Here is a 113453-nt window from a genome sequence, read left to right as displayed (position 1 = left end):
CGACGACACCTTCCAGGGTCTCAAATCCCCGTTGGAGGACCAGAGGGCGGCGCGCGGCGGCGAGCCGAAGCAGGGAGGCGCCGAGGCCGGCGCCGAACGCCAGCGGCAGGAGGCCCTGCGCCAGAAGCTCGAACGCCAGCAGGACGCGCTGAAAGACGACGCCGGCGAGGCGGGCGAAGACCTCGACGACGCCCGCAAGGCGATGAAGGAGGCGGAGCAGGCGCTCGGCCCGGGCGGCGAGGGCCGCGGCAAGGCGGTGGAGGCGCAGGGCCGCGCGGTCGACTCGCTGCGCAAGGGGGCGGGCAAGCTCGCCCAGCAGATGCAGGGCGGTCAGGAAGGCGAAGCCGGCGACGACGGCCAGCAGGGGCAGGGCAAGAGCCGCCGCGCGCGTCACGGGAAGGGACGCGATCCGCTCGGCCGCTCCTCGGGCGGACAGGCCAGCACGCGCGGCAAATATGATCCGCTCGGCCTGCCGCCGGCGCAGCGCGCCCATCGCGTGCAGGAGGAGCTGCGCCGCCGCCTCGGCCAGCCCGAACGCCCGGCCGAGGAGCTCGACTATCTGCAAAGGCTGCTGACGCGATAACGGCCTTGCTCTCGCGCGGGCGCTTGTCTACTTGCTGAGCAAGGACCCGCACAGCCACAAGGCGCATTTTTTCAGGATTGAACCTCCGGGCGCGGAACAGGCGGGAAACAACAGAGGGGAGCCCGGCCTTGCGCTGGAACCGGCTTCCCAAGGGGGCGGAATGTCCAATCTTCTGGTGTTCATCGCGGCGTCGGCGGTGTTTGTCGTGCTGCTCGCGGGCTTTTTCAACATGTTCCGCGGCGGCGAGGGCGCGCCGCAACGCTCCCAGATGCTCATGCGCTGGCGCGTCGGCCTGCAGTTCCTGGCGCTCGCGATCGCGCTGACGGTTCTCTGGTTCCGGGGACGCTGATCCGTGGTCAAGCTCGACAGAATCTACACGCGCGGCGGCGACAAAGGGGCGACCTCGCTCGCAACCGGGGCGCGCCGGCGCAAGGACGACATTCGCGTCGAGGCCTATGGCGCGATCGACGAGACCAATGCGGCGATCGGCGTGGCGCGCCTCGCGATCGAACCGCGCGACGCGTCCCTCGACCAGATGCTGGAGCGCATCCAGAACGATCTTTTCGACCTCGGCGCCGAACTCGCGACGCCGCACGATCCAGAGAAGCCGCTCGATCCCGCCATGCGGCTCGTGATCCTGCCCTCGCAGGTCGAGCGGCTGGAGAAGGAGATCGACGCGCTCAACGCCGGTCTCGCGCCCTTACGGTCCTTCGTGCTGCCCGGCGGGACGGCGGCGGCGGCGCATCTGCACCTGGCGCGCACCATCTGCCGCCGCGCCGAACGCGTGATGGTGACGCTGATGGAGACGGAAGGCGAGGACCTGTCCACAACGGCGCTCGCCTATGTAAATCGTCTCTCCGACTTCCTCTTCGTCGCCTCGCGCCATGTGAACCGCGAGACGGGCGACGTGCTGTGGAAGCCCGGCGCGACGCGGTGAGGCGTCACCTGCCGGCCTTTCCCAGCCAATTGACGACGAGCGGATCGTCTACGGCGCCGGTGACGGTCGTCACCTGCCCATCGGGCGCGACGAGCGCGGTGAAGGGCAATTCGCCGCGCCAGCTTCTGTCGGCCTCGAAATAAAGCTTCTCGACGAAGTCGTCGGCGAAACCGTAATGCGCGGCCTTGCCGAGCCCGGCCTTTTCGAGGCGGGCTTCGGCGCGGGGGCGATCGTCCTCGCCGTCCGTATTCACAAAGATGATGTCGACGCCCTTTTGCGCCTCGAGCATCTTCGCCCATTGCGGGAGTTCGGCGATGCAGGGCGGGCAGGTCACCGACCAGAAGTGGATCACCAACGGCCGCCCTCCATGGGCCTTGACGATCTGTGCGAAAGCGCCGCGGCCATAGGGCTTGAAGTCGAGCGCCGACGCCGGTCCCACGAACGCGACGGCGACCCACAAGGCGACAAAAATAAATCGCCTCATTTCGCGGCGCTCTTTTCGTCGCGCGGAAGCGGCAGCAGTCGATAGCCTTCCTTATGCGTCGCCCAGGAGAGATAGGCGGTCTTCCTGTCGGCGATGAGTTCGGGATGGTCCGAAGCGTCGGCGGTCTCGGCGACGACTTTGGGCGCGCTCCAGCTCTTGCCCCCGTCGCGCGACATCTGCATCGGAATCGTCGTCGTCGTTCCGTCGAACTCCTTCCAGACGCGATAGAGCCGACCCTTGGCGGCGATGACCGCCGGGTGTCCCGGCGCCTTGGCGTCGTCGCCGAATTTCTCCGGCGCGGAAAAGCTCTTCCCGCCGTCGGCGCTCGACGCGAAAAAGAGCCCCTGCCGCTTCTTGCCCTTGGTGAACCAGACGACATGCCAGACGCCATTGGCGTCGATCGCGAGGCTCGGCCCGTGATGCGGGCAGGAGTTGATCGCCCATTCGTCGTCGCTGACGCGCCCGCCGGACAGCGTCGCGCCGTCGGCCGAGAGTTTCGCCGCGTAATGGTCGCGGATATTGCCGTCGAACACCTGCCGCCAGAGGAAGACCGGCAGGCCGTCGCGGTCGACCGCCGAGGACATGCGGCAGCATTCGCAGGCATGGTCGAGCAGGATTTTCTTGCCCGCGAAGGTCTGCCCCTTGTCGTCGGACCAGGCGAAGGCGACGCCGCTGCCTTCGAACTCCTTGCCCTCGGCCTTGGCTTTGAGAAGGTTCGTCTTGTCGAGCCAGCCCGCATAGACGCGGCCCTTGGGCGTCACGACGAAGGTCTCGAAACGCTGGCCGCCTTCGGTCAGCATCGGCTGCGGCGGAGAAAAGCTCTTGCCGCCGTCAGTCGAGCGTGCGGTGAAGATCGTGCCGATCATCTGCTTGTCGGGCCGCGTGGTATAGCTTGCGAGGAGGGTTCCGTCGGCGAGCGGGACGACCTTGGGCCGCGCGTCGCCATGTGAGTCGATGACGCCGTCGCCGATCGTCGCCACGGTCGCCGGCGCCGAGAAGTTTTTGCCGCCGTCGGGGGAACTCGCGACATAGACGGACCTCCCCACCGCAAAGGCGACCCAGAGCGTCCCCTTCTTGTCGAAGGCGGGATTAACCGTCATCGCGCAGGCCGGCTTGGCCTCGCTGCAGGCGGGCGCGGCGTGATGGCTCGCGGCGGCGGGCGCGGGCGGGGGAGCAGCCGGCGCGGACGGCGCCGCCGCCTCTTCGGCCAGACCGGTTGCGGGAACGAGAAGCAAAAACGCGGCGAAGACGCCGGCGCGACGGGAGGGATAATGGCTTAGAGTCATTGTGTTCGTCTCTCGATGCTTCGACGCTTTCAAGCGCTTCTGACCTTTTGGCGGTTTGTCGCCTAGTGGAACTCGAGGGTCTCGATCGCTTCCGGGCGGCGCGCCGGCTGCGCGCGCAGTCCCGAGACAGTCGAGCGCAAAATCAATGGAGGCGCCGGGCGCGTCGAGGAGATCACATAAAGCCCGTCGCGTTGGGCGCTGCGGCGCGCGCGCACGGTCGCGTCGCGATCGGGCGCCGCCTCATAGCGGCGCGTTGTCGCCGGACGGAAGGGAAAGGCGCCGCGGCCGTCGTCCCATTCGAAGCCGCACGCTGGCGTCGCCGCGAAAGAGAGCAGGAGAAGGGCCGCGGACGGTCTCATCCGATCACCGGAATTTGAACGTCTGCCCGACGTCCAGGGAACCCCCCGGCGGCGGCGGCGTCACGACCTCGGACAAAATCTTCTTGACGACGTCGGCATGGGTCGGGCTCGACGTCTTGTCGATCGTCACTTTGGTGATCCTGCCCGAGGGGCCGATGATGAAGCTCGCCACAACTTCGCCCGGGCCGGCCGTATTTTCCTCGGGCGTGTGTTTTGCGATCTCGGCGTAGAGCAGGCTCAGATATTTGCTCTCCGACATGCCGCCGGGGGCGGCGGCTTGCGGCGCCGGCTTCTGGCCGGACGCGGCGGCCGGGGCCGCCGGCGGGGGTTGCTGCGCCGCCGGAGAGGCCGGGGCAGGGGCGGCGGCAGGTTTCGGCGCAAGCGAAGGCGCGGGCGCGGCCGCCGGCGAAGCAGGGGCGGGGACCGCCGGCTTGGGGGGTTCGGCGCGCGCGACGCCGCCAAAGGCGAGCGCGCAAAGAAGCGCGACGCGCCAGCGGGGAAGGGCGTTCATGTTTGTCGCTTTCCGCAAAATAGAGGCGGCGGGTCCAATTAACCCGCCGTCCAAGCGTCAGTGAAAGGCGAAAGCCTGGCTTACGTAAGCAGAGCCGCAGTTTCCGGGCCCGCGCGACGAGGCGACGATGCGCCGCGCCAGCGCCGCGTGAGCGGGCGTGGAGCCGGAGGCCGAGACGCCCGAAATGCCGCCGCCCGCATTGACGTGGAAGGTCACATGGGCGGAGCCGGCGCCGAGGCTCGTCGAGCCCGGCGTGTGCTGACGCAGAGAAGCCGCCACATGGGCGAGGCAGGACGCCTGCGAGGCCCCCGAGCCGCCGCCGGCTTCCGGCGCGCCTGCGCGCCTGCGCGCCTGCGCCTCGCGCCGCTGCTCGGCGCGCTCGACCTGCTTCTGCTCCTCCCGCTTGCGCTCGACCTTTTCGACATCCTCTTTCTTCATGGCGAGCGGGATGGCGTCCGGGGCCATCACAACCGGCGGCGGAAGCGCAATTTCAGGCTGCTCGACGGCGACCGGCGGCGGCGTGTCCTCCGCTGCGCTCACTTCCTCCTGCTCGATGAAATCGCCTTCCTGCACCAGGTCCATGGTGAGGGAGTCGAGCGAGATCGACTTTGGCGCGGGCGCGAACAGGAAGGCGGCGAAAACGGCGAGATGCGCGGCGACAATGGCGGTGGTCGCGACCGGGCGCAGCCAGGGCGGGTTGACCGGCGGGGGACCCGCCGGCTCTTGATCCCGCTGGCCGGCGACCCCGGGCGAAAGCGCGAGATCGGTCATTTCGCCGCCCCTCCCGCTGGAGCCGGAGCCGGAGCTTGAGCCGGAGCCGCGGGCGCGGCGGCCTTGCTCACGGCCGGACCGGTCTTGCTGCGCGAATTGGTCATGATCGCAATGTGGGTGATGCCATGCGTCGCGAGCTTGTCCATCACGGCGACGACCTCGCCGTAGACCGCCTCGGTGTCGCCGCGCACATGCACGACGCGGGTGCGGTCGTCGCCCATCATGGCGTTGATGCCGTCGATGAGCGCGTCCTCGGAAACCGGATCGGCGCCGAGCGAGACCTTGCCGTCCTTGCCGACGGTGACGACGATCGGGTCCTTCTGGTTGATCGGCTGCGCCGCGCTGGCTTGCGGCAGATTGACCTTTACGCCTTTTGCAAGCAGCGGCGCCGTCACCATGAAGATGATGAGCAGCACCAGCATCACGTCGACGAGCGGCGTGACGTTGATGTCGGCGAGCGGCTGGTAGAGGTCGTTATTGTTTTTGAAGCGCGTCGGAAGCCCCATTTATGCGGCCTCCTTCTGCTGGCGGGCGCGGGCCGCGCCGGCGCTCGTCATGCGCAGCGCCTCGTCCTCGATGTAATGGGCGACCTGCTGGCCGGCGCGGGCGAAGGCCGCGCCGATGCGGTTGTAGCCGACCGACGCGGGAATGGCGGCCGCGAGGCCATAGGCGGTGGCGGCGAGCGCCTCGGCGATGCCCGGCGCGACCACCGCAAGGCTCGTGTCCTGCGACTGGGCGATGCCGGCGAAGCTCGTCATGATGCCCCAGACGGTTCCAAACAGGCCGACGAAAGGCGCGACGGAGGAGATGACCGCGAGGTTGGGCAGGCCGCCTTCCGCCTTGGTGAGAAATTCGCGCGCCGCGCGGCTCATGTTCTCGGCGACGCGCTCGCGCTTGTCGCCCACGGTCTCGTCCGGAATGTCGAGGGCGAAAGCCTCGCGGCCCGCCTCCGCAACCGGCTCGAGCACGCCGATCGGCCGACCGGCGCGGGCCTCGCGGGCCGCCTTGCCGATGCGCAGAACGGCGACGGTCGCTTCTATGATGAGAACCCAGGTCCAGATCGAGGCGAGGAGCAGCGACGCCATGACGACCTTGCCCACCGGGCCGGCGTTGAGGAACATGGCGAGCGGGGAAAGCGAGGTATGATCCATAGAACTCACTCATTCTTCTATCGAGACGCGCGCGCGAACCTGCGACAGCAGGCGTCTTCTTTTGATTTTTAGTTATGATCAAGACGCGAAAGGCGCCTCTGACCGGCCATTTTAACCGCATGCAGCCGCTGGGCCAGCGTTACGGGCCGCCGATCGGAAAAATTCCAAATTAGCTTCGCGGCGGCGCCCTTGCGCCATGTGCGGAATGAAAGGCGACGCTCTCCGGCTCATAGGCCGTCGCGGCGAGAAGCTGGATGCGCGTCGGCGCGCGATTCGGCGCAACGGGCGTCGCCAGCCTGTGCGGCAGCACGGCCGCCGCGGAATGCGCCGCGAGGCAGCAGGGACACTGATGCTTCGTCGAGTCCTGCCCGTGCCGCGCTTTTTCGCCAATCGAGTCGGCGCGCTGCGTCATGTGACGCTTGAAGCAGGCGAAAAGCCCGCCATGCGCCGCAGCGTTGTTTTTGAAGATTAAATCAGTTGCGTTCGCGGCTGCGGCGCCTGACGCCGAGACGCTGAACATCAGCCCCCACACCGCGATGACCGCGATGACGGCGCGTATCCTGCGGCTGATGTGGCGCAACTGTGACATAAAAGTCTCTTAGTTGATTTTTTAATCTTTGACAACGCGCGACGGCTTGGACCCGTGGTCATTCGACGGCAAAGTCTCGCGGTCGATGTCGAGTCGCGCAGAAATGCGTTCGCGCGATTTTGGGGACGACGGGGTCTCAACCGGACGACGAATGCGCAAGAGGCTACTCGCATCGCTGATTGTCTGTGTCGCTTTGCTGACACAGCTCGGCGCGTCCTTCGCGGGCGCCGCGGCGGCGCGTGACGGCTTTGTCTTCTGCCATCGCCAGATTGTCGCCGCGCAGGCTTCGGCTCCCGCAGACGTCAAGGGCGCCCCGGCGCAGGCGCCGTTGGGCGCTGACCACGCAAGCTGTTCGCTCTGTCAGCTCGGCTTCAGCGTCATTAGTGGCGAGCCGCCCTATTTCCTGGCGCAGGCGCTCCGCTTTTACCTGCGCGTCGCTTTCGTCGAGCGCGACGCTCCCGCGCCCCGTTCCGCCATTAATCTGAATGCGCCTGCCCGCGCGCCGCCTTCCGCAGTCTGATTCCAGCGAAAAATCAAGGCCAAGCGCCAAATCAGACGCGCCGCCCCGTTCGGCGCCCGCGGAAGGACTCGAACAAAATGTCCCGTTATTTTCTGTTGCGCGGCGTCTCCGCCGGCGCATTGTCTCTCGTCGTCCTGTCGCCAGCCATGGCGACCCACAATCTTCCGACGATCGACGTCGGCGGCCAGCGCCGCGCCGCGGTCAACCGCGGCCCGGCGCGCCCCGCCGGCCCGGCCGTCGCGCAGCCCGGCGTGAGCCCGGGGCCCGCGGTCCCGGTCGCGCCCTCGCCCGTCGTCTCGCGCTGGTCGCCGACGCTTCCCGACGGGAGGCCGGCCTTCGTCGAGAAATGGCAGCTTCCCAATACGGTCGCGAGCGTCACGCGCCAGCAGATCGAGCGGAAGATCAATATCGTCGACACCGAAGACGCGGTTCGGTACATGCCCAGCCTGTTCGTGCGCAAACGCAATGTCGGCGACACGCAGGCGGTGCTGCAGACCCGCACCTGGGGCGTCGGCTCCTCGGCCCGCAGCCTGGTTTACGCCGATGATCTCCTGCTTACCGCGTTGATCGGCAACGATAACACCATCGGCGCCCCGCGCTGGGGCCTCGTCGCGCCGGAAGAAATCGAGCGCGTCGACTTCCTCTACGGACCCTTCGCGGCGCAATATCCGGGCAACTCCATCGGCGGCGTGCTGAAAATCACGACGCGCATGCCGGAGAAGCTCGAAGTCTCGGTGAAAGACACGGTGGCGATCCAGGATTTCCACCTGTGGGGCACGAACAAGACCCTCGTCAATAATGTGACGAGCATGTTCGTCGGCAACAAGATCGGCGACTTCTCCTACACGATCTCCGGCAACTGGCAGCGCGGCTCGCAGCAGCCGCTCACCTATACGACGACGCCGGCGCTGATCCCCGGCTCGTACATCATGAGCAACGTCTACGGCACGACCTTCGCCAACGTCCTCGGCTCGGGCGGCAATCTCAACAACGATCAGGTCAACGCCAAACTCAAACTCGCCTACGACTTCACCAACACGATCCGCGGCACCTACACTTTCGCCTTCTGGTCCAACGACGGCACGTCCTATCCGGAGAACTATCTCGTTCCCGGCTACGGCGCCAATTGGGGCCCGACGTCCAGCTTCCTGGGCACGGCGGCGCTGCAGAACTTCGCGAGCGCCTATTACCGGGTGCAGGAGAAGATCATGGTGAACGCCGCCGCGGTCAGATCGAACAGCGGCGGTCCGTTCGACTTCGAGGTTTCGGCGTCGAATTTCACTTATCTTCAGTCCGATCAGGTCTCGCCCTTCTCGGCGACGCCGCCGGCCGGCTTTACGCTCAACGGCCGCGACTCAGTGTTTACGGGCACCTATTGGACGCTCTTCGACGCCAAGGGCATCGCCCGTCCGCCGGAAGGTCCGCTCCAGGGCCACGACATCAGCTTCGGCGTGCACGGCGACCAGTTCCACCTCAACAACCCGGTCTGGCTGACCTCCAACTGGGCGTCGGGGCTCGGCGCCAATACGGGGACCGCCGCCTCCATCGCGCAGGGCACCACCCGCACGCAGGCGCTGTGGGCGCAGGACGCCATCAAGCTGCGCGAGGATCTCAAGTTCACGGCCGGCATCCGCGGCGAAGTGTGGCAGGCGTCGAACGGCTATAATCAGTCGGCCAACATCAACGCTTTCGGCACAAATCTTACCGGCGCGCTCAGCACCAGGCTGCCGATCTATCAGCCCAACCAATACAGCACGCGCTTCTCGCCCAAGGGCTCGCTCGAATATTTCTACGACGATCACTGGACCGTTCGGGGCTCGATCGGCATGGCCAATCGCTTCCCGACCGTGCGCGAACTCTATAATCTGGCGACCATCACCAACACGGGACAGGTGACCAATCCCAATCCCAATCTGCGCCCCGAGAATGCGATCAGCTCCGAGCTCGCGATCGAGCGCAGGATCGGGCCGGACGGCACCGCGCGCGTGTCTTTCTTCGACGAGCAGGTGCGCGACGCGATCATCAGCCAGGTGACCGTCGTCCCCGGAACGGCGATCACCGCTTCGACGCCGACGAATGTGCAGCGCATTCGCAACAGCGGCGTCGAAGTCGCGTTTCAGAAAGACAATGTTCTTCTAAGGGGGCTGGAGGTGCTCGGCAGCGCGACCTGGCTCAACTCGCGCATCATCGCCAATCCGACCTGGATCCCGAGCGCCGCCAACGCCGAAATTCCCTGGGCGACCTCGGTGGCGGGCAAGAATGTGCCGAACGTGCCGAACTGGCGCGGGACGCTGGCGATCACCTATCGGCCGGACGACCGCTGGTCCTTTACGGTCGCCGGGCGCTATCAGAGCAAGCTGTGGCGCACCATGGCGAACAATGACCGCGCCTATGGGATCTACTTCGCCTTCGATCCCTTCTTCGTCGTCGACACCAAGATCAACTACAAGTGGAGCGATCGGTTCTCCTTCGACTTCGGCATCGACAACGTCAACAACTACAAATACTTCCTGTTCCACCCGTTCCCGCAGCGGACCTATTATTTCGCCGCGAAATATGAGTTCGGGCGGGATAAGAAAGGCGCGCCGGGCATTTTCTTCACCGGCGACGAGGGTGGCCTGCCGGACGTCTCGACCTGGTTCCAGCCGGTGGCCTTCAACTGGAATTGATCTAACGAAAAAAGCCCGGGAGCACGCTCCCGGGCTTTCTGACGAGTCGGTGCGGGCTGCCCCCCGCATGCTTCGAGACGCCGGCTGCGCAGGCCTCCTCATGCTTCGAGACGCCGCCTTTGGCGGCTCCTCAGCATGAGGGGCTTTTTTCTCCAGGGTCGAGACCCTTACCTTAGGCCTCATCCTGAGGAGCGCGCGAGGCGCGCGTCTCGAAGGACGAGGCCGCCTCGCAATTTTGGGCCCGGGCGAAAACGCCCGGGCCCTTTATTGCGCGACGCTTCCGTCAGTGCGACAGCGATTTCACGATCGCCTCGACGGTCTTCTTGGCGTCGCCGAACAGCATCATCGTATTGGGGCGGAAGAAGAGCTCGTTCTCCACGCCCGCATAGCCCGAGCCCATGCCGCGCTTGAGAAAGAGGACCGTCTTCGCCCTTTCGACGTCGAGGATCGGCATGCCGTAAATCGCCGAGGACTTGTCGGTCTTCGCCGCCGGGTTGGTGACGTCATTGGCGCCGATGACGAAAGCCACGTCCGCCTGGCCGAATTCCGAATTGATGTCCTCGAGCTCGAAGACCTCGTCATAGGGCACATTGGCTTCGGCGAGCAGCACGTTCATATGGCCCGGCATGCGGCCAGCGACCGGATGGATCGCGTAGCTGACCTCGACGCCTTCCTTCTTGAGCAGGTCCGCCATTTCCCGCAGGGCATGCTGGGCTTGCGCCACCGCCATGCCGTACCCCGGCACGATGATGATCTTGCCGGCGTTCTGCATGATATAGGCGGCGTCCTCCGCCGAGCCCTGCTTGACGTTGCGCGTCTCCTTGGCCCCGCCGCCGACCACCGTCTCGCCGCCGAAGCCGCCGAGGATCACCGAGATGAAGCTGCGGTTCATCCCCTTGCACATGATGTAGGAGAGGATTGCGCCCGAGGAGCCGACCAGCGCGCCGGTAATGATGAGCGCGAGGTTGCCCAATGTGAAGCCGATGCCCGCCGCCGCCCAGCCCGAATAGGAGTTGAGCATGGAGACGACGACCGGCATGTCGGCGCCGCCGATCGGAATGATGAGCGTTACGCCGAGCACGAAGGAGACGAGGATCAGCGCCAGGAGCCAGAGGCCGGATTCCGTGGTCACGAACAACAGGATCAGCGCCACGAGGCCAACGCCGAGCATGATGTTGATCGTGTGGCGCTCGGGCAGCAGGATCGGCTTGCCGCTCATGCGCTCGGAGAGCTTGAGAAAGGCGATGATCGATCCGGTAAAGGTGATCGCGCCGATCGCCGCGCCGAGCGACATTTCGAAGAGGCTGCCGCCCTCGATATGGCCCGGCGCGCCAATGCCGAAGGCCTGCGGCGCGAAAAAGGCGCTGCCCGCCACCAGCACGGCGGCGAGGCCGACGAGCGAATGGAAGAAGGCGACGAGTTCCGGCATCGCCGTCATCGGCACGCGCTGCGCCACATAGGCGCCGAGCCCGCCGCCCGCCCCCGCCCCGATCAGGATCAGCACGAGGCCGAAGAGCGGCGGCAGATGCAGGAGCAGCGTCGTGGCCACGGCGACGGCCATGCCGATCATGCCGTAGCGATTGCCCTCTCGGGACGTCGCGGGCGAGGAGAGGCCGCGCAGCGCGAGGATGAACAGCACGCCGGCGACGAGATAGAGAAGGGCTGCGATATTCGCGCTCATGCCGGTCAGCCCTTCTTTTTATACATGGCGAGCATGCGTTCGGTGACGAGGAAGCCGCCGAATATGTTCACGCAGGCGAGAATGAGCGCGATGAAGCCGAGCCAGCGCGCCCAATCCGAGCCGCTGTCGGAGGCGCTCGACGCGTCGACGCCGACCGAGAGAAGCGCGCCGACGACGATGACGGAGGAAATGGCGTTGGTCACCGACATCAGCGGCGTGTGCAGCGCCGGCGTCACCGACCAGACGACGTAATAGCCGACGAAGACGGCGAGCGCGAAAATAGCAAGGCGAAAGACGACCGGGTCGATCGCCCCGCCGCCCAATCCGTGCGAAGCGGCGGCCGCCGCCGTCTGCGCGAGTTCATCGGAATAATGCTGGGCCTGATCCGCGAGCTGACGGGCGGCTTCCGCCGCGGCCCGCGCCTTGTCAAGCAATTGCTGCGTAGAGTCGGTCATGGTTCGACGCCCTCTTTAAGAAGTTGTTGGGGTCAGGCCTTTTTGAAACGTTCGTCGATGACGACGCCGTCGCGCGTGAGCGCGGTCGCTTTCACGAGCTCGTCGTCCCAATTGATTGCAAGCTGCTTCGTCTCCTTGGAGACGAGCGTCTCGACGAAGGCGAGGAGGTTTCGCGCGTAGAGGCTCGACGCGGTCGGCGCCATTCGGCCGGGCAGATTGAGCGCGCCGACGATCTTCACGCCGTTTTCGACCGCGGTCTCGCCCGGGCGCGTAAGCTCGCAATTGCCGCCGCGCTCCGCCGCAAGGTCGATGATGACCGACCCCGGCCGCATCGAGCGCACCATGGCGGCCGAGATGAGCCGAGGGGCCGGACGTCCGGGTATGAGCGCCGTGGTGATGACGACATCCTGCTTGGCGATGTGGCTCGCGGTCAGTTCCGCCTGCGCCGCCTGATATTCCTTGGACATCTCCTTGGCGTAGCCGCCGGCGGTCTGCGCCTGCTGGAACTCTTCGTTCTCGACCGCGAGGAATTTGGCGCCGAGCGATTCGACCTGCTCCTTCGTCGCCGGGCGCACGTCCGTCGCGGTGACGATCGCGCCGAGGCGGCGCGCCGTGGCGATGGCCTGCAGGCCCGCGACGCCGACGCCCATGATGAAGACCTTGGCGGCGGGCACGGTGCCGGCCGCCGTCATCATCATGGGGAAAGAACGGCCGTATTCCGCCGCCGCGTCGATCACCGCGCGATAGCCGGCGAGATTCGCCTGAGACGAGAGGACGTCCATGGATTGCGCGCGGGTGATGCGCGGCATGAACTCCATGGCGAAGGCGATGGCCCCGGCGCGGGCGAGATCCGCGAGCGCGGCCTCGTTTCCGAACGGGTCGAGGATGCAGATGACCGCGAGATTTTGCTTGGCGCCTGCGAGTTCGGCGGCGGCGGGGCGCCGCACGCGCAGCAAAATATCGGCGCCCGCGAGCGCGGCGGCCGCGTTGGGCGCAAGTGTCGCGCCGGCGGCGGCGTAGTCTTCATCCGAAACCCCAGCCCCGGCGCCGGCGCCGGACTGAACCGCGACCTCCGCGCCGAGACTGATGAATTTCTTGATGGTTTCTGGCGTCGCCGCGACGCGCGGCTCGGCTGTGTCCGTTTCGGCCAATACGGCAATGCGCATGACGAACTCCGATTTTCAAAAGCGAAAACCGTCGCCGTCATGGTGGCCCCTGACGGCTAGGCGTGAGGGGCGTTGCGCGTTTATCGCGCGAAGAGGAAGAAGAGGGCGACCAGTGTTACCGCCGAGGCCGCTGCGGAAAATTTCAGCAGCCAGAGGAAGCCGTTATAGGTTTTCATGTGTTCGGCCCAGTCCGCGTCCGTCGACGCGCGATTGCTCGCCATCTCAATCTCTCCCGATCGTGGTTTTAGAAGCGCGAACAGGACCGCCGCGCCTGTGGCGATGGTAGCCGAGCGGCGCCGGTCCCGCAATGACCCGATGGCGCGCGCTTTCGTCGCTCCCGCACAGCGTCCGCAACGCCCGCAAAGACAGGAGAAAGCCGCGTGCGGGGAAGATTCTCGGATGGGCTCTTTTCGCAGGCGCCACGCATTTTTCGGTTGGGCGACAAAAAAAGCCCCGGGCTTCCCCGGGGCTTTCGAACGCTTTTCAGGCAGGCGGGACTTAGAAGTCCATGCCGCCCATGCCGCCGCCCGGCATGGCCGGCGCGGTTTCCTTCTTCGGCTGTTCGGTGATCGTCGCCTCGGTGGTGATGATCAGGCCGGCGATCGACGCGGCGTCCTGGAGCGCGGTGCGCACGACCTTGGTCGGGTCGATGATGCCGAGCTTGATCAGATCGCCGAACTCGCCCTTCTGAGCGTCGAAGCCGAAGCCGTAGTCCGCGGCCTCGAGCAGCTTGCCCACAACGACCGCGCCGTCGCCGCCGGCGTTGTCGACGATCTGACGGGCCGGAGCCTGGATCGCCTTGCGGACGATCTCGACGCCGGTCTGCTGGTCGGAGTTGCCGACCTTGACGCCGTCGAGCGCCTTGATGGCGCGCAGCAGCGCGACGCCGCCGCCGGGCGAGACGCCTTCTTCAACGGCCGCGCGGGTGGCGTTGAGAGCGTCGTCGACGCGGTCCTTCTTTTCCTTCACCTCGACTTCGGTCGCGCCGCCGACGCGGATCACCGCGACGCCGCCCGCGAGCTTGGCGAGACGCTCCTGGAGCTTCTCACGGTCGTAGTCGGACGTCGTCTCCTCGATCTGGCCCTTGATCTGGGAGATGCGGGCCTCGATGTCCTTCTTGTCGCCGGCGCCGTCGATGATCGTGGTGTTCTCCTTCTCGATGCGCACGCGCTTGGCGCGGCCGAGCATGGGGAGCGTCACGTTCTCGAGCTTGATGCCGAGGTCCTCGGCGATCATCTGGCCGCCGGTGAGGATGGCGATGTCTTCGAGCATGGCCTTGCGGCGGTCGCCGAAGCCCGGCGCCTTCACGGCCGCGATCTTCAGGCCGCCGCGCAGCTTGTTGACGACGAGGGTGGCGAGCGCCTCGCCCTCGATGTCCTCGGCGACGATGACGAGCGGCTTGCCGGTCTGGACGACGGCCTCGAGGATCGGCAGCAGCGGCTGCAGCGTCGACAGCTTCTTCTCGTGGATGAGAAGATACGCGTCGTCGAGCTCGGCGATCATCTTCTCGGCGTTGGTGATGAAGTAGGGCGACAGATAGCCGCGATCGAACTGCATGCCCTCGACGATGTCGGTCTCGGTCTCGAGGCTCTTGGCCTCCTCGACCGTGATCACGCCCTCATTGCCGACCTTCTGCATCGCCTTGGCGATCTCTTCGCCGATGAAGGTGTCGCCATTCGCCGAGATGGTGCCGACCTGGGCGATCTCGTCGTTGGAGGTGACCTTCTTCGAATGCGCCTTGAGGTCGGCGACGATGGCGTCGACGGCGAGATCGACGCCGCGCTTCAGATCCATCGGATTGAGGCCGGCGGCCACGGCCTTGGCGCCTTCGCGGGCGATCGCGGCGGCGAGAACGGTGGCGGTGGTGGTGCCGTCGCCGGCCAGGTCATTCTGCTTGGAGGCGACTTCGCGGACGAGCTGGGCGCCGAGGTTCTCGAACTTGTCGGAAAGCTCGATCTCCTTGGCGACGGTCACGCCGTCCTTGGTGATGCGGGGCGCGCCGAAGCTCTTCTCGATCACGACGTTGCGGCCCTTGGGGCCCAGCGTGACCTTGACGGCGTTGGCGAGGATGTCGACGCCGCGCAGAATGCGGTCGCGCGCGTCGGTGGAGAAACGGACGTCTTTGGCAGCCATGTGAAACTCCTGGAATGGGTTGAGGGAAGCGTTTGAGGGTCGGGTCGAGTTAGTCGACGATGCCCAGGATGTCGCTTTCCTTCATGATCAACAGATCTTCGCCGTCGATCTTGACCTCGGTGCCGGACCACTTGCCGAACAGGACGCGGTCGCCGGCCTTCACGTCGAGGGGGGTGAGCTTGCCGCTCTCGTCGCGGCCGCCGGGACCCACCGCGATCACCTTGCCCTCTTGGGGCTTTTCCTTGGCGGTGTCGGGGATGATGATGCCGCCCTTGGTCTTTTCCTCGCCTTCGAGACGCTTGACCACGACCCGGTCGTGCAGGGGACGAAACGCCATTGTTAAGTCTTCCTTTTTTGCGCGCCGGACGAAAATGCCGCCCGCCGCAAGCCATAAGCGAAATTGTTGGCACTCTCTTACGACGAGTGCCAACAGCGGCTCGGAAATATGTCGGGCGGCCGGCGATGTCAAGGTTTGTCGCGTCGCCGCTAGCCGCGCCGGAGCGGGTCCATTAAAATGGCTCGCCGTCGCCTCAGTCAGAGAACGAGTCGTTGCCGTCCTTATCCGCCTCCCCCCGCGCGCTCGGCCTCGCCGCCGTTTGCGCCGCCGCTCTGCTCGATCAGGCCCATAAGTTCTGGATGCTCCATGTCTTCGGCATCGAGGGCCGCCAGCCGGTGACGGTCGCGCCCTTTCTCGATTTGGTGCTGTCCTGGAACTACGGTGTCTCCTATTCGCTTTTTCCCGCCCATGAGGGCGCAGGCCGGGCGCTGCTCCTTTCGGGGCAGGCGATGATCGTCGCGTTTCTGTTGTCGTGGATGTGGCGCGCGCAGAGCCGCCTCACCGCAATCGCGCTCGGTCTTGTCGTCGGCGGCGCCGTGGGAAACGCGCTCGACCGGATCGCGCGCGGCGCCGTGGCGGATTTCTTCTATCTGCATACGACCCTGCCGGTCGGGCCGCTGGCCAATTACGTCTTCAACGTCGCCGACGTCGCGATCACCGCGGGCGTGGCGCTGCTGCTGTTCGAGACCCTGTTTCCGCCGCCGCCGCCGGCCGAAAGCGCGGCCTGAAGCTTTCGCCACTAAATCGCCACCAAAGGACGCGCATGTTGGGCCTTTGACGCCGCCCGGCGAGGGCGCGCCCATGTTTTCGTTTTGCCAAGGAGTTCAAATGATGAAGCTCGCTCGGTTCCCGCGCCGCGCTGCTTTCGCCCTGGCGGGCCTCGTCGCGGTCTGCGGCGGGGCGGCGCATGCCGCCGACGACAAATCCACCGTTGGCGCGGTCATGGAGCTTTTCGGCTATTCATCCGACCCCTCCGCCGCGTCGATTGATTACCGCGAGCGGCCGAAGCTCGTGCTGCCGCCGAAGATCGGCGAATTGCCGGCGCCGCGCGACCGGGCGGATCGCCCCGAGGGTTGGCCCACCGACACGACGACCAACCGGAACCGGTCCACGGATCGCTACGCGCGCGTGCCGAACGCCCCGCCGCCGGAGAAGAAGCCCGGTCTTCTCGAACGCGTCCGCGGCCCGCGGCCCGACGCGGCGCCCGGCACGGACGACGAGCCCGGCTTCTTCCAGCGCGTATTGTTGAACAAGCGCGCCGACGTCGCCCTTTCTTCCGAAGAGCCGAGCCGCCGCATGCTGACGGAACCCCCGACGGGCTATCGCCGGCCTTCCATGGACCTCAGCAAGGTTCCGGATTCCGAGGCCAAGAAATCGAGCTGGTGGAACCCGCTCGGCTATCTCGGCAACAAGGACGACAAAGACCCGGTGGCGCAGCCGGGCGCGGCGACGCCTGCTCAGCAGGCCAAGCCGTCGAGCGGCGGGTCGGAATCCTGGTTCCGCTGGCCACGTTTCGTCCAGAAGGACCCCGACAAGGATTGAGTTTCGGCGGCGCGGATTTGGGCCTATATAGAGACGAAGTTTATCGTTTCGGGCGGCCGGGGCGCCGCTAGAAAGGCTCGTCGATGTCGTCTTCACCTTTGCCGCCGACCGTCTCGCTCACCCCGGGCGCGGCCGGCGGCTCGGCGCATGCCGGCGCGGAAATTTCGCACTTCAAGCTCGACAACGGTCTCGAGGTCGTGGTCATCCCCGACAACCGCACGCCCGTCGTCACCCATATGATCTGGTACAAGAACGGCTCCGCCGACGATCCGATCGGCAAATCGGGCATCGCGCATTTCCTCGAACATCTGATGTTCAAGGGCACCAAGAACCATCCGCAGGGCGAATTCTCCAATCTCGTGGCCGAGCTCGGCGGCCAGGAGAACGCCTTCACGAGCTACGATTACACGGCCTATTTCCAGCGGATCGGCAAGGAGCACCTCGGCACGCTGATGCAGTTCGAGGCGGATCGCATGATCAACCTCGTGTTGACCGACGAGGTCGTCACGCCGGAGCGCGACGTGGTGCTGGAGGAGCGCCGCATGCGCACCGACAACGATCCCGCCGCACAGCTCGACGAGGCCGTTCAGGCCGCGCTTTACGCCCACCATCCCTATGGCACGCCGATCATCGGCTGGAACCATGAGATCGAGGACCTGAACCGCGAAGACGCGCTGTTCTATTACAATCGCTTCTATACGCCCGAGAACGCCATCCTCATCGTCGCCGGCGACATTGAGGCCGAGGAGGTCGCGCGCCTCGCCCGCGAGACCTACGGCAAGATACCGGCCCGCGCCGAACCGCCGCAGCGCCGGCGCACCCAGGAGCCGCCACATCGCGCCCATCGTCTCGTTTCGCTTTCCGACGAGAAAGTGGAGCAGCCGGCGCATGAGCGCGTCTTCCTCGTCCCTTCCTACAAGACGGCCGCCTCCGGCGAGGCTGAGGCGCTCGAGACGCTCGCCCATATGCTCGGCGGCGGCGCGACCAGCGCGCTCTATGAGACGCTGGTGGTCGAGGAGAAATACGCGGTGGGCGCGGGGGCCTATTATCTGGGCTCGGCCGTCGACGACACGCGGCTGTGGGTCTATGCGACCCCGGCGCCGGGCGTCTCGCTCGAGGAGCTCGACGCGGCGATCGACCGCGTCGTCAAGCGCTTCATCGACGAGCCGATCGACGACGCGCATTTGCAGCGCGCCAAGACGCGGCTCGTCGCCGACGCCATTTACGCGCAGGACAGCCAGGCCTCGCTCGCCCGCTGGTATGGCGAGGCGCTCGCGACCGGCCTTACGATTGAAGATGTGGCGGCCTGGCCGGCGCGCATGGAGGCGGTGACGGCCGGGGACGTGACCGCCGCGGCGCGCAAATGGCTCGACAAGCGCCGCGCCGTGACCGGCTTCCTGTTGCCGGCCGACATCGACGCCTGACGCTTCATCGACGGGCTGGCGAGCGCGCCGGCCCGACTCTTTTCAGGATCGCTCCATGACCGCCCACGCCCCCGCCGTCACCATGGCCTCCCGCGCCGAGCATGTGCAGAAGGTCGTCACCCCCGGCGGGATAACCGCCTGGCTCGTCGAAAGCTACGCCGTGCCGCTGGTCGCGCTGGAGTTTTCCCTGCGCGGCGGCGCAGCGCAGGACCCGGCCGACAAGCCCGGCCTCGCGACGCTGCTCGCTTCCCTGCTCGACGAAGGCGCGGGCCCCTATGACGCGCGCGGCTTCCACCGCGCCATCGACGAACTCGCCATTCACCTGGGTTTCGGGGCGGACCGCGACTCGATTTCCGGCCATTTGCAGACCTTGTCGAAGAACGCCGACAAGGCGTTCGAATTGTTGAAGCTCGCGCTGATCGACGCGCATCTCGCCGAGCCCGACGTCGCGCGGGTGCGCAGCCAGCTCGTGGCCGAACTGAAGCGCGACGCCAATGATCCCGACGCCATGGCGGCGAAGGCCTTCCGCGAGGCGGCCTTCCCCGGCCACCCCTACGGGCGCCCGGTGCGCGGCGAGCTGTCCTCGATCGACACGCTGTCGCGCGCCGATCTCCTGGCGCTGCGCGAGCGGCTGTTCGCGCGCAAGGATCTGAAGATCGCCGTCGTCGGCGCGATCGACGCGCAGACGCTTTCCGATCGGCTCGATTCGACCTTCGGCGCCTTCGCCATGGCCAATGATCTGATCGAGGTTGCGCCGACGATCGTCGCCGGCGCGGGCGCGCGCCATATCGTCAATCTCGACATCCCGCAGACGACGATCCGCTTTGGCCGCACCGGCGTCACCAAGCGCGATCCGGACTATTTTGCGGTCGTCGTCGCGAACCACATCTTCGGCGGCGGCTCCTTCACGGCGCGGCTGTTCAGAGAAGTGCGCGAGAAACGCGGCATGGCCTACAGCGTCTATGCGCAGCTCAACGAATACGACCAGTGCCCGATGCTGATCGGCGCCGCCGCCACCAAGAACGAGCGCGCCGGCGAAGCGCTGCGCGTGATCGAAGAGGAAGTGCGCCGCTACGCCGAGGAGGGCCCGACCGAGGACGAGCTCGACAAGGCGAAGAAATTCCTCATCGGCTCCTATGCGCTACGCTTCGACACCTCGACGAAGATCGCAAGCCAGCTCGTCCATCTGCAGATGGACGGTTTCGAGCCGAGCTATCTCGACGAAAGAAACGGCAAGATCGCCGCCGTGGGTCTGGAGGACGCCAAGCGCGCGGCGAAGAAGCTCTTGGGCGACGGCAAGCTCTTGGTGACGATGGTCGGGCGGCCCGAGGGGGTGTGACGCCCCGCTTGTGGGCGGCTAACCCGGGGGGTCCCTCGTCATGACCCGCCGTCGCGCGCGGACGCGCCTTGGACGCCCGCGACAAGCGCGGGCGTGACTGAGGCGAGAGCGCCTTATTTCTGCGGCAATAGCGCCAGCAGGTCCGCCATCTTCGGCGCGGCGGCGGGGTTCATCATGCCCACCACATGGTAGCCGGCGTCGACATGCAGGATTTCGCCCGAGACGCCGCGCGACATCGGCGAGAGCAGATAGACGGCGGTCTCGCCGACTTCCTCGATGGTCACGACGCGGCGCAGCGGCGCGTTATATTCGTTCCAGCGCAGGATATAGCGGAAGTCGCCGATGCCGGAGGCCGCCATGGTCTTGATCGGGCCGGCCGAGATGGCGTTGACGCGGATGTTCTTCTCGCCGAGGTCGGCGGCGAGATAGCGCACCGAGGCCTCGAGCCCCGCCTTGGCGACGCCCATCACATTGTAATGCGGCATCCATTTCTCGGCGCCGTAATAGGTGAGGGTGAGCAGCGAACCGCCTTCCGGCATCAGTTTTTCGGCGCGCTGCGCGATCGCCGTGAAGCTGAAGCAGGAGATGTTCATCGACATCAGGAAATTGTCGAGCGTCGTGTCGACGTAGCGGCCGTCGAGCTGATCCTTGTCGGAATAAGCGAGGCAGTGGACGACAAAATCCACCTTGCCCCAAAGCTTCGCGACCTCGGCGAAGATCGCGTCGATCGTCTCGGGCTCGGCGACGTCGCAACGGCCGACGACATGGGCTCCGAGTTCGGCGGCGAGCGGGCGCACGCGCTTCTCGAGCGCCTCGACCTGATACGTCAAAGCGAGCTCGGCCCCGGCGTCGGCGCAGGCCTTGGCGATGCCCCAGGCGATCGAGCGATTATTGGCGACGCCCAAAATCAGGCCCTTTTTTCCGGCGAGGATTCCGGCGAAAGGAGCGGCGGGCGCGGCGGGCTGTGTCATCGGGGCGTCCATATCTCAAGCGAAAACGGGTCGCGCGCCCTTTAGCGTGGATTTGGCCCAAAGGAAACCCTGGGCGGCGCCGGGGGCGGCAGTATATGAAAATGCGGTCGCGAGCCTGTGGCCATTTGCCGTCGCTTGACCTATCATTCCATAGGAAACGCCACTAAAGGCGGGTCCCTCATCTTCTGAATGGGCCGGATATGTCCAGGAAAGCCGGGATCCTCGAAGGTCTTGGCGGGGTCGTCCCCGCATTGCGCCGCTACGCGCGCGCGCTCTGCGCCGGCGCGGGCCAGGCGCTTTCCGACGAACTCGTGCAGAGCGCCTTGCAGAGCGTCGGCGCGAGAATCCGCGCCAGGGAGCTGCGGCCGGCTGATCTCGACGAGGCGCGCGTCGAGGCCTATGCCGCGCTGACCGCCATGGCGACGAAGCGCCTCGCCGCTGCGCCGCGGACTGCGCCGCGCCAGCCGCCCATCGTCCAGGGCCTTGCCGAGCTTTCCTTGGACGATCGCGCCGCATTGCTGCTCGTGGCGCTCGAAGGCTTCGGCTACGACGCCGCCGCGCGGATCGTCGGCGCCCCGCGGGAGACGTTGCTCGCCCGCTTGACGCGCGCCCGCGCCGCGCTCGCCGCAGACGGCCTGCGCCCGCCCAGCGTCGACACTGGCGCGCGTCGGGCGGCGGCGCATCTCCGCGTCGTGAAATAGGCTCGAGTCTTGAAGTCCTCTGGTTTTATCGAGGAAAGCGACCTGCACGCGCTCGTCGACGGCGAGCTTGATCCGGAACGGCGGCGCAAGGTCGAGGATCATCTGCTGCAGCACCCGGAACATGCGGCCCTCGTGGAGGGCTGGCGGCGCCAGAACGCCGCGCTGCGCGCAGCTTTCGAGCCCGTCGCGCATGAGACGCCGCCGCTCTCGCTCAAGGACGCGGCGTCGCGCGCGCCTGCGTCGACTCAGGGGCCCATCGAAACCGGCGCCATCCACTGGGGTCGGCCCGGCGCGTCGCGGCCTGCGCAGCGACTGGACGATTTACGCGCCCAGCGACGCCGGCAGGCGATGCTGTCGACGCTGCTGACGCTGCTCACCGGAGCCGCCGTCGCCGGGCTGGCGGCGCTGGTGTTCGTGGGCCGCCACGAGACGCCGCGTCCGCCGGTCGCCGCGTCGTTCACGCAGAGCTATGCGGGACGGGCGGGGCTGACCTACGCCACTTACGCCTCGGACGCGCGCCCGGTCGAAATCGACATTTCCCGGCGCGGCGAGCTCGCGGCCTGGCTGCAGGAGCGCGTCGGCTTCTCCTCTACGCCGGACCTCGCAGACCTCGGCCTGCGACTCATCGGCGGCCGTGTCGCGCCGGGCGTCGCGGCCCCCGCCGGACTGCTCATCTATGAGCGGGCGGACGGCGCGCGGGTCGGTCTCTATTTCGAGCGCGCCGAGGCGGCGAATGCGCCGCAGGCGCCGCGCGCCGGGCAGGGCGTCTCGGCGGTCGAGTGGCGGGCGGCGGGATTCGCTTTCGTCCTCGTCGGCCCGCTATCGTCGGAAGAGATGCAGGCGGCGGGCGAGCGCGCGGCGCGCGCCGTCAGCGCCGCGCCAGACGCGCCTTGACCGCCCGAAAGGCTTTCGAAACCTGAACGCAACCGCGCAAAAACGGTTGACTTTGCGCGCCCGTCCAGTCCCTAAGAGGCGCGCTGAGCGCCGGTCCCAGACGCGCGCGTCCGTAAGGAGCGCGACGGAACCGGTCCCGCGCAACGCGTGGCCGAGCGCGCGGCGCGCCCTTTGAAGACTCTTCTCGAAACCGGAGCTTAACATTATGCGTCTCGACGCCATTCCGATCGGCGCGAATCCCCCGCATGAAGTCAATGTCGTGGTCGAAGTGCCGCTCGGCGGGGAGCCGATCAAATATGAGCTCGACAAGGCCTCCGGCACGCTCTTCGTCGATCGTTTCCTCTACACGGCGATGCGTTATCCGGGGAACTACGGGTTCATTCCGCACACGCTCTCCGACGACGGCGACCCCTGCGACGTGCTCGTCGCCAATACGCGGCCCGTCGCGCCCGGCGCCGTCATCGCGGTGCGGCCGATCGGCGTTCTGCGCATGACGGACGAAGCCGGCGGCGACGAGAAGATCGTCGCAGTCCCGTCCTCGCGCCTGACCCAGCGCTACAATGACGTGCACGATTACACCGACCTTCAGGAGATGACCTGGCGGCGCATCGAGCATTTCTTCGTGCATTACAAGGATCTCGAGCCGGGCAAATGGGCCAAGGTCGCCGGCTGGGGCGACGCCGCCGACGCCCGCGGGCTGATCACCGCGGCGATCGAGCGGGCCAAGGCCGCCAAGTAACCCGCGAAGGCCGACGCCGCCGCGCCTCGGACTTCAGGGGAGCGGCGGCGTGCGCGAGACGACGCCCTTGCGGAAGCACGTCGGCCGATCTTTCCAGGCGACGATGCCGTTCTCGCTCTCGCCGAAGCGCAGGGCCGATTCGATCAGATCGTCGACGCTCGTCTCCGGGTTCAGATCGCCGATCACATAGGTCCATTTCCCAAGCGCTGCGAGGGCGACGGTCGCTGGCCGCTTGCACACGGCGAGACATTCGACGGCCTCGGTCGGAATCGCCAGATTGCGCTCCGCCAGTCTCTTGCGGAGGGCGTCGAGAAAGCGGGCGCCGGGCTGGATATTGGGATCGCCCGCGTCCCGGCAGGACACGCAGACGACAATTCTCACATCCGTGCTGGACACGCTCAATTCTCCCGCGACTCGCGGGAAGGACTTTTCGGTCAGCTTCGCAGGATTGACAAGCGCTTATTAGCCTCGGCCTTGAGCGTTGCTGCGGCGCGCGACGGCGGGGCGCTTCTCAGGCCGCATCCTCGCGGCGCGGGTCGGGTTTTTCGGAGGGCATCCGCGTCTGCCGGCTGAGCTGCTCGAACTGACCAGCCAGGCGCGACACGCTTTCGACGAGAATGTCCCGCGTCTCCGTGCGCACCCCATGGTCGCGCAGCTTCGCGAAGGCGCGCGACAGCGTCTCCTGCTTAACGCCGAGCCGCGCCGCAATCAGGCGCTTGTCATAGGGAAGGCGAAAGCGGCACTGTTCGACGCCCGGGGGACAGAGCGACAAGATGAACCCGGCCAGCCGCTGATCGGCGTTCTGCGCCTTGAGCGATTCGATCTCGGTCACGAGCGCGGCGATCTTGTCCTTGCCGTCCTGCAGGACGGCGGCGAAGAGAGCGGGCGACTCCTTCATCAGCCGCATGAAGCGGGCGGCGGGGATTTTGAGCACCGAGGTCGGCCCGATCGCCTCCGCCGAGACGCGGCAGGTCTCGCCGGGGTTCATGGGCGGTTCGCCCACGGTTTCGCCATTCGAGCGAATGCCGATCAACGTCTCGTCGCCGCAGGAGGCGATCCGCAGCACCTTCACGAAACCATGCAGAATGACGACGACCGCGGTGACCGGATCGCCCTGGCGGAAAATGACGCCGCCTTCGTCGAACGTCTCGACCTTCGCCTCGAGCGCAAGGCGTGCGAGCGTCGGCTCGTCGACGAGGGAAAACAAGCGCAGATCGCGCAGCGCCGGAGGCTCGGCGACGGCGATGCGCCCATTGCGTCGGCCCGCCCGGCCTTTTCGATCGGCGGCGAGGCCCAAAGCGATGTCGCTCGTCTGTGTGGACACGCCCGCATCCCCCTTCTCGCGCACGTCGTCGCGATGGCTCATTGGCATAAAAGCTTGTTTTCCCGCCGGGGGCGCCAGCTCAAGGGCGATGGCGCTCGACCGGTCGACTCGCTGAGGCTAACGCGAATGAAAGCGGCGCGAAAGCCGAGGGCGCGGGACAAACCGTCGCATGTTTGCGCGCCAATTCGACGGGCGCGAGCTATTGCGGGGGCGCGCCGCGGGCCAGGAGGAAAACACCCTGCTCGCCCAGCAGGTTCCAGACCCACCAGGGCGCATGGACGCGGATCGGCACGCCGGCGTGATCGAGCGCGACGCCGCGCTCGATGCCGGCGCCGAGCTCGTCGATGAGCTCGACGAAATCGCGGATGGTGCACAGGTGGATATTGGGCGTGTCGTGCCAGCTGTAGGAGAGATTGCCGGTGACCGGCATGCGGCCGCGGAAGGCGAGCTGCGCGCGCACGCGCCAATAGCCGAAATTGGGAAAGGAGACGATGGCGCGCCGGCCGATGCGCAACATGTTGCTCAACGCCTCGCGCGGCCGCCGCGTCGCCTGCAGCGTCTGCGAGAGAATGACGTAATCGAAACCGTCGTCCGGATAATCGGCGAGATCGGCGTCGGCGTCGCCTTGAATGACGGAGAGCCCCTTCGCAACGCATTCGTTGACGCCGCGCTGGGAGAGCTCGACCCCGCGCCCGTCGACGTTCTTGCGTTGTGCGAGGAGCTGCAACAGCGCGCCGTCGCCGCAGCCGACGTCGAGCACGCGCGCGCCCTGTTCGACCATGTCGACGATGAGCAGGTGATCTTGGCGCGGTTGTCCGATCCTGATCATGCGCGCCCCTTTAGGCCGCGCGCCGCGGCCGCCGCTTCGAGGAAGCCGCGGGTCGTCGCGATGAAAACGGGCTCGTGCAGGAGAAAGGCGTCATGGCCCTTGTCGGACTCGATTTCGACAAAGGACACCGACGCGCCGCCGGCGTTGAGCGCATGCACGATCGCGCGCGAATCGGACGTGGGATACAACCAGTCCGAAGTAAAGGCGACGACGCAAAAGCGCGTCTTCGTATCCTTGAACGCCTGCGCCAGCGAGCCGCCGTAATCGGCCGCGAGATCGAAATAATCGCAGGCCCGCGTCACGAAGAGATAGGAATTGGCGTCGAAGCGCTCGACAAAGGCGAGGCCCTGGTAGCGCAGATAATTCTCAACCTGGAAATCGGCGTCGAAAGAGAAAGTGGGCGCCGAGCGGTCCTGCAGCTTGCGGCCGAATTTGCGCTGCAGAGCGGCCTCGGAGAGATAAGTGATGTGCGCGGACATGCGCGCGACGGCGAGGCCCTTCTCGGGGCGCACGCCCTGTTCGAGATAGCGCCCGCCGCGCCAGTCGGGATCGGCCATCACCGCCTGCCGTCCAACTTCGTTGAAGCCGATGTTCTGCGCCGTGTGTTTGGCCGCCGTGGCGATGGGCATGGCGGCGAAGACGCGCTCGGGATAGCTCGCCGCCCATTGCAGCACCTGCATGCCGCCCATGGAGCCGCCGGCGACGCAAAACAGCGTCTCGATCCCCAGATGGTCGATCAGCATCGCCTGGGCGCGCACCATGTCGCGAATGGTGACGACCGGAAAGTCGAGGCCGTAAGGCCGGCCGGTCGCCGGATTGACCGAGCTCGGCCCGGTCGTGCCCATGCAGCCGCCGACGACATTGGAGCAGATGAGGAAATAGCGCTCCGTGTCGAAGGGCTTGCCGGGGCCGACCATCGCCTCCCACCAGCCCGGCTTGCCGGTGACGGGGTGGACGCCGGCGGCATATTGGTCGCCGGTCAGCGCGTGGCACAGGAGAATGGCGTTGCTTCTGTCGGCGTTGAGCGCGCCATAGGTCTCATAGCCGATGGCCAGCGGCGCAATGCAGCCGCCGCCGTCGGTGACGAGCGCCTGCTCGACCGGAAAGACGACCGATTTGCCATTCGTCCGGGCCGCCGCCGCGCCGACGAGGTCGCCGCCGTTGTCGCCGCCAGGCGCGGCCTGCGGCTCGGCGCTTTGCTGCTGAGCCTGCTCGGATTCAGTCAAAATATCCTCTCGTTCGATATGCCGAACGCGTTGTTCGGCAACATCGAGGCGCGAGCCGGGCCTGTCAAGGCCCGAAATCCACGCTCTTCCTTAACGGACGGCGCTGCGGCTAACCGGCCGAAAAGAGGTCGCGCGGCGGCTCTCCGGCCGGGGGCGCGCTCATCACCTCGACGGCGGCGCCAAGCTGCGCGAGGTCCTCCTCGCGCGAAAGGCGGTGGTCCCCGTCGGCGATGAAGGTCAGCGTCACCGGATCGGCCGGAAGATGCTCGACGAGCGTCAGCGCGTGGCGCCAGGGCACGTCGGGGTCCGCCATGCCTTGTAGAATATGCACGCGCGCATGGGCGCGAATCATGCCGCCGAGCAGAAGATGGCGGCGCCCTTCTTCGATGAGCCGGCGGGTGATCGGCGTCGGGACGGGCGAATATTGCGAGGCGCGCAGGAGGACTCCTTTCTCCATGATGTCGCGCTGCGCGGCGGCGTCGAGGTTTTTCCACATCAATTCTTCGGTGAAATCCACCGCCGGGGCCAGCAGGATGAGCCCCGCAAGGCGCCGCTCCTCGCTCCGTTCGGCGAGGCGCTTCGCGAGCAGCAAGGCGAGCCAGCCGCCCATGGAGCTGCCGATGAGGATCTGCGGGCCCGCTGTCGAGCGCAGCAAAACGCCTTCGGCCTGCGCGAGCCAGTCGCCGATGCAGCCGTCTTCGAACTTTCCGCCGGAGAGCCCGTGGCCAGAGTAGTCGAACCGCAGAAAGCCGCGGCCCCGCGCCCGCGCCCAGTCGTCGAGATAGGCCGCTTTCGTCGACGCCATGTCAGAGGCGAATCCGCCGAGCCAGACGAGGCCCGGTCCGCCGTCGCCCCCTCGGGCGGGCGGGCGGAGGCGCCGCGCGATCCGCCAGGGGGCTCCGCCGCCAGGGTTCTCAATGTCGACGTAATCGAGTTCTAAATCGCTGTGACTCATATGCTTCCCGGATGATCGCCGTGGCGCCCAAGCTTGCTTTTCCGGCCCACGCTCACACTTGGTAAGTAATCTCGCAAGAGAATGCGAGCGGGTCGCCACATCGGGATCGAACGCTCGCTAAATCGCTGAATGTCACAGACCCTCGCCCCTCTCACCGCCGCAGCCGACCCGATCCTCGCCGGGCGCACGGTCCTGCAGATCGTTCCCGATCTCCAGTCGGGCGGGGCGGAGCGCGCCGCCATCGACATGGCGGAGGCGATCTCGCAGGCCGGCGGCCGGTGCCTCGTCGCCTCGCGCGGCGGCCGCATGGTCAGCGAATTGCAGTCGAAGGGCGGGGTGTGGCTTCCCTTCCCGGCGGCGACGAAGAACCCTATCGCCATGGCGCTGAACTCGGTGCAACTCGCGCGCATCATCCGCGACGAGGGCGTCGACATCGTCCACGCGCGGTCGCGGGCGCCCGCCTGGGTCGCTTACTTCGCCACGCGGCAGACCGGCGCGAAGTTCATTACGACCTACCATAGCGCCTATTACGGGGCCTCGCCGATCAAGCTGCGCTATAACGCCATCATGGCGTCCGGCGACATTGTGATCGCGATTTCCGAATTCGCGGCGGAGCGCATCCGGAAGCTGCATCCCGAGGCCGCCGACCGCGTGGTCGTCATTCCGCGCGGCGCCGATCTGCGCGCCTTTTCTCCCGCCGCCGTGTCGCCCGCGCGCGTCCAAAGGCTGCGCGCCGCGTGGGGCGTCGCGCCGCATGAGCGTGTGGTTCTGCTGCCGGCGCGGCTCGCCTCGCGCAAGGGCCATGCGGTGACGATTGACGCCGCGCGCCGCCTCGCGGCGGAAGGTCACGACGACATTCGCATTCTGTTCGTCGGCGATCCGCACAGCGACAGTTTCCGCCGCGCCCTCGAAGCGCAAATCGCCCGCGCCGGCGTCGCGGGTTTCGTGCGCAGCGTCGGCCATTGCGACGACATGCCGGCCGCCTACCTCGCCGCCGCCGTTATCGTGGCGCCCTCGACCGAGCCCGAGGCTTTCGGCCGCGTGGCGATCGAAGCGCAGGCCATGGGCGCGCCGGTCGTCGTCTCCGACATCGGCGCCGCGCCGGAAATCGTGCGCGCGCCGCCGCAGACGCCGCGTCATCAGGCCACCGGCTGGCGCGTGCCGCCGGGCGATCCGGCGAAGCTTGCCGAAGCCATCGGCGAGGCGCTCGCCATGCGCGCCTCGGAGCGCGACGACATGATGCTGCGCGCGCGCGAAAACGTGCAGGCGCGGTTTTCCGTCGAGCAGATGCAGCATGCGACGCTCGACGTCTATCGGCGCCTGCTGCGGCGTTGACGCGGCCTCCTCCCGGTCTTTGTGGGACGGATTGTGGCCGTCGCACGCGAGCGCACGCGCATTGAGGCCGAAGAATCGCCCATAAAATCCTGCATGCTTTTGTGCATCGCAACTGGAAAGGAGCGATCGACATGAAGCGTTATTTCTCTGTCTTCGATCCCTTTGCGCGCTTGTTTGGCGCCGTGGCGCTTGTCGCCCTGGCGACCGCGCCGGCGGCGTTCGGCGCCAGCGACCCGAACGATCCGCACGGGGTCTGGCGCCGGCCGGACGGCGGCGAGCAGTTCAGCTTCTACGACTGCGACGGCGGGCTGCTCTGCGCCAAGCTCGTCGCCGTGGGCAAGCCCGAGGACGCGGGTGCCATCGGAACGGTGATCTTGCGCGGCGCCGCGAAGAGCGGGCCCAACGAATGGAAGGGCAAGCTCTACAATGCGCGCGACGGCAAGATTTACGAAGGACACGTCATCCTGCGCTCGGCCAATGAGCTGAAACTCAAGGGCTGCCTGTGGGGCGTTCTCTGCGGCGGCGAGACCTGGACGCGCGTCGCCGCCGCGGGCCCGGCGGCGAGATCGCATGGAAAGGAAGCGAGCGGGGGCGAGGCGCAATAGCCGCCGGCCCCTTGCTCATGACCCGGCGCCGCCTTCGGGCGGCGCTTTTTTTGGTCCGTAAAGGCCGCCAGCCGCCTATTGGATCGCAAATTGCTGCGTCGAGCGCGGCCTGCAAGTTTGTGATTCACAGCGCACGGGCGCTATCTGTGTTGTAGCGGGCGCGGGGGAGGCTTCGTGGGCGAACACACACTGCATTTCGAGTCTTATCGCGAGGCGCTGGTCTTCCTGGCGACCGCCGGCGTCGTCGTGCCGCTGTTTCACCGGCTGCGCATCAGTCCCGTTCTCGGCTTTCTGCTCGCCGGCGCGGCGCTCGGGCCGCATGGCCTCGGGCGCTTTGCGGAAAATCACAACGTCGCCTCCCTGTTCACGATCACCGACGTGCAGGGCGTTTCGCAGCTCGCCGAATTCGGGCTCGTCTTCCTGCTGTTCATGATCGGCCTCGAATTGTCGTGGGAGCGCCTCGTGCGCTTGCGCCGGCTGGTGTTCGGCCTCGGCCTGGCGCAGGTCGCGGTCTCCACCTCCGTGCTCGCGGCTGTCGGCCATTACTGGTTCGGGGTCGATCCCGCGCCCTCGATTCTGATGGGCGCGGCGCTCGCCATGTCGTCGACGGCGGTGGTCATGCCCGTGCTTTCGGAGGCGCGGCGCATCAACAAGGCGCCCGGCCGCGTCGCCTTTTCCGTGCTGCTGCTGCAGGATCTGATGGTGGCCCCGGCGCTGTTCTTCGTCTCGGTGCTGGCGCGCACGAAGGACGGCGACTTCAGCGCCTTCGAAGCGGCGACCGCCTTTCTGCCGGCTTTCGTCGCGCTTGCCGCGCTGATCTTCGTTGGACGCCTCTTGCTGCGGCCGCTGTTCCGCCTCGTCGCCTCCGTGCAACTGACGGAGCTGTTCATGGCGGCCTGTCTGCTCGTTGTCGTCGGCGAGGCGCTGGTCACGGCGGCGGCGGGCCTCTCCATGGGGCTCGGCGCCTTCATCGCCGGTCTGCTGCTGGCGGAAACGGAGTTCCGCCGCGAGATCGAAGTCACGATCGAGCCTTTCAAGGGCCTGCTGCTCGGCCTGTTCTTCGTCTCGGTCGGGGCGGGGCTCGACATGGACGCGCTCGTCGCCAACCCCGCCCCCATCGTTCTGCACGCCCTCGGCCTGACCCTGGCCAAGGCGGCGATCATTTTCCCGCTCGCGCTGCTCTTCGGCATCGACTGGCGCTCCGCCGCCGAAGCCGCGCTGCTGCTGGCGCCGGGCGGCGAATTCGCCTTCGCCCTGCTCACCTCGGCGATGATCGCAGGCGTGCTGCCGGGCCATTTCGGCGCGGACGCCATGGTGGTCGTCACGCTCAGCATTTTCTTTATCCCGCTGCTCGGGCGGCTCGGGGCGCGCCTGGCGCAGCCCGCCGAACGCGACGACGACGAGGCGCAATATGCGCATCTCGCGCCCGACGCGCCGGTCGCCGAAGGCCGGGTCGTCATCGTCGGCTTCGGGCGCATCGGCAGCCTCGTGGGCGAGATGCTCGAGCGCCATAACGTGCCCTTCGTCGCCGTGGAGAATCTGGTCTCGATTGTCTCCGAGGGGCGGGAGAAGGGCGTCGAAATCTATTGGGGCAATGCGGCGCGGCGGGAATTCCTTCTCAGATGCGGCGTCGAACAGGCGCGGGCGCTCGTCGTCACCATCGAAAACGCCGCCGCCGTCGAGGAGATCGTGCGGCTCGCCCATGAAATCCGCGAGGATCTGGTGATCGTCTCGCGCGCCCGCGACGCGCGTCACGCCACGAAGCTCTATCGGCTCGGCGCCAGCGACGCGATTCCCGAGACGATCGAAGCCAGCCTGCAACTCGCGGAGACGGTTCTGGTCGACGTCGGCGTGCCCATGGGCTATGTCATCGCCTCGATTCACGAGAAGCGGGACGAGTTTCGCAAAATTCTGCAGCCCACGGGCGAGGAGGCGCGGGCGCGGCAGGCCGAGCGGCGCAAGGAGATCAAGCGCGAACAGGCGCGCCGCCGCATTTCGGGCCGCTCGTCCGAAGAAGCGGGAGAGGAGGTCTGAGAAGCCTCTGTCCGAGGCGTCTGCCGTCAGCAAAAGACAACTTGCTGTTGATCGAGAGAGCGGGAGCATATATTCCTGAGAGTAGGAATTCTTGCCGGGCCGGCGCCATGGACATTCTCTCGCACGCGCAGATCTGGGCCGCGATCGACGCGCTCGGCGAGCGCTATGGGCTGACCCCGTCGGGGCTTGCGCGCAAGGCCGGCCTCGATCCCACGACCTTCAACCGCTCGAAACGCGAAACCCCGACCGGCCGCCAGCGCTGGCCCTCGACAGAGTCGATCGCAAAGGTTCTGCAGGCGACGGGGGCGAGCCTCGACGAATTCATGGCGCTCATTTCGGCCAACAGCGGCGCGTCGCGCCGGCATACGCGGCCGCTGATCGGTCTGGCGCAGGCCCGGGAGGGCCGGTTCTTCGACGACGCGGGGTTCGTGGTCGGGGCGGGCTTCGACGAGATCGAGGTGCTCGCCGGCGCGGATGAAAACTCCTATGCGCTCGAGATCTCGGGCGACTCGATGGAGCCGCTCTATCGCGACGGCGACATTGTCATCGTCTCGCCCTCGGCTCCTGTGCGGCGCGGCGACCGCGTCGTGGTCAAGACAAGGAGCGGCGAAATCATGGCCAAGGAGCTCAAGCGGCAGACCGCCCGCTCGGTCGAGCTGCGCTCGATCAACCCCGCCTATCCCGACCGCGTTATATCGCGCGACGAGCTCGCCTGGATGGCGAGGATTTTATGGGCGAGCCAGTGAGTCGCGCGCGAAGAGCTGTGCTATAGAACGATTCCCCGAAGGCCCTTTCCCAACGACGGGTTAGAACATGCGCCAGTCCCTGATCGTCTCGCTTCTCGCTCTCCTGTCGCTCGGCGCCGCCTCCGCCCGCGGCGAAGACGCCTTGCGCGATCAGGCGAAGGGCCTCTTCGAGCCGATCCCCAAAACGGCGCCGGCCCTGCCCGACAATCCGACGACGCCGGAGAAGCTCGCGCTCGGCAAGATGCTCTATTTCGAGCCGCGCCTCTCCGAAAGCCGCAGCTTCGCCTGCGCCACCTGCCACAATCTGAGCATGGGCGGCGTCGACGGCGGCGCGCTCTCCTCGGGCGCCGCGCAGCTCGCCGGCCGCGAAGTGCAGACCGTCTTCAACGCCGTCTTCAACAAATCGCAATATTGGGACGGCCGCGCCTCGGATCTCAAGGACCAGGTGGTGAACTCCGTCATGGCCAATCCCAAGGCCATGCTGAAGACCCGCGGCGGCCCCATGGCGATCAATCCGGCCGAGCTTGCCGCGACCAAGCAGCGGGAGATCGATCAGCTCAAGTCCATCCCCGGCTATCGGGACGCCTTCCAGAAAGCCTTCCCGGAGAGCGCCGATCCGCTGGTCTACGACAATATCGGCCGCGCCATCGCCGTGTTCGAGGCGACGCTCATCACCCCCGACTCGGCCTTCGACCGTTGGCTCACAGGCGACGACGCGGCGCTCGACGAGACCCAGAAAGCGGGCCTCAAGCTGTTCGTCGAGAAAGGCTGCGCGGGCTGCCACAACGGGATGAACGTGGGCGGCGCGAGCTACGCCAAATTCGGCGTCGTCGCCGCGCCGGGGCCGGAGCATCTGCCGGCGGAGGACGCCGGCCGCTACGCTGTCACCAAAGCGAACGCCGATCGTTACGTGTTCAAGGTCCCCTCGCTGCGCAACGTCGAACTGACCGCGCCCTATTTCCACACCGGCTCGACCTTCGATCTTCGCAAGGCGGTGAACATCATGGCGGAGGCGCAGCTCGGGACGAAGCTCTCGGACGACGAGACGACCAAGATCGTCGCCTTCCTCAAATCCTTGACCGGCAAGCAGCCGGAAATCGTCCTGCCGATCCTGCCGCCGCGCGACCGCTGAGCGTCGATCGATCGGGACAAAGCAAAGGCGGGCGCCGTAGGGCCCGCCTTTTCCTTTGGCGCAGCGGCCCGGCGAAGGGGCTCCGGGCCGCGCAAATCTTTACCAGCACCCGCAGCCGGCGCTGCCGTAATAGGCCGGATAGGCTGCGCCGTAAGTGCCGCAACCCGCGGAACCCCAATAGCCGCCGGGATAAGCGGAGCCCCAATAGCCGTAGCCGCCGTAGGGGTAGCCCGCGCCGAGCGCCGCGCCAGTGGCCAGGCCGAGCCCGAGTCCGCCATATCCCCAGCGTCCCCAGCCGCGATGGCGCCATCCCCAGCCGCCGCCGTAGCCCCAATGGCGACCCCATCCATAGCCGCCCCAGGCGGAAGCGGGAGTCGAAATTGAAAGCGTGCTGACCAGCATGGTGGCGGCGAGCGCTGCAGTAATCATCTTACGTGTGTTTGTCATCGCCACATCTCCGCGCCCTTGTCTGACAAAGCCCCGACGCCACCCCTGCAACGCGAAGGTAATTTTCTTGTTCCCAGGCGTTGAAGGCCAGCAGGCGGCGAGCCGTCTATCCCCGATGGGCGGAGTGCTCCTGTGCGCAGTAACTTAAAAATGAAAAATAATTTCGCGGCCCTTCACGTCGTCGCCGCCGTTGACCCCCAGCGCTTAGGCCCGCGAAGCGGCAGCCAAGAGCGACAGCGCGCGCAACCGGCGCGCCAAAGGCTCACGTGACGATCCGCTAAACTAAAGGCGGGCGCTCGCTCGAATCGTAATGAATGCTATGCGCTTGCTGAACGTATATGCATTGAACGGCGGCTTCCCCAATGCGCAAGGATCGGAGTTCATCGGCAATCGGATGATCTCCGAGAGCGAGGCTTGCTCCGCCGCTAAACCGAGCGACGCCGAGTTTTCCTTCAGCTTCGATACGTGTGCGAAGCAATCGCGCATCTTTGACCGTGTGGCCGACCGCGGGTCCATTGTGTGAGGAGAGGCGAAGTCCGCCTTCGATGCGACTTGTGAAGCTTGTGCTCGATATGGCCGTTGCTTTCGGCGCTTGCCAAGGGCACGATATCCGCGTCGCAGCGTAACCTTTTTACGCGCGCCGTAGCGAGCGCCTCATGGAAAAAATGCATTTTTCGCGCATGGACCAAGGCACGGACGAAGATTTTCTCGTGCTCAAGCATGTGCACGAACGGACGTTGAGAGCCTTACCCGATCGACTTTTCGGATTGCTCCGGGAGCTCAGCAAGGACACCGCCTATAATATCAGCCGTTATGATCATTGCCTGCAAACGGCGACGCGCGCGCTGCGCGACGGCAAGGACGAGGAATATGTCGTCGTCGCGCTGCTGCATGATGCGTGCGAGCCGCTTGGCCCTTTCAACCACGGCGAGGTCATCGCCGCGATCCTGAGGCCGTTCATCAGCCGCGACAATTACTGGATGCTCGCCAAACACGGCTTGTTTCAAACCTATTTCTACGCGGCGCACCTGGGCCTCGACCCCAATGCGCGCGACCAGTTCAAGTCTGATCCTGCTTATGAGCGGACCGTTGAGTTCTGTGCGCGGTATGACGAGGTTTCGTTTGACCCGGATTACCCCAACGAGCCCTTGTCCACCTTCGAGCCAATGGTTCGGCGCCTTTTGCAGAAAAGCTGGGAGCCGCCGAAATAAGGCGGGGGCCGCGACGCGGTGAAAGGGGGCGGTGCGATTTCGGCCCCGCAAGTTGCAAAAATCTTCTCTACGGTTCGTTCGCGAAACAATGGAGGGCAGCCTAATGTCGAATCATTTCACCGGACTGAGTCTCGGTCCGCCGCTCGACGATCAGCGTCTCGACCTTTGTGATCTTTATCTGTTCCAGTCGCCTGAAGACAGTGCGAAGACAGTCTTCATTCTCAATGCAAACCCCTCGGCCAACGGATTCCATCCGGACGCGATCTATCGCCTGAATATCGACACGGACGGCGATTGCCTGACCGACGTGGCGGTCAGTTATGTCTTCTCGCCGGTCGAGAATGGGAAGCAAACCGCGAGCGTCTTCATCGCCAAAGGCGCTGACGCGCAATCCGCCGAAGTCGCCGGCGAGCGCATCATCGCCGACGCCGAAGTCTCGTTTCAGACGGCGCCGAACATTGTGAGCGTCGGTCCCTATCGCTTCTTTGCGGGCGCCAGAAGCGACGCCTTCTTTTTTGATCTCGACGGCGTTCTCAATCTCTATGACACGAAGGGAGGACGAAATTTCACCTCGCCGCAGCTCGGCGGCAAGTCGCCCTGGACCGGAATCGACTCGAACTTGCGCGCAAACGTCTGTTCGACGGTGATCGAGATTCCGACGTCGGAGCTGCAGCCCAAGCCGCTGATCGGCGTTTGGGGCCGATGCAGCCTGCGTCGGGACGGCAAGCTCCTTCATGTCGATCGCGCGGGTCATCCGTCGGTCAGCAGCTTCTTCAATACGGACGAGACGAAGGAGGAATACAACGCCAGCGAGCCGATCAATGATCGAAACCGCTGGCTCGGCCAATTCGTACATCTCATGGGCCATACGGGCGACTATACGGAAGAGGAAGCAATCCGCGCGCTCGACGCAGAAGGCATTCTTCCCGACCTGTTGACCTTCGATCCCTCGAAGCCCGCGGCCTACCCCAACGGCCGACGCCTCACCGACGACGTCTTGAACCACCGTCTCGCCTTTTTGTCGAAAGGCGAAATCCCTCGTGACGGCCTCAAGCCGCACACCGACATTTTGAATGTGTTTCCCTTTATCGGCGCGCCTCATCCGACGGCTGGCTGATAGGAAATTCGTTTCGGGCTCGCCTCAGGGCGAGCCCTGCGGCGCCAGCCTGAGGAGTTGATCCGCGCGGCTCAAGGACGAACAGCGGACGATGCGACCCTCTTCCTCGCCCGCATGTATCGGCCCACCCTCTTCCTTCTCGAACAGCATGATGCGCGTTTCGGGAAAAAGGACGCCGGCGCGGCGCGCCATGTAATTCATCTGAGCGCGCGCAAGCCCGCCCACGGTGAAGAGCAGAAGCGTCTCGGGCGGCGCCGTCTCTTCCTCCTTGAGGGAGGCGAGCGCGAGGAGACCCGTTGACGCCTGAACCGCGGCGCAGGGTTTCCCCGTCGTCTCGGAGAGGACCGCCGCCGCCAAGCCGCTCGCGGCGGCGTCGATCGGGCCGAGGCCAGGGATGATGATCGTTCGCGCCGCCGTCTCGGCCCCAGGCTTGGCGACCGGGAAGACGCTTTCGGTCGCCTCGCGCATCGTGTCGGCGATCGCCTGGGCGCGCTCCGCCGAAATGCGACGGTCGCGAAAATCCTTTGTCGCAACGGCGAGGGCGGGAAGCACGACAGCGTCGCAAATCTCGGGCAGCCCGCGCGTCGCGCTTTCCAGCGCCTCGGCCGCGGTCGCGGCGTCTCTCGCCAGCAAGCGATGGTAATATTCCTGCTCGGGCGTGAGAGGGGGGCGATCCCCGAAGAGAAGGCTGAGAAACGACATTGACGGAAAGAACTCGCCGAGCACAACCAGCGTAGTGGTCAGGGGCGCGGCGAGCAGGAGTCCCACCGGGCCCCAGACGACCCACCAGAAACTGCCGGCTGCAATGAAGGCGAGCGGCGACAATCCGACGTGGCGGCCCATGACGACGGGCTCGACAATGTTGGACGTGATCAGCTCCGCGATCAGGAAATAGGCGAGGACGCCGAGCAGCAGGCCCCAACCGGGCGAAACCGCGGCGGCGAGCAGCAGCGGCGGGACGGCCGCCGCAAATATGCCGATGAAGGGGATGAAGCGCAGCAGCGCGACGGCCATCCCCCAGAGGATGGCGTTCGGAATGCCGAGCGCCGCCAGCACCGCGCCGGTTGCGACGCCAAAGGCCAGATTGATTGCGCCCTGACCGAGGAAGAAGCTTGAAAGACGCTCGCCGGCCGTGCTCAGCGCCGCCGTCGATTCCGACATGTTCTCGACGCCGGCGAGACGCACCACCCTGTCGACGAGATCATATTGGCCAGCGAGCAGCACGGCGACATAAACGAGGGTCAGGAGCGCCATCTCGAGCGGGCCCAGCACCGATCGCACCGTCTCCAGCACGCCCGAGACGCCGCCCTCCCGAGGGTTCTCGACAACGACCCGGATCTCCTCGTCCCTTTCGGGCCCGTGGGTCTGCTTTTCCACCTCTCTTTGCAAGGCGTCGAGCGAGTCGATCGCGCGCTGCAACGCGCCGCCGCCCGTCGTCGGGGTGAGCGAGCGGGCCTTTTCGGCAAGGTTGTTCTTATAGGTCGCAAGGCTGCCGGTCAGGCTGATAATCTGCGAACTGAACACCGTGGCCGCAAACAGCGTCGCGCCGACGAGCGTCGAGAGCGCCAAGACGATTGCGAGGAGGCGGGGAAGGCCGAATCGGGCGAGCCAGGCCACGGCCGGCGAGAGCATGAAGGCGACGACGGCGGCGAGGGACAACGGCATGAGCACTTCGCGCCCATACACGATGGCGACCACCACAATCGCTGATACGATGACTTCCGCCACTTTGCGAAGCGCCCTAGAGGAATGGCGGACATGGAGCAAGCCGCTTGCCTGTGGCCAATAACTTGCCCGGGGCGGGAATGTTTCCAGTATCGGCGCCCGCCTGGCAGGGCCGAGCTGGGTTTATTCCGCCGTTGAGCTTGGCTTTAGCCGTCGGTTGCGACTAAGGCGTCTTGTCGAGAGTGTCGAAACTCACTGCCGCTGCCGTTGAAAGGGCCGCAATGTTTCAAAACCGGATCGTCACCGCCGCATCGATCGTTATGCTTGTCTTTGTGGTTCTGGCCGCCTGCAAAATCGCAGAAGCCGTGATCGAGCCCGCGGTCTTCGGGCTCTTCGTCGTCATTCTCGCCTGGCCTCTCCAAAACATGCTCCAGAAAAGGCTTGGCAAGGCGGCGGCGCTGTCTTTGACGGTCGTATGCGCCTCGGCCATCGTGCTGGCGCTCGTCTCCATTGTGATGTGGAGCGCAGGCGAGGTCGCGCATTGGCTGAGACAGAACCTGGACCTGATCCAGGATTCCCTCTTCAGCGTGAGCGCATGGCTGGAACGACATGATATCTCGCTCTTCGCGCTCCTGGCGGAGCAATTCAGCGGACCTGCGCTGATCCCGAGGTTGCAGGCTTTCGCGTTGCGCGCGAATAGCATCCTGGCCTTTTCGCTGATTGTGATCGTCTATGTGATCTTGGGACTGGCCGAGGCGGACTATTTTCTGGCGCGAATCTCCGCTCTTCGGAACCGGGAAACAAGCGTCAAGCTGCTCGCTTGCGGCGCGAACATTCAAAAGAAATTCCGCTCTTATATTTACGTTCGCACCGTCGCGAGCGTTGCGACCGGCTTGGCGACATGGGCCCTGGCGCGCTATGTCGGGTTGGAGTTAGCTCTTGCCTGGGGCGTTTTGGCCTTCGCGCTGAACTATCTTCCTTACCTCGGCTCTTTTATCACCGTTGTGAGCCTGCCGATCTTCGCCCTCGTTCAGTTTGGAACGATTGGCGCGCCCCTCATGGTCCTTCTCGGGCTGATGGCGATCAACTTCATCATCGGCAGCCTTTTGGAGCCGGCCTTCTCCGGCGCGGCTTTGTCGATTTCGCCCCCAGTGGTCCTTTTCGCGATTATTCTTTGGACCTTTCTCTGGGGACCGGTCGGCGCCTTTCTGGGGATCCCGCTCGCAATCGCTATCCTCAGCGCTTTCGAACAGTTCGAGCCGTCCCGATGGATTGCGGCGCTCCTGTCGAGTGGACCCCCGGAGGCCGTTCCAGTCTATCAAAATGAAGATCGCGTCTAGCGCGTCGCTCAATTGAAAAAGCGCGCCTGGGAAGGCGCGCTTTTAAAAAACGCTTATTGCTTCGGAGCGTCCGCCTGGGGCGCGTCCTGGCGCGGTTGAGGCTTGCCAGTATGCCTCACGCGGGCGACGCGGCGGTGACGGCGCGATCCCCGAACCGGGCTCCTCGGCCGCTGGACACGGGGCTGATGGCGAAAGCCGGAGAATTGCCGCTCAGTGGATTCCAAAGCTTCAGCGTCCGAGGAAGCGAGGGAAACGACAGGGATGGCGGCGGCCGCGAAGAGCGCGGCGACGAAAGAGCGGCGAGACAGAGATTCGGGCTCTTTATTATCTTTATTCATCGAAGAATCCTCCCATTTATAGAGCTCGTGCGCCTGGACTTTGATCGTAATCCTGCCTGCCGTCAAGGTTGGGCGACCCCGTCGCCGTGCGCCGATTCAGGCGTTCGCACGGACGGTTAGCCCCCCTCATGGCCCTGTCAGACGCCGCCCCCGCGTTTATTGCGGGCGCGCCGTGGCGCCACGGGCGGGGGGCGTTGCGCGACAGGCGCCGATCCCTCGACCTCCGGGTCGCGGGCCGCAGCCGGCTTCGGCGTGAATTCAGCAACCCTCTCAACGAGATACGGAAAAAAGGGGTTGGACGACATCCGCAGCAGCGCGTCGAGGCTGACGATCAAGGCGCCGCGTTCGCCGCGTGGCGCCAATGCCCCCAATTGGACGCCGAAGTCTTCCGCGCTGTCGGGCGTCAAGCCGTATAGCGCGTCGGTGAGGGGGAAAGGCAGGGCGACATGCGAGAGCGAATAAACGCCCTTCGGGTAAAAGAGCCCAATTCGGCGTATGTGCTGTTCTGTCGCGCCCGCGTCGACGGTCCGCTCAATCGCTTCGTCCGTTCCTTCGTCGGCGTTTGTCAGGATCGTTAACCGATAGCTCCTGATCGCGGGCGGCGCGATCTCGCCGAGCTTCGCATCGGCGGAGGCGCGGAGCAGCGGCCCGAATTTCGCGTTGCGATTGACGTCGAACAACACCAATTCACTGCCGTTTGCAGGCAAGCGATCGTAAAGCCCCGTCAGAACGGAGGGCGTGCTCACGGTAAAATCCATGACCGACTGAAAAGTGAGAATGGGAGGCAGTTTGCTTAGCGTTCCGTCACGTTGAGCGGCGATGAGTTGCTGGCCCAGCGAATCGGTCAGACGGTACGCCTGTCTTGCGCCATTGACAGGGAAAGAATTGTATTTGAACGGATTGAATTCCGGCATCACGCTGAGCCAGGCGGCCTTTGCGAACGCCGGGAGCATGGCCGGAAGACCAGCGAGTCCGGCGAAGCGCGCGAAGCGGGTTATCCCGACCATCGGCGAAATGAGGACCAAGCGATCCGCCTGGGGCAAGTCCTGATGGAGCAGGGCGTCGAGCGCATATTTCACTGCGAGCGAACCGCCGTTCGAAAATCCGACGATATGGAGCGGCAAGGGCGCCGGGGCCCGCCGCCGCGCCTCTCGAACCGAAAGCCGCGTCGCCGCCAGCCACGAGCGCCAGTCGACGTCCGTGAGGCCCGCGGGCACGGTCCCGTGGCCCGGCAAGCGGATGGCGACGACGACAAAGCCGCGGTCGCGATAATGCGCGGCGAGATGTCGGAGGCTATAGGGAGAATCCGTCAGTCCGTGCAACAAGACGACCGCGCCGGAAGGCGCGCCCGTCGGCTCGAGGAGATAGGAGCGGTTCCAGTTCTGTTTGAACTTGCCGGGATAGACGGGGCTGTCTTCGTAATATCTATTGAACGGAACGCGCTCATCTGGCTCCAGCCTTCGGCTGACGTTCAGGATGAGGGAGTCGAACAGCCTGTCTTCTTTCGCGAGGTAAGCGGTCCAGTCGGCGTTATCGATTTCCTCGGCGGTGAATTCCTCCGGCGCATAAGTGTGCCATACCTCCAACGGGAGCCCGCGCTGGGTGACGTAAATTCGAACGCCGAGGAAAATCACGAAAGCAAGGCTCAGCAGGATTGCCGACCATTTGACCGCTTTCAAAACCATGGCGAACATTTACGCGAACCTCGCCGTTGGGGGGCGGTCGTAGCTTATCGGCGTGCGCGAGAGGCTGCACGCTCGCGTGACCTTGCGAAAGGACGTCGAGGGGCGCGTAAGGCCGGTGGGGAACTTCATCGGGGCTTCGTACGACTGCCTTTGATATGCGCGACAGAGCGCGCTGTGAAGAGCCGCTCGAACTAGGGCGCCGTCCGGCTGTGACGCGCCTCGCTCTGCGCCTCGCGGCCTCTTCGTCACCAGCGACAGATTCTCCGCCCGCCCCGCCACCAGCAAACCCGGCGTCGCGCCGGTCGGCGGTAACAGACGCGCCGTCCTCTGCGCCACCAGCAGGTGGTGCGGACGGCCGCATCCTCAATGGGCGCCTCGATCAGGGACGCTGCGGCCGCGCCGACCGGCAATGGAGCGGCGTTTGCGGCAGTCGAGGACATTAAGGCTCCCGCCGCCGCGACCGTGGCGCCGCCGATCAGCATTTCGAGAAGAGCGCGGCGTTGGATGTCGCTCATATTCGACTCCTGCACAGGGTGCGCTTTTGAACTTAATGCGCTCGCGCTTCACAGTGGCGCCAATTCGGATCGGAGGCAACCGCGGGAGCCGCCCCAACTATTGCGCCTTATTTGAATAAGCGCGACGCAGGTCTGGATCGACGATCGCAAGCGGCGCGCCGATGGCGAAGACGGCCGCGTTGGTCACGCCCTGCGCGACGCCCATCGACAGCCCTTCAATCTGCCCTCGTAACTCGGATTGCTGGTCGCGAGACGCGCCATTGATCAACTCTTCGCCGAGAAAACGCACGACATTTGGATTCTGGGCGAATTTGCTGTGGCGCAGCGGATCGCCGGCGCCTGCGCCGCTGAGATCGATCACCTCGACGCCTTTTTCTTCGATCCAGGGTTTTTCCGCCGGGTCTGCGCCGCCGAGACGCGCAACATTCCCGCCAATCCCCCTCGAGAGGCGCAGCGCGCGATCTTCACGCGACAAAAACACCACGACGTTCGGGCGTCGTTCGCCGAAGCTGTTGAGCTGAGCGCGAAAAACATCGACGTCGAGATCGGGCGAGGCCAGAATGACGCTGCGGATCCTGGCAGGAACGCGCCCGTCTCGAATCGCAATCTGACGCAAGGACTCCATAGCGAGCCAAGCGCCCATCGAATGCGCAAGCACGGAAACTTCCGTCACATTCTGGCTCTCTGCGAGGCGCCGCAGCAGCTTCTCAAGCGCGTCGCGCGAAAAAGTCGCGCTCTCGCGATCGTACACATAATTGAAGACGCCGCCCCGGGACGGCCAACTGAACAAGATTGGCGCGGCCTCCGCGCCCGAGTCGTGGAATATCTGCGCGAAGTTGAAAAGGGCGGTTTCGAAGCGCGTGTTGAAGCCGTGCACGAAGACCAAGACGCGCCGATTTTTGGCGCCGTGGCGGCGCAGCCAGCCGTCGATCTGCGAGGGTCCGGAGAGCGCCGTCACGTCGAGCGTGGCGAACTCGCGCGTCGGGTCGGGCGGCAGCGCCTGCGGCCATTGCACGCGACCGATTTCACGGCGATCGTCCGGCGGGATCGAGACGGCGAAACTCGCGAGAGACGCGTCGGCGCGCTCCCCCGAAAAAAGCACCCCTCTCTCCGGCGACGGCGCGCGCGTCGTCGCGACCAGCATGTCGAGACGGGTCGCATCTGGCGCGACGGCCATCGGCGGTTCGAGAACGCCGACCGGCGCAGCGCAACCCGCGAGCGCAAGCCCCATCAGGACCAGCGCGCGCGACGCGCGTCCGACGCCGCCCAAGAGGGCCGTACGAGGGCCGGGGCGCTGCTTCGCCCTCACCGCCATTGGGTCGTTCCGGCTTTACGCTTGGTTCGCCCGGTGGGGGCGCAGAACGACGACGAATCCGCCAATGACGAGACCAATGAGGACGAGCAGCAGCGCCGATTGCTTGAGCCACGCCATCGCCGGCACGGTGAGCGCCAGAACGATCCCGAGCACGGCGATATCGGCGGAGACATGCACGCCCGCGACAAACGTTCCCAGCGCGAGCAGCAACATGAGCGCCAATCCCGTCGCCGGTCCATTGAGGAAGTTATTCACAGAGGGGAAGAGCAGGATGCTCATGGCGATCAGGAACGCCAGCCAATGCAGCGACTGGGTGATGACGAGCTGCCGCCGCGCGGCTTTGTCAGGCGTCTGGCGCCAGCCGATGGCGATGCAGGCGAGGCCGATGGCGAAGCCCAGGAATTCCCAATAGCCGTACAGGGGCTGCCCAGACATGCTCGTGTAGGCGACGCCGAGGATCGCGAGGATCAGGACGACAAGATAGGGCAGACGGAGGGCGAGCCAGCCGCGAACGCTACGCTGAGGCGCAGCCTGTCGCGGGCGGGGAGAATCGACGACGTCTTGCATGGTGGCGATACCTTCCTGGATATTTGGCGTTTCCGAGATGAAAGTTTTATTGAAGATCATGACCTAGCGGGTCATATCCGTGCTTGCGCCCATGGGGCGGGCGGACGGCGCAATCGAAAACAGCGCAGGCCCTTTCTCACTTTCCACCGCCGCGCCAACCACCGCGGTGGAGACGACCGTGCCGGCGACGGGCGCCGCAACGTCGACCCGCCCCAACGCATCTTCTGCAGCGCGCAAGGCCGCTTGGCTTCGATCGACGGCCGCCTGATCGGCGTCGGCGCGTGCCCTCGCGCGCTCAACGGCGGCGCGCGCCTGCTCGAGCGAGGCGGAGGAGCGCTTGCCGCTCCGTTGCTTGCGCTCGAGGTCTGCCTGGGCTTTGGCGGCCGCCGCGGCGCTGGCCTGGCGGCGCTGCTCGGCTGTCGCAAGCGCAGTTTTTTCGCGCGCGACGGCTTCCGTGAAAGGAGCCGGGTCGAGTTTCGCGCAGATACGCCCCGACTCGACCTCTTGGCCCTTGTCGCAGAGAATGGCGGCCACCGTCCCCGAAACGGGCGCGAAGACCTCGCGCGGCGGCGACGTGTCCAGAATTTTCGCGACGTTTGACGGCGTCTGCGCGGCGGTCGCGACCTGATTTGGCGCGCCGCGCCAAAAAACATAAAGCTCGCCGCCGATGAGCGCTGCAACCGCGAGGGCGCCGAGCAGCGCCTGCCACTTCGGCGGCGGCGTATACGCTTCCGAGGTCGCCGCGCGAAGCGTCGGCTGCGACGCCGGGGCCTCCTGTCCGGCGAGCTTGAAGGTGCGGATGAGGAACTTCTCAGCCTCGACGACGAGAAAGAACGCCAGCCCGCCGGCGAAGAGCCACGGCCACATGTCCAAGGGGATCGCATCCGTGCCGAACAGGCGCTGAAGCGGCGGCGCATAGGTGAAGAGAAGCTGCAGCAGGACGACGGCGCCGATTCCGAGCGGCAAATAGGGATTGCCGAGGTGGGCGGAGATCGACAGAGAGGACTCCGTCTTGAACCGGCTGTTCAGCAGATAGAAAATCTGACCGACGACCAGCGTGTTGACGGCGATCGTCCGCGACAGCTCGTCCGAAGCGTTGGTCGATTTCGACCAGAAGAACGCGACGAGCGTAAGAGCGAGGAGCGCAACGCCCACGAAGATCACGCGCCAGATCGCGAAGCCATCCAATATGGGCCGCGAGACGGCGCGGGGCGCCCGCCGCATCACGTCCGTTTCGTGCGGCTCGAAGGAAATCACCAGTCCGAGCGCGACCGAGGTGACCATATTGACCCACAGAATTTGGGGCGCGGTGATCGGGAGCATGAAGCCCGCGACGATCGCGACCAAAATGACCAACGCCTGCGCCACATTGGTCGGCAGCATGAAAAGAAGCGCCTTTTCGATATTATTGTAGACGGTTCTCCCTTCCCGCACCGCCGCGGTGATCGAAGCGAAATTGTCGTCGGCGAGCACCATCGCCGCCGCTTCCTTTGTAACTTCGGTGCCTTTTATGCCCATGGCGACGCCGATATCCGCGCGCTTGAGCGCCGGAGCGTCATTTACGCCGTCGCCGGTCATCGCCACGACCTGGCCGTTGGCTTGTATCGCTTTCACGAGACGAAGCTTGTGTTCTGGGCTCGCACGCGCGAACACGTCGACGTTTTGCACGGTCTGCTGCAACGCCGCGTCATTCATCGACTCGATCTCGGTCCCGGCGACGGCGGTCTCGCCATCGCCGATCCCCAGCATTTTGGCGATCGCCGCCGCGGTGATCTTGTGATCGCCCGTGATCATGGTGACGCGGATGCCGCCCTTGTGGCACTCCGCGACGGCTTCGACGGCCTCTTTTCGCGGCGGGTCCATCAGCCCGACGAGGCCGAGAAGCGCCAGGGACTTCGGCAGGTCGGCTGGGCTCAGACTCGCCGCGTCGATGCGCGGGTTGACGAGCCAGGCCAAGGCGAGCACGCGTTCGCCTTGCGCCGCGAGCCGATTGGAGGCTTCGTCCCAATAATCCCCACGCAAGGGTTCGGGACCGTTCTCCGTCTCCTGACGGTCGCAGTGGGCCAGAATGACTTCCGGCGCGCCCTTGACGAGGAGCAGCCGACCGCCGTCCGCCTCCTCATGCAGCGTCGCCATGAATTTATGTTCGGACTCGAAGGGAATTGCGTCGACGCGGCGCCTGCTCTCCCGCTCCGCGTTGCGGTCCACGCCGATCTTGGCGGCGAAGGGATAGAGCGCGGCCTCGGTCGGATCGCCCTCGACTTTCCAGACATTGTCGGTTGCGCGCAACTCGGAGTCGTTGCACAGAGCCGAGACGGTTCCCATGCGCTTGAGGACGGCGCCGCCAGCCGCCGGCGCGCCGTCGAGCAAAATTTGTCCCTCGCTGGCGTAGCCGTCGCCCGTCACCCGGTAGGCGGCGTTCGCCGTGACGGCCGACGCGACCATCATCTCCATAAGGGTGAGCGTGCCCGTCTTGTCGGAGCATATTCTGGAAACCGACCCAAGGGTCTCGACGGCCGGCAAGCGCCTGATGATGGCGTTGCGCTGCGCCATGCGCTGCACGCCGATGGCGAGGGTGATGGTGATCAGCGCCGGCAAGCCTTCGGGGATGACGGAGACCGCAATGCCGACGACCGCCTGGAAGGCCTCGACGAAGGGCAGGTCGCGCACCCACCGCCCATAGGCGAAAACGGCGGCGCTGACAAAGCCGATGACTTTCGCAATCGTATGGCCAAACGCCTTGATCTGCCGCAGCAGCGGCGTCTCGAGCGCGTCGACGCCCGCAAGCATCTGATTGATGCGGCCGAGCTCCGTCCCGGCCCCCGTCGCGACGACGACGCCCGTGGCGCGGCCCGAGACGATCAGCGTGCCCGAAAAAGCCATGTCCTCGCGGTCGCCCACCGTCGAATTTTCGGGAACGGGCGCGGTCGCCTTGTCGGCGGGAACGGACTCCCCCGTCAAAGCGGCTTCGTCGGCGCGAAGGTTCTTGACGTCGATCAGTCTCAGATCGGCGGGAACCCGATCTCCCGACTCCAGCAGGACAATGTCTCCGGGAACCAGCTCTTCGGCCGAAACGACGCGCAGCTCTGCGTCGCGAAGCGCGCGCGCATCCGCCGACAGCATGTTGCGGATCGAGTCGAGCGCCTTCTCGGCCTTTCCCTCCTGTAGAAAGCCGAGCACGGCGTTGATCACGACGACGCCGGTGATGATCGATGCGTCCAGCCAAAGGCCAAGCATGAGTTTGACGAAGCCGGCGGCGAGCAAGACGTAAACGAGGACATTGTCGAACTGCTGCAGAAATCGCATCAACGGACCGCGTTTGGCGGCTTCCGGCAGTCGGTTTGGTCCGTATTGCTTCAGCCGCCGCGCGACGTCGTCGCTTGCCAGTCCGCGCGAAGGATCGCTCTCGAGGCGGCGTAACGCCTCCCCCGCGTCGACAGCGTGCCAGATGGCGTCTCTGGAGAGGTCTTTACGCGTCATTACAAGGCCCCCGGGGTTGGCGTGATCTTGTCCGATCGAGCCTTCTGAGTAAAGTGTGGCGTGGAAGGCCGCTTCCTTTTAATTCGCCAAGCGCTGAGAGATTTTCGACATCATATCCCAGCGGCGCTGCGCGTCGCGCTCGAGCGGATTAGGCATTGGTTACGCTTTTCCTTCGTCCGCTTCGTTAATGCCGAACCACAGCACATAGAGCGCCGGCGTGACGATGAGGGTCAGGACCGTCGCGACCAGCAATCCGCCCATGACGGCGAAGGCCATCGGGCCCCAGAACACGGTCGGCGCGATGGGAATGAGACCGAGCACCGTCGAGACGGCGGTCAGCATGATCGGCCTGAATCGGGAAGTCGTCGCGTCGACAACAGCTTGCCACTGATTGCTTTGCTCTTCGCGCTCGATCTCGATCTGCTCGACGAGAATGACCGCGTTGCGGGCGATCATGCCGAGCAGCGACAGAATGCCGAGGATGGCGACGAAGCCGAGCGGTTTGCCAAAGATCAGCAGCGCCAGAATGATGCCGATGAGGCCCATCGGCACGATCGCCAATACGAGGAACATGCGGGCGAAGCTTTGCAACTGGATCATCAGGAACGTCGTCATCAGAAAAAGCATCAGCGGCACGCGGGCAAACACGGAGCCCTGCGACTTGGCGCTTTCCTCGACGGTGCCGCCGGTCTCGATGCGATAGTGCGGCGGCAGACTTGCCGCCATGGCGGCGACGGCGGGCGCCAGCGCCGCGACGGCTGTTTCGGCCGTTCGCCCCGCGGCCGGGTCGGCTTGGACCGTCAACGTCGGCGTGCGGTCGCGCCGCCAAATGAGCGGGCTCTCCTGCTGGAACTCGAATGTCGCAAGCTGGCTCAACGGCGCAAATCCGCCGTTGGGCAAGGGAATCTGCAAGGATTGCAAGGCCTCGAGCGAGGCTCTCTGCTCATCCGTCGCGCGGGCGACGACGTTGACGAGATAAATGTCGTCGCGCAGCTGCGTGATCGTTTGCCCGGTGGCGACGCCCTGCAGGGCGTTGGCGAGGGCCTGCGAGCTCAATCCGAGAAGGCGGGCCTGATCCTGGTCGACCTTCACATGGACGGCGCGGGCGGGCTCGATCCAGTCGAAATTGATCCGCGTCACCGATGGATCTTGACCCATCGCCTTGGCGAGATCGAGCGCAATGTCACGCACTTTCTCAGGGTCGGGACCGCTCACGCGATATTGCACCGGCCAACCGACGGGCGGCCCGAGTTCGAGCGGGGCGATGCGGGTCACGAGCCCGGGGAAACGCTCCGCCAGAATTGATTCGAGCCCCTTGTGCAGCCGCTCGCGCGCTTCGACATCCTTGGCGATGATCACGAATTGCGAAAAGAAGTCGTGAGCGAGCTGGACATTGAGGGGTAGGTAGAAACGGATCGCGCCGCGTCCGACATAGGCGCTCCAGCTCGCCACGTCCGGGTCGTCTTTCAAAACCTTTTCGAGACGTTCGGCGACCTCCTGGCTCGCATAGATCGAGGCGTTCTGGCGCAGGGACAGGTCGACGACGAGTTCGGGGCGGTCGGAGGCGGGGAAAAACTGCCGGGGCACGAGCGGCGAGACCAGCAAGGAAATGACGAAACAGGCGAGCGTGACGCCGATCGTCGCCCAGCGCGCGCGCATGGCGGCGAGCAGCAGCCGCCGGAAGGCCTGCAGCACGCGGCCTTCCTCGCCCGACGCGGGGCCGTCTGGCTTCGACAATAAAAACACGCCGATCAACGGCGTAAAAAGCACCGCGACGAACCACGAGACAATCAACGCGATCGACACGACCGCGAAGATCGAGAAGGTGTATTCGCCGGCGGAGCTTTTCGCCAGGCCGATCGGCACGAACCCCGCCGCGGAGACGAAGGAGCCGGTGAGCATCGCCATGGCGACGCTGCTGTAGGCGTAGCTCGCCGCCGCTTCCTTGTCGTCGCCGGCCGCGAGACGCGAACTCATCACATCCACGGTCGTCATGGCGTCGTCGACGAGAAGCCCGAGCGCGATGATCAGCGCGCCGAGCGATATGCGCTGCAGATCGATGCCGATCAGCTGCATGATCGGGAAGATGATGGCGAGGGTGAGCGGGATCGAAATCGCGACCACCGCCCCGGCGCGCAGCCCGAGACTGACGAAGCTGACGGCCATGATGATCCCGATGGCCTGCCATAACGACGTCATGAAGTCGCCGATCGCGTGCTCGACGATCTGCGGCTGGTTCGCCACGAGTATCGGCTCGATCCCCAAAGGCAGATCGGCGGTCGCCTCCTTCATCGCCCTTTCGATGTTGGCGCCGAGCGCCAGCACGTCGCCGCCGGGCCGCATGGCGATCGCGAGCCCGATGGCGGAGCGGCCGTTCACTCGGAACAGGGGCTGCGGCGGGTCGGCGAAGGCGCGGCGAATCTCGGCGATGTCGCGCAGCCTCACGAGCCGGCCGTTCGCAGAGATATTGACTGAAAGGAGATCCTGCTCCGACTGAAAACCGCCGGATACGCGAAGCGAAATTTTTTCGTCGCCGCTCTGCACGACGCCCGAGGGGCTGACGGCGTTCTGCTCCTGCAGCGCCCTGATGAGCTGGGAGCGGTCGATCCCCAATCCCGCGAGATGGCGGGTCGAAAATTCAACGAAGATCTTTTCTTCCTGGGCGCCCAGCACTTCGATCTTCGACACATCCGGGACGGCGAGCAGACGCGAGCGAATTTTCTCCACATAGTCCCGCAGCTCGCGCTGTGAAAAGCCGTCGGCCGTGAACCCGTAGATGATGCCGAACGTATCGCCGAAATCGTCGTTGAAACCCGGACCGACGACGCCCGCGGGCAAGGTATGGCGGATGTCGCCGATATTTTTGCGCACCTGGTACCAGATGTCCGGCACATCCGCAGGGGCGGTGGCGCCCTTCAGATTGACGAAGATGGTCGTGGAGCCGGCCGTCGTATAGCTGCGCACGAAGTCGAGGCTTTTCGTCTCCTGCAGTTTGCGTTCGAGGCGCTCGGTCACCTGCTTGAGCGTCTCATCCATCGTCGCGCCGGGCCAGAACGCCTGCACGACCATCGTGCGGAAGGTGAAGGCCGGATCCTCGTCGCGCCCCAGACTGGCGTAGGCGTTCGCGCCCGCGATCACGACCGCGATCATGCAGTAAATCATGAAGGAGCGGTGTCGCAGCGCCCAGGCCGATAGATTGAAGCCGCTCATTGACGCGCGTCCAGCAGTCGGACCTTTTGACCGGGATGGAGCGCCTGGACGCCCGCCGTCACGATGGTGTCGTCGGGCCTCAATCCTTCAGAAACGATGACGGCGTCGCTCGTGAAGCGTGCGACTTTGACGTTGCGCAGCGACACGGTCAGCGTCGCGGGATCGACGATCCAGACGCTCGGCCGTCCATCCGTCTCCGTCAGCGACGCGGCCGGAATGGCGATCGCCGCGGCGGGGTCGAGCCGGATGCGTCCGGAAACCGTCGCGCCGAGCCGCATCGCCGGCGGCGGCGACTGGATGCTCACCCGCACCCGAAACGTGCGCGTGTTGGGGTCGGCCTGCGGATCGACCTGCCGAACCCGGCCGACGGCGGTGACGTTCGGATCGTCGGTCAGGGCCAGAGCGACCCGCGCGTCGCGCGTCGCGTCGCGCAGCACGCGCGCCGGAACGTCGAAGACGGCGTCCCAGCCGCCGGTCCGGGCGAGACGGAAAATGAGCTGGCCGGGCTGGACCACTTCGCCCGCCTCGGCCGCGCGGGCGACGATGGTGCCGGGCGTATCCGCCTTCAACTCGGTGAAGCCGACATTGTCCTGCGCGATCTTTTGTTGCGCGGTTGCGTCCACAATGTCCGACTGCGCCGTCTCCATGGCGGTCTGCGCCTGGTCGAATTTGGTCTTGGTCGTATAGCGGCGCGCGAGAAGAGCCTGCTCGCGGGCGAAATTATTGCGCGCTTCGCGCAGGCGCCCTTGCGCCGCCGTCAGCCGCGCCTGCGCGGATCGCAGCGCATTCATCTCGTTTTGAGGATCGAGTCGCACGAGCAGTTGCCCGGCTTTGACCTGGTCGCCCGTGCCGACGAAACGTTCGGCGATGCGGCCGCCGATGCGAAACGACAGGGCGGCTTCGTTTTCCGGCTGGATGCTTCCCGTCAGTTCGACGGTTTCGCCGAGTTTGCTTTTCTCGATGACGACGGCGCGCACGGGGCGAGGCGCGCCGGCGTCGCTTTCCGCGTCACGGCCGCATCCCGAGAGCGCCAACAGGAACGCCGGCGCCGCCCAAACCATGCGCCGCCAGGACGATTCCTTCGCCAATCGCCTGATGAGAGCCAATGTTTCATCCAAAATGCGGTCCTAGCCCTCCTGCAATCGGTAAATGGAAAAGGTCATGTGGTCTGCAACGACGCGCGACGACTGGGCGATTTTCTGTGGATAACTGAGCAGTAACACGCCATGCGACGCGGGCGCGCCGTCGAGAGCCGATAAATAAAGATTGGCTGGCGTCAGCCGGCCAATCTCCTGCCTCGCGCGGTGGGAAAAACGCGCCAGGGGAAGAGCGTGCGGACCACGGCGTTGCTGGCACGATCGAGACGACTTCGAGCATCGGCGGTTCTGGCGACGGGCCTGGCGATCGCCGGCCTTTCCAGTTGCAATCTGGATTGGGAAAAGCCCGATCTGAGCGTCGTGCCGCCAGAGCAATTTCTGGAAGGCAAGCCGAAGTCCGCCTCGCCGATCGTCGGCGGGCCGGAATTCGCCGCGAAATTCGGTTCGAAGGAACTGACCGAGCTGACGGCGAAAGCGCTCTCCGACAATCTGGCGATCGCCGCCGCGATGGCCCGAATCGAACAGGCGGACGCCAACGCCCGTATTGTCAGCTCCGCCCTTTGGCCATCCGTCAGTCTCGGCTCTTCAGCGCTGCGCACGCAAGTCCCGGGAACGGTGACGAGCGACTTACCCAATTTCAATCCGGCGAGATCGATCCTGCAGGGGGCCGGCCAGCGCGAGGCGGCCGCGCTCGCCGATAATCTCGGCACGTTCAGCGCGACGCGCACGAACTTCTTCGCGCTCGGCGTGAATGCGAGCTATGAAATCGATTTCTGGGGCAAGAACCAGAACGCCTCCAATGCGGCGCGTCTTCTCGCCAACGCCTCGCGCTTCGATCGCGACGTCGTCGAGATCGCGACCCTCACCGCGGTGATGAACGCCTATTTTCAGGTGCTTGCGGTGCAGGATCAACTGCGCATCGCGGCGGAGAACGTGCGCATCGCCGAGCGCGTTCTCGGCGCGATCAACGCGCGGCTGGAGAAGGGCGCGGCGACGATGCTGGATTACGGCCAGCAGGCGGCGGTTCTCGCAGGACAGAGGGCGACGATACCGCCGCTCGAACAGGCGTTGCGGCAAACGAAGGTCACTTTGGCCGTCCTGCTGGGCCAGACGCCCGAAACGCTCGAAGTCAGAGGCGGGACTTTGAATTCGCTGCGTTATCCCAAGCTCGATGCGGGCCTTCCGTCGGAGGTGCTGCTGCGACGACCGGACGTGGCCGAGGCGGAGGCGTTTCTCGCGTCGCGGGAATTCTCGGTGCTGCGGGCGCGCGCGGCGTTTTTTCCGTCAATCACGCTGAACGGTCGATACGGCTTGCAAAGCATCGTTTTGCGCAACCTGCTCAGGCCTGAAGCGATCGCTTGGGAAATCGGGTCGAATCTCGCGCAGCCCCTGTTCGACGGCTTTGCGCTCCAAGGCCAGTATCAGCTCGAACAGGGACGGTTCAAGGAAGCGGCGGCCTTTTACCGTCAGCGCATTCTGGCGGCGCTCGCCGACACGGAAAGCGCCCTCATCGCCGTGAAGGAGACGGCAAAAAGCGTCAAGATCGGCGTCGAAGCGGTCGCCGCGTCGAAAATCGCGCTGGACGCCGTCGAAGCGCAGCTCCTCGAAGGCACGGTCGACGTCATAACGCTTTCAACGGTGCAAACCACCTTCTTCCAATATGAGTTCAATCTCACGCTGGCCCGGCTCGCATATTACCAATCGGCCGTCAGCCTCTACCAGGCGCTCGGCGGCGGCTGGTCGCCGACGACGCGCAACGCCGAGATCGCGCGCGCCAACGAGGCTTATGAAGCCGACAAGGGCCCGTGGCCGTAAACTCAAAACGAGCCGACCGTCGATCCCAGGACAATGACGGCGACAAGCGCCAGTATCGCCCCGAGAATGGCGACGACGACGATGTCGAGGTAACTCTCCTTATGTGTGCAGCCGCATACCGCGAGCAAGGTCACGACGGCGCCGTTGTGCGGGAGACTGTCGAGCGTTCCCGCGCCGATCACCGCCACACGATGCAGGAGCGCCGGGTCGATGCCCTGCTTCTCGGCGAGGCGCAAATAGGTTTCTCCAAGCGTGTCCAGGGCGATGGTGAGCCCGCCAGAAGCCGATCCGGTCAGGGAGGCGAGAACATTGGTGGCGATGGCGAGCGAAACGAGCGGCCCACCCTCGATCGACAGCACCCAGGTCCGAACCGCGGCGAAGGCGGGCAGGGCCGCGACGACCGCGCCGAAGCCGACGAGACTCGCCACGCTGAGCAGCGGCAGCACGGAGGCGGTCGCGCCGGCGTCGACGCTTTCGCGGATCTCGGTCAGACGTCGCCAGTTCAACAGGATGAGAGTCAGGATTGCGACGGCCAGCGCCACGATGACCGACCAGACCCCGCCAACGGCGGCGAGCGTCGTCGGCCCCCAGCGCTCCTCCGAGAGGAAGGAGTCGTCCATGCGCGGGATGACGAGAAGCGACATCACGAGATTGACGCCGACGACGACGATAAGCGGAAGGATTGCGACGAGCACATGGGGCGCGGCGCCGCGATGGCCATGCGGAATCTCGGCGAGATCGAATTCGCGGGCGACGGCCGCCCTGTCGCGAATGGCCTGGTTCTCCGTCGCATCGATGCGGACGCCCGGCTCCTCGCCGAAGCCCTCTCCCCGCCGTCTGGCGGCGCGCTCCGCGCGCCCCAGCCACCACATGCCGAAGCCGAGCATGATGAGGGCGGCGATCACGCCGAGGCCGGGCGCGGCGAAGGCGGTGGTGCCGAAGAACGGCATGGGGATCGCGTTCTGGATCGCGGGCGTTCCCGGCAAGGCCGACATGGTGAAGGTCGACGTGCCGAGCGCGATGGCGGCCGGCGCGAGACGGCGCGGCGTGCCGGCCTTGCGAAATAGCTGCTGCGCCATGGGCGCGAGCACGAAAAACGCGACGAAGAGGCTCACGCCGCCATAGGTGACGAAGGCGCCTGCGAGCACGACCGAAAGGATCGCCCGACGCGGCCCCAATTTATCGGCCATGAAATGAGCGATGGCGGTGACCGAGCCACTATCGTCCATGAGCTTGCCGAAGAGCGCGCCGAGGAGAAATATGGGAAAAAACTGCGCCACGAAACGCGCCGCGCCGCCCATGAAAGTCACTGTCCAGTGGGCGAGCAGCGGCTCGCGGGCGAAGGCGGCGGCGACGAGCGCCGCTGCGGGCGCGAGCAATAGAACGCTCCAGCCCCGATAAGCGAACCAGATGAGCGCCGCGAGGGCAATGAGAATTCCCAACAGTCCCATTGGTCAGATTCCTTCGAGCAAAGCGTCGAGGTCAAGCGTGGAGCGCGCCCCGACGTCCGCCCCATTGAGATCGAGAAAGGCTTGCGCGGCGCGGCGTCCCTCGTCCCGCAACATGCATAAGAACTTCCACTCGGCGAGGAGCTTGGAGGAGGCGCTGAGCTGAGTCATCATCTCCGTCGAGATGCGGTGGATGCGCATGCCGGCCCATTGCGCGCCCTCCCGGTCGCCAGGGTTGGCGGCCTGGCGCAAGAGCGCGATCATGCGCAACTCCTTGAGAAGAACCGCGTTGAAAGACACTTCGTTGAGGCGGTTGGCGATTTCCGTCGCCGAGCGCGGTCTCTCCTTTCGCTCGATCGGATTGATCTGGACGAGGATCGTGTCCCGCGAAACGCATTCCCGCACCAGCGGCGTGATCGTCGGATTGCCCGAATAGCCGCCATCCCAGTAAAGCTCTCCCTCGATTTCCACAGCTTGAAACATCGTCGGCAGACACGCCGAGGCGAGAAGCGCGTCGGGGGTGACGTCGTTGTTTCGGAAGATGCGCGCGCGCCCGGTCGAAACGCTTGTGGCGGTGACGAAAATCTTTATGGGCGCGCGGGCGACGTTGTCGAAGTCGATGACCTCCGCGAGAATGCGTCGCAACGGATTGACGCCGTTCGGGTTGACGTCGTACGGCGACAAAAGCCGTGACATCAGGTCGGTCGCGACGAAGAGAGGCGAGTTGTCGAGCGTCCATCGACCGAGAAGCACGTCGACGGGGCTGCGCTGCAGAGGACTGAGGCGCGCGGAGTCGGACACGCGCCGCCAGAAGGTTTCGAGCGCCGCGCGCGCCCCTTGCGGACCTCCCTGCATATGGCCGCTGATGAGCGCCGCCGCGTTCATCGCGCCCGCAGACGTTCCGGAGATGCCCTCAATCTTCAGCCATTCTTCTTCGAGGAGGCGGTCGAGCACGCCCCACGTAAAGGCGCCATGCGCGCCGCCGCCTTGCAAGGCGAGATCGACCGAGATCGTGTCGCGTGTCATCTCTGACCTTTCATCTTCCGCAAAGGCGGACGTGGCGCAAGAAGCGAAATTCCCGCAGGCAACGATTGCGATTAGTCCTCAAGCTAAAGCGAAATTCAAGTCGCGTTCGAGGGCGTCGCTCCCCGCCCCTTCGCATCGGCGGCAAAAGAGCGTGCGCGCCCAGCTATTCTTGACTTTAATTCGCGCTGGGTCACTATGACTGCGACGCTTGATGGCGTTCAAAAGACGAAATCCGTTATTTGACGCGGATAAGGGAGGACTTATATGGGCCTGAACCTGAAAGCTTCATTGTTTGGCGCGATTTGCGGGATGTTCCTTTTTGCGGCGCCTTCTGGCTCGGCGGTTCTTTCGGGCGTCAATGCAGATGGCCTCGACGCTTCGATCGTCGAGAAGACGGCGCACACGACCCCCGCCGGCAAGAACTGTGTCAAATGGACGCGGAGGTGGAATACCCGGCACGGGTTCGGCCACCGCCGCTGCGTTCAGTGGCGGTGACACGAAAACTTGGATCAGAGATCAATCAAGGGGAGGACGGCGCCTGCCGTCCTCCCCTTTCGTTCGAGACAAGGACCTCATTCACTTCGCGGGTGCGGGAGTGATGGCGACGCGGACCGGGTGACGACGTCATAGGCGACGCTGAGCACGACAGTCGCCGGCACAGCGAGCACCACCCCCATTGCGCCGAACAGCGCGCCGAAGGCGAGCATGCAAAAAAGCAGCACCACCGCCGGCACGCTCAAGGATCGGCTCTGCAGAAACGGCGTGATCAGATAACCCTCGATGAAACTCGCGCCACCGATCGCGAGCGCGGCGAGCGCGGCGGTCTCGCCGCCATGCGGCAGGGCCACGAGCGCGCCGACCAGGATCGCGATGATCGAGCCAATATAGGGAATGAAGGCGAGCGCGCCGCTGATCGTCGCAAGGGCGAGCGGCGCGGGGACTCCGAACGCCCAAAGCGCCACGCCGGCGAAGACCGCATTCATGACGACGACATAGAGCTGGATCACCATCCACTGGCGCAGGGAAGCGCCAGACCGATGGAGAAACGACATCATTTTTGTGCGGTGCTGGACCGGAGTCAGAGCGACGACGCCTTCGATATGTCCCTTCGGATCGGCGGCAAGATAAGCGGCGCCGATAATCGCCAGGGCCGCAAGGGCGAGACCGCCGCCCAACGACCCGAGCGCGGCGCCGACATGCCGTGCGATCGGCGCCGCGGCCTTTGAGTAGTCGACGTCCAGGACAAGTTTCTCGACAAATCGTCCCCAGGGATGCTCCTCGACGAGACGTTCGATGAGAGCGATGGCGGCGGGGATGTCGAGCGCGACTTCATCATATTGACGGATGAGTTGATTGCCGAAGGCCATCAGCGTCGCGGCGGTTCCGGCGATGAGCCCCACTGCGACCGCCAGAAGAGAAAGGCCCGGCGAAATCCCGAACCGTCGGCCGAAGCCTTCCGCCGCGCCGCGCCAGCCGATTGCAAGCACAATCGTCGCGAAGACGATGGGGATGAACTCCGACAACCGCCAGAACAGGAACGCGAGCACGACAGCGGCGGCCGCCACAAAGGCGACGGTCACCGCGCGCGCGACAAAATCCGGCTGTTCCAAATTTTTCGTGAGAAAGTTGAGCTTCATAACGCGCCTCGAGCTCTCCGCTGGGGAATCATGAGCGCCTGCGATCGCAAAGACGCTCGCGCCGACTTAGGTTACGTCGCTCCGGGCACATATTTTTGAAAGGTCGCCAGCTATTCCGCAACCTGAATCCTGGCATTGGCCGGCGAGCGGTGTCAATAGCACGTAACGGTCGGGGGTCCTGCAACGTCGCTCCGACGCCCGCTTCGTTTCCTCGCTGCACGGCCTACAAGAACTCAGAAGCGACGTCTTCGATGAACAGGAATGGCCGTTGCGAGACCTTCAGATCGCCGGAAAAGGGCGAACCGAACAGCAGCACCAGGTATAGACTCATCGCGATCAACAGAGTGACCATGCCGCGCATGACGAGATGAATTCCATGGCTCTCTGTCGTGAAGAAGAACGTAAAGGCGATCGTGATCGCCGCCCCCACGAGCAGGACAACCCATTCCGCGGTCGGCACCCCGAAATTGGACACGCGGGTCCTGTCCAGCCGATTTTCCCAAAGGGATATGATTTCTGAAAGAAGAGCGGGGTGGACTGACTGCTGATTTGGGGTTTTCGGATCGAGGCTCTTCACGTGGCGCGCGAGCAACAAGAGCGTATGCTGAGCCTTGGCGCTCACCTGGCCTTTTTCCATCAAAGCCCATTCCTTGTCGGCGACTTCGCGGGCGTAGGACTTTACAAGATCTTTGACCGCCGCCTGTTCACCGGGGAATTGCTCGGACAGCGAGTGAATCGACAAAAGCGCCTTGGCCTCATTTTGTACCGTCTTTTCGGCGCTCTGAAATTTCCCCATCGCGTCGAGCACGACCAATCCGAGAAGAACGGCATAGAAGGTGCCAACGAGAGAAAGATAATATCCACCGACCTCATGAGATTTCTTCAACGTCTCCGGGCCGATTGATTTCCTCACAATTGCCTGGAAAACAAGGACAGCGCCGACCGAAAAGGCGATCGCCGCCACCCCGACCGGATAGCGATCGAGAGAAACATGCACAAACATTATGCCTCTACCCCGATGATTTTGTTGCGAGCCTCGCGATTCGCCGGGCTCGGGGCCAGGATTTTGCAAAAGCGGGTTTCAGGCAAGCCATGGCCATCGCTTTTCGAATACGAAATACAATCTACGTCCGACTGGAAGTGCGAAGAGGCGGGTGTGGTGCGATCGATGGTTGATTGCGCCTCCCCCTCTCACCCTCTAGCGGCGGCGCTCTCTTTCGACTGTGGCCGGCGTCGCCGAGGGTCCTCGCGATCGCGTCGGCGTCAAGCATCCTCCGGAATCGATGAGGGCACAGGGGAGAAGGTCGAATAGGGGTGCGCGGCGAGAAAGCTGCCTCCGTAATTGATTGCGGCAGACTCGGACATCGATTGGAGCAGCTCCCGCGGGTGGACGAACGACTCGTGAAAACAGGGAAAGCGCTTGGGGTCGAAAATTCGTCGGAGCCAGTCGATGACCACGACGTGGCGCTTCGATTTGCGGATGTCCGGATGATAGGTCATCCAAATGTCGAGACAGTGCCGCACCCCGATATCGACGGGTACGACCCTGGCTCCCAGAGCGAGAGCGTAACTGGGCAGGAACCCGATTCCCGCATCGCGCTCGACGGCGTAAAGAACAGCTGAGCTTGCGTTGGTGCGAACGCCCACGATGCCTTCCAGGCTGTCGACCCCCAGGCCGCGTTCATAGGCCCCTTCTTCCAAGAGCGGCGAGATTTGCTGAATGACGCGATGAAGCTTCAGGTCGTTTACTGATTTCGGCATCCCATGCATGCGTCGGTAGCCTTCCGAAACGAAGGGGTAGACATGCAGATAGCCGAGCTGAACGGCTTTCAGATCCGGCCGGCTCGGCCGCGTGAACTGGATCGAGATGTCGGCGTCCAAACGCCCGACGTCGACATGTTGCATCGTCGCCTGCAATTCGAAGGTCAGAAACCTGTTGGCCTTTTGAAATTCCAGCAGCCTAGGTAAGACCCAGTAGGTGCCGAGCCCTTCTGTGATGGCGACGCGAACGAGACCGCGCACGCCCTGCGAGGCCATTTGGGATTGCCGGGAGATGTTCAGCGACGCTTGTTCCATAGCGCGCACGTCCTCGAGAATTCTCCGGCCTTCCTCAGTCAACTTCAATCCGCCAGTCGCGCGCAGGAACAGGCGCTGCCCCATCAAGTCCTCGAGCCGCGAAATCCGACGCACCATCGTCGCGGAATCAATGCCAAGCTCCTTCGCCGCGCGACGGAAACTGCCAAGCTCGGCGCAGTTTAAAAACAGCCGCAGATCATCCCAGGACGGCGTCGGATATTCAGTCGTCGTGGGCCGATGCGTTTTTGCAGCGCGGCTATGTAATGTTTTAGGCGGCATCGTCCGGCCTCATTCAGTACATTTCTACCTAGAAATGACATTAATCCGGACCCCACACAATGACTCTCACAAGCGTGGCCTATTCTCCTGATGCGTCTGCGCAGCACTGGTTGCTCGATAATCTCCCTTCGAGCCGTCGGTTCACGGTCGCGCCGGCGAGAATCGAAGAGCTTCAGGAGCTTATGGATGTAACTTCGCAATATATTCCAGGAATTAAAACAGCGTATCGAGATATTTTAACCGTTCAGTATTTCTCGAGGAGCATTCTGGCGATCCGCCAGCAGCGCGGCGTCGTCGGCAGCATCGCCTTCCTGTTTCTCAACCAGGCAGGTTTCGAGGCCCTGGTCGAGGGAGAGTTTCCAATCTCCAGCCCGAATACGCGCCTGCTCGCTCGCGGGGATGAGAAGGCCGCGGCCCTATACGCATGGGCCATGTGTCTGCCGGGCTCGGTCATCGGCGCGATGGGCAACATCATGCATCTGCTTCGCGGGCCGGCCCATGCCGAGGCGGACATCTATGCTCGTCCAGCGACGCTGAAGGGCGAGCAATTCATGGTCAAGACGGGCTTTCGTCCGGTGGCCGACTCCAGCCCGTCGGCGTCGCTCTGGGCTTACCGCCGCGTGAAGCGTCTCTAATTGGACAAAGCAGTAGGAGGTTCTTGTGAGTTACGAGTATGCGCTCGCCGAGGACAAAATCCCCCCGCGCCGGAACCAGAAAACTTACGTGAGAGTCGCTCGCGGCCTCGATGACTTGCTTATGGTTTACGCCATCCGCTCGGCCGTTTACATCGCCGAGCAAGATTGCCCTTTCGCCGAGGAATTCGACGGCAACGACCACTGCGCCACGCATTTCATCGGCTTCTGGAACGACGAACCTGCTGGATGTCTGCGCGTTCGCTTTTTCCATGATTTCGTGAAGCTGGAGCGTCTTGCGGTTCGAAAGAATTTTCGTCCGACATCGCTCGCATTTCAGCTTGTTCGAACGGGCCTCGAACACGCGCGGCGCAAGGGGTTTCGACGGGCCTACGGCCATGCGCGCGAGGGGCTCGAGCCGTTTTGGGCGCGCTTTGGGGCGAAGCCCATGAAAAACCGGGAGCCGTTCCGTTTCTCCGGTTTCAATTACACGGAGATGAACCTCGATCTCGAACCCTTGCCGGACGCCATTTCGATCGGCAGCGATCCGATGGTGATCCTTCGACCCGAAGGAGACTGGGAGCGTCCCGGCATTTTGGAGCTCTCCGCCCATCGTCCCCTGCATCCGACGACGGATAATGTGGTCTCGGGGCGGGTTTCATCCGGAAAGCGACAATGAATTTTCATAGAGACATTTGGACCGGTCATTCAATGCGAGCTCTTTTGATTTTTATCGCCAACCGTCCGGCCCTCCCGCGAAAAACCGGGAGGGCCTTGCAGCCGAGCAAGCTCGAAGCAAATGGCGTAACGCTGATTGAGAAGTGGGAGAACGCCGAATTGCCCCTCATGTTCGTCGAACATGCCTCGCTGGCGGCCCAAGACGTCCAGGAATGCGCGCGCGCGCAGTTCGACGCCCCGGCGACGCTCGGAAGCTGCTGGGCTTCGCGGAACGACTGTCACGAATATTCCGATCCGCTGGTCAGGCCCCGCCCGGGCGATCTCGTCTTTCAGCCACAGGGGCAGTCGCTGTTTCGCAGTTCGCGCTTCAACAGGTTCTTCGAAGATCTCGGCGGACCGTTGCTCATTCTGGTTAGCGATGATCTGGAAGGCCTTGTCATGGAGACGGCGATCGACAGCTTTCTGACGGGACATCCCATGATTGTCGTCAGCGACGCCGTGCCCCTAGGTGCGGCCGATGTCGACGAAATCTCGGCGTCGCGCTCCAATTCGCTTATGCCCCTTTCCTGCTTTGCTCGCATCGTGAAAACCGAAAAGCTTCTGCAAGAATGGACGATGCCCTGATCGCCAGGAGAGAGAGCCGCAACCGCTATTGTGCAGCTTCCACGCAGCGATCCTTCACCGCCACATGCCGCGCATTTTTGCGCCGACGTCTATTCTTACGCTCCGCGCGGACCTCGCCTCGGCGGCTTGTGTCGTGGGCGTCGGCCAGGACACGACTTCTAGCAAAGGCAGAATCTCTTCTGTTATGAAACGCGTGCGAGACGCATAGACATGGCGATCCCCGCGCGGGTGTTGGCCGTGCGTATAGAATCGTTGCGGGACGACGAGGTGAAGATCGTCTTTCGCTCTGGTCATGGCGACGTAGAGCAGGCGGCGCTCCTCCTCGATTTCCGCCGACGCGCCTGTCGCGAGATCCGACGGAATGCAGCCGTCGACCACGTTGAGGAGAAAAACTGATTTCCACTCCCGCCCCTTGGCTGAATGGATCGTCGAGAGGATAAGGAAGTCTTCGTCGAGATGGGGCGGCCCGGCTTCGTCGCTCGTCGCGTCCGGCGGGTCGAGCGTCAATTCGGTCAGAAAGCGCTCCCGCGACGGGTAGCCGCTCGCAATCTGCTCGAGCTGGACCAGATCGGCGCGCCGCGTCGCCGCGTCGTCATAGATGCGGTCGAGCTGCCGCTCGTACCACTCCCGGCAATATCCGATTTCAGCCGGCCAACCCGCCGCGCCGGCTTTGAGATGGTCGATCAAAGCCAGGAACAGGGGCCAGTCGGCGCCGACGCGCGCGGGCGCGGCCACGGCCGCGAGCGCCGCCAGCGGATCCGCATCTTCCTTCATGCCGTCGAGAAGTCGCGTCGCCGTGCTTGGCCCCATGCCGGGCAGGAGCTGCATCAAGCGAAAGCCTGCGACGCGATCGCGCGGGTTCTCGACGAAGCGCAGCAGCGCGAGCAGATCCTTGACATGGGCCGCGTCCAAGAATTTCAGCCCGCCGAATTTGACGAAGGGAATGTTCCGGCGCGTCAGCTCCACTTCCAGCGGCCCGCTGTGATGCGATGTCCGAAACAGCACCGCCTGCTGCTTCAAGGCGGCGCCAGCCTCCCGATTGTCGAGGACCCGCTCGACGACGTATCGGGCCTGATCGGCTTCGTCGCCAACCGCGACAAGCAATGGCCGTCCGCCAGAATTCCGTTCGGTCCAAAGGTTCTTGGCAAAGCGTTCGCGCGCAAGGTCGATAACGGCGTTTGCCGCCGCCAGTATCGGCTGCGTCGAGCGATAATTGCGTTCCAAAGTGACGATTTTGGCCGGCGGATCGAAGCGCGCGGGGAAATCGAGAATGTTGCGAACCGTCGCCGCGCGGAACGAATAGATCGACTGCGCGTCGTCGCCGACGACCGTCACCCCGCGTCCGTCGGGCTTCAAGGCGAGAAGAATAGACGACTGAACGGCGTTGGTGTCTTGATATTCATCGACCAGAATGTGATCGAAGCGCCTGCCCATCTCGGCCGCGAGAACGGGGTCGTTCGTCATCTCGGCCCAGTAGAGCAGCAAATCGTCGTAGTCGAGCACGTTCTGAGCCTGCTTTGCCTCGACATAGGCTTCGAAAAGCCGCTTCAACTCCTCGCGCCAACCTGCGCACCAGGGAAAAGACGTCGTCAGGACGGCGTCGATGTCGGATTCGGCGTTGACGCATCGCGAGTAAATGGAAAGGCACGTTCCCTTGGTCGGGAAACGCCGTTCGGTCTTCGAAAAGCCAAGCTCGTGACGAACCAAATTAATGAGATCGGCTGAATCCTCTCGATCATGGATGGTGAAACATGGATCGAGCCCAATCTGGAGCGCATATTCCCGCAGCAGCCGAGCGGCGACGCCGTGGAAAGTGCCGGCCCAAGGCAGGATCGCTCCCTTTGCTTCCCTGGCTCGTCCCTTCGAGGCGAGCGCATCGCCGCAAATTCGCTCGACGCGCCGCGTCATCTCCATTGCCGCTCTGCGCGAAAAAGTCAGCAACAGAATGCGGCGCGGATCCGCGCCATTGGCGACGAGATGGGCGACGCGATGGGCGAGCGTATTGGTCTTCCCCGAGCCAGCGCCCGCGATGACGAGCAGGGGCGGGCAGTCGATCCTGCCCTGCGCCTCCAGCCCGTGCTCGACGGCGCGCCGCTGTTCGCTATTGAGTTTGTCGAGAAGGCCGTGAGACAAGTGCGAATCACCCATTTGCAGGAGCATTTTGTGTCTTTTCTTGTTTTGTTCGCAATAAGACGGCGCGCTGCTCATTGCTACGCTATGGCTTGAAGAGGTCGGCGCCCCGGCGCGATCCTTCGCGAGTCGAATTGAAAGGGCCCGGGATGACCCAGATTCACACTGTCGAAGGCACGGCCTTTGTCGTGGCGGAATTCCGCAATGAAGAGAACGGGGAACCGCATCCGCTTTATCATGACCGGTTCGTCGGCCTGTTTCTCGACGAGGAATCAAAAAAGGCGGCAGCGAATATTTCTCGGTCTTTCCCCCCGATAAGGAACAATGTGAGGCTTAGAACGCGATATTTCGACGATAAGCTCGATCAACAATTGCGACAGGGATGCCGCCAGGTGGTGATCCTGGGCGCCGGCCTCGACACAAGGCCGCAGAGGATGGCGGCGCCCGGCGTCGTCTTCTTCGAAATCGACGCCCCTGGGATCCAGGCCTTCAAGAAAGCCAGGCTCGAAGAGCGTAACATCGACCCGAATACGACATTCATAAGCGGCGACTACCTGACTGGCTCGATCATCGATCGGCTGACATGCCGTGACTTCAACGTCGCCCTTTCCACTTTTGTCATATGGGAGGGAAACAGCATGTATCTGAGCGACCAATCGGTCCGGCAAGTCCTTGCCGCCCTTGCGCGCGACATTCAAAATTGCACGATCTCCTTTGATTATTTGGCCGAGGCGGTGATTGAAGGCAGGACGGGCGACCCGGAGATAGCGAATGTGGTCCAACGTTTTGCGGCGATGGGAGCGCCTTGGACCTATGGGATCAACGATCCCGAGGCGCTCGGAGCCTCCTGCGGGTTCAGGGTGATCGAGACCGCCACCCTAGCCGATCTCCATCGGGCTTACTGGCCCGGCCGCGAATTGACGTCGCCTCTCTATGATTACTACGCTGTTTGCACGGCGCAGAATCAAGCAGCGGGATAAGGCGCAAAGTGCGAAAGGGCGATCAATCGCCGGCTCTAAATATAACAAAAACGAGCGCTCGCGCCTCGACGGCTAGTCAATGGCCGCCAAAGGAAAAATGCTGGTAGTCGACCGTGTGTTTCCATCTGCCGCCCCATGACCACCCGCGTCGCCCAAAGGCCCGGGTAACGACGTCGCCTTCGGTTATGATCCCCAAAATGTCGCTGCGCCGCTCGTCTGGCTGGTCGTAAGCCCTGCCAGCCTCTGGGGCGGTTAAGCTTCCCTCTCGGTAGGGGTTTTGTACCGGGTTGATATCGATCGCGAGGCCGAGCGCATGCTTCGAAAGCCCGCCGTGATCGGTCAGCCGGCAATTGAAGCCGCTCGTGTTGTTCGCCGCGATCGACTTGTCGTCATCAGCGTCGAAGTCGTCTATGAGACGCATTTGGAAGATGCGGAACTTGCCGTTTCTGTAAATTTCCGCGAAGATTTCGGCGACCTGCGCAGCGACTTTGCGCGCCACGACCATTTCGCCCGTTTGCGTCTCCCCGTGAAAATTCCGGTAAGGAATGCGCATCAGCACGAGATCCCCACGCTGGGCGCAGGGCAGGTCTGGCCGCCAGGACCGGCCCTGCATATAGCTCCATACATGGTCGGGTATCGGGCCATAGCTCGCCTGTGGCGTTTGGGCTTGTGTTGCGAAGGAGGCCGACATTGCTAGCGCCGCAAGCAAGACGGCTGTTGTCGGCGCCTTTTCATTCCATAGCCACATGTCGCGATCTTTCCTTCGCTTGGAATCTGTCAAACACCGCTCGCACGCGCCACATTAATTCACGCTGCGCCGCTGCGAGGCTTCCACAAGACATGCCCACAGCGCACAGTTTCGGGTCGAATAGTGTTGCAATCGCCGAAAAGTCGGGCCTTATTCCATCTTCCCTTTGGGGTGGGAGTTAATGCATGAATGCTGGCGCATCAGCGGATTTTCCTCCGCAATCCGGTCAAGCGGACGGTCCCCTCGATCCTGTCGCGAGCCTCAATTTGACCTTCCGTGCGCTTTATGGCGCCAATCGCGATCAGCTCTTGGCGGAGCTTCCGCTTGCCGCGCTCACCCTGATCGGAACTGGCGAAATCTGGCGCGTCGAATGCGGCGAGCTCGTGAAGCGCTATCAGCCGGTCGAGATGCTTCCGAAGGCAAAAGGATTGATGCATGCCGTCCTCGGCGCCCACGGGACCTGGGGCCAGCTGGTGCGGCGCCAGGATGCCGACTTGGCGCTGCAGGCGGCAATGCGGCTGAACGCAGCGCTCGGCCAGGCCATCGAGCGGGTTTCCGCTGAACTGCCTGTCGAATTGGCCATTCCAGCGCGGGTCGTTTTGACTGAACTACGAGATCTGTCCGATCTCTGGTGTTCCGGCCAGGCGGCGACGCATGATCAACTTCCGGCCGCCTTACGGCGGGTCAAGGGGGAGCTCGAAGAAGTCATCAGAGCCGTTGGTCAAGCGGCTTTTGACTCGCTCACACGTAGTTTCCAGGCGTTTAAGGACGACAGCGATCCGGACGATTGGCGACAGTGTTTCGTCGGCGTCTGTGGCCCGGGCCAGGGCCGGCGTGATAATATCGAGATAGCAGCGGCCATGTCGGTGATGGGCCGCGAGGCCCTTGGGGTTCGCCTGCTCTATTTGGAAAATGCGCTTACGATCCCCGACGGCCTCAAATTCTTGGCGTCGGCGATCGTCGAGAAAGATCTGGGTCAAGCAGTGTTTGACGATCCCTATCGGATGTGGCGCGATCTTTTGGCCGAGGCGGCTGTCGAACATGCCGGCGGAAGCTTCTTTCCTCAGCTCGGACCGGAGCAAGCAGAAGAACGATCGGCCGCACGCTAACGACTCTCGACCTGTTCACGCCGCTCGCGTGTCTCACGCTCGCCGTCGTCCCTGGTCGGGGCCTGCTCTTAGCGTGCGATTTCCGAGACGCGGCTCTTCTCGCGCCATTCGGAGGGCGTGACGCCGCTCCACCTGCGGAAGGCGTCGGAGAAGCTCGAATGCTCCGTATAGGCAAGCGCGCCAGCGATGTCGCCGATTGGCAGGAGCGTGACCTCGAGCAGCTCCCGAGCGATTGAATAACGCACGCCTTCCAAAATGCGCTGAAAGGTCGTTCCTTCCGTTTCGAGGCGGCGCGAGAGCGTTCTCACATTGAGGTTGAGGAGCCTGGCCATGCTGGCGGTCGTTGCTTCTCCTTCAAGCAGGAGCGGTCTTACAGCGTGCTTCACGCGATCCGTCCAGACGTGATCCGAAGCGGGCGAAAGCAACGCGATGCGCTCTCTCAGCCGCGCGAGCTCCTGCGACGACGCTCCCGGGATCGGGGCCGCCATCGACGCGCGATGGAGGACAATGCCAGTCTCCTGCTGGTCGAAGCGAACGGGCGACTTCAAGATGGACTGATAGGGTTCAACATCGGCGGGCCGGCGGCTCGAAAGAAGCGTCTCGACCGGCTCGACCGCCCCTTCGGTAAGCGCGTGGATGATATTGACGCCCATAGCTAAAGCAAGAGAATAGACTTGCTCGTGAGCGACGGCGGCCGGATCGTAGATGCCATAACCGAACACAAAGACGTCACCCGCTCTGCGAAGATAGACGGCGGCGCCGCGAGAGTTCGCATCCTGAAGCGCGCAGAAATTTGAAAGCGCCGAACCCAGATCCGGCGAGTTCTGCATAACCTCCCCCGCCAACCCCAATGAGCGATGATCGTGTCGCGAACCGAGAATGAGCCCCACATGGGGACACGCGGTGACATCGACGCACCGCTTTATCAACCTGCCCGCCAATGAGAAAGGCACACGATTGTCCGGGTCGTCGAAGACGCCCGTGGCTATCCCGAGGCCAGCGACAACTTCCTCAGTCCCGCGCCCGAAATCAGCGAGAAGGTCGGGAATTCCCGTCAGAGGCCCCAACCTCTGGGATGCATCCGCGGCTCTGATGCAATTGTCCGACATTCTTTAACAGTTTGCCGCAAAAAAAGTTATGGTCAAGCTGATTCTGCAAGCTGATTCTGTATGCCAACGCCGGACGCTGGAGCTCGCATCAGTGTCCGAAGCGACAATGAGAACGAGCAAGGGAGTAATCCGATGTTGAAATATACCGTGTTCGTGCTTGCTGCGATCGCGAGCCTCGCGGCGTTCGCGCCTCAAGCTAACGCCGTGGTGTGCGCGCGCGGCGTTTATCGTGCAGGATGCGCCGGTCCTCGCGGCGCGGTGGTGACGGGTCGGCCGGTTTACGCGCCGCGGGCCGTTTACCGCAGGTGGTAAGGATTTGAGGGGCGTGGGCAAAATCTCGCGCCCCTGCGTCTCGCGCGGTATGCGGGAGAAGCGTTGGCTCATCGCGGTACGCTTGGGCGCCGGGGCGGACGGCCATTCCAAAGGCGTCCCTTTCCTGCTGTGACACAACATAAAGTAGCAAGGGGGCGACGCGCGCTCGGTGAGAAGCGTAATCGAAACGTTGTGCAAGCGGGTTTGAATGAATCCCTATCCAGCATCACGACGATAAATCTACGACTGCGACCCAAACGAACTTGGAGGTTTCAATGAAAATGAAAGCCGCTCTTTGCTGCGCGATGCTGTTTGCCGCCGGCGGGTCCGCCATGGCGACGACCGAATTGTCCGCATACGCCGATAAAGATGGCTATATCGACGTCCAGGCTCTGACTTGCGACCAGCTGGCGAACACCTATCAGGAGGACGCCGACTATCTGACCGTATGGTACAGCGGATGGTACAACGGGCTTGGCAAGCATCATAAAATGAAGGTTGACCGTGCGAAGACGGTTGAACACGAGGTGATCGTGTATTGCAAGGAGCACAGAGATCAGAAGGTGATCCATGCGATGGATGAGGTCTTCAAAAAATACCGCGCGGAACACGGCATAAAGGTCGAATGATTTTTCGGCGCCTCGGCGACGCCTCCGTTCGCGACCAGGGCGGGGGCGCGTCCTCTATTTTCAGCGCAATAGGAGCGAACATCAAGGTTCGCCCGACGCAGCTACTGCAGTCTTCCCGCCCATCGCGTCGGCCAAGGCCGCGGCGCGTCCGCGCGCACTGGGGAGCAAGCCGGCCTCGTGGATCGCCGGGCAACTATGAATCGATCGCAACCCGTCGTTAGAGTTCGCAATTTCCTGTCACTTCGAGACGTGCTCCAGGAGGCCGGCGTCGACGAGCGCGAAATTCTTGCGTCCGTCAATCTGGACGGCGATCTGTTCGAATGTCCGGATGCGTTCATCAGCTATTCAGCAGGGGCGCTTCTAATGGAAGCGGCTGCCCAGGCAACGGGGTTCGACGACATTGGATTGAGGATCGGCATGCGGCAGGCCGAAGAGACCCTCGGGCTCGCGGGCTTCGTCGCGTCGAACGCCGGGACTGTCCGTGAAGCTTTGGAGATACTCCAGTCGTCCTTGAGATTGACGGACGGAGGAACGACCCTCTATTTGCGAAAAAAAAGCAAGTTCGCTTACTGGTATATTTTCGTCCCTGAAGGGCCGGCAAGTTTTCGCATAGCCGAGCTTTGCATGGCCGTTTCCTTCAATATCTTCTCGCGTTTGTGTGGAAGCGGCTGGAAGCCGTTGCAGGTAGACCTGCCGAGGCCGCATGCGTTGGCGCGCGGCGGGCGCACCGCATTCTTCCAGGCGCCAGTCCGTTTCGGGGCCGAACACGCCTGTCTCATTTTTGAAAGCAAGTTTCTGGACCAGCCTGTCGTCCACCGAAATCGCGATCTCTACGACATCCTGTCTCCCCTGCTCAAATCCGCCAAACAACGGGAGGAGAGCTTCGTGGCGGACGTGTTGCAGGTTTTGCACGGCCAGATGCTTGCGGGGGAAATGACGCTCGCTGGCACGGCCGCCGCTCTGCAGATGAGTTCACGCACGCTCGTTCGACGTCTTTCGCTCGAGAACCAATCATATGGCGGGTTGGTTCGGCGCGTAAGGCTTCAGGAAGCCCAGCGCCTTCTAAAGGGCGGAAAAACTGTCGCCGAAGCCGCCCTCATGCTTGGCTACGCCGATTCGACGGCCTTCATCAGAGCGTTCCGTCGATGGACGGGAACGCCTCCCGCAAGATGGAGAGCGGAGGAAATCGAGTGAGGGCACTGTGGCATGATTGCCACGCCAAAGGCCAAATCAGAAGACGAGCTGTCTCCTTGACGGGTTTGGAGGGTTCCGTGGCGTGATCTGTCAACGTCAAGTCAATGGCTAGAGCTTAGCTTTAAGGCGGCGCACGGAAGCTGTGCGTTCGCCTACCGTTGACAGAGGATTAAGTATGAAAAAAGCTATGCTGCTGATGGCGGCTTCCCTTGCCACTTTGAGCGTCGGCGGCGCTTTCGCAGCCGATCTGCCGTCTCGCAAGGCGGAGCCTGTTTATGTCCCGCCGCCGCCTCCGCCGTTATGGACCGGGTTTTACGCCGGTCTGAATATTGGCGGCGGCTGGAGCGCCAATAGCGTCAATCCGAACCAGCTGACGCCCTACGCCTCGACAGTGAACGGTTCGCTCCATCTCCTGCCGGGCAATGGCAACGGCGGCAATAATGCCGGCGGCGTCGTCGGCGGCGGCCAGGCGGGTTACAATTATCAGCTTGGTTCGAGCTTCGTCGTCGGCGTCGAGACCGACATCCAGGGCACGAGCATGAGCTCTGGCGGCAACTCGAATTACATCGTCTATCCCGATCCGACCTCGCCCGGCAATTACCTGGTTCCGGTGTCGCCGGGGGGCAACCCGGGCATCGCCCTCAACTGGGTTGGCACCGTTCGCGGGCGCGCCGGCTTCCTCATCACGCCCACGCTGCTCGTCTACGGCACGGGCGGCTTCGCCTATGGCGGCGTCTCTGGCGGCTATTCGAACTTCTCCAGCGTCCGAATTGCGCGTCTAAAGTATTGATCTAATTCGAGTAGATGGCGTTCCGAAAATTTTTATACCAACAGAGATACCAACGATTTTTTTCGCTAGGCCTGCCGGAAAGGCGATCCATGCGGCTGAGGCCAAGTCGTGCCCTGTATTGCGACCAGTCCGGCCGTGAGCCGCAGGCTGAGTGAGGGTCTGCGCCGTCGTCTTGGCTTGAGTTTCAACTTTTTATAATTCCACCCCTTTCGTAAGTGGCTGTCATAAGGCGAGAGACTCCGGCCGAGGGCGAGCGCCCGGCCGCCTCGCTGCCTTCGATTGCCCGGAACAAGGGGATTTCGTTCGCGTTGCACGGGTTGGCCGAGGGGCTTTGTCAGACAAGCACCCGGAGACACGGCAATGAGAAACTCGAAGATGCTTACGACGGCGCTTGCCGCAGTCATGCTGGCCGGCGCGGTGTCGGTTTCCACCCCTGCTTCGGCATGGGGCCGTTATGGTTGGGGCGGCGGATGGGGTCGCCACATTGGATATGGCGGCGGATGGGGTCGTCATTGGGGATATGGTGGATGGGGCCGCCATTGGGGATATGCGCGGCCCGGCTGGGGCTACGGCCACTGGGGATATGGCGGATTAGGCTTGGGGGCTGGCTTGGCGACTGGCTTGGCGCTCGGCGCTGGCTACCCATACGGCGGCTACGGCTATTATGGCTCGGCATATCCTGGCTATTGGGGCTCAGCGGGCTGCGGCACTTACGGAATGGCGTCTCCCACTTACTCATACCCCGCCTATTACGGTTATAGCGGCGGGTGCAACTGCCCCTGCTAGGCGTTTTGCACGACCCGGTTCTAGCTACATCTCTCGGGCCGATGCGAAGGGTGCAGCCGCGTTACCTGCGCGGCTGCATTCCCGATAGCGTGAGCTGCAGACGGCCCGGTCTCAACGCGCCTGCAATCAGACTGGCGTCAATTTGACGCCGAGGTTAAATCAGTCCCTCGGTCAGCGACCCGCTTAAGCCCCCGACTTCTCGCCTATGGCTCGACTATCCCGTCGAACTTGAACTCTGGCGGCGCGAGGAGTGCTTTATCTAAGCGTCTTTTTGGCTATCTGGATCGGAGCTTGGCTCGTTGGCGATTCTCCAGGGACAATCTTCCAAGGGGTAATAGCTGACGAGGAAAACGTCGAAGAAGCGATGCGTGGAAGGCTCGGCTATATAGACGAACTAGGCAAAGTATACACGCTGAAGGAAGGAAACTGGGCCGGCTTGATCGGCTTTTTCTGCGGCCTCTTAGTCACAGCCGGCCTCATTGAGTTCTTTGAAAAGCGGAATCGCAATGACAGCTGATGTCGCCGTCTTCACCTTAAATGCCACGCCGGTCCTTGCTGGCAGATTCTTACCAAACGGCGAAAGCCGGATCGATCTGCGGCCGACGCGGACCCAACAAAGAATGCCCCGCTTAGGCTTTTTGGCGGGGCGAACGAGGTGATGATCGAACGCGTCCAAATGACTTTAAACCCCAACCAAGTAGTTGCCCCAGCACAGGAGGCCGCGCGGCTAGCCGCTCATGTCGTAGCCGAATGCCTATCGAGCATGTCAGGGCGAGAATTGGCCGAGCCAATGCCGGCGAGTGCGGCGCTGGGATTTCGTTTCCCAGGCCCAAATTTAACGTCGGAGGATCGCCGCGCTTCCTATCACAACTGGCTGCTCGCCAAAGCATTCCAGGACTTAGCCAGAGGGCTTCGCGCCTCGCTTGAGGAAGCGTTTTTGTTTTTGGCGTTTTTCAACCGAGCCGAGCGAGTGATGACCTGTGGCGAACTAGAAAAAGAGATTTTGGACGTTAAGACCGAAGCCGGCAGGCTACTCTTTCCTCAGCTTCTTGCGCGAGTTAATGAGGGGTTAACAGAGCCGCTGGCTTTCGACGCGGAATTTCGCTCGATACAGGATGTCAGGAACTGCCTCGAACATCGGGGTGGCGTTGTTGGTGCACGCGATATTGCAAAGGACGGCAATCTCAGCCTGACATTTCCCCGGCTCCGGTGTTTCTATAAGCGCGGGGAAGAAGAGATAGACTTGCGTCCCGGCGTAAGAATTGAGGGGCAGGGCCAAGTGCCGATTTTTGGCCAACGGGTTTCTTACCGGAAAAGCTATCGAGCCGGGGAGCGAGTGACGTTTTCAGCCGACGAGTTTTTCGAGATCGCCTTTGCTTGTCATCTGTTTGCCGACGACTTGGGTCGGAAGCTTCCGAGGCGTGATCCCCCGCCAGCGGGCCCTTAATTCAGCCGCGACCCCTCGCCCCTCGCCGGATCAGAAAGCCGCGCAAACAGCGCCCATGCCGCCTGAGCGTTCCGAGCCTCAGCCACCGCTTCTTCGATGGCCCCCATGGGCTCGACGGCATCGCCCTTCAACATTCTCTCCAGGGAATCAGTTAGAGCCCGGCTGGCGGTGAAAGCCGCCCGTAGCGCTTCTTTGAAAGCTTCTCGGGCCTCGGGCGTCTCGAACGGGCTCGAAAGGCCCTTGCGTAACTTAGTCATTTTGCCGCCATGCCGCATTCGAGTATCTCGTATAGGATTTGCCAATCTCGCCAGCGCCGGAAAGCAGTGTCCCAGCGGCCTTTCTCCGGCCCTGCCGCCTCACTTGATCCGCTTGATAGCCGCGCGCATTGGCGACGTTCATTCCCTCGATCAGAGCGTTCTGCGCCTCATAGTTCAGCCGGTTCATTTCGGTTTCGCCTTCGAACAGCGCAACCGCCTTATTGTATTCGCCCTGTTGCTCAATCTGCCCAACCGTGTTGACGAAGGAGGCGTCCGTTGACCCGCCGCCGCCTGCCGCATTGATCGCCTGCGCCTTGGAAAGCGCCAGCTTCTTGTCGGTCACGCGATCCATCGCCTGACGCTGCGCGCCTGCCATCGCTTGATTGGCCGCGTCATTCAGAGCCCGCGCCTTATACTGAGAAGTCAGAATGTCGAAGTAGCGCTGCGCGTCTAGAGCCGACGCTTGGTCATTCGTGCCGCTCGTTTCGCCGAAGGCGCTCAACAAGGTTCCGCCAGCTTGCGTCGCCATCGCAGCGCCCATCAGCGCCGGCTCTAATCCGCTCATGGTTTCTCGCCCTTCCCCTCCAGCGCCCGCCGTCCTTGCTCCAGGAGAAACGCCAGCCGGCGCGCCGTCTCTATCGTCACGGCTTGGTCGCCCTTCGTCTCAATTGGCCCGCCATCCTTGCCAGTGATTTCTTGCTGGACCTTCTCGCCGTATTTCTTCGGGGCGAGTTTCGCCGCACGCCATTGGCGAGCCCAGATGCGCAGCTTCACAACCTGCCAGTTGCCCTCGTTCGCCTCGTCAGCCATCTCGACGCAGGCGTCGGCTTCGTGCTCCTGTTGGGCTTCCCTCGCGCGCGCGATTGCTTTCGCAAAATTGCCGTCCCTGGCCATTGCGACATAGACGGATTGGTATGTCGGCATGTCTTCAGGTTCGCAGACCTTGCGAATACCCAGACCGGAAGCGAGCCCCTCTGCGATGCGATCCACAATACCCTCATCTAATGGATGCGGGCGGATTCTGGGGCGTCCAGCCGGCATTAGAAGCCAATCTTGGCGCGGTCGGACACGGCGGCGGCCAGCGCTTCGAGGGCGATATTCTTGTCGGGCAGGTTGGCCCGCAAGATAACGCCATCCGATCGAACGACCGCCCATTTGTTCACCGGGCCGCGCCATTTCACGCGAAGGTCGTTGCCGATGCTCTGAGCCTCTTCGGCTTCACCCGTCATATCATGGCGGCTCAGCTCAATGACTCGGACGCCATTATGCCAAGCGTCGGCGACGAGCAAACGCATGAACCAATCGCAGCTATCGACAGCGACATCGATCAGGTCATAGGGCCGCAGGGTTGTTGCCACATGCCGCCAGAAGTCAGGCTTCAGCACCTCCTCGGGCGTTACGGTCTCCTCCACCGTCGCGAAATACTCGGCGCGCTGGCTTTCAGCCAATTGAAAACGGCGGACGAGAATGGCGGGGCTGTCTGTCATTCGGATTCACTTTCAATGTTTTGCAAGAAGTGGTGGACGATCTTGGCGGCGTCACTGTCGACAGCGTCCATTTGCTCGGCGAGCTTCAGCCCTTCGCGCAGGTGCCACCCCACCCCGCGAAGGGCTGCGCCGCTCGGATCGAGCGACGACAACGCGGCGTCCATGATGGCTGCAAAAGCAGTCGCAATCTGTTCGACTTCATGCGGCGTCATGTGAGAATCTTAAGCACGCGGACTCCGAGACGCCACGTCGCTTTTGCGGCCCTTGCGGGTTATGCGGTGTTTTTCATTGACGGAAACATGATCGCTGATCAGCCATCCGAGCCCGTGCCCGCATTGCTGGCGTTGTCCTGAGTTGCCCAGCGGATAGCACGACAATTCCGCACAGCCACGAAACAAAGCTACAATCACGCGGTTCTACTATTATCGAGTTGTAGGAAAGCTCAGGTAGGGTCCACCATCATAGGTTGTGGCTCCCCCTCAAATGGCTTAGGCCGTGCTCCTGCGACTTCCTCGCGGACTTATCTGGGGGCTTCAGGTAAGTTCGCACTCCGAAAATCCGCTCAGACCGACAGCTGGGTTCCGTGGTCGATATCGCAGAAAAAATTCACGCAGCGATCACAAGCTGGGAGTCTTGCACGGGTGGGAAGATATCTGAACAAGGCAAGCAGATAATAGTCTCCGCCGTGCGTGCGATTGTCTACGATCCGCATCCTGGATGGCGTTTACCCTCAGGCATGGAGCCATGGCCGACCATGGAAGAAGCCTTGGCCGAGGTGCAGCGAGACGCCATCAGCAAAATAGGGCCGGCCCTAGATCAGATCGCAGCCAAGTCTCCGGACGGCAAGACCGTAAATACCTTCGAGATGCTACATTCTTTCCACGAGATATTTCAGGTCTGGTGCCCGTTCCGGAAAGACTGAAGCCGACACCGCTATAGTCCCGCGCGGCGGAAATACCCTGCGACCCGCGCGCTTACACGGTCGCCGCTCAGATACAGCCGCAACGCCTCTTCATCCCCATCAAGATGCATCGCGAGCGCCACCCTCGACACTCGCCAATGCCCCCCACCGATGCGGCGTCCGATGCGATGCACGGCACACCAGTGCTGAATTGTCCTGGGCGCAACCCCCGCCAGACGCGCAGCGACATTCACGCGGATCGCTTCGGCGGCGTCGAAGGGCTTCAGGATGAAGTCAGTCCCATCATCTTCCATCGTCACGCCTCACCCTCCGCCGGGACGCGGCGCAAGTCGATGATCGTCTCCTTGCCGGTCGCAAGGTTTCGAATGGTCAGGCTGTGAGGCCATCCCTCCACCGGTTCATCCCACCAGCCCGTGGTGGAGTCGCAAACTTTGCGACTCATCACCGGGTCGGTTTGCGCCGGCCCGTTCCGACCGCGTTCCGACGCTAGTTCCGACGCGAAAGCCTCGATTTTTGCTGCTTCCGTTTTACCCCTTACATAGTGTGTTGGAACTGTTGGAACTGTTGGAACGTCATTGAAATTGTTAGGGTTTTCCGAGGCCAAATGTTGGAACTTTTTGTTGGAACGTGTTGGAACGGAAGGTTGGAACGGCCCCAGTTCCGACGTTCCGCCCGTTCCGGCCGTCTTTTTGGCTGTCTCCCCGCGCATGGTTTGGAGAAGCCCTTGGAGCGCCTCAGCCCTCATTTTCCGCCCCCTCCAAAATGCCGGCCGTCACCACGTAGACATTGGCCCGCCTGTCGCCCCCAAGGTTGACCTTGCATTGAAAGCCGCGCCCGCTTTGAACTCGAAGCAGGCCCCTGTCCGCGAGCGTCTTGGCGACAAAGGACGGGTTAAGTCCGGCGCAGATTTCCTCCTTCCAGACCTGCGGCGAGACCCACCACTCGCGCTCAGAACCCTCGCCCTTGCGCCAGCCAAGCCGGTTATTGACGGGCCGGCTGTCGCCGTCGCCGCCAACTGCTTCAAAGCGACTTTCCCCGTGAAGCTCGATGACAAGCCGCACCGCCTCGATGGCTTGGCGCACCTCGCCCGCATCGGTCCCGCCCCTCGCATCGATCCACTGGCGGAGAGCCCAAGCCGCCGCCTCACGCGCCGCGCCATTGCGCCAAGGCACCACTCCCACCAATGTCGCCAGTTCGCCCGCCGCAGCGATAAGACCAAGACGTTGCGCCGCCCGATCAACCTGACCATCAGCCCCGGCCGGAACCTCCGCCGCGACGAAGCCCGAGACCATCGCCCGCACGGACTCCCCGTCTACGCCTTCGGCAATCAGCCGGCGGACGAACTCCGGCCCGGCCGTCCCATATGCCGATTGCGCAGCAACCTTGATGGCCTTCGAGAGCTTCCCCGCATCGCCCTCCGGCCCGGCATGATCGAACGCGCCGCACCCGAGCCCCCGATCCGCTGGAATGTCGAGCAAGCGCACTTCTTGGCCGGCGCGAGCCCTTCGTCCTCTGTCTTCCGCGAGCTTCGTGGCAATCGGGATTTCGCCCGTCGAGAGAACAAGGACGCGCCAGCTTTTCGGCTCCCGCAAAGAACCATCGCGCCCCGACCGCGCTTTGCCAGTCCCATTTGAGAGCCCATAGACAGCCGACTGTGCGTCACGGGCTTCGACCACGCCCAACTCATCGAGAACCAAGCAAGTGTCCGTCGCGCTCGACGCCGCGCCTTCGAGACCGTTTGCCGTCGCCCGCCACGCCCGCACATACCCAGGAGAAGCGCCACGGCCCCACACGGAAGCGCCAGCTTGAAGGATGGTCGTCTTGCCCTTGGACGATGGCCCGAAGAAATTCAGCCCGCCGCCTTCCTGGCCGGCGATATGTAGAAGCGGCCCGGCCAGCGCAGCAGATATGGCGAGCACGGCAAGCGCATGATCCGCCGCGAGAGCGCCGACGCCGGCCTGCCAATCTTGGAGCGTCCCGCGTGACTCGTATGGACCATGCGCCGCACCGTCGAGAATGACAGTCTCGGACCCTCGCGGCCCGATTGTCTCACCCGGCAGCACGAACAAGTCGCGATCGCCTATCCTATGCCAGCCGGTCCGCGAAACTATGGTCACGCGGCCCTTGGTCGAGACGCCGCACAGGTAGGTCGCGAGCGCCTTCTGTTGCGCCCGGTTCACGCGAAGCCCGTCAGATACAAGGGAGGCCGCAAGCGACGCCGGCTCACCCTGTAACGACGCCTCGGCCACATGCCGCAAATGCTCGCGCCCGTCGCCGTCACGCCAGCGCAGCCATTTGCCCCAGTCCCTCCCGTTCGGATCACGCGTCGCGCCGAGCACTTCGAAGGGCGAGCACACCCATTCGTTAACCGTCTCGGCGTCGTCGCCACGGCCCTTTGTCGCCTCGATTGTGAGCCCGCCCGAGCCCATCGAGAAAGCGCCCCAGGAGATAAAAGCAGGGCCCGCCTCGAACGGCTTGAGGAGCTTCACGGCGGCGGCGCGCAGCGCCGCAAGGTCCGCCCATTCCACTACCGCGTCGGCCGCGTCCCAACCGGCTTGCGGCTCGCGCTTTGAACCATTGGGGGCCATCGCCGCGAGCGCCATGGCGTCGATAGTTGAAACCTCGCAGCCGAGCCCGGCGAGAACTTCGCCAACCTCGCGCGCATACTTTGCGCCTGGCGCATCAGCGTCCGGCCAGATCAGCACGCGCCGGCCGGCAAGCGGCGTCCAATCGGCTTTAGACACAGCCTGAGAACCGCCGGGACTGGTTGTCGCGATGCTTCGAGTGAAGATGCGCCCGGCGGCATCCGCCGACTTCTCCCCCTCAACGATGACGACGGGAGCATCAACATTGCCCGCGATGGCGTCTAGGCTGTAGAGCGGACGCGGAGCCGGAGCCGCTTTCCATTTCCACCTGACATGCCCAAGCGCGTCACGCCAGAGAGAGAGCGGGAGTATTTGCTTGCGCTCGCCCACCGGCTCGAAGCGACGAACGATAAAGAGCACGCGCCCTTGATAGTCGTGATACGTCCATTCCGCGACATGCCCGCCATGCACAGGATGCGTCGCCGGCATCGACGGCGCGTCAGACGGGACCGGCGACACAATGTCCCCCGCATCCTCTTGCGCGGCCGGAAATTCAATCACGGAACTCCGCATTTCGTCAGCGCTTAGAGGCGCAAACCGATTATTCATTGAGCGCCTCCGAGCCCGAGCATTTCAGAAAGCAGCCGGGCGGCCTTTCCTTGATTAACGTCCTCCAGGTAGGCGACGAGCGAAACGGCGTCGCCGCCCTTGTCGCCCGAGGCGAAGTCAGCCCATCGGCCCGTGCGCAGATTGACCTTGAAGCTTCCCGGCGAACGGTCCGCGCGCCTGGGGTTGCGGACGACATATTCCCCGGCAACAGCCTTTCCGCCCGGCAACAGCCTATGCAGCACGGCCGGGAGAGCGGAGAGCGCCGCCCGGTTCACCGCGTCGAAGTCGAGACGGTTGGTCATGCCCGCCCCCATTTCGGCATGGCAGCGAGCAACGCCGCGTATGTCGCAGGATCGATCCGCGAGAAGTCCGCCAAGGTCTCGGACAGATCGCGCCCTCTGACGAGATCGGCCAGAAGCTCGAAGACGACGCGCTCGCCGCACGCGACAAGGTTATGGGAGAGACGGCGCAGCGCCGCCTCATTGTCGGTTTGGTGCTGCATCAGCGCGCCTCCGTGGTCTCGAAGGCGATCCGGGCCAGCAGCGTCGCCATGTCGGCGTCGAGACCGAACTTGCGGCGTAGACGGGCGACGCGGAGGCGCTCGACCACATCGGCCGCAACGTCGGCAATCATTTGAAAGTCAGACGCCGGTCTGGTAGATTCCCTGTCGAGCCGCTCGCCAATGCGCTCATTCTTCGGGCCGTTCCTTCTCGCCGCACGCAATGAAGGGACGGCCCTCTCAGTTTTGAGGGCCTGCATTCGCTTATGCCGCCTCCCCAAGCAATCGATCGATTTCGCTCTCAGGAACGACGGTGCGGTTCCCGATCCGAACCAGGCGGATCAGTCCCTTGGACGCCAGCGCATACAAATGAGACCGGCTGACGCCCAGCGCAGCGCACGCGTCATTGATCCGCCGAGCGCGCGGCTTGTCGTGGAAAGCCACGCTGCCAGCTTTGTGACCGGTAACTTCAGGGTTTGCAATCATATCCACCATCCTTCGCCGCAGGTGTCTTGATGCGGCTATGGATGGACAACACCACCAGGGCGACTACGGTTAAAGCCGCTACAATTTCCGTAACGTAAGAAAGCGCTACGATTAATTGTCGCCTTTATCTGTAGTTTGCGCCTCCCGCTTGCAGGCTTGTCCCAGTAGCGTCTCTTGAGGCGCATTTTGCCGGCTCAATTCATGCCATCGCGCCTTGTCGGCGACCATCGCATCCTTAGCATCAGCGATGACTTCCATTGTATAATCACGAGCTTTTAAAAAGCGGTAGAACATCTGCTCAATTTCCTCTCTGCTTTTGCTCTCTTTGCCGCTCTTTCGCTGCCGGCTGGCAACAATCTCGCAAGCACTGGAAACCGTTAGGGTCCGTCCCGGCTGCTTCATGACAGCAATGACTTCTTTAGCAATTTTGAGTAGCTCTATTGTTTTTCTCGGAGCACCGCGTCGCCGCGATAGATTGAACCCTGGCACAAAGTCGCGAGCTATCATCAATGCTATCATTGGCGCATGCTCGCTATTCATGAAATCCAGCCCATACTGCTCGGCTATGATGCCAGCACGTCTAAATTCTTCCTCGATTAAAGTCCGCTCTATCCATTCATACGTCTCGACTTTCTCGCCTTCTGCTAGCTGGATCGGCAGTTCAAGCAGCCGAAGGGCCTTCTCGGCGCTCGGCGATGGCTTTCCGAAATCGATCTTTTTCTTAACTGTGCGTTTAACCATTCGCGAGCCTCGCGAAGCCCAGGTGGAGCGCAAGGCAGCGGATGGGCTAAATCCGTTTTCGGGCCGTCGCCCTAGCCTTGCGCGTTCCTTACGGTGGGCAAGTTGTCCGCCGTTACTGTCCGTTGTCACAGCAAACGAATTTTATTGGCCTGCTGCTTGATTCACTCGCCGCCGGCGCAGGACGCAGCGGACAATTTGTCCGGCGCGTCGCAGCCCTTTTCCTATGCAGCGGCCAAGTTGTCCGCTGCGTTGCAGAGGGTTCGCACAATCTGCGAACCTATCAAGTCGCAAACTTTGCGACTTGCCCGTGTGGACAATTTGGCCACTCGGTTCGACCTGCGCTCAGCGGCTCAAGACGCGCTGCGCATACGTCTGGGCAGCGTCTTCGAAACGCGACGTTGTCCGCGCCAACCAGAGCATCAGCCGCGCGAGGCGGAGACGCCATAGAAGCATGATAAGGTAAAGCAGGCCGGGGCGATCCTTGGCTATCATAGCGCCAGCCTCCACCGGGAAATCGCAGCCTCCAAATTGTCGAGCATCTTGTAATGCTGCTCGTCAAACATCTCGTCGGTTAGGTTTTTCTTAAGAAACCCAAGCAGCGCGATTGCTCCTGCCGGCGTCGTCGGGACGGTTCTCGTCAATCGCTCAAACGCCTTCCGATAATCACTAAGCAACGCCTCTTCCTGGCGGCGCATGTCGGTGAGGCCGTGCGCCTCGTCCCACTCGCGCGCCGCTATCTCTTCGGCTCGCTCCCGCGCCTTTGCATCGAGGTATTCGGCTTCGATCTTCTCAGGGTCGGCGTCGGGCTCGGATAACAATTGGTCGCGCAGCCGTTCGACTTCTTGGCGGCCGATGCAGTGACCGCGCCAATCTATTAGGCCAAAGGGACGCAAGCTACCGGTGCTCCATCGTATATCGTCAACAATGTCAGCGAGCCTCATCGAGACTTGGCAGCTTTCGGCGTCGAGCCGATTAACCTCGGCGATGGCTTCAAGAGCCGGATCGGTTTGGGTAATGGCGATATTCACTGCTGGCCTCCCGTCGCTTCGAGGAAGGCCACGCAACGCATGATCGCCTCGCACTCTTTGCCCTCATGGTAAAGCTGGCCAGGATCGCCGCCCATGACGGTGGCCACATGGCGCAGCAACGCGAGCGCGCCCTGCGGCGTCTGTGGCTGCATCCCAAATATTGCGGCGTCTGCATCATCCAGCGCATCGCCGGCCACGTGTTGGGCCCGCCAAGCGGCGTCAATCGACACTTTATCAGCACGGCTAACGATAGTGTTGTCGGTATGATCCATCGCTGTTTCTAATTCCGCATTAAGCCTGCCCCGCCCTGCGATGGCGGAAAAGATTGGATCGGAAGCCATGTAGGCGCTCGCGACAGCCGGTAGCCCGACGACGGGCGCAGCGGCGAGGCCGGTAAGCAATGTTCGGCGATTTGGTGTAGAACCTGATTCAGCCATGGTGCGAAACTCCTTTTTGCAATGTGGTTAGGTCGGAGCGCGGCTTGCCACTTCACCGCGCCCCGGCCGCTTATCAGGCTGATTTGCCTGATATTTTGAGATGAACGACTTCGCCGCCGCGACGCATTTCATCGCAGCGATCCGCCCACCAATTCATCATCCGAATGCGCTCTTCCCAAAAGTCTGCCCGAGCGTATGCGCGGCGAACGGCGTCTTTATCTACGTGCGCCAGCTGCCGCTCGATTGCGTCGGCGTGCCACAGCCCGCTCTCATTCAGCATTGAGCTTGCGGCCGATCTAAAACCGTGCGCCGTCATTTGATCGGGCTTGTAGCCGAGCCGCCGGAGGGCTGCCGTCAAGGTGTTTTCCGACATGCAGCGCGCCGCCGAGCGGATGGATGGGAAAAGATATTTCCCGCCGCCGCCGGTAATGACCTGTAACTCGCGCAGGATCGCCACAGCGCGAGGCGCAAGTGGAATCCGATGCTCGCGACCCATCTTCATTTTTCCAGCGGGAATGACCCACACGGCCGCGTCAAGGTCGATCTCCGCCCATTCTGCCGCCCGAAGCTCGCCGGGGCGAACGAAGGTGAGGGCGAGCAATTCAAGGGCGATGCAGGTCTCGGGAGCGCCGTGGTAGCCATCTATAGCTCTGAGAAGCGCGCCAAAAGCTTTCGGGTCTACAATCGCGCCGCGATGTTTCAACGTGGGCGTCGTTAGCGCGCCTTTGAGTGCGCCGGTCGGGTCATTCTCTGCGCGGCCGGTGGCGATAGCATACCGAAAAACGGCGCCGATGACGGAGCGCAAGCGGAGCGTCGTAACATGCGTTCCGCGCCTTTCAACACCACGTAAAACAGAGAGAATCTCGGCCGCCGTTATGTCTGCTATGGGGCGCGCACCGATAGACGGCGTTGCGAGAGCGAGTAGGCGCTCCAGCTGGTCAATCGTGGCTTCGCGCTTTTGTTCGCGCCGCTTCTTTTCGACAAGTTCTGTGGCGACGGCGCAAAACGTGTTTTCCGACGCAGCCGCCCTCGCCGCCTTCTCTAGTTTCCTCGCTTGGCCAGGGTCCCGCCCGTCAACAAGTAGACCCTTAGCGCGCTCGCGTTCCGCCCGAGCCTCCCGCAATCCAACCGTCGGATAGACGCCTAGGGCCAGCAGCTTCTGTTTCCCGCCGAAGCGATAGGCGAGACGCCAATACTTTGCCCCGTCAGGCTGGACCCACAGTTGCAGCCCGCCGCCGTCCGAGAGCTTACGGACCTTATCGGAGGGCGCGGCCTTCCTGATCTCAATGTCAGTCAATGGCATGTTGGTATGATCCCGCCCGGCGAAGCGCCGACACCAACTCTTATACCATCGTTTTCCGTGGATACCAACGGGCAGCGACGGACGCTCACAGACAGGCCGCTAGCGTAATGCCATTGTTTTTACGCGATATTCAGACAATTATGGACACTGGCGGATGCTAATGAGGAGACTTCTCCAACACCCGCACCGGCTGGACGGCTGGCGGCGGCGTCGAGTGGATGTTCATGCCCAATTGGTCGGCGAAGGCGGAGTATCTCTACACGGATCTCAACAGCGGCGGCCAGACCGGCTACTGGGGCTTCCAGACCGGCTACCATCGCCACCCGCAGTTCAACATCGTTCGCGCGGGCGTCAATTATCACTTCAATTTTGGCGCCCCGGCGCCAGCCGTCGCGAAATACTGATCGGCGGACGCTCAGGGTTGAGACGACAGCGGGAAGCTCGGCTTGCGCCGAGCTTCCTTTTTTGCGCCTTTGAGGAGGCGGGCTTACGGACTCTGCGGAGCTGAAGTCGCATCGTTTGCGCTCTCCTCGGAGCGCGGCCGCGCAACCAACTGTTTGCTGCGCCGCCTGTTCTCGTCCAATTGCTGCAGAACCACAAAAAATGCTGGAACCAGCACGACCGCGAGGCAGGTCGACGACAGCATCCCGGTGAGCACAGTGACGCCCAGCGATCGTCGCGCATTGGCGCCGGCGCCCGTCGCAATCACCAGGGGCAGAACGCCGAAAATGAAGGCGGGTTGCGGGAATCCCCCGAGGCGCTGATCGCTTCGAGGGAGGAGCCGGACGCGATCGGCGATGATCTGGGGCGCAAAAACGAGGGCGTTGTAGCTCACGGCGGAGCCTCAATCGCGCGCCGAAGCCTATCCGTCGGTGAATGTGACAACGCGGGCCACGAGCCCACGTCGAGCGCCGGACAGCTGAAGGCAGAACCGAGACTTGCAGAAAACCTTGGCTGGGGCGGGAGGAGCCTACGTCATAGGCATTTTTCTAATTGAAAGTATTGATTATCCATTTCAAATAGGCTTTTTATGGTGTACCAGATTGGTGTACCCGTGGCGTACATTCGCTTTAGAACCGGCGCAGATGGCTCTCGACAAAAGATACTTGGAAAAGCACGGTAACCAATGGCGTGTTCAGGTTAAGGTACCTGCGCCCGTACGGCACATCGTCGGAAAAGCTAAGTTAGTTCGACCCTTGAAAACCGACAGCTTAGCGAAAGCTAATGCGTTACGCTGGAACGTGGTCGCTGAATTCAGGGAGGTGATCGCCTCTGCGCAAAGGCAACTGGAAACGGGAAGCGGCTCACTACAAAACCCCATTGTCCGGGATGCACTTGATTACAGGAAAGAACTGCAGCGAGCTCTGAAGGACCCTAGCTACGGGCAGGAGATAGCTCCTTGGGGCGAGGTGGTTGCCGATGGCCCAATGGTGATGCGTTCCCTTATTTCGGAACGGGCACAAGAATTGTCAGAGGCAGGTAACCCAGGGGCTGGTTCGATTTTCTACAAGATAGCTTCAGGGGAGGAAACGCTACTTGTCACGTTTATCAACCAGTGGTTGGCCGAATCTTCCATGAAGCCTCGACAGAAGATCGACTACCGTAGGGCAGTTTTGAAGTTGGACAGATGGCTGGGTCTCAACGGGCACGCTCTAACAATCGAAGCCGTCACCAGAAAAGCGGCTGGTGATTACGTGACAAAAGCCTTTGTAGAAAGAGGCGCTCACTGGCGGACCGCTAACAAGGACATTTCCTGCCTGTCATCCTATTGGAAATGGTTGCGTAGAAAGGGTCATGTTGAAGACAACGTATGGCAGGGCCAATCCTTGCCGGAGCGTCGTGTTTCCAAGCAAGAAAAGAAGCGGCCTTATACGGACGAGGAAGTTTTGAAGCTTATCTCTAACGATCCTCCCGAGTACCTTATGGACGCAATTTTCATAGCGGCGCTATCTGGAATGCGGGTCGAGGAAATTGCTCAGTTGCGGATAAGAGATGTTCAGAACGGAGTCATCGATGTCAAGTTGGCGAAGACCCCTGCAGGCGAGCGAGAAGTACCAATACACTCTTCTTTATTCCACATCTTCGAGCGGCGTTGTAAGGGTAAACCATTAGACTCCTTCCTTTTCGACGAACTGCCGACGCCAGCAGAAGGGAGTCCGGTCGAGCGGTCGCAAAAAATCTCCAAACGCTTCACCGATTACAGAAGGCGGATCGGTGTTGATGACAGGCTCCCTGGAGCACGACAATCGAGGGTTGATTTCCACAGCTTCCGTCGATGGTTCTCCAAGAAAGCAGCCGATGCACTCGACAACGGTGCTACCGGCTACTCGCCTTGGACGATTGCCGAGGTTATTGGGCATTCAAAGGAGGACATGCCTCTTGGTATGACCATGGGCCGTTATGCCGGGGATACCAGTTTAGCGGCCAAGCAGGCTTGTGTTGAATCGGTGACGCTTCCAATCAGAAACAAGAGTGGCCGAGAACCCGAATAGTCGCCCCTCCTTGGCCGCTACTCGGGCTCTCATTTACGCCCTTGTTTTCGGTCGGTTAGGTCTCTGTGACCGAGCTGCCCGCCGTGGTCCCTAAACTCCTCCCTTAAAACTCGGCGTCTTCAATCGAGGCCATCGGTTCGACAGGTTCCGGCAGGATGTAGACCCGCACGCGCCTTTCGCCCGATCCACGCCTCCCCTGAGTGACCCCTGCCGCTTTAAGGGCCATTCCGAGTTCTTTTGTGTTCTTTACCTGCTGCCCGTACCCCTCTTTTGTCAGCTGCCGCACCAACTCGTCTAAGGTAAATTCTCTCCGCAACTCCCTCATTAGATGCCCATTGGCGACCACCTCGGCAATGTAATGCTTGAGAGGACTGCCGCTTGCTTTGATGATCGCCTTCTTCGCCTCCGTGAGTGGCGGTGGAGCAAAGGGCTTAAACCGGGATAAATCACGTTTCATCAGGAAGGTGTAGATGGCGTTCATTCCCTCTTTCGAGTCGATGTAGGCATTCAGCTCCTCGTAGTAGAGCGTGTCCTTCGGTTGGGCTTTGCTGTTGAACACGAAGTACCGCCTATCACCCTCCTCAAGGTCGATGGGAGCTTCGTGATTGGAGAACATTAACAATCTGGCGAAGTTCTGAACCTCCATCTCTGGGCCGTATTTGATGTTCACGCTGACAGTCGGCTCCGTAATGATCGGCTTCAGCTTGTTGGCTAGATCCCAGTTTCCGTATTCGTAAATCTCGTCTACCTGAATGATGAGCTGTCCCACGAGCCACCCGTCAAACGAACTCTTCAAGTCCTTCGACTGAGCGACTCGGCTGTTCCTCTGGCCAACGAGCCGCCGTACAATCGTTCCAAGCGTGGATTTACCAATGCCCTTGGCCTCGCTCGTCAACAGAATGGCGTGATTAACTCGCTCCTCCGGCCGTTGAAGGAGGTGTGCCATGAAGTCCAGGATGTGATCTACAGCCTGCTGGTCCCCATCAAAGAGGTATGCAAGGTGAATGAGAAGCGGTTGCGGTGGTTCAGCATCTGCGATGATCTGCCAAGGGGGCGCTCGCCATAGGTTCAGGACCAACCTGCCTAAGCCGTCCTTGCTTAGTTCGCTTTGACCCGGAAGAAACTCCACGGCTTCCGCCATGACGAAACCAAAGTCACTGTCAGGATCGTCCAGGGCACTCAATACGTCCTCGAAACTTTCATACCATCGGTCTTTCTTTCCCTTCTTGTTTATGTAGAGAAAAGAATGTGCGCTCCTTGAAATCCGGTTGAAAGTAGCGTCTTTCATCGGTGGAGCTTTTAATGGGTCTTGGCGATACACGATCCCGTCGTGCTGGGCAGACCAAGCAAACTTCTCTACCAACTCATTCCGAACTTGACTGACCAATTTCTTGAACTCTGGGGCATCTTCCAGCGGCAGTATCGTAGTCTCCTTAACGTGAACGTTCATTGTCACCGCACCCCCTCTAAAGCCTCGGTCAGTTCCCGTGCTTCTCGATCCCTACCTCGGACTTCCTCTCTTTCTAGATTGGCAAGGTAGACTCCGATGCCCCCTAAGGCGGAAGCAAGCCACTCTCCAATTGAACGTGTCACCCTTGGGGGCAACTCAGTGTATACTCGCTTGAGCCTGCCAGAATCTTGGTCCACCCATTCTCGGGCGTTTATTCTCGTGAGACCACGCACCCTTCTTACCAGTTGGGTTCTGAACGCCCTATCAGTAACGAACCGCCGTGGTTCCATGTCCAGCATCAGATACATTGCCAGCACGTTCTCGACGACTTCCCTAGCAGCTACGTTTCGGGAGAGTTTTACTACCTCCACAGCGGCCTTCCGCTCCCAGCCGATCCCTGGCCTACCGCTTGCAAATCGGTTCAGGATGCCTTCCGCCAGTTGGACTACAGCGTTCCACCTTTGATCGGCCATCTGCCAAACGGAACTTTGGATGTTTTTATGGATTCGGGCGGTAACCATGGCTCGATACGGTTTAAGCTCTGCTGTTGTAACCCCTTTTTGGTTGGGGTCGCCATGACGCCTGTCGTTAGCTTTATGTTTGGAGCAGTAAACTCCGTATCCACTCGCTGGCGACAAGCATCCAGACACCTTGCAACTTCTTTCCATTCGATCTCCATTCGCTTTTTGTATCCGTCCTAAGAAGGACAGAAACGTTTTAGCGAACGAAGAAAAACTCACTCAATACTGATTCTAATGCTTGTTCTTCAGGTCAGCGAGCTTATGTTGCGATTGAGCAACACGGAGACGGGTTAGCGTCTTCCCAAGTTTCTTAGGCGTTCACTGAGTGTCTTGCTTAGTCGACTGAGCTGGCTACTTAGCTCGCCGGGGAGGCAAAGGATGATAGACGAAGACCCTATTGCAGATGTGCCCTGGCATCAGGAGTTCGTTAAGGTTCTCAAGTGCGCTGAGTGCAATGCCGCCACTGACAAGAATTTGTTACGAGACTCGAACGAAAACGTCCCGCAGCCGGGTTACATAGGCCGCCACTACGATCGCAGTAAGCTCTTGCTGGTCGGGCAGAACCCTGGCTTGCCAAACGAACGGTTGGGAGATGCAGACCGGGTTTACACCGCAGCCCTCCGAGCCCTGCGCGATACCGAAACGGTCGCAAGCTACTCACATCTGCAAGGCCTCCTAGACGATTTCATTCCGACCTGGCCAGTGCATGGGCAGTATTTTCCTCTGGTGGAATGCGGCCTTGTTCTGGAGGAGATTGCCTACTGCAATCTGGTTCGCTGCCGCACAAGTAGGGCCGGCCAAAAATACAGCCCGCCAAACAAGGCGACTGCCGCTACCTGCCGAACTTTGCATTTCCAGCGATGGCTGGACCTACTGAAGCCCCGCGCTGTCATTTTCATAGGATTGTGGGCCAGCCAAGCAGAGGGCGGAGGGAAAGCCGCCTGCGACGCCAGAGGCATCCCAAGCGTAGCTGTGAACCGAAGCAAGGGTCTAAAAAAGGAAGAGTTGAAGTCAAATCGCTCTGCCGTGATTGAGTTCGTCCGAAAGCACATTCCTGGACACGGATGAGAAGCACGACGATCTCCGCAAGAATTCCAATGTCTCACATGGCCCTGCCCGTGTGGGTCACCGCAAAACGACGAAAAGCCGTCTCACAAGAATGGCACTTGACTTGAGACGCCATTATTCTCACAATGTGGTGCATCGTATGAGACAGGAGGGAGTCAATGCTCGTTGGATACGCACGAACCAGCACCACGGAGCAGGCGGCGGGCTTGGAGGCCCAGCGCCGAGACTTGCTGGCGTGTGGGTGTGACGAAGTCTTCGAGGAACTGGTGTCCTCAGTCCAGCGGCGAGACGAGTTGGAGAAGGTGCTCAAGTTCGTCCGTAAAGGTGACGCACTGGTTGTGACCAAGCTCGACAGGCTCGCCCGCTCAGTTCCTGACCTTGTAAAGATCATGGGGCGGCTTGAGGACAAGGGCGCTTCTCTTCGTATCCTTGCCATGAACCTCGACACGGACACGCCGACAGGACGTTTGTTGATCAATCTGGTTGGCTCGATAGCCCAGTTTGAACGAGAAATAATGCTTGAACGCCAGCGGGAAGGGATAGCAAAAGCTAAGCAGGAAGGGAAATACAAGGGACGAGCCACAACCGCACGAGCGAAGTCGTCAACCGTTATGAGCTTGTATAAGTCTGGTAAGAGACCGTCAGACATTGCGAACGAGGTTGGAATCGGTAGAGCGAGCGTCTATCGCATCCTCAACGACATGCGCAGCGACTAGTCTTAATCCACCCCTCAAAGAGCGATGTTAGCCACCGACGTGGGAGGGGGGAAACGAAGAAGATACGCACCACAAAAGGGCTTAACAAGTTTTTGCTGGATTTTTAGCGTCTCCAAGGCTCAACCCATAGTTTCTACAGTTGCTTGGCCGGGCTGGCTCAGCCAATCGTGAAGCTGCGCGGGGGTCATAACGCCCGCTATGACCTTAACTAATCCGGCAGCAAGGTCGTGTGTTTCGACCACAGCTAGCTTTGCACACCCCTGCAGATGCTCCGGCACATTTGGATCAATCCCCGGCTGACAGACAGTTATACAGAAGTTTTCGTCGAAACCGTATTGCGAGGCGCTGGCAAGCACGACGCGGGCACTGTTTAAGTCAACTAGTCCGTTGTTCTGTTTGGTTTTGCACTCAATGACCAGATCTGGTCTTTCCCCCACGTGCAATAGATAATCGAATGCCCCCGGTCTCGTGCCGTCATCGAAAAGAGTAAAGCTGAGTCCAGCTCGATTCAGCAAAGCCTCTAAAGATCTCTGAAATTCCAAGTCCCGTGTTGCGTAGAGATTTTCTAACAGGAGACGATCTTCACCGGTTAAGCTTACTCTCTGCTGGGAAAGACAACGAACTCGCTGCTTCATGTGCCATTCGTTAGCCAAACGCTGCAAGATTTCCGCATGACCCTGCGCATCTCTGATTCCGAGGCTTCTGAACACGGAGATTAGAGCAGGCCAGTTTGTGCGCTGCCGAAAGTGGTTGAAAGACGAGAAACCCGCGGATCTTAGCTCTATAGCTTCCCTACGCCGGATGTGCGGCCGCCCGTTCTCAGACTTGAGATCCATCATCCATAAAATGTTATCGGGAAGACCTACGGTTAATCGTCGACTGAGTAGGCGCAGCGAAGGCAAAAGCGATCTCAAGCGACTGAGTTCGTCAGGAGACAAACGTCTGAAAGCTGTCGGTCTTTCGGCTTCGGGGAGTGAACTCCGGGTAGCTATCGCCAGAATGTTCGTGATACCCGTGAGGCACCAATTAACATCGTGGCAAAGCGTCTGTATGACGCCTGCGCGCAGTCCTGGATACATTCGCTCCAAACTGGGTATGTGCTCCCCGTTGATCCAAGAGATTAACAAACTTGAACCATTAGCGGCCGATTTGTTCGCTTCCCACCTCCCTCCGTCAACCAGAAGAGGTCGGCACTGGTCTGCAAGAGCATTCACTTGGTTTGTGGCCAAGTGATACGGGATGAAACGGGTTCCTTGAACTCCCGAAAACTCTGGTGAACACAGACATGCATGGAATAAGCAGAATGCAAGCTTATCAGGCTCCCCTACGTTTCCATCATCAGAGGGTAAGAGACCAGCTAGTCTCGGTCCACGACTTGCTAGGTATTCAAGAAGATAAGCAGCAGTTTGGGGCAGGAGGGCGCTGGCCGCCACTGCTTTGCCCACGTCCGTTGCGTACAATAAACTCATAGTAAGAAGCCCCAAGCTTTTAGTTCGTCGATGGAACTTGATACCGCTTGCTGCCAGTGAGCTAATCCTGCTCTGTTGCGTGCCCGCTCCCGCTCTGCGCTCAAGGTTCCCGTCAAAAACGATTCAACCTCTGCTTTAGTCTTGCAAATGCCGGACGAAGCTAGTTGTAGAGCTAGATGAGTGAATGCCTCCGGGCGCAGGCGTAATTCTAGTTGACTAACTAAATCCGGCGATAAGTAAACATTTGCCGCCCGCTCTCGAAATCCATTCTCTGCTGTAAATAGAACTCGGCCATAGTCTCCCTCAAAACCCATGCGGCCCACGCGCCCAGCCATGTTCTGAAAATCACTCGCCGGGATCGGCTCATGTATCTGTGTCCTCTGATTGTACCTTTTCCAGCTATCAAAAACTGCCGTTCGGAACGGGAAGTTGACGCCCGCAGCCAAAGTGCTTGTTGAAAAGACCACATCGACATCACCAGCCTTTATAGACTTTTCGACCAGTGCACGTTCTGCTTGCAAGAGATCGGCCGAATGGTAGGCGAACCGATGCTGAAGGTAGCTCGTAAGCTCTAGCGCCGAGGTGGTCGCGTCCGCGAGTTCCTCATGGATGCTAACACGCGGCCCCACAGTTACGCCTTTGGACTCAGCGAACTCCTGCGCTAACTCAAAGACTTTATTCTTTGTCATACAGAACACAACTACCGGCAGACAATCGCCTTCAGCTAGGAGCTCCCTTACGATTCCTATAGTGTCGATGCTTCGCTCACGCCCGCGAGCTTCCTCAGTTATGTCGCCGTTATCCCGCGTCGTTTCGAAGAGCTGGACCCGGTCAGGCCTGCGACACTCATACCTTAAGTGCTTCTCTCGTTGGGTGGATCTGATGAGCCGTACGTCAAGCCAGCTGCTCAACGCTTCTGCATCGGAGGCCTCCAGGACTGCTGAAAGACCAACCACCTGGCCCCATCGCGCCATCCTCAAAATAGTCATTAGGACTTCGATCTGCTTACCTCTGTGCTGATCTCCAATAATCTGGATTTCGTCACAGACGACAGCGCAATGGGACATGTCTTCCCTAATGCCGCTGCCGGCCAGCATGGCAAGATACTTTTCGTAGGTCGCTACCAATACCGGAACGTTTAATGGCTCGATCGGAGTGTTTCCATTTCCATCCCTTATCGAGTCGCCATCAGCTAAAACGATGCAGCTTCCGTCGCCTTGAAAGCAAGACGGTCTTAGCAGGGCATCCAACTCCTCGAACTTCTGAGCCGCTAATGCGCGGTGGGTAACCAGGTAGACCGCGTGGTGTCTAGGATCGCTCTTCAACCAACTTGCTAGGGCCCAAATGCCTATAAGGGTTTTCCCGGTTGAGGTAGGCGCTACCACGAGCAAAGATGCCCCACGGGCAACACCAGCCTCTAAGGCGGCAAACTGAACGTCAGTTAACGATGGGTCCCCCTCGGCGGTTCTCGGAACAAGCTCTGGGTTCGAGACTATCTCATGAGGGAGGCCATGGCTGCTCGGCAGTTCGTATTTCATGGTGCGCCTGAATCAAAAGACTGTCGTTAGATCGGGACAGAGACTATACCCCCGCAGGGTTACCGGCGGCATTGATAAGTCGGCGGCTTCGCAGGGAATGGACTGGCATCATGTCTGGATACTCGTTGATGTACCAAGGGCGGTCACCTGATAGTAAATCTCGGGTTTTATTGAATAAAAACAAATTAGTTTGCGCCTGGCTGCGGCGGGAGAAGCATATGCCTTCGTGGTGGGTGTGCCAGGCTGAGATCAGCTAGTTATGCAACTATCATTTCTGCGGAGTAGAGGAGATTTTAGTTCGCCTCGGCTTAGCCTTTACGATTTTCGATTCGACGGCCTGATTCGTCGGCGTTCCAAGCGGAGGTATTTCACTCATAGTTTTTTCCTTTTCTTCATTAATCAAGGCCAATACAATTGCAGGACGCAGTGGAAAGCCTTCCACTCCAAAGGAGATCGTTAGCACGGAGGGTGCCTCAAGGCGCAGTTTGAAGGGGGGAGTATTTACGTAACCTACCCCATTCTTACCGTCAGCTTTTACTTTCAAAGCGCCAGAGAAGAGCTGTTTTTTTCCTGCAGCAGCGATCATGCGGATAACATAATCGCCAGCTGTCTTGTGCATTATAGGCAATACAACACGAAACTTGTATTCAGCTCCTGGAGACCTCGGAACCAACATAACTCCCACTCGAGCGCCCAAGAGCGTGAGACCCGAATGCGGATCATCTTTAACGTGATCGCAGATAATTGCTCCAGGCAAGATCCGGATAGGCGGTTCATTTTCAGCCGCAGCGTTAGTAATTCCTTTGGCCATCGGTACTTGCTTTCAATCTCAGCACAGTTCTTCTACTTCGTAGTAATTCTCAAGCGTCTGTAAGTCCTCGTTCTCAAATTCATTGATGGTCCCCCACTCGTCATCGTCGCTTATCTCGCAGGTCCAATCCAACGCCTCAGCCTCGAGTTCGATCTCCGCTCCTCGCTCCTCAACAACCTCTAAGTCTATGAGCTCAAACGAGGGTTCGCACTGCATTGCAAGGCTTAGCAACGCAGTCGACTCAAGCGACATGTTCGGTTGCCTTCCTGCAAGCCACCTCGAGATTTGGCTAGGATCGATGTTTAAACGCCGGGCCAAGTCTGCTTGTCCCCAGCCCTTTTGCTTATTGAGTTGGATCAGCTTGGCTGAAAAAGCAGAAAGGACCTGTTGGGTCAGGAACGCGATGGCAACCTTTTTTTCAAAAGCAGAAACTGCTTGTGTGGTCGCTTTTTGCTTTTCTTTTCTGGCAACCGTTTGCTGCTTCGGCTTCATTTTGCAATCTCCACACTAGACATGGATCCCTCCGGGTCCGGAATCCAAGGCGTTCGAGTCAAGTCACAATTGTCGAACGTCCTCTGGCACACCTTCCTATGCGCTGCCACATCGATGGTTTTAGTCTTTCCCTTTGTGTCGGTTGGCCCCTTCTCGCCGATAGACGTTATGACAAAGCAATCCGTGGCGATGAATCGACCGAAAAGCCGAACCTGCGGTGGTCGATTCGGTTCGAGATCAAACCTGATTTCAAAAAATGGACTTCCGCCTCCCTTGGTCAATTTGAAATCAGGAAATGCGCCTAGGCCACGTTCGGCAAAAATCATGACCATTTTTTCCCCTTGTACAAAGCGCTTGAGGAACGCTTGCACATCGGCAGCCGCCCAATGTTGCGGTTCGCCCCCGTTTTTGCCGAACAGTTCCTGCATCAGACTTGTTCTGATCCACACACGCCTGCGGATCGACCTCGCTCGGACCAAGCCAGACACTTCAAGGAGTTTGCCTTCCCGCTCGCATTTTCTTAGAGCTTCGGCCTTCTCGATTGTTAGATCATAAATCATGACTTAAAAGTCAACAGGCTGTGAGGAGTGGAGCTGCCTATTGGTTTAGCACCCCCACAGGTGAGGCGTCCTGGCAGCGCGATCAACTTAGCCTTTCAGAACGCCCTTGGCTTTCTTAAAGGCCTCCCATAACACAGACAGCGGTGCCTAGTTTGGTGTACCAGTGGGGTACCAAGGCCTGTTTTAAAGAGACTAAGCGCTTGATAATACTCTATTTTTTGGAGAACCTTGGCTCTGGCTGGGGCGGGAGGATTCGAACCTCCGTATGGCGGAATCAAAATCCGCTGCCTTACCACTTGGCGACGCCCCAAAGCGCCCGCTCTCCTTAATGCCGTGGGAGCCGCTTCGCAACCCGGGAGCCGTCTCGCTCGCGCCTGCCCCCGCCCCGCCTCGCCGCCGTCCTCGAAACCGGATTCAATGGCCGTTCGAGCGCTCCCCCGACAGCCGCCTCAGACGCGCCTCTTCGAGGTCCAACTCGGCTTCGACCGCATGAAGCGTCGAATCGTGGACGCAGCCGAGGCGGTGCAGGCGGAGGAGCTCGTCGCGGGCGGTCGAGACGGCCTCGAGCGCCATCTCAAAATGCGCTCGTCGCACGTCGACCAGCGCTTCCCGCTCCTCGTGGTTCTTGCGGTAGATGAAGACGCGGCGACGATATTCCTCCATCAGCCGGGGATGGAGATGCGCGCCGTCGTCGTCGACTTCGGCCTCGATCCGCTCCAGCGCCGCGGAATAGACTTTTTCCCTCGCCGCGTGGTCCCCCAGGGGCGGATTCGGGCCGACGGCCGGCGCGGTCGGCTTCAGCCATGTCACCAGCGGTCCGAGCGTCGCGCCCTGCAGCAGCACGGTGACGGCGATCACGACGAAGGTGGTCAGAATGACGAAGCCGCGCTCGGGAAAGCCGATCGGCAAGGCCAGCGCGGCGGCGAGACTGACGACCCCGCGCATCCCGGCCCAGCCGATGATCACCGGGATGGAGGGCGGCGGAAAGGGATCGCGGGCGCGGATCGCCGGGATCAGCAGGCGCGGCAGATAGGTGGCCGGAAAGACCCAGACAAAGCGGGCGGCGATCATCGCTGCGGTCACCACGAGCGCATGGGGGAGCGCCGAGGTCAGGGCGGGGCCGAAGCCGCCCAGTTCTTCGACGACCTTGCGCAGGGCGAGGCCGATCAGAATGAAGACGGCGGCTTCCATCAGAAAGACCGCCGAGCGCCAGACCGCCTGCGCCTCCAGCCGACTCTCGGCGTCGAGAATGGCGTGCTGGCCCCAGCCCATGATGAGGCCGGCGGTGACGACCGCAAGGACGCCGGACGCATGCAACGCCTCAGCGCCGAGATAGGTCGCCCAGGCCGAGAGAAAGCTCGTGATGATGATCAGTTGCGTGTCGCGCAGCCGCGCCATGAGGAAATTGACGAAAACGCCGGCGGCGGCGCCGGCGGCGAGGCCCCCCGCGGTCAATTGCGCGAACATCATCGCCGCGTCCGACCAGTCGAAAAGACCGGTCAACGCCGCCGCCGTCGCGACGCGATAGAGCATGAGGCCGGAGGCGTCGTTGACGAGGCTTTCGCCCTCCAGAATGGTGACCACTCTTTCGGGCACGGGAAGGCGCGCGAGCACCGCCTTGGCGGCCACGGCGTCTGGGGGCGAGACAATGGCGCCGAGACAGAAGCCGGCCGCGAGCGGCATCGCCGGCACGAGCCAATGCGCGACCAGGCCCACGACCGCCGTGGTGAAGATCACGGCCCCGATGGCCAGCATCATGATAGGCCGGAGATTGGCCTTGAAGTCGCGCCAGACGGTGAAATAGGCGCTCGACTGCAGCAGCGGCGGCAGGAACAGCACCATGATGAATTCGGGATCGATCTCGAAAGGCAGCCGCTGCGGCGCAAAGGAGAGCGCCATGCCGCCGATGACATATGCGGCGGCCGGCGGCATGCCGAGCCGCTTGGCCAGGATCGAGAGGATGACCGCCGCCACGAGCAGCGCGAGCACAATGACAAAGGGAGCGTGGGCGATCATCTTGCGTCAGCTCGCGAAAAGACAGGGCCAGGCTAAAGCAAAAGCGCCGCCAATTGAAAAGGCGTCAGACCCCAATCGCGCCCGCCTGCGCCGCCGCCGCGCGCAGCGCCGCAACATTGGCGGCATATTGCGACCCGCCGCCACGGAAGGCGGCCGAGCCGGCGACGAGCGCGTCGGCGCCGGCGTCCACGATCGCCGCGGCGGTCTCGGGAGTCACGCCGCCGTCGACCTGGAGGCGGATGTCGCGGCGCCCGATCATCTCGCGAATGGCGCGGATCTTGTCGAGCTGCGACGGGATGAAGGTCTGGCCGCCGAAACCGGGATTGACGCTCATCACCAGCACGAGGTCGATGTCGTCCAGGACATATTGCAGCGCGCTCTCATGCGTCGCCGGATTGAGCGACACGCCAGCCTTTTTTCCGCGCGCGCGAATGGTCTGCAGCGATCGGTGCAGATGAGGCCCCGCCTCGGCGTGAACGGTGATAACGTCGGCGCCCGCGTCGGCGAAGGCGCCGATATAGGGGTCGACCGGCGTGATCATCAGATGCACGTCCAGCGGCAGGCGCGTATGCGGTCGCAGCGCGGCGACGACGCCGGGGCCGAAGGTGATGTTGGGCACGAAATGCCCGTCCATCACGTCGAGGTGAATCCAATCCGCCCCTGCAAGCTCCATGGCGCGCGTCTCCTCGCCGAGCCTGGCGAAGTCGGCGGAGAGGATCGAGGGAGCGATGACGACGTCGGGCATGCAGTCCTGAAGGCGAGTAGGGGAGGCGGCTCGAACCCCCTCCCTGGCCCTCCCCCGCGCACGGGAGAGGGACGCTAACGATCAGCGCCGCGGCGGCTTACTCCGCCGCTTTCTTCGTCCCGAACTGCGGGTCCAGCGCGCCGCTGGCGTAGCGCTTGGCCATCTCGGCCATCGGGATCGGCTTGATTTTCGAAGCCCAGCCGGCGGTCCCGAATTCCTCGTAGCGCTGGCGGCAGACCTTCACCATCGCCTCCTGGGCGGGCTTCAGATATTTGCGCGGGTCGAACTCGCCCTTGTGCTTCCCGAGCGTGGCGCGGATCGCCGCCGTCATGGCGATGCGGCAGTCGGTGTCGATGTTGATCTTGCGCACGCCGAATTTGATGCCGCGCTGGATCTCCTCGACCGGCACGCCCCATGTCTGGGGCATTTCGCCGCCAGCGGCGTTGAAGGCGTCCTGCAGGTCCTGCGGCACGGACGACGAGCCGTGCATGACGAGATGGGTGTTGGGCAGGCGACGATGGATCTCCTCGACGACGTTCATGGCGAGGATCGCGCCGTCGGGCTTGCGCGTGAATTTATAGGCGCCGTGCGAGGTGCCCATGGCGATGGCGAGCGCGTCGACCTTGGTGAGGGCGACGAAATCCTCGGCCTGCGCCGGGTCGGTCAACAGCTGGTCGTGAGAAAGCTTGCCCTCGGCGCCGTGGCCGTCCTCCTTCTCGCCTTCGCCGGTTTCGAGCGAGCCGAGCACGCCGAGCTCGCCCTCGACCGAAGCGCCGACCCAATGGGCGAGATCGACGACGCGGCGGGTCACGTCGATATTGTATCGATAGTCGGCCGGGGTCTTGCCGTCGGCCTTGAGCGAGCCGTCCATCATCACCGAGGAGAAACCGAAGCGGATGGCGCTGGCGCAGGTCGCTTCGCTGTTGCCATGGTCCTGATGCATGACGATCGGGATATCGGGATACATGGCGATCAGCGCCTCGATCATCTTGGCGAGCATGATGTCATTGGCGTAGCTGCGGGCGCCGCGCGAGGCCTGGATGATGACCGGCGCGTCGACGGCGGAGGCCGCTTCGAGCACGGCGAGGCCCTGCTCCATATTGTTGATATTGAAGGCGGGCACGCCATAGTCGTGCTCGGCGGCGTGGTCGAGCAATTGCCGCAGGGTAATCAGAGCCATAGTCGCCTCCGCTGATCTCTTAAGCCTTAATTAGGGTGCGGGCCGCTTCGGCCACGGCCTCGGCGGTAATTCCGAAATGTTTGTAAAGCGCCGAAGCCGGCGCGCTGGCGCCGAAGCCGGACATGCCAATGAAGGCGCCGTTGTCGCCGAGCCAGCGGTCCCAGCCGAGCCGCACAGCGGCCTCGACGCCGACGCGGGGCGCCGCGCCCAGCACCTGCGCGCGATAGCTCGCCGGCTGCGCCTCGAAAAGCTCCCAGCAGGGCATGGAGACGACGGCGGCCTTCACGCCCGTCTGGGCGAGGGCGTCGGCGCCGGCCAGCGCAATCTCGACCTCCGAGCCCGTAGCGAGGATCGTCACGTCGCGACCGCCCTCGGGCTCGCGCAAGACATAGGCGCCCTTCGCAGATAGATTTTCAGTGACCGGGCGCGACAGCGTCGGCAGGTTCTGTCGGGAGAGGCTCAGCGCCGACGGCGTATGGGCTTGCGCCAGCGCCAGCTCCCAGCACTCCGCCGTCTCGATGGCGTCGGCGGGGCGGAACACGAGCAGATTGGGCAGCGCGCGCAGCGAAGCGAGATGCTCGACCGGCTGGTGCGTCGGCCCGTCCTCGCCGAGCCCGATCGAGTCGTGGGTCAGCACATAGACGACGCGCAGGCCCATGAGCGCCGAGAGGCGAATGGCGCCGCGCGCATAGTCGGAGAAGACGAGGAAGGTGCCGCCATAGGGCGCGAAGCCGCCATGCAGCGCGATGCCGTTCATCGCCGCCGCCATGCCGAATTCGCGCACGCCGTAGTGGATGTAACGGCCGGAGAAATCATCGGGGCGAACCGACCCCATGCCCTTGGTGATGGTGAAATTGGAGTGCGTCAGATCGGCCGAGCCGCCGATGGTGGCGTCGGTCGCGGCGTTGATGACCGTCAGCGCCATTTCTGAGGACTTGCGCGTCGCGACCTTCGGCTTTTCTGCGGCGAGCGCAGTACGGAAGTCGGCGAGCGGGCCGGCGATCTCCGAGGCGACGTCGCCTTTCAGAAAGGTTGCGAAGGCCCGGCCCTTCGCCGAGGCGGCGCAGCGCTTTTCCCAGGCCTCGCGCGCCCCGGCGCCCCGGCGTCCGGCGGCGCGCCAGGCGGCGAGGATCGTCTCCGGCACCTCGAAGGGCGTGTGCGGCCAGCCGAGCGCGGCGCGGGCGGCGGCGACTTCCTCCGCCCCGAGCGGCGCGCCATGGACCGATTCCTTGCCCTGCTTGCCGGGAGCGCCATAGCCGATCACCGTGCGGCAGGCGATCATCGAGGGCCGCGGGTCCGCCTTCGCCGTCGCGATCGCGGCCGCGACCGCCTCCGGATCATGGCCGTCGACCCGTTGCGTATGCCACCCTGCGGCGGCGAAGCGCGCGCACTGGTCCATGGAGGTCGAAAGATCGGTGGGGCCGTCGATGGAGATCGAATTGTCGTCCCACAGGACGACTAGGCGCGACAGCTTGAGATGGCCGGCGAGGTCGATCGCCTCATGGCTCAGGCCTTCCATCAGGCAGCCGTCGCCGGCGATGACATAGGTGTTGTGGTCGACGAGATCGTCGCCGAAGCGGGCGGCGGCGAGACGCTCCGCAATGGCCATGCCGACCGCCGTGGCGAGGCCCTGGCCGAGCGGGCCGGTCGTCGTCTCGACGCCGGGCGCATGGCCATATTCCGGATGGCCCGCCGTCGGCGCGCCGAATTGGCGGAAATTCTCGAGGTCCGCCCGCGTCATGCCCGGATAGCCGAGCAGATAATGCAGCGCATAGAGCAGCATCGAGCCATGACCGGCCGAGAGCACGAAGCGGTCGCGGTCGGGCCAATTGGGCTCGCTGGCGTCGAAGGTCATGAAGCGCTGGAACAGCACCGTCGCGACGTCGGCCATGCCCATCGGCATGCCGGGGTGGCCGGATTTGGCCTTTTCCACGGCGTCCATGGCGAGCGCGCGGATGGCGTTGGCGCAGGAGCGCGTGTCGGCGGTCGGGGCGGCTTCGAGTGCGTCTGACATGTCCTTAAACTTTCACGTCGCGCTCTTGCGGCGCTTGACGAGTTCGAGAATCCTCGGCGTGAGGATGAGTTGCATCGCAAGATCGAGCTTGTTGCCCGGGATGACGATGGAATTTGCCCGCGACATCCAGCTTCCGGCGATCATCGCCACCAGATAGGGGAAATCAACCCCGCGCGGCTCGCGGAAGCGGATCACGACGATGGATTCGTCGGGGGTGGGAATGGAGCGCGCGACGAAAGGGTTCGAGGTGTCGACCGTCGGCGCGCGCTGGAAGTTGATGTCGGTTTCGGAAAACTGCGGGCAGATGTAATGCACGTAATCGTGCATGCGGCGCAGGATCGTCTCGGTGACGGCCTCCGTCGTATAGCCGCGCGCCTGGCGGTCGCGGTGAAGCTTCTGCGTCCATTCGAGGTTGATGACCGGCACCACGCCGATCTTGAGGTCCGCGTAGCGGGCGACGTTGACCTCGTCCGTGACCACGGCGCCGTGCAGGCCCTCGTAGAAGAGGATGTCCGTATTGGGCGGCAACTCCTCCCAATCGGTGAACTCGCCCGGCGGCACGCCGAGCACCGCGGCCTCGTTCTCGTCATGCGCGTAATGGCGATAGCGGCCGGAGCCGGTCTCGCCATATTCGCGAAAGAGATTCTCCAGCTCCACGAGGAGGTTGGCGGTCGCGCCGAAATGGCTGAAATGATAGACGCCGCCGGCCTGCGCCTCGGCCATCTTCACCTTCATCTGTTCGCGGTTGTAGCGATGGAAACTGTCGCCTTCGACATAGGCGACCTCGATGCGCTCGCGCCGGAAAATCTGCTCGAAAGTCTGCTTGACGGAACTCGTGCCGGCCCCGGATGAGCCGGTGATCGAGATGATGGGGTGTTTGACCGACATGGGCGCGCTATCCGGAGAGTTCCTGTCGAGCTTGCGGCGTGACCCGCCCTTAGGTCGGCCGCGCCCGGCTTGTCGCATGCCGGACCGGCAAAGAAAAGGCTCTTGAGGCGCCGAAAGCCGCGCGGTCGGGACTTTGATCGCCTGTCGGCGCCCGCTCGGATGAGCGGGGGCGCCTTTTTCGGGCGCGGCGAACCTAGCGTCTTGACTTGGCGCGCGGCGCCGACCTATATCGCTCGCGTTCCAGAAAGGCTGCGTCAAGACAGTCGGGGCGGAGTAGCTCAGTCGGCTAGAGCAGAGGAATCATAATCCTTGTGTCGGGGGTTCGAATCCCTCCTCCGCTACCATCGCCCGCGCAACCATCCGTCAAAGATCTGCGGCTTCGCGCTCTTTGATCCGACCATGTCGACTGATCTCGAGACCGCCCGCGCGCGTACAAGCCCGCGCTACCGAGTCTGTCTTCGGACGCAAGCATCGAAAGCGTTGTCCGCTTCCAGGCTCATTTGCGGATTTGCATAAATCCCCAAGGCGTCGGAGCCGCTCCCGCTGGCGGCCAGTCGGTGGCGTCGCGCCACCGCCTTCTGCGCTTCAAAGGCGCAGAAAGCTTGGTCGGACCCGGGAGGCTCGTGACGGACGCGCGGCAGGGCCGTCGATGCGTTGAGCGCAAAAATCAGCGTGCAGGAAAGAGTCGAGAACCGTTTCATCGGGGCCGGCGGGCTGGAGTGGACCTCAATGGATATAAACGCAACGAGGCGATGGGTCATCGCCGCGGCCGATTTGTTGAGAAGGGAAATGCGCTGAGGACCAGCGGGCCTTCCGAGAGCCCCTGCGCTTGATTCACCGCTCCGGCGCCGCTTGAGCGCGCCATGGGCGGCGCCGCTGTGGTCGCGCCCCGCGCTTGATTCCTGGATCGCTTATGTTTACCTGTGCGCCAAATCTCATGGCGTAAAACGGCGAAACAGGCGCTTTTCCAACTGTCGCCGACCGCCTGCGCCAACGGTTTTTTTCTTTCGATTTCCGCCTGAACGACAATTGTCGACGTGATTGAATTCTGCGCCGCGGGCGAAACAGGCTCGCTTCGTTAAAGGCGTAAGAGGGCCAAGATGATGGATGCGAAGCCGGACATCCCTCAGACCATCGTCGAGGAGAACTACGTCAAATTTCAGCACGAACTGCTCGAGTTCCTGTTCGCGCACCTCGTCGACATGCGGGCGATTTTCGAAGGGGATCTGGACGCTCTGCTCATCTTCATCTCGATCTCCCGCTATTACCTGCGAGACGAACGCATCAACGCGGCGTCAGAAGAAGCGGGACCGCAACAGCATCATCATCATTTGACCCTGTCGCGCATTGCGCAGATCACGACGATACCGCGCGAGACGGTTCGCAGAAAGCTCAGCCTGCTGGAAAGCAAGGGGCTGCTCGAGAGGGGCCCGAACGACGGCTGGCGCCTCGTCGTCAAGGATGGGCGACCGGTCATCCGCGCCAGATATGAGTCTGTCTGGCAGCGGGTCATGCGCAGGCTGGTCAAGCTCGTCCGGGCGCTGAAGGAGCATGTTTAAGGGCGTAACCGCGTTGCGCGCGCGCTCCCGCCTCGAGATGCGGAAATCCTGGATAGGAGCGCGCTTCCGTTCTTTGGATCGACTACTGCTTTTCGAGCCGGATGACGTAGGCGGGGAAATAGGGCTCAGAGGTCTTCGCGTCGTAACCCAGGGCCAGTGTGACGACGCGGCCATTATCGGCGCTGGTGAAACTATATTGGCGCTGAATCAGGATCTTTCCGGAGCCGAAAGAGGCCCAGCCGCCCACGCCGCGAAGAACGCCGCTACAGGTGGTGGGATCCCATGCTGAGTATACCTTGGTCTCATCGAAAGGGTATGTCGTCCCATTGAAGAGTTCCAATATGCCCCCCAAAGGGGCGCCGGGCAGAGCCATTCTTACGGTCGCCGACATCGACACAACGCCAGAATTCTTGAAGGTCGGGAAAGTGAGGGACCATCTTTCCGTTTGTGCGCCCAGAAGCTTTCCATCTACAGAGACGACGGATCCGCCGCCCTGTCCAGCGTATTCACCGCTCGGTCTCACGCAGGTCGCGGCTGAAGGGGACGCGAACGCCAGCGACAGGATTGCTGCGCCACAAAAACGCAAGTAGCAAGTCGTCTTCATTTTTCCTCCAAGCCGAAAGCGAAACATTTCGACTTGAAGCTACGCTCAAGATAGAGCCGGCGACAGCGAAGAGAAGTTGAAACTGCAGAGCGTCTCGCTGTCGTTTCCCGAAGACGGTGCTGTGACGCGCGCCCGTCGCTTTTTCGAAGCGAGAAAACCGGTCCAGACCGTCGCCGTTGCGCGCACGTCGCGTCACTTGGCCTGCGGCGCGGGCGGCGGAATTACAGGCGTGGATTGCGGCGGAAGGTCAGGGGCGGGCTTCACGATATGGGGGTCGACGCCCGGCGCGGGCTTGATTACGCCCTTCCCCTTGTCGAGCTTCTCGCTCAGGCTTCCGCCCCTGTCGCCGCTTTCGTCGCCGGGCCGTTCATTTTGCGCCAGCGCCGGCGCGGCGCTGACGACGCAAAGAACGACGAGAAGAAGCGCGGCGCGCGTGTCCATGGGCCTCCTCCTATGCGATCGGCCGCAGCGAGAACCTGCGAAAGCCAACCCGCGTTCCGCCGTTCTTCCCTCAATCGGCGAGCGCCCTGACGCCCGCGACGAGGCGGCCGACGCCTTCGACGGCGGTCTCCGGTCGCAAGGCGCCGTAGGCGACGCGCAAATGGCAGCCTCGAGTCAGGCCAAAGGCGTCGCCGGGAATGACCGCAACGCCATGCTCGCGAATGAGCTTCGATGCGTAATCGAGCGGCCCCATCTTCGATTTCAGTCGCAGGAGGAAATAGAGCGCCCCGGCGGCGTGCGGAAGCTCGGCCAGTCCGGCCTCTTCCAACGCCGAGAGTTGGCTCTTCACCATGGCGCGCGTCTGACCAAGCCTGTCCACCTGCTTCTGCACGAAGGCGCGACCCGCCCCGAGCGCCCCGACGGCGGCGTATTGAGCAATGACGGGCGGACAGATGATCACCGTGTCCTGAACCTTTCGCATCGCCGGCTCGAGCGACTCGGGAAAGACCATCCAGCCGATCCGCCAGCTCGCGAAGCCATAGGCCTTGGACATGGAGTAAAGTGAAATCGTATGCGCGGCGGCGCCCTGGATCGACGCCGGTGAGAACGGCTTGGCGCCGTCATAAGTAAAATACTCATAGGCCTCGTCGCTCACATGGAAGAGTCCGCGCTCGGCGCAAAGCGCATTGACGGCGCTTAGCGCTTCTTTCGGATAAACGGCGCCGGATGGATTATTGGGCGAGATGGTGACGATCGCCCGCGTGCGCGGCGTGATGGCGGCGCGGATGGCGTCGAGATCGAGCTGGTGGTTCGCGTCGGTCTCGACGAGAACCGGGCGCGTGTTGGCCATAACAATGGCCATCTCGTGATTGAAATAATAGGGAACCGGGAGGATGACCTCGTCTCCCGGATCGAGAATGGCGAGCACGACGTTGAGGAACGCCTGATTGCCCCCGGCGGTGACCATCAGCCGGTTGCCGTGGCCAGGGCCCACGGCGACGCCATTCTCCGCCGCGAGCTTCCGGGACAGCGCCTCGAGCAACGACGGGACGCCCGACGTGGCCTGATATTTGTTGTTGTCGGGCTCGGCGAGGAAGCGCGCGATTTCCTCGGCGGCGGCCGGCGGGGGCCCGTAATTGACGACCCCCTGGCCAAGCGAAATCGTGCCGGGATGAGCGCGGATCAGATCGGCGATCACGGGGATGATGGGCGTCTGAACAGCCTGAAGGCGGCGGGAGTCGTGCATGAGCGTCCTGAAAGCGAGCGGCCGACCCTCTGGCAGGCTGACGCCGCTTCCCTAGCCCGAGCGTTAGACCTTCTTCAATAGCATGCGGGCGGGCGGCCCCGTCTTCCTGGCGCGGCGCTAATGCATTCAGCTGGCGGCCTGTGGTAGAATGGCGTCAAAGATCCGGCGCCGCCGGTCGTTCCTTTCATAAAAACCGCTAGGTCATGGCCACTCTCGAACCGCAGGCCGTAAAGCCGCTTTTTTCCTACCGTAAATACTGGGCGCAGCGCTTCGGGGTCGCGCCCTTCCTGCCCATGTCGCGCGCCGAAATGGAGGCGCTGGGCTGGGATTCCTGCGACGTGATCCTCGTCACCGGCGACGCCTATATCGACCATCCGAGCTTCGGCATGGCGATCGTCGGCCGGCTGCTGGAGGCGCAGGGCTTCCGCGTCGGCATTATCGCCCAGCCGGACTGGCGCGACGCGTCCGCCTTCCGCGCGCTCGGGCGGCCCAATCTCTTCTTCGGCGTGACCAGCGGCAACATGGATTCCATGGTGAACCGCTACACCTCGGATCGCCGCTTGCGGCACAATGATTCCTACACGCCGGGTGGAGAGGGCGGCAAAAGGCCGGATCGGGCCGTCATCGTCTACGCGCAGCGCGCGCGCGAGGCCTTCCCGGACGCGCCCATCCTGCTCGGCGGCATTGAGGCGTCGCTGCGCCGCATCGCCCATTACGACTATTGGTCCGACAAGGTGCGCCGCGCCATCCTGCTCGACGCCAAGGCCGACCTGCTGCTCTATGGCAATGCGGAGCGTGCGCTCGTCGATGTCGCGCATCGCATCGCGAAAAGCGGGCTCGACCAGGATTTTTCAAACCTTCGCGGTCTCGCCCTGCTGCGTGATGCGACGCCCGACGGCTGGACCGAGGCGGCCGCCGACGATCTCGACGATCCGAGCGAAGGCCGCCGCCGGGGGACCGGCGAAGAGGCGGAGAAGATCGTCATCCGCCTGCCGTCCTTCGAGCAGGTGCGCGGCGATCCAGAGTCGTACGCCCGCGCCTCGCGCGTGCTGCACAAGGAGAGCAATCCCGGCAACGCCCGCCCGCTCGTGCAGCGCCACGGCGACAAGGACGTCTGGCTCACGGCGCCGCCGATCCCGCTGACCATGGCGGAAATGGACGCGGTCTATGAGCTGCCCTTTGCGCGCGCGCCGCATCCGGCCTACGGCGGCGCGAAAATTCCTGCCTGGGAGATGATCCGTCATTCGGTGACGATCATGCGCGGCTGTTTCGGCGGCTGCTCCTTCTGCTCCATCACCGAACATGAGGGACGCATCATTCAGTCGCGCTCGGAGGGCTCCATCCTGCGCGAGATCGAAACGATCCGCGATAAGACGGAGGGCTTCACCGGAGTCATTTCCGACATCGGCGGGCCGACCGCCAATATGTATCGCATGGCCTGCAAGGATCGCGAGACGGAGGCGCTTTGCCGGCGCCCGTCCTGCGTTTATCCAGATGTCTGCAAGAATCTCGACACCAGCCACGAGGCCTTGATCCAGCTCTATCGCAAGGCGCGGGCGATCCCGGGGGTCAAGAAGGTTTTCGTCGCATCCGGCGTGCGTTACGATCTCGCCGTCAAAAGCTCGGCCTATGTGCGCGAACTCGTCGAGCATCATGTCGGCGGCTATCTGAAGATCGCGCCCGAACATACGGAAGCCGGGCCGCTTTCGAAGATGATGAAGCCGGGCATCGGCGCCTACGATCGGTTCAAGCAGCTCTTCGACGCCGCGGCGCGGGCGGCGAAGAAGGATTATTTCCTCATCCCCTATTTTATCGCCGCCCACCCCGGCACGACGGATGAGGACATGATGAATCTGGCGCTTTGGCTGAAGCGCAACAAATATCGCGCCGATCAGGTCCAGACCTATCTGCCGTCGCCCATGGCGCTCGCCACGGCGATGTATCACAGCGGCTTCAATCCGCTGAAGCCGGTGCGTCGCGGCGTCTCGGAGCCGGTCGACGCGGTGAAGGGCCTGCGCCAGCGCCGCCTGCACAAGGCGTTCCTGCGCTATCACGATCCCGAAAACTGGCCCGTGCTGCGCGACGCCTTGAAGGCCATGGGCCGCGCCGATCTCATCGGGCCGGGCAAGCATCAGCTCGTGCCGGCCTGGCAGCCGGCCGGGACCGGCCGGGCGGGGGAGGGGCGTCGCGTGGCGCAGAAGGGCCGGCCGCGGCCCCAGGCGCCACGGCCGTTTCTCACGAAGGGCGTCTAGGCGCCGGCGAGGCGCGCGTCATTCATGACGCCGCGCTCCCGCTTTTGAACGCGGCCGACTGCAAGTGAACGACCGCCAGGTCGAAGAAAAAGGGCTGCTGTCGCCAGCAGCCCAAGTCGGGGGAGAACGCCCGAGGAGGGCGATGTCAGCTGAGGGAAGGGCTGACTGGCGCAACCCTATTGGGCGCCCCGGCCCCGATCAATGACGACTTGCTCAGTTTGGGCGAGGCCGGGTGAGACAAAGTGACGCAAAGGCGCCGGCCAAGTCGTTGAAGAAAAAGCCCAGCCGCCGGAACGGTTGGGGAATGGGCGCGTTAAACAGCATTGCAGCCATGGCCGCGCCCACTCCGCCGGCCCCAGGCGCCCTTCGGGAAGCGGGTTTCGACCTTTTAGGAGCCGCCGGGCGCTGCAAAGGAAGAGGCAGAACGTGAACCTCCCTTCTGAAGACGCGCAGACGCCCGAGACGGCGCAGGCGCCCCGCACCAAGCGACAGCGCCGCGCGCTCGACGTGCTGGTGATCGAAGACGAGTCCATCATCGCCAAGGACATCGAGCTGATTGTGAGCGATCTCGGCCACCGTGTGATCGGCCCGGCCCGCACGCACGAAGAAGCGCTGTCGCTCGCGCTGAAGGCGCGGCCGGCCGTCGTCGTCGCGGACGTCAAGCTCGCTGACGGCAGCTCCGGCATCGTTGCGGTCGACGAGATGCTGAAAAGCATCGACGCGGCCGTAATCTTCGTCACCGCCGTTCCCCAGTGGCTGCAGACAGGGGAGCTGGAGCCGGTGCTGGTGATCCCGAAGCCCTATTCGGTCGACGAGATCAAGAACGCCGTGTCGAAGGCGACGTCGAAGCGCTCACAGTCGCTCGACACCATCATGGCGACGAAAAGCGCGGTCAGCCGGCTCACCCGCAAGCAATAAGGGGCTCCTTCGGCTATTCTCGTCTCTCGCGGCCAGAGCGTTCGCTCTCGTCCGCCATTGGGAATGCCTATATGAGAAGGCGTTGAGGGAGACGTCCATGTTTAAGAAGATTCTCGTGCCGGTTGATCTGAGCGAGCCGGACATGACCAAACTTGCGCTCGACGCTGCGCTCGCCCTGGCCAAAACCGGCTCCGAGGCGAGCCTGCGGCTCATCAATGTCCAACCGCTCGTGCCGGTGGCCTTCGTCGACTATATCCCACCGAATTTCGACGAAGAAATGCGCGAGGCGGCTGAGAAGGAGATCGCTGATCTCGCCGCCAAGGTCGATTTGCCGGGCGAGCGCGTCTCGTCGACCGTGCGCTTCGGCGCCGTCTATCCCGAGGTGCTCGCGGAAGCCGAAGATTGGAGCGCGGATCTGATCGTCGTCGGTTCGCATCGGCCGACGATGGCGACCTACCTGCTCGGCTCCAACGCGAAAACGATCGTCCGCCACGCCAAGTGTTCGGTGCTCGTCGTCCGCCAGTAGGCGTCCGTGACAGGGACGGGGGCTGCGACTAGACTCCCGTCTCATGTCCCGATTCGCCGCGCTGTCGCTTCTCACGGCTCTCGCGCTCCCCGCCGGCTTTGCGGCGGCGCAGCCGGCGCCCCCGTCCAAGAGCGCCCTCAAACAGGGCGAGGCGATCGCAAAAAACAACTGCGGGGCCTGTCATGCGGTTGGCCGGCGGGGCGCGAGCCCCAATCCCAAGTCCCCGCCGTTTCGCTCTCTCGCGCGGCGATATCCGCTCGCCAATCTCGAGGAGGCGTTGGGCGAGGGAATCGTGGTCGGCCACGAAGGGCTCGACATGCCGCAGTTCCGCTTCGAAACGGGCGAAGTCGAGGCGCTGCTCGCCTATCTGGCGTCGATCCAGAAGCGCTGACGGCTCTCTTCGCTTTCCTGAAAACTTGGCAATCGCCCGGGGGCGCAGACTTTGCGCCGGCGCCCTCTCTCGTCTATGAGAAAGGCTTAAACAGCCGAGGGTAAAATGTCCGCCATTCCCGATTTCGCCAAAATCCCCTTCGCCCCCGTTTCGGTCGCGCAGGAGACGCCGCCGCGCAGCTGGATGACGCCGGAAGGGATCGAGGTGAAAAGCGACTACGGGCCGGCGGACGTCGAAGGCCTCTCCTTCGTCGACGGCTTCCCCGGCGTCGCGCCTTTCGTGCGCGGACCCTATCCCACCATGTATGTCGCCCAGCCCTGGACCATCCGCCAATACGCCGGCTTCTCCACGGCCGAGGACTCCAACGCCTTCTATCGCCGCAATCTCGCCGCGGGCCAGAAGGGCCTCTCGGTCGCCTTCGATCTGGCCACCCATCGCGGCTATGATTCCGATCATCCGCGCGTCATGGGCGACGTCGGCATGGCGGGCGTGGCGATCGACTCGATCTACGACATGCGCACGCTGTTCGACGGCATTCCGCTCGATCAGATGTCCGTGTCGATGACCATGAACGGCGCCGTTCTGCCCGTGCTCGCGCTTTTCATCGTCGCGGCGGAGGAACAGGGCGTCTCCGCCGACAAGCTCACCGGCACCATTCAAAACGACATTCTCAAAGAATTCATGGTGCGCAACACCTACATCTATCCGCCGGAACCCTCCATGCGGATCGTGTCGGACATTTTCGGCTACACCAGCAAGCACATGCCGAAGTTCAACTCGATCTCGATCTCCGGCTATCACATGCAGGAGGCGGGCGCTTCGGCCGATCTCGAGCTCGGCTACACGCTCGCCGACGGCGTCGAATATGTCCGCGCCGGCGTCGCCGCCGGTCTCGACATCGACGCCTTCGCGCCGCGGCTGTCGTTCTTCTTCGCCATCGGCATGAATTTCTTCATGGAGGTCGCCAAGCTGCGCGCCGCGCGCCTGCTCTGGGCGCGGCTCATGAAGGATCTCGGCGCCAAGTCGGAAAAGAGCCTGACGCTGCGCACCCATTGCCAGACCTCCGGCTGGTCGCTCACGGCGCAGGACGTCTACGTGAATTCCATCCGCACCTGCATCGAGGCGATGGCGGCCACGCAAGGACATACGCAGTCGCTGCACACCAACGCGCTGGACGAGGCGCTCGCGCTGCCGACCGACTTCTCGGCGCGCATCGCCCGCAACACGCAAATTGTCTTGCAGCAGGAGAGCGGCACGACCCGCATCATCGACCCCTGGGGCGGCTCCTATTATGTCGAGCGCCTCACCGCCGAACTCGCCAAAAAGGCCTGGGAACATATCGAAGAGATCGAGAGGCTCGGCGGCATGGCGAAGGCCATCGCGGCGGGCGTTCCCAAGCAGCGCATCGAGGAGGCCGCCGCCAAGACGCAGGCGCGCATCGATAGCGGGACGCAGGTCGTCGTCGGCGTCAACAAATATCGCCCCGAGAACGACGCCAAGCCGAATGTGCTCAAGGTCGACAACGCCGCGGTGCGCGCGGCGCAGCTCGACAAATTGAAACGGTTGCGGGCCGAGCGCGACGAGGCCACGACTCAGGCCGCGCTCGACGCGTTGACGGAAGGGGCGACGTCTGGCGCCAATCTGCTCGATCTCGCCGTGAAGGCGGCGCGCGCCAAGGCGAGCGTCGGCGAAATCTCCTTCGCGCTCGAAAAGGTCTTCACGCGCCACAAGCCGAAGGCGAACGTCATCTCCGGCGTCTATGCAAAGGAAGCCGGCAAGGACAGCGCACAGGTTGGCCGCGTCGTCGGCATGACCCGCGACTTCGAGGAAAACACCGGCCGCAAGCCGCGCATTCTCGTCGCCAAGATGGGCCAGGACGGCCACGACCGCGGCCAGAAGGTCATCGCCTCGGCCTTCGCCGACATGGGCTTCGACGTCGTCATCGGCGACCTCTTCGCCACCCCCGACGAAGTGGCGCAGAAGGCCAAGGAGGCGGACGTTCACATCGTCGGCGTCTCGACCATGACCGCGGGCCACCTGACCCTCACCCCCGAGCTGCGCGACGCGCTGGCGCGGGTGGGCCGCCAGGACATCATGATGGTCGTCGGCGGCGTCATCCCGCCGGATGACTTCCAGGCGCTGCTCGACTTCGGCGCAGCCGCGATCTTCCCGCCCGGCACGAACATCCCCGCGGCCGCCGAAAAGCTCCTGCACGAGCTCAATATCCGCTTGGGCTTCGCGCAGCGGGAGGTCGCGAAAACGAGGTGAGGCGAGCTGGCGACATTCCCCTGCTCGCGCCAAGCGGCGGGGAGGGGGCAGTGGGTGGGGGCGACGCGTAGCTGCTGGAACGCCTCAAGCAAGGCTCTAAGCGCGCGCTCGCTCAATCTCGCCCTTGCGCCTGTGCGCGCCCATCTCCAAGTGGATGCCGGCCGCCCCGCAAGCGGCTGCTCGAGGCCATGAGATGACCTTCATGTTCGACGCCGCTCTGGCGGCCCTGCGCGAGATCGTCTCGCCGCCGTTCCGCAATGTGCTCTTCAAGAGCCTCGGAATGACCTTCCTCTTCCTGGCGCTTGCCTGGGTGGGTCTCGACAGGCTGGCGTTGTCTTACGTCGCGGTGAACCATCCCTGGCTGCAGCTCGCCCTCACTTACGCGACGGGCGTCGGCCTTTTCATTCTGCTCGCGTTTCTGATCGGGCCGATCTCGGTCCTCGTCGCCGGCCTCTTTCTCGACGATCTCGCCGACGTCGTCGAAGCGGATCTTTATCCGCCGGGGCGTCGCGGCCAAGCGATCCCCGCCGCCCAGGCCATCCTCATGGGCCTGCGCTTTGCGGCGATCTCGGCGGCGGTCAATTTTCTGGCGCTGCTTCTGCTGCTCGTGCCGGGCGTCAACGCCGTGGCTTTCCTTTTCGCCAACGCCTATCTGCTCGGCCGCGAGTATTTTCTCTTCGCCGCCACGCGCTTCCGCCCGTTGGAGGAGGCGACCGAGCTGCGTCGCCGTTATGCGCCGCAGCTCTTTCTGGCCGGCCTGTTCATCGCCGCCTTCGTCGCGACGCCGGGCCTCAATGTGCTGACGCCCCTGTTCGGCGTCGCCTTTATGGCGCGGATTCACAAGTTCCTGTCGACGCGCTGACCGGCGGATCGCGCCGCCGGTTCCGCGGCGCGCGACCTTAAGCCCCGAGGCGCTGCGCCTGGTACTGGCCGGTCTTGCGATAGCGGTAGAGATAGGTCGGGACGATCGCCTCGATCGCCTGCGGCTGCACGCCGAGGCCCTGCAGGGTGCGGCCGTCACGGATGGCCTCTTCGCTCACCACATTGTCGTGCTTGAGCAATTCCACCTGATCCGTGGTCATGCGCAGGAGCTTGGGGAAGAGGCCCAGAGACGCCTTCGTCAGGAGTTGGGTCACGCGGGCGACGAGCTGGCCAGTCCCGAAGGAGAGTTTCGCGACCCGGCGCGCGCGCTCGGTGACCTTGAGCACATATTCGACCAGTTCGGCGAAGGTCTTGGTCTCTGGCCCGCCGAGCTCATAGACGCTTCCGGGCTGGGCGCGGCCGGCCACGGCGGCGGCGACGGCCTCGGCGACGTCGCCGACATAGACCGGCTGGAACCGGGTGTCCGCCCCGACGATCGGGACGATCGGGAAGAAGCGGGCCATCGTGGCGAAGCGGTTGAAGAAATCGTCTTCCGGCCCGAAGATCACAGACGGGCGCAGGATGACGGCCGACGGCGCGGCGTCGCGCATCGCGGCCTCGCCCGCGGCCTTGCTGCGCGCATAGGCGGCGCCCGAACTCGGGTCGGCGCCGATGGCGGAGATGTGGACGACCGTGTCGACGCCGGCGGCCTTGGCGGCCTCGGCGACGGCGCGCGCGCCCTCCGCCTGAACCTTGGAGAAGGTCTGGGCCCCGCCCTCCGCCAGGATGCCGACGAGATTGACGACCGCTGAGGCGCCGCGGAGCGCCGCCGCGACCGATTCCGGGTGGCGCACATTGGCCTGAACCGCCATGACCTGTCCGACCCGCCCCTGCGGCTGCAGGTGGAAAGCCAGGTCGGGCCGACGGCAAGCGATTCGAACGCGCCAGCCGTCGCGCGCGAGCGCTCGGACGACATAGCGTCCGACGAAGCCCGATCCGCCAAACACCGTCACCACGCGCCCCGCGCCCACGTTCACGCCGCTCATGCCTGATGCTCCATTCGCCGCGCCGGCCGCGCCGGCTCAATATTCGTCGCCCGTGCTCTAGCGAAATTTGGCCGCGAAGGAAATGCGCCGGGAGGCTCGGAAGCGCGTTTGGCCGGCTTTTCGCCGGCCGTCACAACTTTTGTGCGGATCGAGATTGACAGAA

General features: G+C 63.1%; 114 protein-coding genes, 2 tRNA genes and 2 pseudogenes (1 of these 118 running past the window's edge). 47 read left to right on the top strand and 71 right to left on the bottom strand.

Annotation, left to right across the window (positions count from 1 at the left end):
- The 3 genes from RVU70_RS06465 to RVU70_RS06455 form a co-directional block, all read left to right on the top strand.
- On the top strand, positions 1-583 hold the end of the coding sequence (locus RVU70_RS06465; RefSeq protein ID WP_363350262.1) for a TIGR02302 family protein. Its footprint begins 1856 nt before the window's first position; 583 of the gene's 2439 nt are visible here — the last part of the coding sequence; its start codon lies off the left edge, out of view; its stop codon occupies positions 581-583.
- 160 nt (positions 584-743) lie between these two features.
- Complete coding sequence (locus RVU70_RS06460; protein WP_363350260.1) at positions 744-932, top strand: twin transmembrane helix small protein; 189 nt, start codon at positions 744-746, stop codon at positions 930-932.
- A gap of 3 nt (positions 933-935) precedes the next feature.
- Positions 936-1520: a cob(I)yrinic acid a,c-diamide adenosyltransferase gene (locus RVU70_RS06455; protein WP_363350259.1), complete on the top strand. Its 585-nt coding sequence runs from the start codon at positions 936-938 to the stop codon at positions 1518-1520.
- Between the two features lie 4 nt (positions 1521-1524).
- Here the strand turns inward: RVU70_RS06455 and RVU70_RS06450 are convergent, their stop codons facing one another.
- The 8 genes from RVU70_RS06450 to RVU70_RS06415 all read right to left on the bottom strand — a co-directional run bounded on the left by RVU70_RS06450 (position 1525) and on the right by RVU70_RS06415 (position 6671).
- Complete coding sequence (locus tag RVU70_RS06450; RefSeq protein WP_363350258.1) at positions 1525-2004, bottom strand: TlpA disulfide reductase family protein; 480 nt, start codon at positions 2002-2004, stop codon at positions 1525-1527.
- Positions 2001-3290 carry a sialidase family protein gene (locus RVU70_RS06445; protein ID WP_363350257.1) on the bottom strand — a complete coding sequence of 430 codons (1290 nt, stop codon included), beginning with the start codon at positions 3288-3290 and terminating at the stop codon, positions 2001-2003. Before RVU70_RS06445 ends, RVU70_RS06450 begins: the two co-directional genes overlap by 4 nt.
- A 62-nt stretch (positions 3291-3352) precedes the next feature.
- A complete protein-coding gene (locus RVU70_RS06440) occupies positions 3353-3649 on the bottom strand; it encodes a hypothetical protein (RefSeq protein WP_363350256.1) in 297 nt (98 codons plus the stop codon).
- Positions 3650-3653: 4 nt separating this feature from the next.
- Positions 3654-4160: an energy transducer TonB gene (locus RVU70_RS06435; protein ID WP_363350255.1), complete on the bottom strand. Its 507-nt coding sequence runs from the start codon at positions 4158-4160 to the stop codon at positions 3654-3656.
- Positions 4161-4217: 57 nt separating this feature from the next.
- Positions 4218-4931: an energy transducer TonB gene (locus RVU70_RS06430; RefSeq protein ID WP_363350254.1), complete on the bottom strand. Its 714-nt coding sequence runs from the start codon at positions 4929-4931 to the stop codon at positions 4218-4220.
- Positions 4928-5437: a biopolymer transporter ExbD gene (locus tag RVU70_RS06425; protein WP_363350253.1), complete on the bottom strand. Its 510-nt coding sequence runs from the start codon at positions 5435-5437 to the stop codon at positions 4928-4930. Before RVU70_RS06425 ends, RVU70_RS06430 begins: the two co-directional genes overlap by 4 nt.
- Entirely contained in the window at positions 5438-6082 is a 645-nt protein-coding gene (locus tag RVU70_RS06420) for a MotA/TolQ/ExbB proton channel family protein (protein WP_363350252.1), read from the bottom strand.
- A gap of 169 nt (positions 6083-6251) precedes the next feature.
- Positions 6252-6671 (bottom strand): DUF2946 family protein, encoded by a 420-nt coding sequence (locus RVU70_RS06415; RefSeq protein WP_363350251.1) that lies wholly within the window; start codon positions 6669-6671, stop codon positions 6252-6254.
- A 151-nt stretch (positions 6672-6822) separates the two neighbouring features.
- On the opposite strand from RVU70_RS06415, the gene RVU70_RS06410 reads away from it, so the two are divergent.
- Complete coding sequence (locus RVU70_RS06410) at positions 6823-7191, top strand: hypothetical protein (protein ID WP_363350250.1); 369 nt, start codon at positions 6823-6825, stop codon at positions 7189-7191.
- 77 nt (positions 7192-7268) lie between these two features.
- Positions 7269-9860, top strand: coding sequence for a TonB-dependent receptor domain-containing protein (locus RVU70_RS06405; protein ID WP_363350249.1), 2592 nt, complete (start codon positions 7269-7271; stop codon positions 9858-9860).
- A gap of 283 nt (positions 9861-10143) precedes the next feature.
- Here RVU70_RS06405 and RVU70_RS06400 read toward each other — a convergent pair whose 3' ends face one another.
- The 6 genes from RVU70_RS06400 to groES form a co-directional block, all read right to left on the bottom strand.
- Positions 10144-11541, bottom strand: coding sequence for an NAD(P)(+) transhydrogenase (Re/Si-specific) subunit beta (locus tag RVU70_RS06400; protein ID WP_363350248.1), 1398 nt, complete (start codon positions 11539-11541; stop codon positions 10144-10146).
- A gap of 5 nt (positions 11542-11546) precedes the next feature.
- On the bottom strand, positions 11547-11996 hold the full coding sequence (locus RVU70_RS06395) for an NAD(P) transhydrogenase subunit alpha (protein ID WP_363350247.1): 450 nt from the start codon (positions 11994-11996) through the stop codon (positions 11547-11549).
- Between the two features lie 32 nt (positions 11997-12028).
- Entirely contained in the window at positions 12029-13162 is a 1134-nt protein-coding gene (locus RVU70_RS06390) for a Re/Si-specific NAD(P)(+) transhydrogenase subunit alpha (protein ID WP_363350246.1), read from the bottom strand.
- A gap of 80 nt (positions 13163-13242) precedes the next feature.
- Complete coding sequence (locus tag RVU70_RS06385; RefSeq protein WP_363350245.1) at positions 13243-13383, bottom strand: aa3-type cytochrome c oxidase subunit IV; 141 nt, start codon at positions 13381-13383, stop codon at positions 13243-13245.
- A gap of 277 nt (positions 13384-13660) precedes the next feature.
- Positions 13661-15295 (bottom strand): chaperonin GroEL, encoded by a 1635-nt coding sequence (groL, locus tag RVU70_RS06380; protein WP_363350244.1) that lies wholly within the window; start codon positions 15293-15295, stop codon positions 13661-13663.
- Between the two features lie 49 nt (positions 15296-15344).
- A complete protein-coding gene (groES, locus tag RVU70_RS06375) occupies positions 15345-15632 on the bottom strand; it encodes a co-chaperone GroES (protein ID WP_363350243.1) in 288 nt (95 codons plus the stop codon).
- A gap of 212 nt (positions 15633-15844) precedes the next feature.
- Between groES and lspA the strand changes: the two genes are divergently transcribed.
- From lspA to RVU70_RS06355, 4 genes are all read left to right on the top strand, one after another.
- Entirely contained in the window at positions 15845-16360 is a 516-nt protein-coding gene (lspA, locus tag RVU70_RS06370; RefSeq protein ID WP_363350242.1) for a signal peptidase II, read from the top strand.
- A 100-nt stretch (positions 16361-16460) separates the two neighbouring features.
- A complete protein-coding gene (locus RVU70_RS06365) occupies positions 16461-17174 on the top strand; it encodes a hypothetical protein (RefSeq protein WP_363350241.1) in 714 nt (237 codons plus the stop codon).
- A gap of 83 nt (positions 17175-17257) precedes the next feature.
- Complete coding sequence (locus RVU70_RS06360) at positions 17258-18598, top strand: pitrilysin family protein (protein WP_363350240.1); 1341 nt, start codon at positions 17258-17260, stop codon at positions 18596-18598.
- A 55-nt stretch (positions 18599-18653) separates the two neighbouring features.
- Positions 18654-19937, top strand: coding sequence for a pitrilysin family protein (locus RVU70_RS06355; protein ID WP_363350239.1), 1284 nt, complete (start codon positions 18654-18656; stop codon positions 19935-19937).
- A 113-nt stretch (positions 19938-20050) separates the two neighbouring features.
- Here the strand turns inward: RVU70_RS06355 and fabI are convergent, their stop codons facing one another.
- Positions 20051-20908: an enoyl-ACP reductase FabI gene (gene fabI / locus RVU70_RS06350; RefSeq protein WP_363350238.1), complete on the bottom strand. Its 858-nt coding sequence runs from the start codon at positions 20906-20908 to the stop codon at positions 20051-20053.
- 200 nt (positions 20909-21108) lie between these two features.
- On the opposite strand from fabI, the gene RVU70_RS06345 reads away from it, so the two are divergent.
- The 3 genes from RVU70_RS06345 to ppa all read left to right on the top strand — a co-directional run bounded on the left by RVU70_RS06345 (position 21109) and on the right by ppa (position 23242).
- Positions 21109-21609: a sigma factor-like helix-turn-helix DNA-binding protein gene (locus tag RVU70_RS06345; protein WP_363350237.1), complete on the top strand. Its 501-nt coding sequence runs from the start codon at positions 21109-21111 to the stop codon at positions 21607-21609.
- 9 nt (positions 21610-21618) lie between these two features.
- A complete protein-coding gene (locus RVU70_RS06340; RefSeq protein WP_363350236.1) occupies positions 21619-22503 on the top strand; it encodes an anti-sigma factor in 885 nt (294 codons plus the stop codon).
- 205 nt (positions 22504-22708) lie between these two features.
- Entirely contained in the window at positions 22709-23242 is a 534-nt protein-coding gene (gene ppa, locus RVU70_RS06335) for an inorganic diphosphatase (RefSeq protein ID WP_363350235.1), read from the top strand.
- Positions 23243-23275: 33 nt separating this feature from the next.
- On the opposite strand, the gene RVU70_RS06330 is transcribed toward ppa, so the two are convergent.
- From RVU70_RS06330 to RVU70_RS06310, 5 genes are all read right to left on the bottom strand, one after another.
- Positions 23276-23638: a DUF1636 domain-containing protein gene (locus RVU70_RS06330; protein WP_363350234.1), complete on the bottom strand. Its 363-nt coding sequence runs from the start codon at positions 23636-23638 to the stop codon at positions 23276-23278.
- Positions 23639-23753: 115 nt separating this feature from the next.
- A complete protein-coding gene (locus RVU70_RS06325) occupies positions 23754-24608 on the bottom strand; it encodes a Crp/Fnr family transcriptional regulator (protein ID WP_363350233.1) in 855 nt (284 codons plus the stop codon).
- A gap of 157 nt (positions 24609-24765) precedes the next feature.
- Positions 24766-25395, bottom strand: a complete 630-nt coding sequence (gene metW / locus RVU70_RS06320) for a methionine biosynthesis protein MetW (RefSeq protein ID WP_363350232.1) — start codon at positions 25393-25395, stop codon at positions 24766-24768.
- Entirely contained in the window at positions 25392-26621 is a 1230-nt protein-coding gene (locus tag RVU70_RS06315; protein ID WP_363350231.1) for a homoserine O-acetyltransferase, read from the bottom strand. The genes metW and RVU70_RS06315 overlap by 4 nt, the downstream gene beginning before the upstream one ends.
- Before the next feature lie 109 nt (positions 26622-26730).
- Positions 26731-27576 carry an alpha/beta hydrolase gene (locus RVU70_RS06310; protein WP_363350230.1) on the bottom strand — a complete coding sequence of 282 codons (846 nt, stop codon included), beginning with the start codon at positions 27574-27576 and terminating at the stop codon, positions 26731-26733.
- Positions 27577-27705: 129 nt separating this feature from the next.
- Between RVU70_RS06310 and RVU70_RS06305 the strand changes: the two genes are divergently transcribed.
- The 5 genes from RVU70_RS06305 to RVU70_RS06285 all read left to right on the top strand — a co-directional run bounded on the left by RVU70_RS06305 (position 27706) and on the right by RVU70_RS06285 (position 33428).
- Positions 27706-28911 (top strand): glycosyltransferase family 4 protein, encoded by a 1206-nt coding sequence (locus RVU70_RS06305; protein ID WP_363350229.1) that lies wholly within the window; start codon positions 27706-27708, stop codon positions 28909-28911.
- 131 nt (positions 28912-29042) lie between these two features.
- Positions 29043-29516: a DUF2147 domain-containing protein gene (locus RVU70_RS06300; protein WP_363350228.1), complete on the top strand. Its 474-nt coding sequence runs from the start codon at positions 29043-29045 to the stop codon at positions 29514-29516.
- 174 nt (positions 29517-29690) lie between these two features.
- Complete coding sequence (locus tag RVU70_RS06295; RefSeq protein WP_363350227.1) at positions 29691-31550, top strand: cation:proton antiporter; 1860 nt, start codon at positions 29691-29693, stop codon at positions 31548-31550.
- 107 nt (positions 31551-31657) lie between these two features.
- Positions 31658-32296 carry a helix-turn-helix transcriptional regulator gene (locus RVU70_RS06290; RefSeq protein ID WP_363350226.1) on the top strand — a complete coding sequence of 213 codons (639 nt, stop codon included), beginning with the start codon at positions 31658-31660 and terminating at the stop codon, positions 32294-32296.
- A 67-nt stretch (positions 32297-32363) separates the two neighbouring features.
- Positions 32364-33428 carry a cytochrome c peroxidase gene (locus tag RVU70_RS06285; protein ID WP_363350225.1) on the top strand — a complete coding sequence of 355 codons (1065 nt, stop codon included), beginning with the start codon at positions 32364-32366 and terminating at the stop codon, positions 33426-33428.
- A 99-nt stretch (positions 33429-33527) separates the two neighbouring features.
- Here the strand turns inward: RVU70_RS06285 and RVU70_RS06280 are convergent, their stop codons facing one another.
- A complete protein-coding gene (locus RVU70_RS06280; protein WP_363350224.1) occupies positions 33528-33875 on the bottom strand; it encodes a hypothetical protein in 348 nt (115 codons plus the stop codon).
- Positions 33876-34531: 656 nt separating this feature from the next.
- Here RVU70_RS06280 and RVU70_RS06275 point away from each other — a divergent pair.
- Entirely contained in the window at positions 34532-35086 is a 555-nt protein-coding gene (locus RVU70_RS06275; protein WP_363350223.1) for a phosphohydrolase, read from the top strand.
- 103 nt (positions 35087-35189) lie between these two features.
- A complete protein-coding gene (locus RVU70_RS06270; RefSeq protein WP_363350222.1) occupies positions 35190-36203 on the top strand; it encodes a DUF4331 family protein in 1014 nt (337 codons plus the stop codon).
- Positions 36204-36227: 24 nt separating this feature from the next.
- Here RVU70_RS06270 and RVU70_RS06265 read toward each other — a convergent pair whose 3' ends face one another.
- Entirely contained in the window at positions 36228-37931 is a 1704-nt protein-coding gene (locus RVU70_RS06265; RefSeq protein ID WP_363350221.1) for an AI-2E family transporter, read from the bottom strand.
- Between the two features lie 218 nt (positions 37932-38149).
- On the opposite strand from RVU70_RS06265, the gene RVU70_RS06260 reads away from it, so the two are divergent.
- On the top strand, positions 38150-39208 hold the full coding sequence (locus RVU70_RS06260) for an AI-2E family transporter (protein WP_363350220.1): 1059 nt from the start codon (positions 38150-38152) through the stop codon (positions 39206-39208).
- 475 nt (positions 39209-39683) lie between these two features.
- On the opposite strand, the gene RVU70_RS06255 is transcribed toward RVU70_RS06260, so the two are convergent.
- The 7 genes from RVU70_RS06255 to RVU70_RS06225 all read right to left on the bottom strand — a co-directional run bounded on the left by RVU70_RS06255 (position 39684) and on the right by RVU70_RS06225 (position 51424).
- Positions 39684-41240, bottom strand: coding sequence for an alpha/beta hydrolase (locus RVU70_RS06255; protein WP_363350219.1), 1557 nt, complete (start codon positions 41238-41240; stop codon positions 39684-39686).
- A gap of 236 nt (positions 41241-41476) precedes the next feature.
- Positions 41477-41746, bottom strand: coding sequence for a hypothetical protein (locus RVU70_RS06250; RefSeq protein WP_363350218.1), 270 nt, complete (start codon positions 41744-41746; stop codon positions 41477-41479).
- A gap of 97 nt (positions 41747-41843) precedes the next feature.
- Positions 41844-43061 carry an alpha/beta hydrolase gene (locus RVU70_RS06245; RefSeq protein ID WP_363350217.1) on the bottom strand — a complete coding sequence of 406 codons (1218 nt, stop codon included), beginning with the start codon at positions 43059-43061 and terminating at the stop codon, positions 41844-41846.
- Between the two features lie 15 nt (positions 43062-43076).
- On the bottom strand, positions 43077-43688 hold the full coding sequence (locus tag RVU70_RS06240) for a hypothetical protein (protein ID WP_363350216.1): 612 nt from the start codon (positions 43686-43688) through the stop codon (positions 43077-43079).
- 3 nt (positions 43689-43691) lie between these two features.
- A complete protein-coding gene (locus RVU70_RS06235; RefSeq protein ID WP_363350215.1) occupies positions 43692-47108 on the bottom strand; it encodes an HAD-IC family P-type ATPase in 3417 nt (1138 codons plus the stop codon).
- A 159-nt stretch (positions 47109-47267) separates the two neighbouring features.
- Positions 47268-50318 carry an efflux RND transporter permease subunit gene (locus tag RVU70_RS06230; protein ID WP_363350214.1) on the bottom strand — a complete coding sequence of 1017 codons (3051 nt, stop codon included), beginning with the start codon at positions 50316-50318 and terminating at the stop codon, positions 47268-47270.
- On the bottom strand, positions 50315-51424 hold the full coding sequence (locus tag RVU70_RS06225) for an efflux RND transporter periplasmic adaptor subunit (RefSeq protein WP_363350213.1): 1110 nt from the start codon (positions 51422-51424) through the stop codon (positions 50315-50317). Before RVU70_RS06225 ends, RVU70_RS06230 begins: the two co-directional genes overlap by 4 nt.
- 225 nt (positions 51425-51649) lie before the next feature.
- Between RVU70_RS06225 and RVU70_RS06220 the strand changes: the two genes are divergently transcribed.
- Complete coding sequence (locus tag RVU70_RS06220; protein ID WP_363350212.1) at positions 51650-53230, top strand: efflux transporter outer membrane subunit; 1581 nt, start codon at positions 51650-51652, stop codon at positions 53228-53230.
- Between the two features lie 2 nt (positions 53231-53232).
- Here RVU70_RS06220 and RVU70_RS06215 read toward each other — a convergent pair whose 3' ends face one another.
- Entirely contained in the window at positions 53233-54681 is a 1449-nt protein-coding gene (locus RVU70_RS06215) for a GntP family permease (protein ID WP_363350211.1), read from the bottom strand.
- A 3-nt stretch (positions 54682-54684) separates the two neighbouring features.
- Entirely contained in the window at positions 54685-55704 is a 1020-nt protein-coding gene (locus RVU70_RS06210; protein ID WP_363350210.1) for a patatin-like phospholipase family protein, read from the bottom strand.
- A 264-nt stretch (positions 55705-55968) separates the two neighbouring features.
- On the opposite strand from RVU70_RS06210, the gene RVU70_RS06205 reads away from it, so the two are divergent.
- The gene (locus tag RVU70_RS06205) at positions 55969-56199 is read left to right on the top strand and encodes a hypothetical protein (RefSeq protein WP_363350209.1); all 231 of its coding nucleotides are present in this window, start codon (positions 55969-55971) and stop codon (positions 56197-56199) included.
- A gap of 77 nt (positions 56200-56276) precedes the next feature.
- Here the strand turns inward: RVU70_RS06205 and RVU70_RS06200 are convergent, their stop codons facing one another.
- From RVU70_RS06200 to RVU70_RS06190, 3 genes are all read right to left on the bottom strand, one after another.
- The gene (locus tag RVU70_RS06200; protein ID WP_363350208.1) at positions 56277-57341 is read right to left on the bottom strand and encodes an AI-2E family transporter; all 1065 of its coding nucleotides are present in this window, start codon (positions 57339-57341) and stop codon (positions 56277-56279) included.
- A 223-nt stretch (positions 57342-57564) separates the two neighbouring features.
- Positions 57565-58344, bottom strand: a complete 780-nt coding sequence (locus RVU70_RS06195) for a hypothetical protein (protein ID WP_363350207.1) — start codon at positions 58342-58344, stop codon at positions 57565-57567.
- Between the two features lie 260 nt (positions 58345-58604).
- A complete protein-coding gene (locus tag RVU70_RS06190; protein WP_405044851.1) occupies positions 58605-59696 on the bottom strand; it encodes a LysR family transcriptional regulator in 1092 nt (363 codons plus the stop codon).
- A 59-nt stretch (positions 59697-59755) separates the two neighbouring features.
- Here RVU70_RS06190 and RVU70_RS06185 point away from each other — a divergent pair, with 59 nt between their 5' ends.
- The 3 genes from RVU70_RS06185 to RVU70_RS06175 all read left to right on the top strand — a co-directional run bounded on the left by RVU70_RS06185 (position 59756) and on the right by RVU70_RS06175 (position 61630).
- Entirely contained in the window at positions 59756-60331 is a 576-nt protein-coding gene (locus RVU70_RS06185) for a hypothetical protein (protein WP_363350206.1), read from the top strand.
- 58 nt (positions 60332-60389) lie between these two features.
- A complete protein-coding gene (locus tag RVU70_RS06180) occupies positions 60390-61007 on the top strand; it encodes a GNAT family N-acetyltransferase (RefSeq protein WP_363351245.1) in 618 nt (205 codons plus the stop codon).
- 95 nt (positions 61008-61102) lie between these two features.
- Entirely contained in the window at positions 61103-61630 is a 528-nt protein-coding gene (locus RVU70_RS06175) for a hypothetical protein (RefSeq protein ID WP_363350205.1), read from the top strand.
- Between the two features lie 54 nt (positions 61631-61684).
- Here RVU70_RS06175 and RVU70_RS06170 read toward each other — a convergent pair whose 3' ends face one another.
- Complete coding sequence (locus RVU70_RS06170) at positions 61685-63778, bottom strand: ATP-dependent helicase (protein WP_363350204.1); 2094 nt, start codon at positions 63776-63778, stop codon at positions 61685-61687.
- A 170-nt stretch (positions 63779-63948) separates the two neighbouring features.
- Here RVU70_RS06170 and RVU70_RS06165 point away from each other — a divergent pair, with 170 nt between their 5' ends.
- Positions 63949-64740, top strand: coding sequence for an SAM-dependent methyltransferase (locus RVU70_RS06165; RefSeq protein ID WP_363350203.1), 792 nt, complete (start codon positions 63949-63951; stop codon positions 64738-64740).
- A gap of 76 nt (positions 64741-64816) precedes the next feature.
- Here the strand turns inward: RVU70_RS06165 and RVU70_RS06160 are convergent, their stop codons facing one another.
- On the bottom strand, positions 64817-65245 hold the full coding sequence (locus tag RVU70_RS06160) for a M15 family metallopeptidase (protein ID WP_363350202.1): 429 nt from the start codon (positions 65243-65245) through the stop codon (positions 64817-64819).
- A 551-nt stretch (positions 65246-65796) separates the two neighbouring features.
- On the opposite strand from RVU70_RS06160, the gene RVU70_RS06155 reads away from it, so the two are divergent.
- Complete coding sequence (locus RVU70_RS06155; RefSeq protein ID WP_363350201.1) at positions 65797-66597, top strand: hypothetical protein; 801 nt, start codon at positions 65797-65799, stop codon at positions 66595-66597.
- A gap of 68 nt (positions 66598-66665) precedes the next feature.
- On the opposite strand, the gene RVU70_RS06150 is transcribed toward RVU70_RS06155, so the two are convergent.
- On the bottom strand, positions 66666-67706 hold the full coding sequence (locus RVU70_RS06150; RefSeq protein ID WP_363350200.1) for an AraC family transcriptional regulator ligand-binding domain-containing protein: 1041 nt from the start codon (positions 67704-67706) through the stop codon (positions 66666-66668).
- A gap of 132 nt (positions 67707-67838) precedes the next feature.
- Between RVU70_RS06150 and RVU70_RS06145 the strand changes: the two genes are divergently transcribed.
- The 7 genes from RVU70_RS06145 to RVU70_RS06115 all read left to right on the top strand — a co-directional run bounded on the left by RVU70_RS06145 (position 67839) and on the right by RVU70_RS06115 (position 72864).
- Complete coding sequence (locus tag RVU70_RS06145; protein WP_363350199.1) at positions 67839-68018, top strand: hypothetical protein; 180 nt, start codon at positions 67839-67841, stop codon at positions 68016-68018.
- Between the two features lie 275 nt (positions 68019-68293).
- On the top strand, positions 68294-68647 hold the full coding sequence (locus RVU70_RS06140; protein ID WP_363350198.1) for an HdeA/HdeB family chaperone: 354 nt from the start codon (positions 68294-68296) through the stop codon (positions 68645-68647).
- A gap of 195 nt (positions 68648-68842) precedes the next feature.
- Positions 68843-69841: an AraC family transcriptional regulator gene (locus tag RVU70_RS06135; RefSeq protein ID WP_363350197.1), complete on the top strand. Its 999-nt coding sequence runs from the start codon at positions 68843-68845 to the stop codon at positions 69839-69841.
- Between the two features lie 175 nt (positions 69842-70016).
- Positions 70017-70631: a porin family protein gene (locus RVU70_RS06130; protein ID WP_363350196.1), complete on the top strand. Its 615-nt coding sequence runs from the start codon at positions 70017-70019 to the stop codon at positions 70629-70631.
- Between the two features lie 360 nt (positions 70632-70991).
- Complete coding sequence (locus RVU70_RS06125) at positions 70992-71417, top strand: hypothetical protein (protein WP_363350195.1); 426 nt, start codon at positions 70992-70994, stop codon at positions 71415-71417.
- A gap of 250 nt (positions 71418-71667) precedes the next feature.
- Positions 71668-71934, top strand: coding sequence for a hypothetical protein (locus tag RVU70_RS06120; RefSeq protein ID WP_363350194.1), 267 nt, complete (start codon positions 71668-71670; stop codon positions 71932-71934).
- Between the two features lie 141 nt (positions 71935-72075).
- The gene (locus tag RVU70_RS06115) at positions 72076-72864 is read left to right on the top strand and encodes a hypothetical protein (protein ID WP_363350193.1); all 789 of its coding nucleotides are present in this window, start codon (positions 72076-72078) and stop codon (positions 72862-72864) included.
- Here the strand turns inward: RVU70_RS06115 and RVU70_RS06110 are convergent.
- From RVU70_RS06110 to RVU70_RS06090, 5 genes are read right to left on the bottom strand one after another with little or no spacing between them, the layout of a single operon-like run.
- Positions 72861-73139 (bottom strand): hypothetical protein, encoded by a 279-nt coding sequence (locus tag RVU70_RS06110; RefSeq protein ID WP_363350192.1) that lies wholly within the window; start codon positions 73137-73139, stop codon positions 72861-72863. The genes RVU70_RS06115 and RVU70_RS06110 overlap by 4 nt on opposite strands.
- Entirely contained in the window at positions 73114-73686 is a 573-nt protein-coding gene (locus tag RVU70_RS06105; protein WP_363350191.1) for a hypothetical protein, read from the bottom strand. Before RVU70_RS06105 ends, RVU70_RS06110 begins: the two co-directional genes overlap by 26 nt.
- A complete protein-coding gene (locus tag RVU70_RS06100) occupies positions 73683-74111 on the bottom strand; it encodes a hypothetical protein (protein ID WP_363350190.1) in 429 nt (142 codons plus the stop codon). The genes RVU70_RS06105 and RVU70_RS06100 overlap by 4 nt, the downstream gene beginning before the upstream one ends.
- 50 nt (positions 74112-74161) lie before the next feature.
- On the bottom strand, positions 74162-74569 hold the full coding sequence (locus RVU70_RS06095) for a hypothetical protein (protein ID WP_363350189.1): 408 nt from the start codon (positions 74567-74569) through the stop codon (positions 74162-74164).
- 35 nt (positions 74570-74604) lie between these two features.
- Complete coding sequence (locus tag RVU70_RS06090) at positions 74605-74820, bottom strand: hypothetical protein (protein WP_363350188.1); 216 nt, start codon at positions 74818-74820, stop codon at positions 74605-74607.
- A 371-nt stretch (positions 74821-75191) separates the two neighbouring features.
- Between RVU70_RS06090 and RVU70_RS06085 the strand changes: the two genes are divergently transcribed.
- Complete coding sequence (locus RVU70_RS06085; RefSeq protein ID WP_363350187.1) at positions 75192-75530, top strand: hypothetical protein; 339 nt, start codon at positions 75192-75194, stop codon at positions 75528-75530.
- Positions 75531-75541: 11 nt separating this feature from the next.
- Here RVU70_RS06085 and RVU70_RS06080 read toward each other — a convergent pair whose 3' ends face one another.
- From RVU70_RS06080 to RVU70_RS06030, 11 genes are all read right to left on the bottom strand, one after another.
- Positions 75542-75823: a helix-turn-helix domain-containing protein gene (locus tag RVU70_RS06080; RefSeq protein WP_363351241.1), complete on the bottom strand. Its 282-nt coding sequence runs from the start codon at positions 75821-75823 to the stop codon at positions 75542-75544.
- Between the two features lie 2 nt (positions 75824-75825).
- A complete protein-coding gene (locus RVU70_RS06075; RefSeq protein WP_363350186.1) occupies positions 75826-75972 on the bottom strand; it encodes a hypothetical protein in 147 nt (48 codons plus the stop codon).
- A gap of 292 nt (positions 75973-76264) precedes the next feature.
- On the bottom strand, positions 76265-78676 hold the full coding sequence (locus RVU70_RS06070) for a DUF927 domain-containing protein (RefSeq protein WP_363350185.1): 2412 nt from the start codon (positions 78674-78676) through the stop codon (positions 76265-76267).
- A gap of 44 nt (positions 78677-78720) precedes the next feature.
- A complete protein-coding gene (locus RVU70_RS06065) occupies positions 78721-79026 on the bottom strand; it encodes a hypothetical protein (RefSeq protein ID WP_363350184.1) in 306 nt (101 codons plus the stop codon).
- The gene (locus RVU70_RS06060) at positions 79023-79226 is read right to left on the bottom strand and encodes a hypothetical protein (protein ID WP_363350183.1); all 204 of its coding nucleotides are present in this window, start codon (positions 79224-79226) and stop codon (positions 79023-79025) included. Before RVU70_RS06060 ends, RVU70_RS06065 begins: the two co-directional genes overlap by 4 nt.
- Positions 79226-79357 carry a hypothetical protein gene (locus tag RVU70_RS06055; protein WP_363350182.1) on the bottom strand — a complete coding sequence of 44 codons (132 nt, stop codon included), beginning with the start codon at positions 79355-79357 and terminating at the stop codon, positions 79226-79228. Before RVU70_RS06055 ends, RVU70_RS06060 begins: the two co-directional genes overlap by 1 nt.
- A 130-nt stretch (positions 79358-79487) precedes the next feature.
- A complete protein-coding gene (locus RVU70_RS06050; RefSeq protein WP_363350181.1) occupies positions 79488-79718 on the bottom strand; it encodes a helix-turn-helix domain-containing protein in 231 nt (76 codons plus the stop codon).
- A 102-nt stretch (positions 79719-79820) separates the two neighbouring features.
- Entirely contained in the window at positions 79821-80450 is a 630-nt protein-coding gene (locus tag RVU70_RS06045; RefSeq protein ID WP_363350180.1) for a hypothetical protein, read from the bottom strand.
- A gap of 488 nt (positions 80451-80938) precedes the next feature.
- The gene (locus RVU70_RS06040; protein WP_363350179.1) at positions 80939-81478 is read right to left on the bottom strand and encodes a hypothetical protein; all 540 of its coding nucleotides are present in this window, start codon (positions 81476-81478) and stop codon (positions 80939-80941) included.
- Positions 81475-81915 (bottom strand): hypothetical protein, encoded by a 441-nt coding sequence (locus tag RVU70_RS06035; protein ID WP_363350178.1) that lies wholly within the window; start codon positions 81913-81915, stop codon positions 81475-81477. Before RVU70_RS06035 ends, RVU70_RS06040 begins: the two co-directional genes overlap by 4 nt.
- Before the next feature lie 73 nt (positions 81916-81988).
- Positions 81989-83218, bottom strand: coding sequence for a phage integrase central domain-containing protein (locus tag RVU70_RS06030; RefSeq protein WP_363350177.1), 1230 nt, complete (start codon positions 83216-83218; stop codon positions 81989-81991).
- A gap of 170 nt (positions 83219-83388) precedes the next feature.
- Between RVU70_RS06030 and RVU70_RS06025 the strand changes: the two are divergent.
- Positions 83389-83622, top strand: a pseudogene (locus tag RVU70_RS06025) (outer membrane protein); the annotation flags it as partial.
- Positions 83623-83705: 83 nt separating this feature from the next.
- On the opposite strand, the pseudogene RVU70_RS06020 reads toward RVU70_RS06025, so the two are convergent.
- Positions 83706-83954, bottom strand: a pseudogene (locus tag RVU70_RS06020) (efflux RND transporter permease subunit); the annotation flags it as partial.
- Positions 83955-84156: 202 nt separating this feature from the next.
- Between RVU70_RS06020 and RVU70_RS06015 the strand changes: the two are divergent.
- A complete protein-coding gene (locus RVU70_RS06015; RefSeq protein ID WP_363350176.1) occupies positions 84157-85710 on the top strand; it encodes a DUF6538 domain-containing protein in 1554 nt (517 codons plus the stop codon).
- A gap of 103 nt (positions 85711-85813) precedes the next feature.
- Here the strand turns inward: RVU70_RS06015 and RVU70_RS06010 are convergent, their stop codons facing one another.
- Positions 85814-87160, bottom strand: coding sequence for a primase-helicase family protein (locus RVU70_RS06010; RefSeq protein WP_363350175.1), 1347 nt, complete (start codon positions 87158-87160; stop codon positions 85814-85816).
- Positions 87161-87162: 2 nt separating this feature from the next.
- A complete protein-coding gene (locus tag RVU70_RS06005) occupies positions 87163-87633 on the bottom strand; it encodes a hypothetical protein (RefSeq protein ID WP_363350173.1) in 471 nt (156 codons plus the stop codon).
- 426 nt (positions 87634-88059) lie between these two features.
- Here RVU70_RS06005 and RVU70_RS06000 point away from each other — a divergent pair, with 426 nt between their 5' ends.
- On the top strand, positions 88060-88749 hold the full coding sequence (locus tag RVU70_RS06000) for a hypothetical protein (RefSeq protein ID WP_363350172.1): 690 nt from the start codon (positions 88060-88062) through the stop codon (positions 88747-88749).
- A 158-nt stretch (positions 88750-88907) separates the two neighbouring features.
- Positions 88908-89465 (top strand): recombinase family protein, encoded by a 558-nt coding sequence (locus RVU70_RS05995; protein ID WP_363350171.1) that lies wholly within the window; start codon positions 88908-88910, stop codon positions 89463-89465.
- A 119-nt stretch (positions 89466-89584) separates the two neighbouring features.
- Here RVU70_RS05995 and RVU70_RS05990 read toward each other — a convergent pair whose 3' ends face one another.
- From RVU70_RS05990 to RVU70_RS05940, 11 genes are all read right to left on the bottom strand, one after another.
- Entirely contained in the window at positions 89585-90100 is a 516-nt protein-coding gene (locus RVU70_RS05990) for a hypothetical protein (protein ID WP_363350170.1), read from the bottom strand.
- An 830-nt stretch (positions 90101-90930) separates the two neighbouring features.
- The gene (locus RVU70_RS05985; protein ID WP_363350169.1) at positions 90931-92472 is read right to left on the bottom strand and encodes a DEAD/DEAH box helicase; all 1542 of its coding nucleotides are present in this window, start codon (positions 92470-92472) and stop codon (positions 90931-90933) included.
- A 268-nt stretch (positions 92473-92740) separates the two neighbouring features.
- Positions 92741-93283, bottom strand: coding sequence for a hypothetical protein (locus tag RVU70_RS05980; protein WP_363350168.1), 543 nt, complete (start codon positions 93281-93283; stop codon positions 92741-92743).
- Positions 93284-93301: 18 nt separating this feature from the next.
- Positions 93302-93775, bottom strand: coding sequence for a helix-turn-helix transcriptional regulator (locus RVU70_RS05975; RefSeq protein WP_363350167.1), 474 nt, complete (start codon positions 93773-93775; stop codon positions 93302-93304).
- On the bottom strand, positions 93772-94203 hold the full coding sequence (locus RVU70_RS05970) for a hypothetical protein (protein WP_363350166.1): 432 nt from the start codon (positions 94201-94203) through the stop codon (positions 93772-93774). The genes RVU70_RS05975 and RVU70_RS05970 overlap by 4 nt, the downstream gene beginning before the upstream one ends.
- Before the next feature lie 367 nt (positions 94204-94570).
- Positions 94571-94645: transfer RNA gene (locus RVU70_RS05965), tRNA-Gln, on the bottom strand.
- 104 nt (positions 94646-94749) lie between these two features.
- Positions 94750-96351 carry a Na+/H+ antiporter gene (locus RVU70_RS05960; protein WP_363350165.1) on the bottom strand — a complete coding sequence of 534 codons (1602 nt, stop codon included), beginning with the start codon at positions 96349-96351 and terminating at the stop codon, positions 94750-94752.
- A 64-nt stretch (positions 96352-96415) separates the two neighbouring features.
- Positions 96416-97096 carry a ribulose-phosphate 3-epimerase gene (gene rpe, locus RVU70_RS05955; RefSeq protein ID WP_363350164.1) on the bottom strand — a complete coding sequence of 227 codons (681 nt, stop codon included), beginning with the start codon at positions 97094-97096 and terminating at the stop codon, positions 96416-96418.
- A gap of 97 nt (positions 97097-97193) precedes the next feature.
- Complete coding sequence (gene fba, locus RVU70_RS05950; RefSeq protein WP_363350163.1) at positions 97194-98276, bottom strand: class II fructose-bisphosphate aldolase; 1083 nt, start codon at positions 98274-98276, stop codon at positions 97194-97196.
- Positions 98277-98295: 19 nt separating this feature from the next.
- Complete coding sequence (tkt, locus tag RVU70_RS05945; protein WP_363350162.1) at positions 98296-100290, bottom strand: transketolase; 1995 nt, start codon at positions 100288-100290, stop codon at positions 98296-98298.
- A 12-nt stretch (positions 100291-100302) separates the two neighbouring features.
- Positions 100303-101178 carry a phosphoribulokinase gene (locus tag RVU70_RS05940; protein WP_363350161.1) on the bottom strand — a complete coding sequence of 292 codons (876 nt, stop codon included), beginning with the start codon at positions 101176-101178 and terminating at the stop codon, positions 100303-100305.
- 267 nt (positions 101179-101445) lie between these two features.
- Between RVU70_RS05940 and RVU70_RS05935 the strand changes: the two genes are divergently transcribed.
- Positions 101446-101522: transfer RNA gene (locus RVU70_RS05935), tRNA-Met, on the top strand.
- Between the two features lie 756 nt (positions 101523-102278).
- Positions 102279-102737 (top strand): hypothetical protein, encoded by a 459-nt coding sequence (locus tag RVU70_RS05930; protein WP_363350160.1) that lies wholly within the window; start codon positions 102279-102281, stop codon positions 102735-102737.
- Between the two features lie 82 nt (positions 102738-102819).
- Here the strand turns inward: RVU70_RS05930 and RVU70_RS05925 are convergent, their stop codons facing one another.
- The 3 genes from RVU70_RS05925 to RVU70_RS05915 form a co-directional block, all read right to left on the bottom strand.
- Positions 102820-103341, bottom strand: coding sequence for a hypothetical protein (locus RVU70_RS05925; protein WP_363350159.1), 522 nt, complete (start codon positions 103339-103341; stop codon positions 102820-102822).
- Positions 103342-103533: 192 nt separating this feature from the next.
- Positions 103534-103782, bottom strand: a complete 249-nt coding sequence (locus RVU70_RS05920) for a hypothetical protein (protein ID WP_363350157.1) — start codon at positions 103780-103782, stop codon at positions 103534-103536.
- 70 nt (positions 103783-103852) lie between these two features.
- Positions 103853-105028 carry a pyridoxal phosphate-dependent aminotransferase gene (locus RVU70_RS05915; RefSeq protein ID WP_363350156.1) on the bottom strand — a complete coding sequence of 392 codons (1176 nt, stop codon included), beginning with the start codon at positions 105026-105028 and terminating at the stop codon, positions 103853-103855.
- Positions 105029-105231: 203 nt separating this feature from the next.
- Between RVU70_RS05915 and RVU70_RS05910 the strand changes: the two genes are divergently transcribed.
- From RVU70_RS05910 to RVU70_RS05885, 6 genes are all read left to right on the top strand, one after another.
- The gene (locus RVU70_RS05910) at positions 105232-107280 is read left to right on the top strand and encodes a YgiQ family radical SAM protein (RefSeq protein WP_363350155.1); all 2049 of its coding nucleotides are present in this window, start codon (positions 105232-105234) and stop codon (positions 107278-107280) included.
- 426 nt (positions 107281-107706) lie between these two features.
- Complete coding sequence (locus RVU70_RS05905; protein ID WP_363350154.1) at positions 107707-108198, top strand: response regulator; 492 nt, start codon at positions 107707-107709, stop codon at positions 108196-108198.
- 97 nt (positions 108199-108295) lie between these two features.
- On the top strand, positions 108296-108724 hold the full coding sequence (locus tag RVU70_RS05900; protein ID WP_363350153.1) for a universal stress protein: 429 nt from the start codon (positions 108296-108298) through the stop codon (positions 108722-108724).
- A 43-nt stretch (positions 108725-108767) separates the two neighbouring features.
- Entirely contained in the window at positions 108768-109115 is a 348-nt protein-coding gene (locus RVU70_RS05895) for a cytochrome c (protein ID WP_363350152.1), read from the top strand.
- 105 nt (positions 109116-109220) lie between these two features.
- Positions 109221-111383: a methylmalonyl-CoA mutase gene (gene scpA, locus RVU70_RS05890; protein WP_363350150.1), complete on the top strand. Its 2163-nt coding sequence runs from the start codon at positions 109221-109223 to the stop codon at positions 111381-111383.
- 193 nt (positions 111384-111576) lie between these two features.
- The gene (locus RVU70_RS05885; protein ID WP_363350149.1) at positions 111577-112245 is read left to right on the top strand and encodes a sulfate transporter family protein; all 669 of its coding nucleotides are present in this window, start codon (positions 111577-111579) and stop codon (positions 112243-112245) included.
- Between the two features lie 37 nt (positions 112246-112282).
- On the opposite strand, the gene RVU70_RS05880 is transcribed toward RVU70_RS05885, so the two are convergent.
- A complete protein-coding gene (locus RVU70_RS05880) occupies positions 112283-113290 on the bottom strand; it encodes a complex I NDUFA9 subunit family protein (RefSeq protein ID WP_363350148.1) in 1008 nt (335 codons plus the stop codon).
- Between the last annotated feature and the right edge of the window lie 163 nt (positions 113291-113453).

The organism is Methylocystis echinoides, assembly GCF_040687965.1.
Classification (GTDB): domain Bacteria; phylum Pseudomonadota; class Alphaproteobacteria; order Rhizobiales; family Beijerinckiaceae; genus Methylocystis; species Methylocystis echinoides_A.
Note: the sequence above shows the minus strand (reverse complement) of the source record. Positions and strands in the feature narration are given on the sequence as shown.

Bases quoted from the DNA above. Each gene is read 5' to 3' on its own strand.
- RVU70_RS06460 (WP_363350260.1), top strand. From the start codon at position 744: ATGTCCAATCTTCTGGTGTTCATCGCGGCGTCGGCGGTGTTTGTCGTG.
- RVU70_RS06450 (WP_363350258.1), bottom strand. From the start codon at position 2,004: ATGAGGCGATTTATTTTTGTCGCCTTGTGGGTCGCCGTCGCGTTCGTG.
- RVU70_RS06445 (WP_363350257.1), bottom strand. From the start codon at position 3,290: ATGACTCTAAGCCATTATCCCTCCCGTCGCGCCGGCGTCTTCGCCGCG.
- RVU70_RS06440 (WP_363350256.1), bottom strand. From the start codon at position 3,649: ATGAGACCGTCCGCGGCCCTTCTCCTGCTCTCTTTCGCGGCGACGCCA.
- RVU70_RS06435 (WP_363350255.1), bottom strand. From the start codon at position 4,160: ATGAACGCCCTTCCCCGCTGGCGCGTCGCGCTTCTTTGCGCGCTCGCC.
- RVU70_RS06430 (WP_363350254.1), bottom strand. From the start codon at position 4,931: ATGACCGATCTCGCGCTTTCGCCCGGGGTCGCCGGCCAGCGGGATCAA.
- RVU70_RS06425 (WP_363350253.1), bottom strand. From the start codon at position 5,437: ATGGGGCTTCCGACGCGCTTCAAAAACAATAACGACCTCTACCAGCCG.
- RVU70_RS06420 (WP_363350252.1), bottom strand. From the start codon at position 6,082: ATGGATCATACCTCGCTTTCCCCGCTCGCCATGTTCCTCAACGCCGGC.
- RVU70_RS06415 (WP_363350251.1), bottom strand. From the start codon at position 6,671: ATGTCACAGTTGCGCCACATCAGCCGCAGGATACGCGCCGTCATCGCG.
- RVU70_RS06410 (WP_363350250.1), top strand. From the start codon at position 6,823: ATGCGCAAGAGGCTACTCGCATCGCTGATTGTCTGTGTCGCTTTGCTG.
- RVU70_RS06405 (WP_363350249.1), top strand. From the start codon at position 7,269: ATGTCCCGTTATTTTCTGTTGCGCGGCGTCTCCGCCGGCGCATTGTCT.
- RVU70_RS06400 (WP_363350248.1), bottom strand. From the start codon at position 11,541: ATGAGCGCGAATATCGCAGCCCTTCTCTATCTCGTCGCCGGCGTGCTG.
- RVU70_RS06395 (WP_363350247.1), bottom strand. From the start codon at position 11,996: ATGACCGACTCTACGCAGCAATTGCTTGACAAGGCGCGGGCCGCGGCG.
- RVU70_RS06390 (WP_363350246.1), bottom strand. From the start codon at position 13,162: ATGCGCATTGCCGTATTGGCCGAAACGGACACAGCCGAGCCGCGCGTC.
- RVU70_RS06385 (WP_363350245.1), bottom strand. From the start codon at position 13,383: ATGGCGAGCAATCGCGCGTCGACGGACGCGGACTGGGCCGAACACATG.
- groL (WP_363350244.1), bottom strand. From the start codon at position 15,295: ATGGCTGCCAAAGACGTCCGTTTCTCCACCGACGCGCGCGACCGCATT.
- groES (WP_363350243.1), bottom strand. From the start codon at position 15,632: ATGGCGTTTCGTCCCCTGCACGACCGGGTCGTGGTCAAGCGTCTCGAA.
- RVU70_RS06365 (WP_363350241.1), top strand. From the start codon at position 16,461: ATGATGAAGCTCGCTCGGTTCCCGCGCCGCGCTGCTTTCGCCCTGGCG.
- RVU70_RS06360 (WP_363350240.1), top strand. From the start codon at position 17,258: ATGTCGTCTTCACCTTTGCCGCCGACCGTCTCGCTCACCCCGGGCGCG.
- RVU70_RS06355 (WP_363350239.1), top strand. From the start codon at position 18,654: ATGACCGCCCACGCCCCCGCCGTCACCATGGCCTCCCGCGCCGAGCAT.
- fabI (WP_363350238.1), bottom strand. From the start codon at position 20,908: ATGACACAGCCCGCCGCGCCCGCCGCTCCTTTCGCCGGAATCCTCGCC.
- RVU70_RS06345 (WP_363350237.1), top strand. From the start codon at position 21,109: ATGTCCAGGAAAGCCGGGATCCTCGAAGGTCTTGGCGGGGTCGTCCCC.
- ppa (WP_363350235.1), top strand. From the start codon at position 22,709: ATGCGTCTCGACGCCATTCCGATCGGCGCGAATCCCCCGCATGAAGTC.
- RVU70_RS06325 (WP_363350233.1), bottom strand. From the start codon at position 24,608: ATGAGCCATCGCGACGACGTGCGCGAGAAGGGGGATGCGGGCGTGTCC.
- metW (WP_363350232.1), bottom strand. From the start codon at position 25,395: ATGATCAGGATCGGACAACCGCGCCAAGATCACCTGCTCATCGTCGAC.
- RVU70_RS06310 (WP_363350230.1), bottom strand. From the start codon at position 27,576: ATGAGTCACAGCGATTTAGAACTCGATTACGTCGACATTGAGAACCCT.
- RVU70_RS06305 (WP_363350229.1), top strand. From the start codon at position 27,706: ATGTCACAGACCCTCGCCCCTCTCACCGCCGCAGCCGACCCGATCCTC.
- RVU70_RS06300 (WP_363350228.1), top strand. From the start codon at position 29,043: ATGAAGCGTTATTTCTCTGTCTTCGATCCCTTTGCGCGCTTGTTTGGC.
- RVU70_RS06290 (WP_363350226.1), top strand. From the start codon at position 31,658: ATGGACATTCTCTCGCACGCGCAGATCTGGGCCGCGATCGACGCGCTC.
- RVU70_RS06285 (WP_363350225.1), top strand. From the start codon at position 32,364: ATGCGCCAGTCCCTGATCGTCTCGCTTCTCGCTCTCCTGTCGCTCGGC.
- RVU70_RS06280 (WP_363350224.1), bottom strand. From the start codon at position 33,875: ATGACAAACACACGTAAGATGATTACTGCAGCGCTCGCCGCCACCATG.
- RVU70_RS06275 (WP_363350223.1), top strand. From the start codon at position 34,532: ATGGAAAAAATGCATTTTTCGCGCATGGACCAAGGCACGGACGAAGAT.
- RVU70_RS06270 (WP_363350222.1), top strand. From the start codon at position 35,190: ATGTCGAATCATTTCACCGGACTGAGTCTCGGTCCGCCGCTCGACGAT.
- RVU70_RS06260 (WP_363350220.1), top strand. From the start codon at position 38,150: ATGTTTCAAAACCGGATCGTCACCGCCGCATCGATCGTTATGCTTGTC.
- RVU70_RS06255 (WP_363350219.1), bottom strand. From the start codon at position 41,240: ATGTTCGCCATGGTTTTGAAAGCGGTCAAATGGTCGGCAATCCTGCTG.
- RVU70_RS06250 (WP_363350218.1), bottom strand. From the start codon at position 41,746: ATGAGCGACATCCAACGCCGCGCTCTTCTCGAAATGCTGATCGGCGGC.
- RVU70_RS06245 (WP_363350217.1), bottom strand. From the start codon at position 43,061: ATGGCGGTGAGGGCGAAGCAGCGCCCCGGCCCTCGTACGGCCCTCTTG.
- RVU70_RS06240 (WP_363350216.1), bottom strand. From the start codon at position 43,688: ATGATCTTCAATAAAACTTTCATCTCGGAAACGCCAAATATCCAGGAA.
- RVU70_RS06235 (WP_363350215.1), bottom strand. From the start codon at position 47,108: ATGACGCGTAAAGACCTCTCCAGAGACGCCATCTGGCACGCTGTCGAC.
- RVU70_RS06230 (WP_363350214.1), bottom strand. From the start codon at position 50,318: ATGAGCGGCTTCAATCTATCGGCCTGGGCGCTGCGACACCGCTCCTTC.
- RVU70_RS06215 (WP_363350211.1), bottom strand. From the start codon at position 54,681: ATGGGACTGTTGGGAATTCTCATTGCCCTCGCGGCGCTCATCTGGTTC.
- RVU70_RS06210 (WP_363350210.1), bottom strand. From the start codon at position 55,704: ATGACACGCGACACGATCTCGGTCGATCTCGCCTTGCAAGGCGGCGGC.
- RVU70_RS06205 (WP_363350209.1), top strand. From the start codon at position 55,969: ATGGGCCTGAACCTGAAAGCTTCATTGTTTGGCGCGATTTGCGGGATG.
- RVU70_RS06200 (WP_363350208.1), bottom strand. From the start codon at position 57,341: ATGAAGCTCAACTTTCTCACGAAAAATTTGGAACAGCCGGATTTTGTC.
- RVU70_RS06195 (WP_363350207.1), bottom strand. From the start codon at position 58,344: ATGTTTGTGCATGTTTCTCTCGATCGCTATCCGGTCGGGGTGGCGGCG.
- RVU70_RS06190 (WP_405044851.1), bottom strand. From the start codon at position 59,696: ATGCCGCCTAAAACATTACATAGCCGCGCTGCAAAAACGCATCGGCCC.
- RVU70_RS06185 (WP_363350206.1), top strand. From the start codon at position 59,756: ATGACTCTCACAAGCGTGGCCTATTCTCCTGATGCGTCTGCGCAGCAC.
- RVU70_RS06170 (WP_363350204.1), bottom strand. From the start codon at position 63,778: ATGGGTGATTCGCACTTGTCTCACGGCCTTCTCGACAAACTCAATAGC.
- RVU70_RS06160 (WP_363350202.1), bottom strand. From the start codon at position 65,245: ATGGTCGTGGCGCGCAAAGTCGCTGCGCAGGTCGCCGAAATCTTCGCG.
- RVU70_RS06150 (WP_363350200.1), bottom strand. From the start codon at position 67,706: ATGTCGGACAATTGCATCAGAGCCGCGGATGCATCCCAGAGGTTGGGG.
- RVU70_RS06145 (WP_363350199.1), top strand. From the start codon at position 67,839: ATGTTGAAATATACCGTGTTCGTGCTTGCTGCGATCGCGAGCCTCGCG.
- RVU70_RS06140 (WP_363350198.1), top strand. From the start codon at position 68,294: ATGAAAATGAAAGCCGCTCTTTGCTGCGCGATGCTGTTTGCCGCCGGC.
- RVU70_RS06135 (WP_363350197.1), top strand. From the start codon at position 68,843: ATGAATCGATCGCAACCCGTCGTTAGAGTTCGCAATTTCCTGTCACTT.
- RVU70_RS06130 (WP_363350196.1), top strand. From the start codon at position 70,017: ATGAAAAAAGCTATGCTGCTGATGGCGGCTTCCCTTGCCACTTTGAGC.
- RVU70_RS06125 (WP_363350195.1), top strand. From the start codon at position 70,992: ATGAGAAACTCGAAGATGCTTACGACGGCGCTTGCCGCAGTCATGCTG.
- RVU70_RS06115 (WP_363350193.1), top strand. From the start codon at position 72,076: ATGATCGAACGCGTCCAAATGACTTTAAACCCCAACCAAGTAGTTGCC.
- RVU70_RS06110 (WP_363350192.1), bottom strand. From the start codon at position 73,139: ATGCGGCATGGCGGCAAAATGACTAAGTTACGCAAGGGCCTTTCGAGC.
- RVU70_RS06105 (WP_363350191.1), bottom strand. From the start codon at position 73,686: ATGAGCGGATTAGAGCCGGCGCTGATGGGCGCTGCGATGGCGACGCAA.
- RVU70_RS06090 (WP_363350188.1), bottom strand. From the start codon at position 74,820: ATGACGCCGCATGAAGTCGAACAGATTGCGACTGCTTTTGCAGCCATC.
- RVU70_RS06080 (WP_363351241.1), bottom strand. From the start codon at position 75,823: ATGGAAGATGATGGGACTGACTTCATCCTGAAGCCCTTCGACGCCGCC.
- RVU70_RS06075 (WP_363350186.1), bottom strand. From the start codon at position 75,972: ATGAGTCGCAAAGTTTGCGACTCCACCACGGGCTGGTGGGATGAACCG.
- RVU70_RS06065 (WP_363350184.1), bottom strand. From the start codon at position 79,026: ATGACCAACCGTCTCGACTTCGACGCGGTGAACCGGGCGGCGCTCTCC.
- RVU70_RS06060 (WP_363350183.1), bottom strand. From the start codon at position 79,226: ATGCAGCACCAAACCGACAATGAGGCGGCGCTGCGCCGTCTCTCCCAT.
- RVU70_RS06055 (WP_363350182.1), bottom strand. From the start codon at position 79,357: ATGATTGCCGACGTTGCGGCCGATGTGGTCGAGCGCCTCCGCGTCGCC.
- RVU70_RS06050 (WP_363350181.1), bottom strand. From the start codon at position 79,718: ATGGTGGATATGATTGCAAACCCTGAAGTTACCGGTCACAAAGCTGGC.
- RVU70_RS06045 (WP_363350180.1), bottom strand. From the start codon at position 80,450: ATGGTTAAACGCACAGTTAAGAAAAAGATCGATTTCGGAAAGCCATCG.
- RVU70_RS06035 (WP_363350178.1), bottom strand. From the start codon at position 81,915: ATGGCTGAATCAGGTTCTACACCAAATCGCCGAACATTGCTTACCGGC.
- RVU70_RS06030 (WP_363350177.1), bottom strand. From the start codon at position 83,218: ATGCCATTGACTGACATTGAGATCAGGAAGGCCGCGCCCTCCGATAAG.
- RVU70_RS06010 (WP_363350175.1), bottom strand. From the start codon at position 87,160: ATGAACGTTCACGTTAAGGAGACTACGATACTGCCGCTGGAAGATGCC.
- RVU70_RS06005 (WP_363350173.1), bottom strand. From the start codon at position 87,633: ATGGCCGATCAAAGGTGGAACGCTGTAGTCCAACTGGCGGAAGGCATC.
- RVU70_RS06000 (WP_363350172.1), top strand. From the start codon at position 88,060: ATGATAGACGAAGACCCTATTGCAGATGTGCCCTGGCATCAGGAGTTC.
- RVU70_RS05995 (WP_363350171.1), top strand. From the start codon at position 88,908: ATGCTCGTTGGATACGCACGAACCAGCACCACGGAGCAGGCGGCGGGC.
- RVU70_RS05990 (WP_363350170.1), bottom strand. From the start codon at position 90,100: ATGAAGCAGCGAGTTCGTTGTCTTTCCCAGCAGAGAGTAAGCTTAACC.
- RVU70_RS05985 (WP_363350169.1), bottom strand. From the start codon at position 92,472: ATGAAATACGAACTGCCGAGCAGCCATGGCCTCCCTCATGAGATAGTC.
- RVU70_RS05980 (WP_363350168.1), bottom strand. From the start codon at position 93,283: ATGGCCAAAGGAATTACTAACGCTGCGGCTGAAAATGAACCGCCTATC.
- RVU70_RS05975 (WP_363350167.1), bottom strand. From the start codon at position 93,775: ATGAAGCCGAAGCAGCAAACGGTTGCCAGAAAAGAAAAGCAAAAAGCG.
- RVU70_RS05970 (WP_363350166.1), bottom strand. From the start codon at position 94,203: ATGCAGGAACTGTTCGGCAAAAACGGGGGCGAACCGCAACATTGGGCG.
- RVU70_RS05960 (WP_363350165.1), bottom strand. From the start codon at position 96,351: ATGATCGCCCACGCTCCCTTTGTCATTGTGCTCGCGCTGCTCGTGGCG.
- rpe (WP_363350164.1), bottom strand. From the start codon at position 97,096: ATGCCCGACGTCGTCATCGCTCCCTCGATCCTCTCCGCCGACTTCGCC.
- fba (WP_363350163.1), bottom strand. From the start codon at position 98,276: ATGGCTCTGATTACCCTGCGGCAATTGCTCGACCACGCCGCCGAGCAC.
- tkt (WP_363350162.1), bottom strand. From the start codon at position 100,290: ATGTCAGACGCACTCGAAGCCGCCCCGACCGCCGACACGCGCTCCTGC.
- RVU70_RS05940 (WP_363350161.1), bottom strand. From the start codon at position 101,178: ATGTCGGTCAAACACCCCATCATCTCGATCACCGGCTCATCCGGGGCC.
- RVU70_RS05930 (WP_363350160.1), top strand. From the start codon at position 102,279: ATGATGGATGCGAAGCCGGACATCCCTCAGACCATCGTCGAGGAGAAC.
- RVU70_RS05925 (WP_363350159.1), bottom strand. From the start codon at position 103,341: ATGAAGACGACTTGCTACTTGCGTTTTTGTGGCGCAGCAATCCTGTCG.
- RVU70_RS05920 (WP_363350157.1), bottom strand. From the start codon at position 103,782: ATGGACACGCGCGCCGCGCTTCTTCTCGTCGTTCTTTGCGTCGTCAGC.
- RVU70_RS05915 (WP_363350156.1), bottom strand. From the start codon at position 105,028: ATGCACGACTCCCGCCGCCTTCAGGCTGTTCAGACGCCCATCATCCCC.
- RVU70_RS05910 (WP_363350155.1), top strand. From the start codon at position 105,232: ATGGCCACTCTCGAACCGCAGGCCGTAAAGCCGCTTTTTTCCTACCGT.
- RVU70_RS05900 (WP_363350153.1), top strand. From the start codon at position 108,296: ATGTTTAAGAAGATTCTCGTGCCGGTTGATCTGAGCGAGCCGGACATG.
- RVU70_RS05895 (WP_363350152.1), top strand. From the start codon at position 108,768: ATGTCCCGATTCGCCGCGCTGTCGCTTCTCACGGCTCTCGCGCTCCCC.
- scpA (WP_363350150.1), top strand. From the start codon at position 109,221: ATGTCCGCCATTCCCGATTTCGCCAAAATCCCCTTCGCCCCCGTTTCG.
- RVU70_RS05885 (WP_363350149.1), top strand. From the start codon at position 111,577: ATGACCTTCATGTTCGACGCCGCTCTGGCGGCCCTGCGCGAGATCGTC.
- RVU70_RS05880 (WP_363350148.1), bottom strand. From the start codon at position 113,290: ATGAGCGGCGTGAACGTGGGCGCGGGGCGCGTGGTGACGGTGTTTGGC.